The sequence below is a fragment of the Parvibaculum indicum genome, assembly GCF_011762095.1.
Taxonomy (GTDB): domain Bacteria; phylum Pseudomonadota; class Alphaproteobacteria; order Parvibaculales; family Parvibaculaceae; genus Parvibaculum; species Parvibaculum indicum.
Genome location: NZ_JAASQO010000014.1, coordinates 1 through 97767, shown reverse-complemented (window position 1 = coordinate 97767; position 97767 = coordinate 1). Strand labels below are relative to the sequence as shown.

The following is a 97767-nucleotide window of genomic DNA, read 5'->3' as shown; positions in this document are numbered from 1 at the left end:
TCCGAGCTGGCCTCCTCTTCCAGCCCGTATGTTGAATCAGATCACGTCTGATTTGGGAATCCCAAACGATTCAAAACGATGGGAAAATGCTCTAGTTATTGGTCTCATGAATTTACGCAACATTGACCTGAACCTGCTTACGATCTTCGAGGCCATTATGGCCGAGAGAAGTATTACGCGGGCCGCCGCCAGGCTGAATATGACGCAGCCGGCCCTCTCGAACGCCTTGTCGAGATTGCGGGCGCTGGTCAATGACCCGCTTTTCGTTCGTCAGGGCAATGAAATAGCGCCAACCGCCCGAGCCCGCGCCATGGACGTTCCGGTTCGACAGGCGCTCAGACTGGCCCGGTACGCATTTCACGAACGCCACCCGTTCGATCCGGGGGAAATGATGCGCAAATTCAGCCTGTCTCTCGGCGACTTCGGAGAGACGCTCTACCTGCCCCGCATCATGCCGCGCCTGCGCTCGGAGGCCGCTGCGGCCAGTGTCGTGCTGAAACAACCGTCGGACGAAACCATCATTCCCGACCTGAAGAAGGAGCGCCTCGACCTCGCCTGGCTCGCCGTTCCGCCGGAAGACAGGTCCGTCTGCAATGAGGCGCTGCTGCATGACGAATTCGTCTGCATTACCGCCGCCGGGACGCGTGCGGAAGGAACGCTGGACGAGGCCGGGTTCTTCGATCTGTCGCATGCCCGCCTCGCGGCCCGGCATGCGCCCGGCTTCGTTGCGGAGCATACTTTCCGGCGGCAAAGGCGGGTTGCCGCGGAAGTGGATACGCTTCATGCCATGGCGTTTCTGGTCGCCAGTTCCGATCTCGCCGGATGCATGCCGCGCATGCTGGCCGAACGCTATGCGGCGCTGCTGGATCTTCGGTTGCATGAGATGCCGTTTGCCGTGCCGCCGGCCTTCGTGCATCAGGCGTGGCCCGCGGTGCATGACGAAGATCCGGCCCATATCTGGCTGCGGACCCTTATTCGCGAAGCAGTAACAAGGGGTTAGCCGTCTCCCCTATTCCGTGCGGGAGAGCGGGACGATGTATCGGGTCTCGCCTTCGCGGCCGGAAAAAACTTTTACCCGGTAGACGTCTTCGAGGTTTTCGTCGGTCAGCACGGTGTCGGGCGGGCCGGCGGCGCGGATTTTTCCCTCATGCAGCAGCACCAGACGGTCGCAGAAACGCGCGGCCAGCGACAGGTCGTGCAGCACGGCGACGACGATGCGGCCCGCGTTTTTGGCATAGTTTTCAAGGACTTCCATGATGCGGAGCTGGTGATAGGGGTCCAGCGAGGCGACCGGTTCGTCGACGAGGAGGAGCGGCGCTTCGACCGCCAGCGCGCGGGCGAGGAGGACGCGGGCGCGCTCGCCGCCGGACAGGCTCATGACGTCGCGGCCGCGATAGCGCGCGACATCGGCAAGCTCCATGGCGCGTTCGACAGCCTTTTCATCGGCTTCGCGCATTTTCCGGAAGGGTTCCAGATGCGGCAGGCGGCCCAGCGCGACGAGACGGGACACCTCTATCGGCCAGTGGCTCTCTGCGTTCTGGGCAAGATAGGCGAGCCTGCGGGCAAGATTGCGCACATGGTTGGGCGAGATTGAGTGAGAGAGCGGAATGCCATCCAGCAGAATGTCCCCCTCGAAGGGAATGAGGGAGGCGATGGCGCGGATAAGTGTCGTCTTGCCCGCCCCGTTCGGACCGACGAGACCGATGAATCCGGGACCGGGGATATCCAGCGACACATCGTGAATGATGCGCGCGCCGCCGAGCGAGGCATGGAGGTGGCGGAGGACAAGTTCCGTCATGCGGTGTCCCTCCTCATGCGCATGATGAGGAAGAGGAAGAAGGGCGCGCCCAGAAGCGAGGTGACGACGCCGAGCTTCGGCTCCGGCCCGCCGACCGGCAGGCGGACGATGATGTCGGCGGCGAGCACCAGCGCCGCGCCGCCCAGCGCGCTCGGCAGCAGCAGCCCGCCGGGCCGGTAGCCCACCAGAGGGCGCAGGAGATGCGGCACGACGAGACCGACGAAACCGATGACGCCGGTGACCGACACCGCCGCGCCGACGGCGAGCCCGGTGCCGATAATGGCGCGCGCCTTGACCGAGGTCTGGTTGAAGCCGAGCGTCGCCGCCGTGTCCTCGCCCAGCGTCAGCGCATCGAGCGCGCGGGCGGTGGAAGCGACGAGCGCCCAGCCGACGATCATGAAGGGCAGCACGAACCAGACCTGCGTCATGGAGCGGTCCGACAGCGAGCCCAGCATCCAGAAAACGATCTCCATGGCGGCATAGGGGCTCGGCGACAGGTTGAGCGCGAGCGAGGTGAGCGCGCCCGAGAAGGCCGTAATCGCCACGCCGCCCAGAATGAGCGTCACGATGGCGGCATGCCGCCCGACCAGCAGATAAAGCGTGACGAGCGCCAGCAGCGCGCCGGCCACGCCGCCAAGCTGCACCGCCATGGCCCCGCCGGCGGCAAGCCCGAAATAGAAAACCAGCACCGCGCCCAGCGCCGCGCCGGACGAGGCGCCGATAATGCCGGGTTCGGCCAGCGGATTGCGCAGGAGCCCCTGCAGGACGGCGCCGGTGAGCCCCAGCGTGGCCCCCACCAGCACGCCCAGCGCCGCGCGGGGCAGCCGCACCTGCTCCAGCACCAGCCAGGCCAGCGCCCGGTCGATTTTCGCGATCTCGGCGAATTTCGCCGGCAGGAGCTCAAAGCCGCGTCCGATCAGGACGGAGCCAGCGAAGAGGAGGACGACGAGCCCGAACAGACCGGCATTGATCGCCCAGTAGCGGCGGCTCGCGGTATCGTATTTCACGGCGCCTCTCCCTGCGCGAGCCGGTCGCGGGCGGCGGCCATGCGGTCGGCGATGCCGGCGATGTAATGCGAGCTGCAGCGCCATGCCTGTGAGGGCAGGCGGATTTCATGTGCGTGACGGGTCATATAGGCCTTCAATGCCGGGTGCCGCAGAACCGCGCCGGCCAGCGACGGCGCGTCGGGGCGGTAGACGCCGATGGCGACGAGATCGGGATGCATGGCGATCACTTCCGTCAGCTCGGGATAGACGATCCCCACCGCGTTTTCGCGCGTGACGACATTGCGGAACCCCGTCAGCGCCATGATGCGCCCCAAAATGGAGTTGGACGTCGAGGCGCCGCCCAGATCCTGATAGAGGAGTATGCCGGGCGCGTCCGGCGTCAGGGGACGGCGGTCGGCGGCCAGCGCGCGATCGAAGCGGGCGATCAGCGCCGCGCCCGCCTGTTCCCGCCCGATGGCGCCGGCCACGGTGCGAATATTGTCGCGTATATCGTTGAAGGTCGACGCATTCTTCACCTGCGCCACGGGAATGTTCAGCCGCTTCAGCATGTCGAGCACGAAGGGCGAGGTGAACTGATGCGCCAGCACCAGATCGGGCGCGAAGGGCAGAATGTCCTCGATGCGGCCGTCATTGGCGGGAATGTTTTCGACCAGGGAGGCGACGGGCGAATCCGCCGGGTCTTTCGACAGGCGATAGACGGATTTGACCGTGCCGGGCGCGGCGAGCGGGGCGAGCACAATATCCGAGCACAGATTGATGGAGACGATGCGTTGCGGCGCTTCCCCGGCTAGAGGCCCCTCGGAGCGAGCCTCCCCGGCGCGCGCATGGGACGCCACGAGCAAAAAACCCGCCGCAACACATGCGGACAGCCTTTTCCGCCGATTGTCGTTCCGTCCCGCCACGCGGCCCCTTTCGCCCGTTCCCTGAAAGCGCGCGAGTGTAGCCAGCCCTACCGCATGAAGGAAGGGCGGAGCGGGCGCCGGGGCCCGTCGTGAATCGACGCCGCATAGATTGCTTCGTCGCGTTCCGCGCCTCGCAATGACGTATCGAATGCGCCTTAGCGCAGGCGGGGCAGCACGTCCATGACGGGTTTCGGCTCGCGGTCCACGGTGAAGAGGCCCCATGCGCCCTCGGAGGGGTTGGGACCGTCCGTGCCCGGCGTCTCGTCATAGACGCGCCAGGGCGCATCGAAGGCGGCGAAACCGGCAAAGGCGCGTTTGCGCGTGGGCGGCATCTTCTCCTGAAGGGCCTTCCAGAAGGCGGCCTGGCGCGCGGGCGTGAAATTGCGCGCGGCGGGCTCGGTGGGCAGGCCCGTTTCCTTCACCAGGATGGGGCCGCAATAGACCTCCGCGAGCTGCGCCGTGACATCGACCACGAAATCGGCCCCGTTCGCCGCCGGGGCATCGCGGAACCAGGGCTCGAAGGCGGGATGCGCATTGGCCAGCAGGAAGTCGAGCTGTGCGAGAGCGGGTTTCGCCTCCGGTTTCAGCCACCAGGCGAAAGGCTCGGTCGCGCCCAACGGCAGAGAGGGCGCACGCTCGCGCACACGGTGGATGGCGCGGACGAGATCGTCCCACCCCGCGCGCTTGCCGAAGACAAGCTCATTGCCGAGCGAGAGGCCGACCACGAGATCCGGATGACGCTTCGCCGCGGCGAGCGCGCGGTCGATCTCCTCCTCATCCGTAATGTCCCAGACGCCGAGAATGACGGCGCGGTAGCCACTCTTCGCAGCGGCTTCGGGCACGCGGTCGAGCCCGTCCAGCGCGCCATAGGTGACGAGGCCGTCGAACCAGGGACGCAGCACGGCAAGGTCGTCGCGCAGGCTCTGCTCGTCCGGCGTCGCGGTGCCTTCCGCCCATATCTTGAGGCCGGTCGGCGAATAGGAGACGAAGCGGCCCTTTTCCATCGCGTTCCGCAGCGCATCGAGACGGGGCTGGACCGCCTCGCGCGTCGCACAGACGGGCGCCGCCGCCACGGCGTGAGGCAGCATCACAAGGAGCAGGACAAGGAAGCACAGAGAGCGCATGGGCCTGAGCGTAACCGCATATGAGGCGGCATCGTGGCATGGCCCTCGAAAGAAAACGCCCCGCCCGCGGAAAATCTCCGCCGACGGGGCGCCTGAAACTCGACTCGCCGTAAGGCGGGAGAGATCAGATCATTTCCTTCAGATCCTTGGCGACGCGGAACGCCACCTTCTTGGAGGCCTTGATCTTGATCGCTTCGCCCGTGGCCGGGTTGCGGCCCATGCGGGCGGCGCGCTTGCGCACCTGCAGGATGCCGAGGCCCGTCAGACGGATCTTGTTGCCCTTCTTCAGGTTCTTCTGCGTCATGTCGACGAAGTCCTGGAAGATCTCGTTCATCTGCTTCTTCGGCATGTCGTGCTTCTCGGCCAGTTCGGCGATGAGCTTGGACATGGGAATGGTGGGCGGCGTCGCGGGCTTCGCAGCCGTCGTCTTCGCGGCCGTGGAACGGGCCGCGGGCTTCCTGGCGGCGGCGGGCTTCTTCGCAGCGGCAGCGGCAGGCTTCTTCGCAGCCGGCTTCCGGGCGGCGGGTTTCTTCGCAGCGGGTCTCGTTGCCATGGTCTTGATCCTCATTGCTGTGTTCGTTCAGGCCGCCCGGCCGCATCTATTTTGTGAATGACGGGATGTCTTTCCGGGTCGAGCGTCGCCCGCGAAAGACAGGCATGAACGAAGCAGTTTTCCCCGGGACCGCATGAGGGATTTCCCTCTTTGATGATCGCGACAGGTCCCTCGTGCCGAATCACCCGATAAACACCCAATTATCAGTCATGAATCGCACTCCGCAATACGGGGAATGCGAGAAATGCCTGTCTGACAGGGGTTTTTCGCTCTTCAGGACGAGAAATCACCATGTGGAGGGCATTTTTCGCCCTGCAGCATGAAGGGGTTTGCACATTTCGCGGCGGGGCGTGAGGTCAGGTCATGCGTGCCGAGGGCGTATTCGCGCGCTACTCTTTCTCTTATCGACACAATTCGGGGAGAAGAGAATGAGCGGGGCGGCAAGGGAAACGCAGCAGAGCATTTGCGCATGGGCAGAGGAAACATTCGGTCCCGCAAAGGACGCGGCGACGCTCCATGCCCGGGCCCTGCCCGAGATGGAGGAACTCTCCGAGGCGCTGACGGCGGGCGACCGGCAAGAGATCGCCCATGAGCTGGCGGATATCGTCATCCTGCTCTATCGCGTCGCGCATGAAAGCGGAGTGGATCTGCATACAGCCATCGACGAGAAGATGGCGATCAACCGGGCGCGCCAGTGGGTCCCCGCAGGAGACGGCACGGGCAAGCATGTGAAATAGGAAGGCGGCATTTGCCGAAAGGTGGATTGGGTCCCGGCAACGAGTGCCGGGACGACACTGTGGTTTTGGTTTCCTCGGAAAAACAAATGAGGCTGTCATCCCGGGACTTGTTCCCGGGATCCACCGGCGCCGGGATGACACCTCATTTTTGGTTTTCCGCCTTGCCGCAATCATGCTCTCAACCGGTCGGGGCTGCAGATATCGGGCTCCACCTTTCGCCCAAAAAACAAATGTCATCCCGGCGAAAGCCGGGACCCATTAGCCTATCGATTCAGCGTGTCGTAGAGGTCGCCCCACTCAGGGTTGTTCTTCTCTATCAGTTGGACCTTCCATGACCGCTGCCACTCCTTCATCGCCTTTTCGCGCCGGATCGCGTCCTCGATCTCATCGAAGGCTTCTGCATAAACGAGCCGGTGAACGCGGTACTTTCGAGTAAATGCGGAGGCCGTCCCGTCGCGGTGCTCGCTCACACGGCGCGCCAGATCGTTGGTCACCCCGATATAGAGGGTGCCCCGTTTGCGGCTGGCGGGCATGTAAACAAAATAGGACATCGCTTCAGTCTAGTGCCAATGGGTCCCGGCTTTCGCCGGGATGACACCTCGTTTTGGGTTTTCCGCCTTGCCATAAACAAAATGCCCGGGCGCTGGCCCGGGCATTTTTCATTCGGCGATGAGGATCGCTCAGTCGAAGGCTTCTTCCCAGCTTCCTTGCGTGGAGGCCTTGGAGTATTCCGTCGCGCGGTTTTCGAAGAAGTTGGTGTGCTCGATGCCGTTCAGCATTTCGTCCATCCAGGGCAGCGGGTTTTTCTCCGTGCGGTAGATGGGCTGGAGGTGAAGCTGGGTCAGGCGGCGGTCCGCGATGTAGCGGATGTAGTGTTTCACCTGGTCCGCATCGAGGCCTTCCACGCCGCCCATTTCGAAGGCGAGGTCGATGAAGGCGTCTTCATGGTCGATGATGGTCTCGCAGGCCTTGTAGATGTCCCGCTGCAGCTCGTCGGTCCAGATTTCCGGGTTCTCCTCCACGAAGACGCGGAAGAGCTTCATGGCGGAGAGCGTGTGCAGCGTCTCGTCGCGGGCGGACCATGTCACGATCTGGCCCATGCCCTTCATCTTGTTGAAGCGCGGGAAGTTCATCAGGATGGCGAAGGAGGCGAAGAGCTGCACCCCTTCCGTGAAGCCGCCGAAGACCGCCAGCGTCTTGGCGATGTCTTCCTTGGTCTCCACGCCCCATTCCTGCATGTAGTCGAACTTGTTCTTCATCTGCTCGTATTTCAGGAAGGCTTCGTATTCGGCCTCGGGCATGCCGATCGTGTCGAGCAGATGGCTGTAGGCGGAGATGTGGACCGTCTCGATGTTGGAGAAGGCGGCCAGCATCATCTGCACTTCCGTGGGTTTGAAGACCCGCGAGTAGTGCTTCATGTAGCAATTGTTCACTTCCACATCCGCCTGCACGAAGAAGCGGAAGATCTGGGTGAGCAGGTTGCGCTCGCCTTCGGTGAGGTTCTTCGACCAGTCCTTCACGTCGTCGGCCAGCGGCACTTCCTCCGGCAGCCAGTGAATGCGCTGCTGGGTGAGCCAGGCATCATAGGCCCAGGGATAGCGGAAGGGCTTGTAGACGTGACGTTCTTCGAGAAGGGACATGGGTCTGTTTCCCGGTTGGGGTTCTAGCGTCATCAGTCGACTTGTCATCCCGGCCCCTCTTTGCATGTGAAGGTGGCGGGGATCCAGGGGTCGCAGGCTCGGTGCCCCGTCGCCCCTGGGCCCCGGGACAAGCCCGGGGTGACACCGAGTGTCACTGACAGGCGAGGCACTCGTCGTAGTCGTTCTGCTCGGCCGGGTTCGGGCGGCGCGCTTCGGCGGCGACGTCTTCCAGCGACTTCACTTCCATCTTGGCGACCGGGGCGAGCGCGCTGGCCGCGGGCTTTTCGGCGCGTTCGGCGCGCTGGATGGAGAGCGAGCGGCAGTAATAGAGGCTCTTCACGCCCTTCTTCCAGGCCTGCAGGTGAAGCTGGTGCAGCTCGCGCTTGTGCACATCCGCCGGCAGGAAGAGGTTGATGGACTGCGCCTGATCGACCTTGGCCGCGCGGTCGCCCGCATGCTCGATCACCCAGCGCTGGTCGAGTTCGAAGGCGGTCTTGAAGACGTCCTTTTCCTCATCGGTCAGGAAGTCGAGTTCCACGACCGAGCCGCCATTGGTGACGATGGAGGACCAGGTTTCGTCGTCGTTGCGGCCCTTGGATTCCAGGAGCTTGGTCAGGTGACGGTTGCGGACATTGAAGGAGCCCGACAGCGTCTTGTGCGTGAAGCTGTTCGCCGCGATGGGCTCGATGCCCGGCGAGGTACCACCGCAGATGATGGAGATGGAGGCCGTGGGCGCGATGGCCGTCTTGTTGGAGAAGCGTTCCATCATGCCGTAATCGGCCGCATCCGGGCAGGGACCGCGCTCTTCCGCCAGCGTGCGGGATGCGGCGTTCACGCCCTGATTGATGTGGTCGAACATCTTGTTGTTCCAGACCTTCGCCATCACGCCCTCGAAGGGGATCATGTTGGCCTGAAGGAAGGAGTGGAAGCCCATCACGCCGAGGCCGACGGAGCGCTCGCGCGCGGCGGCGTATTTGGCCTTGGCCATCTCATCCGGCGCGCGGTCGATGAAGTCCTGCAGCACATTGTCGAGGAAGCGCATGACATCCTCGATGAAGAGCTCATTGTCCTGCCACTCGAAGAAGGTTTCGAGGTTGAGCGAGGACAGGCAGCAGACGGCGGTGCGGTCGTTGCCGAGGTGGTCGCGGCCCGTGGGCAGCGTGATCTCGGCGCAGAGATTGGAGGTCTTTACCTCAAGCCCGGCGAGCTTGTGATGCTCGGGGCGGGCATTGTTCACCGTGTCCTTGTAGATGACATAGGGCTCGCCGGTTTCGATGCGCGCCGTCAGCAGGCGGATCCAGAGCGAGCGGGCGGAGACGGTCTTCTGGACCGTGCCGTCCTTGGGGCTCAGCAGCGACCACTGGCCGTCGGCCTCGACCGCGCGCATGAAGGCATCCGAGACGAGCACGCCGTGATGCAGGTTCAGCGCCTTGCGGTTCGGGTCGCCGCCGGTGGGGCGGCGGATCTCGATGAATTCCTCGATTTCCGGATGGTCGATCGGCAGATAGACCGCCGCCGAGCCGCGCCGGAGCGAGCCCTGGCTGATGGCGAGCGTCAGCGAATCCATCACGCGGATGAAGGGAATGATGCCGCTCGTCTTGCCGACGCCGCCGACCGTCTCGCCGATGGAGCGCAGATTGCCCCAATAGGAGCCGATGCCGCCGCCCTTGGCCGCGAGCCAGACATTCTCGTTCCACAGGCCGACAATGCCGTTGAGATTGTCGGTCGCTTCGTTCAGGAAGCAGGAGATGGGCAGGCCGCGCTGCGTGCCGCCATTCGACAGGACGGGCGTCGCGGGCATGAACCAGAGGCGCGAGATGTAATCGTAAAGACGCTGGGCGTGCTCGGCGTCGTCGCCGTAATAGGAGGCGACGCGGGCGAAGAGATCCTGGAAGCTCTCGCCCGGCATCAGATAGCGGTCCTTCAGCGTCGCCTTGCCGAAATCGGTCAGCAGCGCATCGCGGCTGTAATCGACCTTCACGCGGTGCTTGGGGCCCACCTGCACGGCCTGGTCGTCGTCGCCGAAAGGCATTTCCGGCTCGGCCGTGCGCGCCATGTCGCCGCGCGGACGCACCCGGCTGCGCTCGACAGCGCCCTCGCCGGTTACGATGGCGGAAAGACGGGCCTCAATCTCACTCATATCGATCGCCTTACTCGTGTCGTTCAGCATGTCATCCCCCGATTCGACCTGCCCACCGCCGCGTGTAACAGGCAAAGAGTGACCGATCCGGCGCCCGCATGACGGTCGCCATTCCTCTGCCCGGAACGGGCAGATAACGCTGTGAATTCGGTGTTTACGCCGCCGCCTGCGAACCCCCTTGGCGATCCCCGATTTGGCGTCGGCGCGTCCAGATATAGTAGCTGCTTCGCTCCAAGATGCAATCGCTTGTGGAGGGGTCGAGTCGAATTTTTAGTTAATCGATTCCCCAATCCACGTGACGGGGACGATAAAATTTCGTGACAGCAAAGGCTTAGCCCTCCGCGACGGCATGCAGATTTTTTCAGGGGGGCCGAGATTGACGGCGGGCATCGGCGCGCGCCTAACTGTCCGCTATATATAGTGTCCCGCCTCGCCCCCCCGGAGAGTATCGAAATGCCCGACATGACCGCCGACCGCCGCACGCTCTACCCCGAAATCGAGCCCTACAACACAGGCATGCTGGAGGTTTCCGAGCTTCACACGATCTATTTCGAGGAATGCGGGAACCCGGACGGCAAGCCGGTCGTCATCGTGCATGGGGGGCCGGGCGGCGGCTCGAACCCGACCATGCGGCGCACGCATGATCCGGAGGCCTATCGCATCGTCCTCTTCGACCAGCGCGGCTGCGGGAAATCGACGCCGCATGCGGAACTCACCGACAACACGACCTGGGATCTCGTCGCCGATATGGAGCGGCTGCGCGAGCATCTCGGCATCGAGAAATGGCAGCTCTGCGGCGGGTCGTGGGGCTCGACGCTGTCGCTCGCCTATGCCGAAACCCATCCGGACCGCGTGACCGAGATCATCCTGCGCGGCATCTTCACGCTGCGGGAGCGGGAACTGCACTGGTTCTACCAGCAGGGGACGGACGCGCTCTTTCCCGATGCGTGGGAGGAATTCATCGCGCCGATCCCGGAAGCGGAGCGCGGCAACCTGATGGCCGCCTATTACAAGCGGCTGACGGGCGAGAACGAGGCGGAGAAGATCGCCTGCGCCAAGGCCTGGAGCATCTGGGAGGGGACGACGCTTTCCCTCATGTCCGACCCGGAGCGGGTGAAGCGCTTCGCGGACGGGCATTTCGCCCTCGCCTTTGCGCGGATCGAATGCCATTTCTTCATGAATCGGGGCTTCTTCGAGCCGCAGGACCAGCTCATGCGCGATGCGGGCAAGCTGAACGGCATTCCCGGCGTCATCGCGCAGGGCCGCTACGATGTAGTGACGCCGATGTTCACCGCCTGGGAGCTTTCCAAGGCGTGGGAGACGAGCGAACTCCATATCGTGCCGGATGCGGGCCATACGGCGACGGAGCCCGGCATCGTGGATGTGATGGTGCGCGCCAGCGACCGCTTCGCGACGGCCTGAAACGCATCAGGGCCGGCGTGAACCGGCCCTGACCGAAAGCGGCTGTCCCGCGCGCCGGTTATTTCTTCGGCTTCAGGCTGTAGATCGTGGTGGAGCCGGACACTTCAAAGCCGACGGCCAGCAGCGGCTCGCCATTGGGCGAACTCGCCGCCGGGATGAAGGCCATGCCTTCCGGCCCGACATCGCCCGCGGCCTTGCCCGCCTCGGGCTCCACCTTGAAATTGCGCGTGTTCACATAGCCGGCGAAACGCGGCCGGGCCGGGTCGGACACGTCATAGGCCATGATGCCGCCGATGCGCTCCAGACCGATAAAGGCATAGGTCACGCCATCGACCTCGCCCACCGCGACGCCTTCGGGCTCGGGGCCCTTGTCGTCGGAACGGCCATCGGGCTTGTTCTCGTCATTGTCGTTGTTGAACTGGCCCGGCAGCGCCCGGGCGGTCCGGCGTTCCAGATCGTCGCCGGAATCGAAGATCATCGTGCCGTCGGCATCCAGGATCGAGAAGGAACGCCCGCCAAAGGCGTAGAGCTTCTCATATTTGCCGTCGCCGTTTTCGTCGCCCATGGTCGTGGTGACCTTGAGGCGGCCGAGCTGCGCGTCGTTCTGCAGGTTCTTCTCCGGCGGGAAGACCGTGGGGTCGAGGTCGAGCTTCTTCACCCGGGTTTCTTCGGAAAACCCGTCATAGTCGCGCGCATCGCCCTCATTCGCGATCACGAGATAGGTCTTGCCGTCCGCCTCGAAGGCCGCGATGGAATCCGGCTGGTACATGCCCCAGACCGGCCAGGGCTGAATGCGCACGCCGCCATCCTTGTTGGAGGGATCGAGCGCGCTTTTCGACCAGTCCTTGTAGCCCAGGCCGACCATTTTCTTCACGATGGCGGAGGGAATGTCGAGGATGGCGATACCGTTGTTTTCCTGGAGCGTGACCCAGGCCGTCCGGCCGTCCTTCGACACCGCGATATATTCCGGCTCCATATCCTGCGAGACCGTGGCGCCCGGCTTGGCGATGCGAAGACCCTTGGGCAGCGGCTTGCCGTCGAACGCCTCGAAGCCCGCGGTCTTCACCGTCGCGTTTTCCACGCCGCCCGTCAGATCGACGACCGAGACGGAGCCGACGGGATCGACGGTGTAGGCGTCGTTCGGCTCGCCCTCATTGGCGACGAGCGCATATTTTCCGTCGGGCGTGAAGGTGACCATATCGGGATTGGCGCCCACATCGACGGCGTTCAGGAGCTTGCCCTGCGCATCGAAGAAACCGAGCTTGCCATTGGCCGTTTTCGGATCGGCGGAGATCGCGACGGCGATGAGGCCGTCATGCACGGCGACGGAGGTGCCCTGCTTGCCGAGCGCGGCGGCGTCGAGCTTGCCCGCTTCCTTCAGCCTGGACGGGTCGGAGATGTCCAGAATATCGACGGTCTTCGCATCCGCATTGACCACATAAAGGCGTTGCGCCGTGGCGTCATAGGTGACGATCTCGGAAGCGCCTTCATCGAAAATGCCGGTGGCATGGGTGCCCAGAGGCTCCATGACCAGTTCGGCGGCCATCGCGGCCGCGGAAAGCGCGGTGGTGGCCATCAGCGCTCCGGCGAGCGCGGCGGTAAGCGAGCGGATATTCACGGTCCATTTCCCCATGTCAGGGTCGCAAAGGGCGCATCGGGCGCATGCGACGGAATGGGAGGGAAATTGCCCGGAATGCGTATCAGTTTCGTGACAGGCTGCGCGGAATCGACGGGTCTGGTCTTTTCCGCGCGACTGGGCTGAAATGAACGGCCCATGCATATTCTCTATCTCGTGAATGCGAAGGATTCCGGCCCCGGCGTGCTGCTCGACGAAGCCTCGCGGCAAGGGGCGGATGCGACGCTCATCCTCACCACCGACAAGCTGGACATGGCGAGCGGCGCGCGGCGCGACGTGCCGGAGACGCCGGACGGGTTCGACGCGGTCGTCGTGCTGGGCGGCGCGATGGGCGTTTACGAGGACGCGCAATATCCCTTCATGGAAAAGACGCGGGCGCTGCTACGCCGTTTCCATGAGGCGAAGAAGCCGGCGATGGGGGTGTGCCTCGGGGCGCAGCTCGTCGCCAGCGCTTTCGGCGCACCCGTCTACAAGATGAAAGAGAAGCTCGAACGGCGCGAGGAATGGGGGTTCCTGCCGCAGACATGGCTGCCGGACGCCGCGGGCGATCCGCTGCTTTGCGACGCCGAGCCCGAACTCCGCCTGATGCAGTGGCATGGCGACACTTTCGACATGCCCGGCGATTTGCCCGGCGACCTGCCGGGAGGCGTCGTGCCGCTTTCGACGCGGGCGGGGTGTCCGAGCCAGTCCTTCCGGATCGGCGCGCTGACCTATGCCTTCCAGTTCCATCTGGAAGTGACGCGGGAGATACTCGACGGCTGGTCCGGGTTCCGCGCCAAAGAGCTGGGCTGCGCCAAGGCCGAGATCGAGGCGCTGATCGAACCGCAGATCGAGGCGTCGCTCGCGGCGCAGGAAATTTTCGCCCGCCGCGCGATGCGGCGCTGGATGGCGCTTGGAGGGTAAGACCTCCACCTCCCTGTCAGCCCTGGGGCCCGGCCACCTTCACATGCCAGGAGGGCCCGGGATGACAGCATGCCTTGTGGATGATGCAGCCGGACAAACAAGTGTCGCCCCGGCACTTGTTGCCGGGGCCCACTCGCAATAGCCGCTTGCCGCAACCGCCAATGGGTCCCGGCTTTCGCCGGGATGACACCGAGGGTTGGAAAAAAGTCTGCACGGCCAATCAAACCCTGTCACCCCGGCCAGTCCCTGCATTTCAAATGTAGCCGGGGTGACAGTTGGAGTATGGTCAGGACATGAAGTGGACGAGCGCCAAGAAAGCATGAGGCGATGAGGCTCAAGGCGATAAAGACGGGGCTTCGCAACGCCCTGCCCCTGCTCTACCGGTTCAACCCGGCGGGACTTCGCTTTGCACTGCGGGTGGTGATCGCCGCGCTCATCGCCTATGGGCTTGCCCGGCTTCTGGCGCTTCCCTTCGGCTATTGGACCGTCATCACCGCCGTCATCGTCATGCAGGGCAATATCGGCGGTTCGCTGAAGGCGGCGCGGGAACGCTTCATCGGGACGGCGCTGGGCGCCGGGCTCGGCTTTCTCGTCACGCTCATTCCGGTGGGGCCGGATTACCAATGGGTACGGCTGGCGCTTGCCATCGGCGCATCGGCCTATGTGGTGAGCCTGGATGCGCGCTTTCGCGTGGCGCCCATCACCGCGATCATCACACTCATCGTGCCGCAGCCCGGCGTCTCGGCGCTGGCCGCCGCGCTCGACCGCGTCGTCGAAATCCTGATCGGCGGGGCCATCGGCGTTCTCGTGGCGCTGACCGTGCTGCCGGAACGGGCGCACCGGTCATTGGTGAAGCGCATCGCGGCGCTGCTACGCCAGCTTTCCGGCATGCTCGCCATCGACATGAAGGGGCTGCATGAGCCGCGCGACGACGCCGCGCTGAGCGAACTCATCGAGACGAGCCGGGATCTCATCAAGACATCCGTCACGCTGGCGGAGGAAAGCTCCGGCGAGCGGGCGGCGCGGCTGACCGGCGGCACCGCGCCCGACGCGCTGGTGCGCACGGCGCGGCGCGTGCGGGTGAACCTCATCATGATCGCGCGGGCGACGCGCGAGCCCTGGCCGCCGGAAGCCGACCGGCAGCTCGGCGCGATCTTCGACAATCTGGGCCGGAGCGTCGCCGCCCATCTGAGCGCGCAGGCCGATGCGCTGGAAGCCGGCCGCGCCATTGCGCCCGCCGATGGCTGGGAAGAGAGCTTCCAGCGCTTCGAGGAGGGGATGGCCGCTTTCCGCGCGAACAAGGAGAACGATGCGCTGCCGACCGAACTCATGTCGCGCATCTTCTCGCTCGCCTTCGCCGTGCGGCAGGTCAAGGCCGACCTCGCCGATCTCGACGACCGGATCGGCGAATTCGCCGGGACGCCGCGCGGGTAGTCGATGCACGGCGTTGGATGCGCTTGCCGAGTAACCTTCCCTCTTTTGTCACCCCGGGCTACGTCCCGGGGTCCAGAGCCGCATATTCCGCATTTGCGGCCCCTGGATCCCGGCACAGGGCCGGGATGACAGTTTAGGTGAGATCAGAAGTTGACGCGGGTGGTCACTTTCTTGCGATCTTACCCGCGTCAGAAGTTGACGCGGGTGGTCATGGCACCGTCGACCACCATGTTGATGCCGGTGGTGAAGGAGGACATGGGGCTCGACAGGAAGACGGCGGCGTTCGCGATGTCCTGCGGCGTCGCCATGCGGCCCGTGGGGTTGCCGGCCATGGCATCCTTGAAGACGTCGGGCATGTGCTGCTCGATCATGTCCCAGACACCGCCCTTGAAATAGACGGTGCCGGGCGAGACCGTGTTCACGCGCACATGCTTTGCCGCATTGGCCTTGGCAAGCCCCTTCGCCAGATGGATCTGCGAGGCCTTCAGCGCGCCATAGGCATTGCCGCCGCGCGTCTCCGCCGCGGAGATGGACGAGATGAAGATGGCCGACGCATCGCCGTTCTTTTCCGCCGCCTTTTCAAGGAAGGGGGCCGCCGCCTCGAAGGCGTGCACCGCGCCCATGACGTCGATCTCGAAACATTTGCGCCAGCTTTCCTCGTCCATGCCGTTGGCGAGCGCGGAGGCGTTGGCGATCAGGATATCGAGACCGCCCATGTCATTGGCTGCCTTTTCGATCCAGGCCCTGAGGCCCGCGCCGTCGGCGATGTCGGCGACGCCGCCCCAGGCATTCACGCCCTTGGCCTTGAGCGCGGCGACGGCCTCGTCCACCTGATCCCGATTGCGGGCACAGAGCGCGATGTCGGCGCCTTCGGCGGCCAGCGTTTCCGCGATGGCGCGGCCGATACCGCGCGTGCCGCCCGTGACGATGGCTTTCTTGCCCTTGAGTTGCAGATCCATTTCAGCCTCCCTGAACGATTGTTTTGGTGGCGGCACCTTAGACCGAGCGGGGCGGGAAGAGAAATGGCGGGGTTGGTTTCGTGCTTCGGGGGCCTTTGGGGGCCTCGTCCTTCGAGACGGGCCTTCGGCCCTCCTCAGGATGAGGCGCGGGGGTGGAGGCGAATCTCTGCCCCTGAACCGTCATTGCGAGCGCCCGACAGGGCGCGCGGCAATCCAGAGCGGCCGGCTCAGTGCTGGATTGCTTCGTCGCTCCGCTCCTCGCAATGACGCAGGAAATCAGGTTCCGCCGCCATCGACGAAGAAGGTGTCGCGGATCGATTGCCAGGTTTCCTGCCAGCGCAGGCGCAGGCGGGAGAGAAGCGTTGCCGGCAGGGCCGGTTCGAGATCGACGCCGAGGCGCGTGACGCGCTCTCCCTCCACGGCGAGCACGACGAGTTCCACCGATCCGAGCGCGAGCTTTGCGCCCGACGCCAGGCTCTTGTCGCCCAGACGCGAGCGCATGAGATCGGCGATCGAATGCTCGGCCTCATGCGGCGTGAGGCCGAAGCCGTAAAGTTCGGCCACCTGCGCCGCGTCGGCTTCCGGGTCGAGTTCGAAATCGATGGTCACGGGATCGGAGGCCTCGCGGCGCAGCCGCCGCGCGCCGAACAGGCGGTCGAACTGCGCCGTCTTGCCGCCCGAGGCGAGCAGCAGCACGAAATCGTCGGGCTTGAGGCCGTCGGCGGGAAGGCCCTGATGCACGGCGCCCTCGCGCATGACGGAAATGATTTCGGTATCGGCGGGCAGCGGCACGCGGCGCATGGGGCGGCGGGCGACAAGGCTCATCGGGTCGACCGTATAGGCCAGCACGGCACGGCCCGCCTGCATGGGCAGGTCGAGTTCGGCGCGGGAGCGGGCATGCGGGCGCGGCGGCAGTTCGACGCCGGTGAGCCGCGCGACGACGCCGATGGTCCAGCCCTGCACGACGAGCGAGGTCAGGACGACGATGAAGACGACGCCGAATATTTCATGCGCGAAGGGAACGCTTTCCAGCACCGGGATCGTGCCGAGAAAGATGGGCACCACGCCGCGCAGGCCCACCCAGGAGACGAAGCCGAGTTCGCGCCGGGTGTAGCCGAAGGGGCCGAGGCAGAGCAGCGTCGCCACGGGACGGGCGACGAGAATGAGCATGGCGGAGATCGCCAGCGAGGGCAGCAGAATCGGCATCAGGTCGGTGGGGGTGACCAGGAGGCCCATCATCAGGAACATGACGATCTGGGAGAGCCAGGCGAGACCGTCGGAAAAGCGGCTGATCTCGTTGGTGGCGCGGTGCGGCGCATTGCCCAGCGTGAAGCCGACCAGAAAGATCGCCAGAAAGCCGCTCGCGCCGAGGCTCTGCGCGGCGCCGAAGACGACGAGGCCCAGCGCGACCGCCAGAATGGGGTAAAGCCCGGGCGAGAGGTTCAGCCGGTTGACCGCACGGCGCACCAGCGCGCCGCCGACGACGCCGAACACCACGCCGCCCGCGAACTGCCAGACGAAGTCGAGGCCGAGATCGAGCGCGAGGTCGAGCCCTTGCGCCTGCCAGTCCGCCCCGGTCGCGGCGACACCGCCCGCCGACAGGACCGCGACGAAGGCGAGCGTCAGGAAAATCGCCATCGGGTCGTTGAGGCCCGATTCCACTTCCAGCGTGGCGGCAACGCGCGGGCGCAGGCGCAGGCCCTTCAGATGGAGCAGGAAGAACACCGCCGCCGCATCGGTGGAGCCGACGATGGCGCCGATCAGCAGCGCGGTCGGCCAACCCGTATCGAAGACCAGCCAGGCGGTGGCGCCGGTGATCCCCGCGGTGACGACGACGCCCAGCGTGGCCAGCACCACCGAGACCGAAAAGGCGCGCGACAGCGCCTCGCGCGTGGTCCGGAGCCCGCCGTCGAACAGGATGAGCGCAAGGCCGATGGAACCCGCCAGATAGGCGAGCGAAAAATCGTCGAAGCGGATGCCGCCCAGCCCGTCCTCGCCCGCCAGCATGCCCAGCGCCAGAAAGACGAGCAGCAGCGGCGCGCCGACCCGCGAAGAGGCCACCCCTGCGAAAATCGCGAAAGTGACCATGGCGCCGGCGACGAGGATGAACTCATTGGCAAATTGCATTCAGGGGCTGTCTCCGGACGGCGCGGGAGGTGGCACGGGATTTCGTCTGCCGGAACGCCCGATCGCGGCCCCGGCGGGACGCTACGGGAAGTTGGCGACAAAAAGTCAGTATCGCCTATAATTCGGGCAAGAGGCAGGCCGAACAAGGCATTGCCGCCAAAAGAACAACAAAAGCCGAATAAAGAAAGAGGGAGGATCATCATGGATCTCGCCATGCGGGAAGAGGATGTCGCGTTCCGGGACGAGGTGCGCACATTCCTGAAGGAAAACCTCACGGACGATCTGAAAGCCCATGCGAAGCTGACGCCCGGCATTCTGGCCGACCAGGATTTGCGGGTGGAATGGCTGAAGCGGCTCCACAAGCGCGGCTGGGCGGCGCCGAGCTGGCCGAAGAAATATGGCGGCGCGGGCTTCAACGTGATGCAGCGCTTCATCTGGGCGTCGGAATGCTCCGCCGCGGGCGCGCCGGCGGGCTCCAATATGGGGCTTTCCATGGTCGGGCCGACGCTGATGGGCCACGGCACCAAGGAACAGCTCGACCATTACCTGCCGCGCATTCTCGACGGCACGGACTGGTGGTGCCAGGGCTATTCGGAACCGGGCTCGGGCTCGGACCTTGCCTCGCTCCAGTGCAAGGCGACGTCGGACGGCGACGACTACATCATCAACGGCACGAAGATCTGGACCACGGGCGCGCATCAGTCGAACAAGATGTTCTGCCTCGTGCGCACCGACCCGAACGCGGAAAAGAAGCAGCAGGGCATTTCCTTCATCCTGATCGACGAGTTCCCGGCGGAAGGCATCACCATCGACCCGATCATCACGCTGGCGGGCGACCATGAAGTGAACCAGGTCTTTTTCGACGATGTGCGCGTGCCGAAGTCGAACCGCGTCGGCAAGGAAAACGAAGGCTGGACGGTCGCGAAATATCTGCTCGAATTCGAACGCGGCGGCGCGGCGCATGGCGCGGCGCTGCGCAATGCGCTGAACAGGCTGCGCAAGATGGCGAGCACCGAAAACGCCAGCGACGGCGCCAAGCTGATCGACGATCCGGCCTTCCGCCGCAAGATCGACGAGACGGAAGTGGAAGTGACCTCGGTGGAGTTCACCGAACACCGCATCATGTCGCAGCTGTCGAACGGGCAGAACCCGGGCGCGGCGGCCTCGATCATCAAGCTCAAGGGTGCCGACACCAACCAGAAGATCACCGAGCTCGCGGTGGAGGCGATCGCCTATTACGCACAGCCCGATGTGCTCGAGGCCCGCACCTGGGGCGCGAATGTGCCGCCGGTGGGACCGGACCATACGCTGATGGTGATGCCGAAATATCTCAACACCCGCGCGCAGACGATCTTCGGCGGCTCGAACGAGGTCCAGCGCAACATCATGGCGAAGGCCGTGCTGGGGCTTTGAGGGCACCCTCACCGTTCTGCGCCTCACCCTGAGGAGCGGACGCAAGTCCGCGTCTCGAAGGGCGAGGCGCAAAGGCGTGCCGCCCTCCTTCGAGACGGGCCCGCGGCCCTCCTCAGGATGAGGTTGTCGTTTGCCGCGACCGCCAACGGGTTCCGGGTTCCCGGCTTTCGCGGGGACAGGCGCCGGGATGACACCGAGGGTGTGGGTTACGCCTCCGGATCGCGCCCGACCGCCATGCGGTAGGTGAGGCGGGCGAGTTCGCGCGTGAGCATTTGGCGGCGTTCGGGGCCGATGTCGAGGAAGGCGATCTCGAGCAGGGCGTTGTAGAGCATTTCCGAAATCAGCCAGGCGTCCTCCTCCGGCATGGGCAGGTCGAGCGCGCCGCCCGCCGCGATGCGTACGCGCTGGGAAAGCGCGGCCATCGCCTCGCGCGAAGACACCATGACCGGCAGTTGCGGCACGAAGGGCACCTGACGCAGCAATACGCGAAAGACGGCGCGCTCTTCCACCAGCGAGCCGACGGCCACCGTCACCATGTGCCGGACGCCCGCCCATGGATCCTCCATCCGGCTCGCCTCGGCGAAGGCCTGCTCCATATTCTCCACCACGCCCGCCATCAGCCGGCCCGTGAGTTCGGCGACCACCGCCTCCTTGTTGGGAAAGAAGTCGTAGAGCGTGCCGATGCCGACGCCCGCCTGCTCGGCGATGCGGTTGGTGGTCAGATCCTCATATCCGCGCCGCGCCAAAAGCCGAGCCGTGGCGTCCAGTATCGCATCGAAACTGGCCCGGGAGCGGGCCTGTTTCGGCCTTTTTTTGGCTTTATATTCAGTCACTTGGCGCCTTTCCGGCGGAACCGTGAGAGCGGCCTTCGGCGCGCTTCCAAATCCGAGTTTTCCGAGTAATTACTTGGATTATATTGAGGGGAGTTCGCGGCATGCAAATGCCGTCAGGAATCCGGCGGAGGAGGCCATCCATGTCAGTCCAGAGCGACACCCCCATGCTGAAACGCGACCATGCCGAAACGGCACCGCGCGCGCGCAAATCCGGATCGCCGTTTCCGGGGATCGATTTCCTGAGCCCGGAAGGCGATCCCGGCCTGCTGGGCCCCGGCTCCATGGGCTGGAAGGTGAGCGCCAATCCGGTGGTGAGCGCGGTGGGCGGGATCGCCGCCGTGATCCTCGAACTGTCGGAAAAGCATGTGCGCGCGGGCGTGTGGGATCACTCGACCTTCAAGGTCGACCCGATCAAGCGCATGGAGCGCACCGGCATGGCGGCGGCCTGCGTGACCTATGGCCCGACCAAGGTGGCCGAGACGACCTTCGACCGCGTGACGCGCATGCATGAGCGCGTGACCGGCACCACGCATGACGGCGACCCCTATCGCGCCATGCAGCCCGAACTGCTGACATGGGTGCATGTGACGGCGGCCTGGGGCTTCCTCAATTCCTATATCCGCTATGCCGACCCGAAGCTCTCGCTTGAGGATCAGGACCGCTATTTCCGCGAGGGCGAAATCATCGGCAAGGGCTTCGGCGCGGAATGGGTGCCGACCTCGAAGGCGGAGGCGGAAGCCTATATGGAGGAGATGACGCCGAAGCTCTATGCGAACGAGACGGTGCACGAATTCCTGGCGCTGGTGCGCAATGCGACGCCGCTGGGCGCAGCAGGCAAGCCGATGCAGCGGCTCGTGACGCAGGCGGCGATCGATCTTTTGCCGAAAAAATTGCAGGACCAATGCGGCGTGCAGGTGTCGCCTTTCGTCAGGCCGACGGTACGTCCGATGGTGCGCGCGCTGGCCGGTGCCGCAGGGTCGGCCGTCCGCCGGATGCCCGACACGCCCGCCAATCAGGCTTGCCGCCGGATGGGAGTCTCGACAGACTGCCTGCGATAGCTCACATCCGACAGCGACAGAAGAAGAACAATGGATCTCTATTTCAAGCCCGAGGACGCGGCCTTCCGCGACGAGGTTCGCGCCTTTCTCGACGAGAAGCTGACGCCGGAACTGCGCGAGGCGGGCAAGCTCACCACCTCGGTCTTCACCGACAAGCAGTGGAATCTCGCCTGGCAGAAAGTGCTCTACGAGAAAGGCTGGGTGGCGCCCAACTGGCCCGCCGAATATGGCGGTACGGGCTGGACGGAGATGCAGAAATATATCTTCGCGTCGGAATGCGCGCGGGCGGGCACGCCGCATCTGTCGCCCATGGGGCTTCGCATGTGCGGGCCGATGCTGATGAAGTTCGGCACCAAGGCGCAGAAAGAGTTCTACCTGCCGCGCATCCTTTCCGGCGAGGACTATTGGTGTCAGGGATATTCCGAACCCGGATCGGGCTCCGACCTTGCCTCGCTGCAATGCAAGGCGGTGCGCGAGGGCGACGAGTATGTCATCAACGGCACGAAGATCTGGACGACGCATGCGCATTTCGCCAATCGCATGTTCTGCCTGGTGCGCACCGACAATTCGGGCAAGCCACAGGAAGGCATCACCTTCGTGCTGATCGACATGGACACGCCGGGCATCAAGATCGATCCGATCATCACGCTGGCGGGCGAGCATGAAGTGAACCAGGTCTTTTTCGACGATGTGCGCGTGCCGGCGACGAACCGCGTGGGCGAGGAAAACCAGGGCTGGACGGTCGCGAAATATCTGCTGGAGTTCGAGCGCGGCGGCTCGTCGGCGCCGGGGCTTTGGGAAGGCGTCGAAAAAATCCGCGCCGTCGCCTCCGCCGAGAAGGCGGGCACGGGCGAGCGGCTGATCGACGACGGCACGTTCTCGCGCAAGCTCTCGGAAGCCGAGATCGAACTCAAATCCATCGAGATGACGGAACACCGCGTGATGGCGGAACTGGCGGGCGGGAAGAACCCCGGCCCCGCCTCCTCCATGCTCAAGACCAAGGGCACGGAGATGCGCCAGCGCCTCGACGAAATCGCCATCGAGACCATCGCCTATTATGCGGGCGTGGATCAGATGGATGCGCGCGAGCCCGGCTCCAATGTGGCACCCATCGGGCCCGCGGACGGCATGGTCTTCATGCCGAGCTATCTCAACAACCGCGCCGCCTCGATCTATGGCGGCTCGAACGAGGTTCAGCGCAACATCATGGCGAAGCTCGTTCTGGGACTCTAACCTCCCGCCCTCAGCTGCCTCTTGGGGGAGAGGGCACTTGCGCCGGGACCTTTCGGGGTTCCGGCGCTTTTTTTGGTCTGTCGATACTCGCAGTCCCTCATGTCACCCTCAGCGAACGTAGATGCCATGTCTTTCTGTGAAATCTGATGGAGCCTTGCACGCTTCACTATGGCGCTGGATCACATCCATCGACTTCATGTGGAGATAGTCATTCGCTGGATTTCGGTTACTTCTCATTGCCAGGTGACGTCTCTCGATATCGAGAGCTTCTACACGCGAGACCAGTTCAGACCATTTTCGATTTATCTCATCGTTCATGCTGCCAACTTTTTTGCTGCTCGAAGCAAGCCCTACAGCCACGCTGTCGTCGGAAAAATAAAAGACAAGAAAAAATGCGTCATCCCGGCCCTCTTTGCATGTGAAGGTGGCCGGGATCCATTAGCAGTTGCTGCGGCAGGCGGATTTTGCGAGTGGGTCCCGGCTTTCGCCGGGATGACACCGGAGTTTGACGCTGCCGCGTCGTGCCTCGTTCCGGCGCAAAGACGTGGATGGCCCGGCAGGATGACACCGAGGGGAAAACCACCTCATGTGTCCGCGCCGCCGATCATGTCATCTTCTGCTTCTCATCCGTTTCTTGCGATGAGAAGCGTCGTGATCTGGGTGAAGATCGTTTCGCCGTCCCGGTTCATCAGGATGTGGCGGTTCTTCACCACGCCCCGGTCGGGCTTCGACGAGGAGGGTTTGGTCTCGATGCATTCGATGGCGAGGCGGAGCGTGTCACCGAGCCTTGCGGGCTTGAGAAAGCGGACCTCGTCATAGCCGAGCGCACCAATGACGGCGGTCTCTTCGGGCAGGCGCGCGGCGAGCCAGAGCACGACCGCCTGGATATGCGTGCCGCAGGCCGTCAGCGTGCCGTAGACGGATTTTGCCGCGGCCTCCTCATCCACGTGAAAGGGCTGCGGGTCCCATTTGCCCGCGAATGAGACGATCTCGTCGCGCGTCATCTCGTAGGATGCCGGAATGTCGTGACGTTCCCCGATTTCGAAATCGTCGAAATAGCGCATGGTTCCTCCCGTGGATGCTTGTGCGCGCAGCATACAGGCGATGCGGGCCGGAAAGGAAAGACAGATGCGTCACCCCGGCTTCATGCCGGGGTCCAGGGCCGCATGCACGGCGCTTGTCGCCCCTGGGTCCCGGGACAAGCCCGGGATGACACTGAAGGATGAAAAAAGGCCTGCGGGGTTATCCGCAGGCCTTGAATCGTTTCGGGTCGCAGCGCCCGCTGAAATCGCTCAAGCGATTTCAGCGATAGTTAGTTCATGGGCGCTTTTGCGGTCTCTTTGAAATCAGAAGATTTCAAAGAGACCCGCGGCGCCCGCTGACATCACCTTCGTGATGTCAGCAACTTTGAGTCATGGGCGCCTTAGCCGTCCTGTTTCGAGATTAGAAAATCTCGAACAGGCCGGCGGCGCCCATGCCACCGCCGATGCACATGGTGACCACACCGTATTTCACGTTCTGGCCGGCGGCCTTGCGGCGCTGGCCTTCGAGAAGGATGTGGCCGGTGCAGCGGGCGCCGGTCATGCCGTAGGGATGGCCGATGGCGATGGAGCCGCCATTGACGTTGTACTTCTCCGGGTCGATGCCCAGCGTGTCGCGGCAGTAGAGGCACTGGCTGGCAAAGGCTTCGTTCAGCTCCCACAGGTCGATGTCGTCGACCTTGAGGCCCGCGCGCTCCAGAAGGCGCGGCACGGCGAAGACCGGGCCGATGCCCATTTCGTCGGGCTCGCAACCGGCGACCGCGAAACCGCGGAAGGCGCCGAGCGGCTTCAGGCCGCGCTTCTCGGCTTCCTTGCCTTCCATGATGACCACGGCGGCGGCGCCGTCGGAAAGCTGCGAGGCGTTACCGGCGGTGACGTACTTGCCTTCCTTCACCTTCTGGCCGCCCTTGAAGACCGGCTTCAGGCCCTGGAGCGATTCCAGCGTGGTGCCGGGACGGTTGCACTCGTCGCGATCGACAAGATAGTCGACGATGGTTTCTTCGCCGGTTTCCTTGTTGACCTGCTTCATCTTGGTCTGCATCGGGACGATTTCGTCCTTGAAGATGCCGTTTTCCTGCGCGGCGGCGATACGCTGCTGGCTGCGCAGCGCATATTCGTCCTGCGCCTCGCGGGAGACGCCATAGCGCTCGGCCACGAGTTCGGCCGTTTCCAGCATCGACATCCAGAGCTCCGGCTTGGTGGCCATCAGATGCTCTTCGGTGATGTGGTTGAGGTTCATGCCGCCGAGCTGCACCAGCGAGATGGACTCGACGCCCGCGCCGATGGCGACCGGCACGCCTTCATTGACCACGCGGCCCGAGGCCATGGCGATGGTCTGGAGGCCCGACGAGCAGAAACGGTTGACCGTGGTGCCGGACGTCGTGACCGGGCAGCCGGCCCAGATGGCGGCGGTGCGCGCGACGTTCTGGCCCGTGGCGCCTTCCGGCTGGCCGCAGCCCATGATCACGTCCTCGACGTCGCCCGGCTCGATGCCCGCGCGCTGGACGGCGTGCTTGATGGCGTGGCCGCCCATCGCGGCGCCATGGGTGATGTTGAAACCGCCGCGGCCGGACTTGGCCAGGCCGGTACGGGCGGTGGACACGATCACTGCTTCTCTGCTCATGGGGGCTCTCCCGAAAATCTGCTTCTGAATGAGGCGGGTGTTCCAAAGCCGGCTGCGAAGGTCTTGGTGCCTTTTTCGAACCCGCCTTTTGGGGCCGCAACATAACGGGCCGGACGGGGGGCGCAAAGCGGAATCTCCCCGCCAGGGCCGGTCGGCGCTACGTCAGGCGGGGTGAACAATCCGCGAATCCGGCGTTCCGCCGGAGAGGCCCGCCGCAGAATCGCCTCAAAATTTCCCACCTTACGCCGGTTCCCCCACTCTCCCCGGCCACATTCGCAGCCCAGATTTGCAGCATCGAACAACTGGTTTCGCAGAAATGCACCGGCACTTCCGCCGGGCAGGAAGGGGCGAGAGATGAAACGGATGCTGACGCTGACGGCCATTACGCTGACTGCCGCGACCATTGCCGCGGGCGCGACGACGCTTGCCGCGACGGGGGCGCTGGCGGCCGGACCCCATAGCGCGTCGGAGCAGGATCTGACGCGCAGCCCCGTGGAGGAGCGCGCGGTCGTCATCACCGCCATGGCGGCGACCGGCGGCTATTCGCCGGTGGTGCTTACCCAGAATGACGGGAAGCAGATCACCTATCCGATCTATTTCCGGAAAAACGGCGCCGCCCTGACCGACGAGGCCCGCCGCGCCATCAACGCGGCCGCCGAGGAAATAGAGGTCGGCGGGCTGCAGCAGATCACGGTCTCCGCCGCCGGACTCGACGCTTCCGAACATGCGCCGCGCGAGCTGACCCGCAAGCGCCTGTTCTCGGTGGTGGACGAGCTTGAAAAGGCCGGCGTGCCGACGCGCTGGATCGGCGTGGTCCAGCCCGGCCCGCGCAGCACGGCCCCCGGCGTCTGAAAGACACCGCCCGCCGACAAATAAAACGCACAGCATTTCCGGTGTCCTGGTCTTGCCCCCCAGTTTGAAAGGGCACCGGAAGAAAAGGGCCCGGCCCACACCCCACCCCCCGGACGGGCCGGGTCCTTTTCACGCCTTTCGAGCCGCCCCCTCACTCGCCGATCAGATGCAACGCCAGTTCCCGCCGATGGGGCCTGTCGCGATGCTCCACGAGATAGATCCCCTGCCAGGTGCCCAGCGCCAGACGGCCGCCGATGAGCGGTATCGCCAGATGCGTCTGGGTGAGCGCGGCGCGAATATGGGCGGGCATATCGTCGGGCCCTTCCGCGTCGTGCCGCCAGCCGCCGTCGCGGGGCGCCAGCCGGTCCAGCGCATCGCCGAGATCGGCCAGCACGTCCGGATCGGCGTTTTCCTGAATGAGGAGCGAGGCCGAGGTGTGGCGGATGAAAAGGGTGAGCAGCCCTTCGCGCATCCCCGCTTCGCCCGCCCAGCGCAGGATGTCGCGCGTGACGTCGGTGAAGCCCTGCCCCTTCGTCTCCACGGCGATGATGCCGGTTGCCTGTTTCATGAGGGAAATCGCCCTTTCCGCATGTTTCTTGTGCCGCGCCGATCCAGAGGTTAGACAAACGCCGTCTTCCACCTCCAGTCCAGACAGTAGCTTGTGACCGATTTCACCTATCCCCCGAAAGACCCCGAGCTGGCCGGCGAGCCGATCCGCGAGACCGGATATGGCGCCTATACCGGGCCGATCCACCGCCAGCAGCGCCCGGACGGCGTGCGTTTCGCGATGCGCATTGCGCCGCATCACCTGAACGGTATCGACCGGATGCATGGCGGCATGACGATGTCGCTCGCCTCGCTGGCCATGGGCGAGGCGGCGCAGGCCGAGGCGGCGGCGCGCGCGCCGGGGATGCGGGCCAGGACGCTTTCGTTCAATTGCGATTTCGTGAGCGCGGGCGAACTCGGCGACGTGGTGACGGGCGAGGCGGAGGTGACGCGCGCGACGCGCAGCGTGCTCTTCCTGTCCGGCCGGTTCACGGTGGGGAGCCGCATATTGATGACGGCCAGCGGCATTTACGGCCTGGAGAGCGAGCCGGGCGAAAACGGGGGCAAGGCATGAGCGGGCGCAAGACATATCCCTCCCCCGTCTCGCGCGCGGCGCCGGAAGGGTTCACGCCGACGGACCTGGGCGATCCGTTCGAGGCGCATGTGGGGCCGCTTTTCGAACGCGAGACCGACGACGGCACGCGCGTCGCGGCCTTTTATGTGGATGAGCGCCATCTGAACGAATATGGCGAGCTGCATGAAGGCATGCTGATGACCTTTGCCGACGCCTATCTGGGCGGCGCGGCCCATCGTGCCACGGAGGGCAAGAGCTGCGTGACGCTGAGCCTGCAGGCCAGCGTGACCGGCACGGCCAGAACGGGCGACCTCGTCACCTGCCGCACATGGGTCGACCGCAAGACGCGGGCGATCGTCTTCATCTCCGGCAGCTTCACCGTGGGAGAGGAAACGGTGATGACGGCGACGAGCCTTTGGAAGGTGCTGGGCGAGCGGTAGGCTATTCCGCCGCGGTGGCGATGCGGCCGGGGGCGTGGCGCAGCGCTTCGCAGCGCGCATTGGCGGCGGAGACGAAGGCGGGCATGAAGAGACGCGCCAGCAGGCCGACGCGGTTCCAGCCCTCCGCCTTTTCGTGGAACTCGTCGATGTCGCGATAAAGCCCGCGATCGGTCGCGCTGAACGCCTCCACCGCGCCATTGTCCACGAACTGACAAAAGGCGTCGCGGCGGCCGTCCCAGACGGACAGGCCGTCGATATGCACGCCATAGCCGATGAGCCGGCCTTCCCGGCGCAATCTGGCCCGGCCCGCCTCGGCCATCGCCAGGTCGACGGCGAAACTGTCGACGCGCACCCAGCCCTCGTCGAGCAGTACCTCGACATAGCAGTGATCGGCAAAGGGCGCGCGCAGCGCCATGACGCCATGGAGGATGTCCGCCGAGACGTCCACGAAATGCTGACGGGCGGGAATGCCCAGCGCGCGGAGCAGCGCCACGAAAAGCGTCGATTTGGTCAGGCCGTATCCGATGCCCGCCTTCAGCACCTGCGAGGCGGACTGGTCGTACATCTGGGCGCAGAAGCCGAATCGGATCTCGTCGCGAACGTAATCGTGCAGACGGATCGCCGCCTCACGCGCCGTCGCGGCATCGCCGACACGTTCGGCCAGCGCGCGCAATCCGGCGTTACGGTGATCGACCTTCGCGGTCGCCTCCAGATAGTCGGGCTCGGACATGGCCGCCATGGCGGTTCGCTCGCGAGTTGCACGGGTTGGGCTCGGCGCGGCGGGACATCGAAGGGCAATCGCCGCAGCGAATCATTCTTCATGGATGACATGAGTCTGTTACGGGTTCGCGACGGTCGCGGCACGGCGGCGCGAAATAGTCGTCAGACGCTTCAAACAACGCGCATTATTGGCCAGTCCACGGTCTTGCGCCGCCCTCCCGTTCGCGCTTTGCTAGCGCCCAACAGACAGGGCCCCGCCGTCAGGGGCCGGAGAAAACGGGGAGAAGAAGATAATGGCGATCAATTACGATCACCTCATGTCGCTGAAATCGACCGGTCAGGAATTCAGCTATGGCGACCGCGAAACCATGCTCTATGCGCTGGGCGTCGGCTTCGGGCGCGACCCGATGGACGAAAAGGAACTCTCTTTCGTTTACGAGAAGAACCTGAAAACGGTGCCGACCATGGCGACCGTGGTCGCCTGGGGCGCCGGCCCGATCGCCGACAGCGGCATCAATTACATGATGGTGGTGCATGGCGAGCAGAAGCTGACGCTGCATCGTCCGCTGCCCGCCGCCGCGCAGATCACCGCCGACAGCCGCGTCGTCGGCGCCTGGGACAAGGGCGAAGGCAAGGGCGCGATCATCGTCACGGAGACGGTGATTTCGGAAAAGGGCAAGGACAAGCTCTGCACGCTCGAATCCACCATCTTCGCGCGCGGCGACGGCGGTTTCGGCGGTCCGCGCGAAGGCGCGCCGCAGCCCCACCAGATCCCCGACCGCGCGCCGGACCAGACGGTGGAAGCGGAAACCAAGCCTGACCAGGCGCTGCTCTATCGCCTGTCCGGCGACCGCAACCCGCTTCACTCCGACCCGGAATTCGCCAAGGCGGTCGGCTTCGACAAGCCGATCCTGCACGGACTGTGCACCTATGGCACCTGCTGCCGGGCGATCATCTCCTCGGTCTGCGATTACGACGCGGCGAAGATCACGGGCTTCGACGTGCGCTTTTCCGCGCCCGTCATACCCGGCGACAAGATCGCCGTCGATCTGTGGAAGGACGGCAACACGATCTCCTTCCGGGCGCGCGTGCCGGAACGCGACGCGGTCGTCATCAATAACGGCAAGTGCACGCTTGCGGGCTAATGGGGACAGGCTGACGGAAGCCGGTTCAAGCGTCGGCCGAATAAAGCCGCTTGCCGGAACGGCATTTCGGGACCATATAGGCAATTGGCCGGGGCAGATCGCCCCGGCCTTTTTTCGGTCGGCACCCCGTTCGTTCGATATGTGCCGGCCCTGTTTGTCGGATAAGCGGCAAATGCCCCTGCCCCATAGCGAAGACGGCTCACCGGATGCCGAACCGGACCATATTCTCGACAGTCTCGACCGGCTGATTGCCGAGGGCGAGAAAGAGGCCGCCATTGCGCTTGCGCTGAAGGCGGGGACCGCGAGCGCGGAGAGCCGGTTTCACGGCGAATTGAGCGAAAGGCTGATCGAACTCGGCGCGGCGGAAGATGCCGTGACGATGCTGGAGCGCCTGCGCGCAAACGGCATGGCGGGGCCGCGCCTTCTGACCCTGCTGGGCCGGGCGCAAAGCCTCGCAGGACGGCACGGGGACGCCATCGAAACGCTGAGGGAGGCCTGCTATCTCGACGGACGCTCCGAGGACGCGCTGATCGCATTGGGCGAAGCGCGCCTTCAGGCCGACGAAACGCCCGAAGCGATTGCCGATTTCGAACGCGCGCTGCGCATCCGGCCCGGCGATGCGCGGGCGCATTTCCGCCTCGGCGAGGCCTGGGCGCAGGTGGACGAACCCGCCCGCGCCGCGCACCATTTCAAAATCGCCAAAGAAGCCGATCCGGCGGACAGACGGGGCGCGGCGATCCGGCTGGCCGAACTCGACCTGGCCCCGCCGCCCACCAAGGCCTCCAACAGCTATGTGCGGCATCTCTTCGACGGCTATGCGGCGCGCTATGACGTGCATATGACCGGCGCGCTGAGCTATCGCGGCCCCGATCTCCTGTTTGCCACGGCGGAGAACGCCTGGGCGGCGAGCGGCGGGGCGCCGACCGGCGGCGAGGCCATCGATATCGGCTGCGGCACGGGACTTTCCGGCGCCGCCTTCAAACCCCGCTGCCCGCATCTGACCGGGATCGACCTCTCGCCCCGCATGGCGGCGGCGGCCATGGCGACGGGGCTTTATCGCGAGGTCGTCGTGGGCGAGGCCGTGAGCGTGCTCGAGAGCTTTCCCGCCCGCTTCGATACCGCCATCGCCTGCGACACGCTGATCTATATCGGCGAGCTCGACCCGATCTTCACCGCCCTTGCCCGTGTGCTGACGCCGGGGGGATGGTTTTTCTTTTCCAATGAAGAAGCGGAGGGCAAACCGGAAGCCGGTTATGAAATCGGGCCGTCGCGGCGCTTCCGGCACAGCGAAGCCTATTTGCGCGGGATGGCCGAGCGGCACGGCTTCGAAGTCCATGCCATCGAGCGCTGCGCGCTCAGGACCGAGAGACGGGTGCCGGTCTCCGCCTTCACCTGCGCCTTCCGCCTCGGCTGAGGGCCCGCTATGCTCTCCCTCAAGAAGAAGAGGGAGGGGATCATTCATGACCAACAGAACATTCGGACTGCTCGTCGCCAACGGGGCGCTGGTGCTGCTGGCGGGCTTTGCCGCCGGCTTTCCCTATGGCGCGGTTGTCGGGCAGACGCTCGACCCGTCCATGCCGCAGGCGATCCCGGGGACGATCCGCGCCTGGCGCATGGCGCATATGGAAGGCGTGCTGAACGGCATGCTGATGATCGCCGCCGCAGCAGCCGCGACGAAACTCGCGCTGAGCGCGACCGGCGAGAAGGTGGTCTTCTGGGGGCTCGTGGTGTCGGGCTGGACCAATGTCGTGGCTTCCACCCTCTCCGCGCTGACGGGCGGACGCGGCACCGGGGTGACCGGGTTCGACTGGAACACGCTCAATTTCCTGCTTTTCATGGCGGGGATCGTGGGCGCCATCGCCGCCGTCGTCACGCTGGCGCGGGCGGGACTGGCCGTGGCGCGGGGAAACTAAGGACCAAGCATATAGTCCCCTGCCGCTACCTGCCTTATCTACCTAAAGCGATAGCCTTTTAGGGGATTCAACGATCCACGCGTAAGTCGTGACACTGGTTTCTGTGCCGACCTAAAGTCTGGCTTGCCTATTTGTTGTGCTTGTCATTTAGGCTGTACTTACCCTAGCGTAGTCCAAAGGCTCAAAGCCTTCACAATCCGGGGGGAGATCATCATGACAATCGAACAGCAGATTCGAACACTTTCCGATCGAGTCCGCGAGCACTCGGATTCGATGGGAACAGAGGAAGCCGTCAAGACCGCCGTCGTACTCCCTTTCTTCCAGGCCTTGGGGTATGACGTTTTCAACCCCGCCGAAGTCATACCGGAATTAACAGCCGACGCTGTCGGCAAAAAGGGCGAGAAAGTCGACTACGCCATAAAGGTAGACGACCAAATACGCATACTGGTCGAATGCAAACCTATTACCACTCAATTGCAGAAATCACATCTTGCGCAACTCTTTCGCTATTTTACCGTTACCAGTGCGAAATTCGCCATTCTAACCAATGGGCGTGAATTCCAGTTTTACAGCGATTTGGAAGAGCCGAATAAGCTGGATGGCAGACCGTTTCTTACGATTGATCTCGCGGAGTTTTCTAACCTCGCCCTTTCCGAACTGAAAAAATTCGAGAAAGCCGAGTTCGACGTCGATGGCATCCTCGCCAGTGCAGAACGCCTAAAATACACTTCTCTCTTTAAGTCCGAGATCGCCGCCCTGATCGACAACCCGTCAGAGGATTTTGTCAAACTTATCGCGGCAAATATCCATGAAGGGCGCTTTACCTCTCAAATCGTCGAGAAATATACCAACCTCGTCCGCGCAGCATTTCGAGAAGTCATTCGGGATTCCGTGCAGAATCGGCTGTCTTCAGCTCTCGCAAGTTCAGAGGGACATGCCGACGACATCATGGATGACGAGCAGCACGAGGAAGAAATCGTCACCACAGAGGAAGAGCGTGAAGGCTTCCTCATGGTCCGCGCGATTGTCCGCGATACAATCGACTCAAAGCGAGTAACAATTCGCGATCAGAAAAGCTATTGCGGTATTCTCATCGACGACAACAATCGAAAACCACTGTGTCGGCTCCACCTGAACCGTTCGGTTAAATACATCAGCCTTTTCGATTCAGGATCGGAAGAGCGCATTCCGATTGGGTCACTAGACGATATATACAATGTAGCCGAGCGCCTTCGCGCGACCGCTGCGAAATACGCTCCCAAATCCAAGGCCAATGCATCAGCACCGGTCGCGCCTACCGATGAGCCGCCCACATCCCCGTAAGAAAGGCTAGTCTGGCGGCTGCAGTTGACCTCATCCTTGCTCACACCCCCTGCCCAGCGACAAAAATCCCATTTTCGCCGCCTTGTTTGGGAGAGCGGGCCGCCACATGATGCCTTTCCGTTGATGGCGTCGCCGGAGATCTTCGTATTTTGAGTGTGGTGAGCGCAGGCAAGGCAGAACTCGGCCGCATCGTGCCGGGACGACAGGGCGGGCCGCGACGGCCGCGCCGTGCCGATATGCCTTTTGTGCTCGGCCTGGCGGTGGGCCTTGCGATCAATCTTGCGCTTTTGATGGCGCTTTATTTCCGCGCCGATCCCGAGATTCCCCCGCGCGAGCCGGACGCCATTCCCGTGGAACTGGTGCAGCAGCCGCCGGCCCCCAAGCCGCAACCCCAGCCGCAACCCCAGGCGCAGACCGAACCGGAAAAACCCCGGCCCGATCAGCCGAAGATCGACACAAAATATATGCGGTCGGGCGGCGATGCGCAGGACGAGCCGCTGGGCGCACCCGAAACCGGCGCGCCCGACGCCGAAGAAAAGCCGGAGGAAGCCGAAAAGCAGACGGAACAGGCCGAGCGGGACAAGCCGGAGAAACAGGCGGAAAATGAAGACAAGGGCGCCGCGGAAAAGCGCGACGAGCCCATCGGCCCGCTGCCGGCCTGGGCGCGGCATGTGACGCAAGGCTATGGCGCCACGCGAACGAGCCGCGGCGCGAGCGCAAGCGGCCCCCGGGGCGGCGGCAACCTCTATCTCAACAAGATGCGCGAAAAGATCAGCTCGGTCCTCGGCAGAATGAATGTCGGCCTGCCGAGGCATCCGGCCGAATTTTCGATCACGGTCGCCCAGAACGGCTCCGTCGTCGATGTGAAGATCGTGCAGTCCTCGGGCGACGAGGCCTTCGACCAGGCGGGATATGCCGCGATCGTCCGCGCCGGTCCGTTCGATCCCCTGCCGAGCTATATCGACGGCGAGTATGTGGAAATCACTTTCACCTTCACGCCGCAATAGGCCGCGACCGCCGTTTGGCGGAATTTGCCTGTCTTTTGTCATTTCTGCCAGAGACGCGCCGGGCTAGGCTTCCGTCCATGAACAGGAAACCAGCCAATTCCGCCCCCCCCTCCCCCCGCCGCGTCATGACGATCGGCTATGAGGGGGCCAATGTGATCGACATTGCCGGGCCCGTTCAGCTTTTCGCCTCGGCGCGGGGAGCGGACGGGCGGCCCGCCTATGAGGTCGAACTCGTATCGGCGGAGCCCGGCGCGGTCGCGACCACGAGCGGGCTCGCGCTGCAGGCGGACCGCTCCATCGGGCAGGTGACGGACGCCGATCTCGACGGGCTCGACACGCTGCTCGTGTCCGGCGGCGACGGCAGCCGGGGCGCCATGCATGACAAGCGGCTGACGGATTTCATCGCCCGCGCCGCCGCCCAGGCGCGGCGGACGGCCTCCATCTGTACCGGGGCGATATTGCTGGCGGCGGCGGGGCTTCTGAAGGGCAAACGCGCCACCACCCATTGGGCCTATGCGGAGATTTTCGCCGCGCGGTTTCCCGACATAACCGTCGATGCGGATGCGATCTATGTGCGCGACGGCGACATCTGGTCGTCGGCGGGTGTGACGGCGGGCATGGACCTGGCGCTGGCGCTGATCGAACAGGATCTCGGGCGCGACACGGCGCTGACGCTGGCGCGGCACCATGTGATGTATCTGATGCGGCCGGGCGGGCAGTCGCAATTTTCCGCCGAGCTGGCGGCGCAGAGCGCCGAGGATGCGCGCATCGCGAAAGTGTGCCGGCATATCGCCGACCATCCGCAGGCGGAACTTTCCGTGCCCGCGCTTGCCGCGCTTGCCGCGATGAGCGAGCGGAGTTTCGCACGGCACTTCACGCAGGAAACGGGGTTCACGCCCGCGCAATTCGTGGAGCGCGCAAGGGTGGACGCCGCTTGCCGCGCGCTTGCCGGCGGCCATGCCGCGTTCGACGCCATCGCCCTCGACAGCGGGTTCGGCACGGGCGAGCGGATGCGCCGGACCTTTCTGCGCCATCTCGGCGTGACGCCGCAGCGCTATCGCGAACGCTTCCGCACGGCCGAACGGCCCCTGTCCGGTTCCCTTTCCCCCAGCCCAGGAGACATGCATGTCCAGTGACACCAAGCGCCGCCAGATCGGCCTCGTTCTTTTCGACGATGCGGAGGAACTCGATTTCGTGGGGCCCTTCGAGGTTTTCACCATGGCCAATGAAGTGTTCGGCCATCTGGGCGACGAGGCGCGGCACGAGGTGCTGCTGATTTCGGAAAGCGGCAAGCCGGTGCGCTGCGCCAAGGGCATGGAGATCGCCGCCACGCACAGCTTTGCCGATGCGCCGCAACTCGACATTCTGCTCATTCCCGGCGGCAACGGCACAAGGCGCGAAGAAACCAACCAGCCCATGCTGGATTTCCTCAAAGCCCAGGCGAAGGGCGCGGAATGGGTGACGAGCGTGTGCACCGGCTCGCTGGTGCTGGGGGCGGCGGGCCTGACGGACGGCAAGCGCGTCACCACCCATTGGGCATTCGTGCCCGACCTCCGCAAACGCGGCTATGCGGGCGAGGTGCTGGAGGCGATCCGCTATGTGCGGGACGGCAATCTCGTCACCTCGGCGGGCGTTTCCGCCGGGATCGACATGGCGCTCTGGCTGACGGGGCAGCTTTACGGCCCCGACCATGCCCGCCTCACCCAGAAGGCCATGGAATACGACCCGGCCCCGCCCTATAGCGCGGCGGTGTAAGGCGGGCGGTGTAACAGAATCGCCCGACGCGCTATCCTTCCTGGAAAACAGGGAGGAAAGAATGACCAGCAAGCAGGACCTTGCCGGATGGCGGGCCAGCGCGGAGATGCATCAACGCTATATGACGGGGATGCTGATCCGCGCCGCCGCCTTCAAGGGGGCGGAGGCGTCCACCGAACTCAATTTCCGCACCTTTCGCACGCAGCACAACGAGAAGTTCAAGGCGGGGATCGAGAGCCTGGGCCTTGGCGGCCTGCCGCATGCGGTGGCCTGTGCGCAATATATCTATCTCGCCAATCATGTCGGCGGGGTGAAGTGCGAGTTCATTCCCGAAAGCGACAAGAAGGCCTGGGTACGCTACCTGCCACCGCGCTGGGTGTGGGAAGGGGCCGCCATCTGCGCGGTGCCGAACGACACCAGCATCGCCTTCATGCGCGGCTTTCATGCGCAATGCGGGGTGACGCTCGGCAACCCCAGGCTCGGTTTCGTCTGCACCAAGATCACCACACGCTGCGACCCGTGCCTTGAAGGCTATTTCATCGAGGAGGACCGCCCGCTCGGCGACGAGGAACGCCTGCGCTTCCGCTTCGACGAGGACGGGCCGGACCCCGATCCGGCGAAACTGCCGCATGTGGACTGGACGGAAGAGCGCATGGTGAAGGCCAAGCGCAATTATGCCGTGCAATATATCCGTACCATGCTGCCCGCCGCCGTGTCGCTGTTCGGCGAAGCGGAGATGCGAACGCTCTGCCATGAAGCGGCGCTGCTGATCGGCATGCAGACCTATGACTCGACCGCCGAAACGCTGGGCGTGGCGGGGAAGGATGCGGCGAGCTTTGCCGACTATCTGGCGGCCATGCTGGCGGCGGGCGGCGACCCGGTGACGCGCGAACAGGATGGCGAGGCCGCGATCCTGCGGACGGCGAGCTGGCGCATGATGGACGGCAAGGAGGGCGTGACGCCGGCCTGTTTCGATGCGTGGAACGGACTGTGGGAAGGCGCCAAGGCCGCGCATAACCGGCGGCTGACGCTCGATGTCACGCGGCGCATGGATGAGGGCGCGGATTGCTTCGAGTGGCGCATCGCCCCCTGAGGCATCGCCGCCGCGCATCGTCGCCGGGCATTAGACGCGGCCCGAAAAATCCGGTCTATTAAGACGCAAGAACAACACTCGCAGGGAAAACAAGATGTCAGGCAGCAATCCGTTCGATCCGTCGCTTTTCGGTCCCGATGCCGAGAGCGAGGAGACGAAGACCATCAACCAGGTCATCATCGACACGCTGACGGGCGGGCCGGAATGGTGGGAGGTCGGCGCGCAGGAAGTGCGCGATGCGCGCGACCGGGGCGAAGGCCCCTTCCCGCTCGCGCCGAAATCGGAGCGGGCGCGCATCATCGAGATCGACGGCAAGGCGGGCAACAAGATCCCGCTGCGCGTGATTGCGCCGGAAGGAACGCCCAAGGGCGTCTATCTGCATCTTCATGGCGGGGGCTGGGTGCTTGGCGCATCCGACCAGCAGGACCCGATGCTGGAACGGATCGCCGACCGGACGGGGCTCGTCTGCGTGAGCGTGGAATACCGCCTCGCGCCGGAAAACCCCTGGCCCGCGGGCGGCGACGATTGCGAAAGCGCTGCCGTGTGGCTCGCCAAGAACGCCAAGTCGGAATTCGGCACGGACGTCATGACGATCGGCGGCGAAAGCGCGGGCGGCCATCTGTCCGCCGTCACTCTGCTCAGGATGCGCGACCGGCACGGCTATACCGGGTTCAAGGGCGCCAATCTGGTCTTCGGCGCCTTCGACCTCACCATGACGCCGAGCCAGCGCGCCTTCGGCGACGAGCGGCTCATTCTGCGGACCGTGGATATCGAGAAGTTCCGCGATGCGACATGGCCGGAGACGCAGGATTTCGGCGATCCGGCCATCTCGCCGCTTCATGCCCGGCTCGACGACATGCCGCCCGCGCTCTTCACCATCGGCACGCGGGACGCGCTGCTGGACGACTCGCTCTTCATGTATACGCGCTGGATCGCGGCGGGGAACAAGGCGGAGCTTGCCGTCTATCCGGGCGGGGCGCATGGTTTCATCGCGTTTCCGGGCGAGCTGTCGAAAGCGGCGAACGACCGGATGGACGACTTCCTGAAGGGTATTGTCGGGTAGGGTCCGCGTCCACGGTCGGATCGCCCTCCCAATGCCGTCATGCCGGACCCGATCCGGCATCCATAGGATGACTGCGACAGGACGCGACGCCGCATGGATTCCGGCCTCCCTGATGTGCAAAGGCGGGCCCGGAATGACGACGATGGGATATCCGACACCCACAAGGAGAGCACGCCATGCCTTTCGAGCATATTCTCTACGAAACGCAGGATCGCATCGCCACCATCACGCTGAACCGGCCCGACCGGCTGAACGCCATCGCGTCGGGCCTGCCGCGCGAGCTGGCGCAGGCGGTGCAGATGGCCAATGACGACGACGATGTGCATGTCATCGTGCTGACGGGCGCGGGCCGCGCCTTTTGCGCGGGCTACGACCTGAAGGATTTCGCCGAGGCGCCGCGCGGCAATCGCGGCACCGGCACGCCGGAGGGCGACGGACGGCCCTGGGACCCGATGGTCGATTTCAACATGATGTATGCGAATACGCAGGACTTCATGTCGCTGTGGCGGAGCCATAAGCCGACCATCGCCAAGGTGCGCGGCTTTGCCGTGGCGGGCGGCTCCGACATTGCGCTTTGCTGCGACATGGTGGTGATGGCGGAGGATGCGAAGATCGGCTATCCGCCGGCGCGCGTCTGGGGCTGCCCGACGACGGCCATGTGGGTCTATCGCCTCGGCCCGGAAAAGGCCAAGCGCATGCTGCTGACCGGCGATCTCGTGACCGGCAGCGAAGCGGAAGAGATGGGCCTCGTCCTCGAAGCGGTGCCGGAAACGGAACTCGATGCGCGCGTGGACGAACTCGCCAAACGCATGACGGGCGTGCCGCGCAACCAGCTCATGATGCAGAAGATGATGGTGAACCAGGCCTATGAGAATATGGGCCTGCAGACGACGCAAATGTTCGCCACGCTGTTCGACGGTATCACACGGCATTCGCCGGAAGGCGTCTGGTTCAAGCAGCGTGCCGAGGAAGTCGGCTTCCAGCAGGCGGTGAAGGAACGCGACGGCGGCGAGCCCATCGCCGAGGGCGTTTCCCGGTCGACCTACAAGTTCTGACGTTTCCAGAGTATCCAAGCCATCCGAATGAACGGTCTTATCGACACATATCGCGGTTATGTCTCTTTGCAGGAATGCGACGAGATGGGCCATATGAACATCCAGCATTATGTAGGCAAGGCGTCGGATGCGCATTTCAACCTGCGCGCGGCGCTGGGGCTCGGCTATGAGCATCAGGCGCGCGAGCGGACGACCTATGTCGCGCTGGAACATCACATCCGCTTTCACCGGGAGCTGCGCGCCAGCGACCTCGTGCTGATCCGCTCGGGCATCGTGGAAATGCGCGACAAGACGATGCGCGTCTATCAGGAGGTGCGCGAGATACTGGACGACCGGCTGGCGGCGACGCTGACGCTGGATGTCGGCCATTTCGACCTCGACAAGCGCAAGCTGACGCCATGGCCGGCGCATGTGCGGGAAAAGGCGACCGAGCTGACGACCGGGCTGCCGGACCATGCCGCGCCGAGATCCCTCCCCGCCGAGACGCTGACACGCGACATCTCTCTTGCGCGGGCCGACGAACTCGGCATGGCAGAGACGAACCGTTCCGCCGTGGCGCCATGGGAATGCGATAGCAACGGCCATATGAATACGCGCTTCTTCATGGCGCGGGTGTCGGACGCGCAAGGTCATATGTGGGCGCATGCGGGGCTCGGGCGGCATGAGCAGGCGGCGCGCGGGCTTGCCACCGCGACCGTCGAAACGCGGCTTTCCTACAAGCGCGAGCTGATGGCCGGGCAGACCATCGTCGTGCGCACACGGATCGAAGCCGACAGCGAACGCACGCTGCGCTACCGGCACTGGCTCTTCAACGGAGAAACCGGCGAACCCGCCTTCGAGGCCGCGGGCGCGGGGCTTCTCTTCGACAAATCGACACGCAAGGCCGTGACGCTGCCCGACGACGTGAAGGCGCGGCTGGCCTCCCTGAACAACAAGTAACGGAAACACGAAAATGAGCGGGATGACCGAACTGGCGCGCAACGCCGTGCAGACCTGGGAATGCGACCAGATGGGGCATATGAACGTGCAGTTCTATGTCGAGAAGGCGACGCAGGGGCTCGCCGCGCTGGGTGTGCATCTGGGGCTGGGGCCGCGCTTCGTGACGAGCGAAGGCGCGCGGCTTTTCGCGACGGACCATCATGTGCGCTTCCTGCGCGAGCAGCGGCCCGGCGCGCCCTTCTGGCTGCGCGGCGGCGTGCTGGAGGTGCGGGATTATTCGCTGCGCATCTATCAGGAGATGGTCGCGACGGCGAGCGGCGATGTGGCGGCGACCTTCACCGCCGATGTCGAACTGCTGGACGAACTGACGCGCGAGACGAAGCCGCTGCCCGCCAAGGCGAAGGAAAAGGCGAAGGCGCTCATGATCGAGTTGCCGCCACATGGCGCGGCGCGCGGCCTGACGCTCTACGAACCGCGCAAGGCGCCGACGCTTCAGGAGGCGGACGGGCTCGGCATGGTGCATACCTATCAGGGCGAGGTGCAGGATGCGCAATGCGACATGCAGGGGCGTCTCGTCACGCGGCACTATATGGGCATCGTGTCGGACTCCATTCCGAACCTGCTGGCGCAGACGCGCGGCGAGGACCGCTCCCAGACGCCCACGGTGGGCGGGGCGGCGCTCGAATATCGTTTCATCTATCGGGGACACCCGAATGCGGGCGATGTGCTGACGCTGAGAAGCGGGCTCAAGGACGTCGGCAACAAGACCTATACCTGGTGCCACTGGCTGTTCGACCTCGAAACGGGCAAGGCCGTGGCGACCGCGGAAGCCGTCGCCATTGCGCTCGACCTCGAGACGCGCAAGGCCATTGCCATTCCGGACGAGATGCGGACGCAGCTTGAAGGGCTGGTGATCGAGGGGCTCGGGGTCTGAAGCCTTATCCGGTAACCGGAACCAACCTGCCGGCATCGTCTTGGCGCGGGGACAGCTCCGGGCTCCGGATTGCCGCGCGCCCTGACGGGCGCTCGCAATGACGGCACATTTCCATTTCCGGAATTGGTCTCAGGCGTCGGAGCGGCGCGACGGGCGGGCCTGAATGACGAGGCCGCGTTCATCCGCCAGGCGCTGGATGGTTTTCATGCCGCGCGCCAGCGGGTAGAGATTTTCCATGTCGCCCTGCTTTCGCGCCTGCGAGGCCGCGCTGCGCGTGACCTCGTAAAGACGCATCAGTTCGTGCCCGTCCATGAGACGCAGCGCCGCCTCCTTGGCGGGGCGGTCCGGATCGCGCTCGGTGAAGACCAGCGGCTTTACCTGATGGCTGCTCACGATGCCGCCGCCTCAGATATTGTCCGATTGCGGATCGGGGGCGGAGGGCTCGTCCACTTCTTCCATTCGGTCGCGGAATTTTCGCGCCAGTTCGGCAAAGCGGTCCATGAAGCCGTCGAAGAAGGAAAAGGCCTTGTCCATCTCTTCGTCGCTCGGCAATTCCGCCTCGTCCGTTTTCTCCAGACGCTTGTGGAGATCGGCATTCTTCTTTTCAAGCTCGCCAAGCCGCTTTTGATAAGCCTCGCGCTCATCCGGCACGAGCTGGCAGGCCCAGGCGCCCTGAATTTCGCGGCAATGGGAAACTTCGCCGGTCTGCCGGTCGAGGCGCAGGAAACCGCCATCGACCCGCTCCATCTCATAACGCGCGGTGCTTTCGGGCTCCGCCGAGAGGGCGGGCGTGACGGCGCATATCGCCAGAAGCGATACGAGACCTGCCCGTCCAATTCGGGTTGCGCCTGCCATGGAGCATTCCTTACGCGGCTGAGATCGGCGTTGGCGCAATGATAGGAGAGGCATCACGCCGCCGCAATGCGCGCCTGAAGGTCGAGCGCTTCGCGGCGGATCGTCTCGGGAAATTCCATCGGAATGAAATGCGAGGCCCGCCCGATGCGCAGGATGGTGGCTTGCGGATCATGCGCGGCAAGCAGCGCGGGCGCCGGTGCGCGGCAGGTGCTGCCGGCCCCGGCATAGACAAGGGTGAGCGGCGCCTTGAGCTGCGCGATGGGCGCAATACTGTCATGGCCCTGCGCGCGGAAATTGGCCGCTTCCCAGGCGGGCTTGCAGGCGAGTTCCAGCGTGCCGTCGGCGCGCGCCACGGTGCCGCCCTCGATGTAATCCGCGATCATCTCCTGCGGCCAGCTTCGGAAGGCGCCCCGGCCGGTATAGGCGCGCAGCATGGTCTCCGCATCGGGAAATTCCGCGCGGCGCTTTTCCGCGCCGCGCGCGAGATCGAAGCCGTTGCTGCCGCCGATGCCGAGCTTCTGCACCAGATTGACGATGCGGCGCTGATGGTTGGGGATCAGCACGGGGTCGATCAGCAGCAGGCCGCGCACGAGGTCGGGCCGTTTCGCCGCCGCCATGAGGCTCATCGCGCCGCCCATGGAATGACCGCCGAGCATGACGGGAGCGCCCGTTTCCTCCGCCCAGCCCTCGATGAAGCGGATGAGGTCGTCGCGATAGACATACCAGTTGCGATGCGCCGCCGGGTCGGCGGGCAGCGTCGTCAGCCCGTGGCCGCGCGCATCCCAGGCGCGGATACGGAACTCCTTTGCCAGCGGCGACAGAAGCCGGCGATAGGTGAGCGCGTTGAAGCCGTTGGCATGGGCGAAATGCAATGTGGGGCGATCCGCATTGCTTTCATCCGCCCATTCGACGAAGGAAATCTCGCCGTCGCGGTCGCGCCAGCTCTTGCGCTCGCCCGCGGGCGCGCCTGCATTTACTGCTACATTCATATCGTTACCGCTCCAGCAGCCCCTTTTGCCGGAGCCAGGCTCCTATCACGCCGACAGCCTCGGCAGCCTTGTCCGGCTGGCCGATATAATAATGGGTTGCGCCCTCGATGCGATGAAACTCCTTGTCATCGTGCTTTACACCTTTGAACAGGCGCGCGGCATGGGACGGCGTACAGCCATCGTCCGCGCCGTTTTCGACGACCAGAACCGGCTTTGAAATATCGCCGGCGCATTTCGGCCCGTTGGCGCGGCTTTCGGTATAGGACCATTGCGAGAGCCAGGCGCGGAGCGAGGAATAGCGCGCAAGCCCGGCGGGCGACATGTTGACGATCTTCGGGTCGCCCATGAAGCACCAGTTGGGGCCCTTGCGGTCGTTCGGGTCGATGGAGAGGTCGAGCCAGCGCGGATCGGCCATGGTGCCGTGCACGGTGAAGCCATATTCCTCGTTCTCGCGGCCCGTTTTCCGCAGATGTTCGAGCTTCTCCTTCACCCAGTTGTCGATCTTTTCGGACCGCGCGATCTGGGCGGCGCGGAAGCGGGCGAGAAATTCCTGCGTGTAAGGCGGTTGGTTCGGGTTTTCCGGATCGTAGAGATCGAGCTCGCGGTCCCGGTCTTCGGGATCGAGTTCGTTGCGGATCGAGGGGTCGAGCCATTCCGTCAGCGTGAGGGCGCGGCTGACATGCGCGGCGAGAAACATCACCGCGTCGGCGGGAATGAGGTTCGCGCCCGCCACATCCACCGGGTCGCCCGCGGGCGTGGCCGCGATCGACGGCTTTTCCGCCTGCGACTGATAGAAGGCCGACAGCGAGCCGCCGCCGGACCAGCCCGCCAGGATCACCTTTTCGAAGCCGAGCTTTTCCTTTGCGTAGCGGATATAGGCGCCGAGATCGAGCAGCACCTTTTCCATGATGAGGGCGCTGTCGTTATGCGGGTAGCGGCTGCCGCAGGTGAGGACGTGAATGCCTGCCGCCGCCAGCGCATTCGGCATGGGCAAGAGGTTCATCGTGCCTGTCGGGTGCATGAAGACGAGCACCGTTTTCGACGGCGCATCCTTCGGCTTCAGATATTGCCCTTCGACCACGATGCGGTCATGCGCGCCCGCATAGGTTTCCTTGAAGGCGGATTTCTCCTCCCAGTGCAGATAGAAGGGTATCCGCTCGACCTCGAACTTTTTCATGACCGGCCTCCCCTGCCAGACGGATGAGACAGGGTTTATTCGGCAGCCTTGCCAGCTCTCGCGCGCGCGGCCTTGAAGTCGGGTTTGCGCTTGTTGAGGAAGGCGTCCACCGCCTCATGATGCTCCGGCGTCGTCCAGCATTTTCGCAGCGCGTCCGTTTCGAGCTGCTGGGCGCGCTTCATATCCGTGGTGCAGGCGTTTTCCGTCAGCAATTCCTTCGTCATGCGAAGCTGGAGCGAGGGGTTTTCGCAGATGAGGCCGGCAATCTCCATCGCCTTCGGCATAAGCTCCGCATGCGGAACGACATATTCGCAAAGGCCCTTTTCCTTTGCCTCCGCCGCCGGATAGAGGCGGCCCGTCAGCATCATCTCGCTCGCATTGCCCCAGCCCATGCGGCTGACGAGGAAATGCGAGGAGGCAAGCTCCGGCACGATGCCCATTTTCACGAAGACGAGACCGAATTTCGCTTCTTCCGAGGCGACGATGATGTCGAAAGGCAGGATCTGCGTGACGCCGATGCCGACGGCGGGGCCGTTTACCGCGGCGATGAGCGGCTTGGAGGTGCGGCACAGCTCGATCCAGTCGAGCCCGGCGGGCAGGCCGCCGGAGCCGCCTTTGGTGTCGTTGCCGGGGTCCTGACCGTCGAGGCGCGTCTTGAAGGTGCTTTCGATGTCCGCGCCCGCGCAGAAGCCGCGGCCCTCGCCCGTGACGATAATGGCGCCGATATCCTCGTCGTCATTCGCCTTCGCAATCGCGTCGGCCAGTTCCTCCGACATGCGCGGCGTCCAGGCGTTCAGCCGGTCCGGCCGGTTGAGCGTGAGCAACAGCACGCCGTCACGCTTTTCGGATTTTATCTGTTCGTATTGCATGGTCCTCCTCCCAGAGTTCCTCATTGTTCTTTTGATGAAAGTCTAGGCAGGGCCGGAAGGCGTCACAAGCGATCTACGCATCGCACGGCGAGAGCCCGCCGGAACGCGACGTCAAGGGCGGCGGCTTGATCGGCCACAGCCGCGCGCTAAAGTGACGGCCAACAGAGGGAGGCTCAGATGGATCTGGAACTTGGCGGAAAACACGTCTTCATCGCCGGCGCGAGCCGCGGGATCGGCTTCGGCATGGCGGAAGCCTTCCTGCGCGAAGGCGCCAAGGTTGCGCTGACGGGACGCGGCGAGGGATCGCTCGACGCGGCGCGCAAGGCGCTGATCGACAAGGGCGTGGCGGAAACGCAGCTCTGCACCGTCGCAGGCGACATGACGGCATCCGCCGATATCGCCGCCGCGCTCGACGCGGCGGAAGAACGGCTGGGTCCGGTTCACTGCGCCATCGCCAATGTGGGGCTCGGCCGTGCGCCGCTCGGCTTCGACGTCAGCGACGCGGACTGGCAGGCGGATGTGCAGCAGAACCTGTTCGGCGCGGTCTATCTCGCCCGGGAGGCGCTGAAGCGCATCATGGCGCGCCCCGCGGCGGACCGCGAAGACGCCAACATCATCCTGATTTCCTCCATCGCGGGCGTGGAGGCGCTCGGCACGTCGCTCACCTATGGGGCGACCAAGGCGGGCGTGAACCATGTCACCGCCTCGCTTGCCAAACTCGTCGGCAAGGAGGGGGTGCGCGTCAACGCTATCGCGCCCGGCAATATCATTTTTCCCGGCGGCGACTGGCAGAAGAGAGTGGATGAACGGTCGGAAGCCTGGGGCCGCTGGATCAAGCGCGAGGTGGCGCTGCGCCGTTTCGGCCAGGTGGAGGAAATCGCCGATGCCGCGCTCTTTCTCGCAAGTCCGCGCGCGAGCTTCGTCACCGGCGAAATCTTCGTCGTGGATGGCGGCCAGCTCCGCCGGACGTAATCAGTCCTCGCCGATGGTGGCGTCCTTGAAGAGACGCTCCTCCATCTCGTGACCGAAGACGTCGTTGTTGCGGCGCAGCCACTCCATCACCATGACGGCGTGTTCGATCTCCTCGTCGCGATTGTGCTCGAGGATTTTCTTCAGTTCGGGATCGGTCGTGTTCTCGGCGCGCTGATTGTACCAGTCCACGGCTTCCAGCTCCTCCATCAGGGAGACGATGGCGCGGTGGAAGTCCAGCGCTTGCGGGGAGAGCTTGTCATAGGGTTCGTGGAGACCTTCGCTCGACATGGGCGATCCTTTTTTCCGATCCGGTTTTCATTTTTTCGTCCGTCCAGGGTGCCGGGCGTCAGGCGAGCGCGAGCTTGAAATTGCGCCTTGCGAGCCGCGGATAATCCGGGAAACTCATCATCGCTTCCCCGCCCGCCATATTCAACAGCTTCTCGGCCGCCTCGCTGTCGGCCCCTTCCAGCGAGCGCAGAAAATCCAGCGGGCGCTGGAACATCCAGAGGTCGAAGAGGAAGACGGCGCGTTTTTCCGTCACGCCTTCCAGCGTGAAATCATGCATGCCGATCGCGCGGGGAAGCTCCTGCCCGCCGCCCGCCATGTCCGGCCTCTCCGCGAGGAACGCCTTGAACCGTTCCGCCGTGGCCATGAGAACCGGCAGATATTCGCGCATCATGCGCTGAAGCACCGGCATGAGCGTTTCCGGCACGTCGTCGCCCGGCAGGAACTCGCCCTCATTGGGACGGGGCGGCTTCATCATCCGCTCCACCCATCCGGTGACATGGGGCGCCACGCGCTTCATGAGGTCGCCGGAAGCGGGATCGCGATACTGATGCGCGTAGAGCGGGCCGACGAGCCCGAAATCGCCGATGGAAGGGCGCGTGCCGAAGAGATAGTCGTGATGGGCGAAATGCGCGTCCAGCTCGGCCAGCAGCCCTTCATAGCTGCGCTCGATGGCCGGTCCGGAGGCCTGCGTGCAGCCGAGCGCGGGCAGCGCGCCGGCGAACGGTTTCGCCACTTCCTCGCCGATCTCGCGCTGCGCGTCTTCCGGCAGGTCGGGACGGGAGAGGCGCCCGAACTCGGCAACCGCGAAATCGCGGTTCTTCGTCCAGCGGTAATGCATGGCCGGGATCTTCAGCCATTCGTCGCCATAAACCTCGATGAGCAAGGCGGCCAGGCGCCGGCAGGGCGTGGCGGGATAGACCGAGGGATCGGGGAAACGGACTTCCAGTGCGTCGATAATGTCGGTGGAATCCTGAAGCGTGTCGCCCTCCGGCGTCACCACGACCGGGATCACCGGCCAGCCGACGCGCGGCATGATGACGGTCTTGTAGACCTCGCGGCTCGCAATCGTCTCCACGAAGGGGATTTTCTTGTATCGCAGATAGGCGCGGACCTTGCCGGTGAAGTAGCTCACCTCGGCGCCGTAAAGCTCATAACCTTCCGTCATTCCGCCCCCTCCTACGGGATCATGCGTCTTTGCCGGTATCCCATAGCAAGTCGGGGCCCCAATAAAAAGGGCCGCGATCCCGCCCTCCCCTATCGCCGGAGAGGGCTCGCCGAAACCGCCGCGCGGGCTTGCGCGCCGCCGACCACATCGAGGAACAGCGCTTTCCTGCAGCGGTCGAGACAGGCGACGATATGGACGGGCGCGCCGCCGCCGAGATAGAAGAAGAGATTATAGGTCGTCCCGCCGAGATTCGAGACGGCATCGAGCCGCCAGATTTCCTCCGTCGGCAGATCGTTCCCGCCCGACGCCTCCGCCAGCAGCGACACGGCCTGTTCGCGGCGCTCGCCTTGCAGCTTGCCGCCCGCAAGCCGGGTGAAACGATAGGCATAGCGGGGATCGAAACCGGCGGAGGCGGGTTTCGGCTGCTGCCCGGGCGGCAGGGCGAGAATGGAGACGGCTTCGCTGCTGCCATGCGCGACCCATGCCTCTCCCATAACCGGCACGAGGGCCTGGCCTTGCGCGGAGCAGACGCGGACCATCCAGCGGTCGAAGGGGGCGGGCACGGGCACCGTCATGCCTTCGGGCGCATCGAGGCAGAGAAACGACGCCTCGCCGGGCGCGATGCCGTCTTGCCCCGTCTGCGCCGGTCTTGCCAGCGGCGGCTTCAACAGGCGCTGCCGGTCGTCCTTTTCAGGCGCCGTCACCAGCGCGTCGGGCGGCGCGGCGGCGAGATCGCCCTCTTCCCAGACCGGCGCCGGGGACGGCCCCGCCGGGCCCATATCCGGCACCTCGGCGCGGGCGGAGAGGCCCGTCCCGGCGAGCAGCACAATGAAGAGTGACAGAAAAGCAGAATGACGGCCCAACACGATCGCCCCGACACCGATCAGAAAGGCGCAATTCTAGCAGGCGGTCCGGGCGAACCAAAGAAGAAGGGCGGCCCCAAGGGCCGCCCTTCGCCATCGTCCAACTCCAGAATGGATCAGGCCGCGGCCTTTTCCTTCGGCGGCGCGAAGCGGGTGTAGAAGCTTTCGCCCTTCTCCGCCATTTCGCGCAGCAGCGCATTGGGCTTGAAGCGCTCGCCATATTTCTGGGCGAGACTGTCGCAGAGTTCCACGAACTCCTTCGTGCCCAGCATGTCGATGTAGGAAAGCGGACCGCCGGTCCAGGGCGCGAAGCCCCAGCCGAGGATCGCGCCGACATCGGCATCGCGCACATCCGTCACCACGCCTTCCTCGAAGCAGCGGGCCGCTTCCAGCGCCTGAATGCAGAGGAACCGCTTCTTGTATTCCTCCACGAGTTCGGGATCGGCTTCCTCGATCTTCGTTTCCACGAGATCGGCAAGGCCCGGCCAGAGCTTCTTCTTGCCGCCTTCGGGATAATCGTAGAAGCCCTTGCCCGCCTTGCGGCCGAGACGGCCGAGATCCACGACCATCTTTTCGACGATCTTGTCGGCGGGGCCTTCGACATATTTGTCGCCGAGGTCTTTCTTGGTCTGCTGGCGGACCTTGTAGCCGAGTTCCAGCGAGACTTCGTCGTTGAGGGCGAGCGGCGGCATGGGCATGCCGGTCATCTTGCCGGTGTTTTCCACGATGGCCGGCTTGATGCCGTCGGCCAGCATGGCGAGGCCTTCGCTCACATAAGTGCCGAAGCAGCGCGAGGTGTAGAAGCCGCGGCTGTCGTTCACCACGATGGGCGTCTTGCGGATCTGCTTGACGTAATCCATCGCCTTGGCGAGCGTCTCGTCGGAGGTCTTCTCGCCCATGATGATCTCGACAAGCTGCATCTTGTCGACCGGCGAGAAGAAGTGGATGCCGATGAACTCTTCCGGTTTGGAATAGGCTTCCGCCAGACCCGAAATCGGCAGAGTCGAGGTGTTGGAGCCGTAGATGCCGCCTTCGGCGATCATCGGTTCGGCCTTCTTCGTCACCTCGGCCTTGATGCCGCGATCCTCGAACACCGCCTCGATAACGAGATCGGCGCCCTTGAGGTCGCCGAAATTCGTCGTCGGCGTGATGCGCGCCAGCGTGGCGTCCATCTTGTCCTGCGTGGTCTTTCCGCGCTCCAGCGCCTTCTCAAGCAGCTTCTGCGAATAGGCCTTGCCCTTTTCCGCACCGGCCTGCTCGGTATCGAGCAGCACGACTTCCATGCCGGCCTGAGCGGACACATAAGCAATGCCAGCGCCCATCATGCCGGCGCCGAGAATGCCGAGCTTCTTCACCTGGAATTCCGGCACGCCCGCGGGACGGCGCGCGCCCTTTTGCAGTTCCTGCATGGAGAGGAAGAGCGAACGGATCATCGCCTTGGAGCGGGGATCCATCAGCAGCTTGGTGAAGTAGCGGCTTTCGATGCGCAGACCCGCCTCGATGGGCACCTGCAGGCCTTCATAGACGCAGGAGAGAATGTATTTCTGCGCCGGGAAGTTGCCATGCGTCTGCTTGTGAAGCTGCGCATTGCCGATGGTGAAGACCTGCGCGCCGCCCTTGGAGTTCGGATCGCCGCCGGGCACCTTGTAGCCCTTCTTGTCCCAGGGCTGCTCGGCATCGCCGACTTCCCTGATCCACTTCTTGGCCTCGTCGATCAACTGATCGGCAGGCACGACCTTGTGGACGATACCGGCCTTGGCCGCCTTTTCCGGATTGAGGGACGAGCCCTGCAGGATGATCGGCAGGGCCGCGCCCGCGCCGATGAGGCGCGGCAGGCGCTGCGTGCCGCCGCCGCCCGGCAGGAGGCCGACCTTGGCTTCCGGCAGGCCGAGCTGCGTTTTCGGATTGTCGGAAGCGACGCGGTAATGGCAGGCGAGCGTCACTTCGAGACCGCCGCCCAGCGCCGTGCCGTTGATCGCGGCGACGACCGGCTTGCCGCAGGTTTCCAGATCGCGGAGCAGCATGTTGAATTTGAGGTTACCCTCATACATGCCCTTCACGCGGTCTTCCGGCGAACCGCCTTCGCCGCCACCGGCCTGGCCGCCCATCATGGACAGATCGGCACCGGCGCAGAAGGCGCCCTTGCCGGAGGTGATGACGGCACCCTTGATGCCGTCGTCCGACATGATCTTTTCGATGATCGAGGCGATGTCGGCCATGGAGCTTTGCGAAAGCACGTTCATGGAGCGGCCCGGCATGTCCCAGGTCGCGAGCGCGATGCCGTCGCTGTCGACGTCGAAGCTGAAATTTTCGTATGTGGTCATTTGTCTTTTTCCCTGCTCGGGCCTCGTGCTTCGAGACGGACGCTTCGCGTCCTCCTCAGCATGAGGAACATAATTTTTACCCTCACCCTGAGGAGGCGGCGCCAGCCGCCGTCTCGAAGGGTGCGGCCCCGTTCTCCCTCAGACGCGCTCGATGATGGTGGCCGTGCCCATGCCCGCGCCGACGCAGAGCGTCACCAGCGCGGTGTTGAGGTCGCGGCGTTCCAGCTCGTCCAGCACGGTGCCGAGGATCATGCCGCCGGTGGCGCCCAGCGGATGGCCCATCGCGATGGCGCCGCCATTCACGTTCATCTTCTCGTGCGGAATGTCGAGCGACTGCATCATGCGCAGCACGACGGAGGCGAAGGCCTCGTTGAGTTCGTAGATGTCGATGTCTTCCGGGTTCATGCCCGCCTTGGCGAGCGCCTTGCGCGAGACGTCGGCGGGGCCCGTCAGCATGATGCAGGGCTCGGACCCGATGGAGGCCATGGCGCGGATGCGCGCGCGCGGCTTCAGGCCCATGGCCTTGCCGGTTTCCTCATTGCCGACGAGAACCGCGGAAGCGCCGTCCACGATGCCGGAAGAGTTGCCCGCGTGATGGACATGGGTGATCTCTTCCACTTCCGGGTAGCGGTCGAGCGCCACGCCGTCGAAGGCGAATTCGCCGAGCGAGGCGAAGGAAGGATTGAGCGCGGCGAGCGACTGCATGGTCGCTTCGGGACGCATATGCTCGTCATGGTCGAGAATGGTGAGGCCGTTGATGTCCTTCACCGGGATGACCGATTTGGAGAAATAGCCATTGTCCCAGGCGGCCTTGGCGCGCTTCTGGGACTCAACGGCATAGGCGTCCACATCGTCGCGGGAGAAGCCGTATTTCGTGGCGACGAGATCGGCGCCGATGCCCTGCGGCGTGAAATAGGATTTGAAGGCGATGTTGGGGTCGGTCGACCAGGAGCCGCCCGAGGCGCCCATGCCGACGCGCGACATGGACTCGACGCCGCCGCCGATGGCCATATCGGCCTCGCCGGACATGACCTTGGCCGCCGCCATGTTGGTGGCCTCAAGGCCGGAGGCGCAGAAGCGGTTGATCTGCACGCCCGCCGTCGTCTCGGCATAGTCGGCATTCAGCACCGCGATGCGGGCGATGTCGCCGCCCTGCTCGCCGACCGGATCGACGCAGCCGAGTACCACGTCGTCCACCTTGGAGGTGTCGAGGCCGTTGCGGTCGCGGATCGCCTTCAGCGTCTGCGTGGAGAGTTCGAGCGCCGTCACTTCATGCAGCGCGCCGTCCTTCTTTCCCTTGCCGCGCGGCGTGCGCACGGTGTCGTAAACGAAACAATCGGTCATGGGGGGCTCCCTGTCTGACACGCCGGCGGTACCGGCAACCGTTCTTTTATTGGGTCGAATGTGCCACGCCCCGCAATCGCGGGGCGTGGCTTCTTGTCCTAGAGCGTGCGCGCAATGAGCATCTTCATGATCTCATTGGTGCCGCCATAGATTTTCTGGATACGCGAGTCGCCATACATCTGGGCGATCGGATATTCCATCATGTAGCCATAGCCACCGAAGAACTGGAGACAGGTGTCGATGATCTCGTTCTCCTTTTCGGTGGTCCACCATTTGGCCATGGCCGCCGTGGTCGCATCGAGCTTGCCGTCGAGCAGTTTCACCGCGCAATCGTCGACGAAGACGCGGGCGATGGTCGCCTCGGTCTTGCATTCGGCGAGCTTGAACTGGGTGTTCTGGAAATCCAGGATGCGCTTGCCGAAGGCCTTGCGGTCCTTGGTGTATTCGGCGGTGAGCGCAACGGCCTTTTCCATCGCGCAGCAGGCCTGCACGGCGATGATGAGGCGCTCCTGCGGAAGCTGCTGCATGAGCTGGACGAAGCCCTGGCCTTCTTCCGACCCCAGCAGGTTGGTCTGGGGCACCTTCACGTCGTCGAAGAAAAGTTCCGACGTGTCCTGCGCCTTCTGGCCGAGCTTCTTCAGATTGCGGCCGCGGCGGAAGCCCTCGACCTCATCTGTTTCGACCATGATGAGCGAGGTGCCCTTGGCGCCGCCTTCCGGGTCGGTCTTGGCGACGACGCAGATGAGATCCGCCGTCTGACCGTTGGTGATGAAGGTCTTCTGGCCGTTCAGCACATATTGGTTGCCGTCCTTCTTGGCGGTCGTCTTGACGCCCTGAAGGTCGGAGCCGGTGCCGGGCTCGGTCATCGCAATGGCGCCGACCATTTCGCCGGAGGCCATTTTCGGCAGCCATTTCTTCTTCTGCTCTTCCGTGCCATAGGCCTTCACATAATGGGCCACGATGCCGGAATGCACGGAGTTGCCGAAGCCGCCGACGCCGGCGCGGCTCTGTTCCTGCGCGATCACCATTTCATGACCGAAATGGCCGCCGCCCCCGCCATATTCCTCGGGGATGGAGGCGCAGAGAATGCCCGCCTCGCCGGCCTTCAACCAGGCGTCGCGATCCACGAAGCCCTGCTCGTTCCACTTTTCGACATGCGGCACGAATTCCTTTTCATAGAATTTCTTCACCGCGTCCTGAAGGATTTCCAGCTCCTCATCGAGCCAGGGGGATTTGTATCCCTCATTCAGTGTCATTCGTTGCGCTCCCTGTTCTTGTCGTTATGGGTGTCAGAAATCATCGGCCGCCAGCGCCATCATGTTCGCCGAGCCCGCGCGCACGCGCTCAAGCTGCATCGCCGTCTCGGGCACCGCCTGCTCCATATAGAAGAGGCCGGTGGCGAGCTTGGTCTCGTAGAATTCGGCCTGGTCGCCCGCACCTTCCGCCAGCTTGTCCAGCGCGACCTTCGCCATCATCGCCCACATAAAGGCGATGCCGGTGATGCCGAAAAGATGCATGTAGGGCGTGGAGCCCGCGCCGGCATTGTCCGGATTTTCCAGCGCGTTCTCCATGAACCACATGGTCGCCTCTTCGAGGCGCTTGCGCGCGAGCTTCACCGGGTCGAGATAGGGTTTGAGCTTGTCGTTGCCTTCATTGGCGTCGGCGAATTCGTCGATCTCCCTGAAGAAGGCGAAGACGGCGCGGCCGCCATTGGAGGCGAGCTTGCGGCCCACGAGGTCGAGCGCCTGAACGCCGTTGGCGCCCTCATAGATCATGGCGATACGGGCATCGCGCACGAACTGCTCCATGCCCCATTCGCCGATATAGCCGTGACCGCCATAGACCTGCTGCGCTTCCACCGCGTTGAGGAAACCGCGATCCGTCAGATGGCCTTTCAGCACCGGCGTCAGCAGCGCCATCATGTCGTCGCCGAATTCGCGGGTCTTCTCGTCTTCCGATTTGTGCGACAGGTCGCCATGTAGCGCCGTCCAGACGAGCAGCGCGCGGGCGCCCTCGTTGAAGGAGCGCGCATTGAGCAGCATGCGGCGGATGTCGGGATGGACGATGAGCGGGTCGGCGGGCTTGTCTTCGGCCTTGGGGCCGGTGAGCGAGCGGCCCTGCAAACGCTCCAGCGCATATTCGGCGGCGTTCTGATAGGCGACTTCCGACTGCGACAGCCCCTGAAGGCCGACACCGAGACGCGCTTCGTTCATCATGGTGAACATGGCGCGCAGGCCCTTGTGCTCTTCGCCGACGAGCCAGCCGACGGCGTCGTCATAGTTGAGGACGCAGGTGGCATTGCCGTGAATGCCCATCTTCTCTTCCAGCGAGCCGCAGGAGACGCCGTTGCGCTCGCCCAGCGAGCCGTCTTCATTGACGAGATATTTCGGCACGAGGAAGAGCGAGATGCCCCTGACGCCCTCCGGACCGCCCTCGATGCGCGCCAGCACGAGGTGAAGAATATTGTCGGCCAGATCGTGCTCGCCCGCCGAAATGAAGATCTTCTGCCCGCTGATCTTGTAGCTGCCGTCGCCCTGCGGCACGGCCTTCGTGCGCAGGAGGCCCAGATCGGTGCCGCAATGGGGCTCGGTGAGATTCATCGTGCCGGTCCACTCGCCCGAGACGAGCTTGGGCAGATATTTCCGCTTCTGCTCTTCCGTGCCGTGGATGTGGAGCGCGGAATAGGCGCCGTGGCTGAGGCCCGGATACATGCCGAAGGCCATGTTCGCGGAGGACACCATCTCGTTGAAGATCACGCCCAGCGAATTGGGCAGGCCCTGCCCGCCATATTCCGGATCGGCCACCAGAGCGGGCCAGCCGCCCTCGACGAGGGTCTTGTAGGCGTCCTTGAAGCCGGTGGGCGTGGTGACCACGCCGTTCTCGAGTTTGCAGCCTTCGCGGTCGCCCACCTGATTGAGCGGCTGGAGCACTTCCTCGGTCAGCTTCGCCGCTTCTTCCAGGATGGCGCGGACGAGATCTTCCGAGGCATCCGCGAAGCCGGGCAGGTTGGAATATTGCTGGATGCCCAGCAGTTCGTAGAAGAGGAAGTTGTATTCGCGAAGGGGTGCTTTGTAGCTCGGCATTGATTACCTCGAAATCGACAGTTCCCAAGCGTCCGCCGCTCGCGCGCGCGACTGGCGGACGGCACGCGCCGATGGGCGAAACCTCAACCCGTCGAGGCTTCTCGGCGCTTCCTGGGCGCATCCTTCCCGGAATTTCCGTCCGCGGCAATTCGTTCTTCGAGGCGGCGGCAGGCCTCCTGCAGCGTCGCCACCTGCAGGCCGATCTCGTCGCGCTGGCGCTCAAGGCTTGTAATGCGCTTGCGGAACTTTTCCAGCGCGATGCGGTCCTGCGTTTCGCAGCCCTCGGTCGGGTCGTAGTGATCGAGGATTTCCTTGATCTCGGTCAGTGCGAGGCCGACATTCTTGCCCCGCACGATGAGGATCAGCCGGGCGCGGTCGCGCGGGTGATAGACGCGGGTCTGGCCCTGGCGCTCCGGCGAGAGGAGCCCCTTGTCTTCATAAAAGCGGATCGCGCGGGTCGTGAGGCCGAATTCCTCGGCAAGCTGGGTGATGGAGAAAGTCGGGCAAGGCCCGTGCTTGTCGCCCTCGTGACCGCCTGCCAAGACGGCATGGTCGGAAGTCTGCTGGTCCATGTTTCATCTCCCCGATATTTCGCGGCGGTGCGGGACCGACAGGTCGTTGCGGCGCCTGCCCGCTGCGAAAACCGTCCATTCGCCGGTTTTCCGGCTTTCTTTCCAGATTTCGAAGTGGCGGGACTCTAGGTGACGTTAACGTAAGCGTCAATGACGCCGCGGCCCGAAAATTCGACCTTCCGCCACAATTTCCTGTTCGGATAAGGCCCGTTGTTCGGCCAGAATGGCCAAAAGCTTGAGAGGGAGGGATCATGAAATCGGGATATGCGGCCATCCTCGCCGTGGCGGCGAGCCTCGTCCTGGCGGGATGCCAGACCAGCGGCGGGTCTTCCGGCGGCGACAAGTTCGCCCGGGTCAATACGTCGAGCCTGCCCAGCCGGGCCGCGGCCTCGGCGCAGGAGGACACGCCGCTTGCCCGCGCGCTGCTTGCCGAGGTGAACGCCTTCCGCAAATCCAAGGGCGCCGACCCGCTCTCGGTCGATGGCCGGCTGCAAAAGGCCGCCGCCGTGCACAGCCAGGACATGGCGCTTCGCGATTTCTTCGGCCATTTCAATCCCGACGACCAGGGCCCGAAGGAGCGGGTGCTGGCGATCGACGAGGACTACAAGGGCTCGCTGGCCGAGAACATCGTCTATGTGCAGGGGCCTGAGGCCGACGACAAGGCGCTGGCGAAGAAGCTCTTCACCAAATGGCGCAACAGCCCGTCGCATCGCCGGAACATGCAGGATCCGGCCTTCACCATCACCGGCATGGGGGTGGCCCGCGCCGGCGACAAGGTCTATGCGACCGAGGTCTTCGGCGGGCCTTAAGTCCCTGCATATACGCAGGAATCCTCGAGTCGTTAACCGGCTGTTTACGGTGCCCGGCGCCTTATAGGACGCATGCGGGAGAGGCCGTTTCGACGGCCGCGCCTCGATAGAGAATCGGTGCTATTCACCAAATATGGTGCCGATGTCAATATTTTGGGCCGCCCCACAAGTTTAAACGCCATATTACGTGGCATATACTGACCCAAACCGTTCAAAGGCTAGTGATTCGGATGAGATCGGGGGTCCCCTGGAGCGTCAAAGGCATCGAGCCCGAAGCGCGCGAAGCTGCGAAGCAGGCTGCGCGCCGCTCGGGATTGACGCTCGGTGCCTGGCTGAACCAGGTCATCATGGACAGCGGCACGGACGATGTGTCCGGCGACGACGGCGAGCGCGACGGCTGGAGCAACCAGACCCGCTCGGGCGGACGCCCGGAGCGTGACGCCCAGGTGCCCGCGCAGGCCGCCCGGCCCGGCGACGACGACATGGACAGCCTGACCGACGCGGTCCGCAATCTTTCCCGGCGCCTGGAGCGGAGCGAAGACCGGACGGCGGAGCTGACCCGCCGCCTGGGCGAAACCATCGACGAGCTGGCCGACCGGATGGTCCGCGCCGAACATGCGCCCGCCCAGCCGCAGCCGCAGGAGACGAAAGCCGTTATCGATCCTCTGGAGCGCAAACTGCAGCATCTGGCCGAGCGGCTGGAACGCGCGGAGCAGGATGGCGGCGGCACGCAGACCGCCGAGGACAAGCGCGCCATCCAGACGCTGGAAAAGGCGGTGAACGCGGTGGTCGATCATCTGGACACAAGCGAGAAGCGGACCAACGACTCGCTGGCCGATATCCGCAACATGCTGGGCCAGCTTTCCACGCGCATCGACGAGACCGAGCAGGCCAACGAGCGCGAAGCCGAGAAGAAGCGCGCCGAGGCGCAGGAAAAACATCTCTCCCTCCTCTCCCAGAGGCTGGAGCAGATGGAGCAGAGCCTGTCCGGCGTCAGCGGCAATCTGGAACAGACCCAGGCCAAGGCCGTGCAGGCGGCGCTGAAGGCCTTCGAGGACAAGGCGCAGGCCGACAGCCAGCGCGACACGATTTCGAGCCTCCAGAAGAGCCTTACCCGGCTTTCCGAACGGCTCGAGCAGACCGAACAGAAAAGCCAGGATGCGCTGGACACCGTGCATAAGGGCATGAACGGCATTGCGCGGCAGATCGACGACCTTTCCAAGCCGCGCGAGCCGGAAATGCCGCGCGAACTGGCCGACCAGCTCGACATGCTGGCGCGGCGCCTGGAAGAGAGCGAACACCGCACCGACGAGACCACGCGCAATGTGGAAGACACGCTGGCGCAGATCGCGGACCGGCTGAGCCAGACCGATCACCAGAGCCGCGAAGCGCTGGAATCGGTGCAGAGCGTGCTGGCCCGCACGACCGAACGCCTGGCCCGGCTGGAAAAGACGGCCAAGCAGCGCGCGGCACGGCCCGCCTCGCCGCAGATCAATGCGGGCATGGGGCCGCATGGCAGCTTCTCGCCCAACTTCCCCACCGCGGCCGCGCTGAACGCGCCGGGCATGGGGGGCGCGCAGTTCGACCTGCCGTCGATCGGCACGCCGGCGGGCGGCGAAGGCTTCATGGTGCCCTCCGCGATCCCCGCCGAACCCGTCGCGCAGGCCCGTGCGCCGGTGCTGCGCGAGGAACCCGCCGCGCCGCCCATGGACGAGGCGCCCCGGCTTGTCGAACCGGCCCGCGAAATGCCGGTCCAGGAGCCGCCCAAGGCGAAGGACATCCCCGATTACGAGACGCCCGAACCCGAGGAAGACGAGGATGACGGCGTCATTCCGCCCGATCCGCCCCCGCCGCCGCCGCTGAGGGAAGCCGGCGCGCAGGCCGCGCAGGATTTCCTTGCCCAGGCACGGCGCGCCGCGCAGGCCGCCTCGCAGGGCAGCCATTCCGGCTATGACAGCCCCGCCTATGCCGACTCTTCGGCGCGCTTCGACGCGAACGATGCGGAGAAAAAACGCAGCCGTCTCGTCATGGCCGCGACGGTGGGCTTTATCGCGCTCGCGATCGTCGCGGGCGCCTTCCTCTTCATGCGCCAGAGCCCGACGCCGGGCGACACGGCGCCGACAAGCAATACGGGCGCGGCGACTTCGCCCGCCCCGGTCGATCCGGAGGCCGTTCCGGAGGACGCCGGTGCCGATGCGGCACCAGAGGCACCGGCGTCCGCCACGCCTGACAACGGCGCGCCCGAAAACGGTGCGACCGAAAGCGGCACCGCATCGGCCCCGGCGGACGGCGCCACCGCCGAGACCTCCGTCGATGTGGCGACGGTGCCGGTCACGCCCGCCGACGACGTGCCGCCCGCGCCCAGCGCGCCCCGGCAGGTAACGCTGAACGATGCCGCGCAGGCCGGAAACGCCGCCGCGGAATACACGCTGGGCGATGCCTATGCGCGCGGCGAGGGCGTGGCGCAGAGCGACACCCAGGCCGTGACATGGATCCGCAAGGCCGCCGGACAGGGGCTGACCATCGCCCAGTACCGGCTGGCGACCTTCTATGAAAAAGGGCGCGGCGTGGGCCAGGACAATGCCCGCGCGCTGCAGCTTTACGAGCAGGCCGCGAACAAGGGCAATGTGAAGGCGATGCACAATCTCGCCGTCATGTATGCGGAGGGGCGCGGCACCTCGCAGAATTTCACCAAGGCCGCCGAATGGTTCGCGAAGGCCGCCGATTACGGGCTCGGCGACAGCCAGTACAATCTGGCCGTGCTGAACGAACGCGGGCTCGGCGTCGAGGAAGACCTCGCCACCGCCTATCAATGGTTCGCCATCGCCGCCGCGGCGGGCGACAAGGGCGCGGCCAAGAAGCGCGACGCGCTGGCCGAACGGATGGAGCCCGGCGATCTCGCCGATGCGCGCATCGCGACGAATGCCTGGCAGGCCAAGACCGCCGATCCGGTGGCGAATGGCGATCTTTCCTCGCTCAAGAGCTGGAACAGCGCCGCCGCCGGACCTGCCGACCCCGATATCGCCCAGGCCCAGTCCCTGCTCAACGCACTCGGCTACGATGCCGGCCCGGCCGACGGCATGATGGGACCGCGCACCAGAGACGCCATCGCCGCCTTCCAGAAGGCGAACGGCTTTGCGCCCTCGGGCAAGGTCACGCCGGAACTGCTGATCGAACTCGAAGGGTAAAGCCGCCGGCGGGAACGGCCCGAAAGGCCCCTGCCGATTCCGCGTCGCGGTTCTGACGCAAAAGCCTACGAGATAGTCCGCTCCCCGGCCCGCCGCCCCTTTGAAACGGGCCGGCAACGTGCTACGCCAAATCAAACATTGCCGGCACCGTATCGCGGCGGGTTCCTCCCGACACGGTCGTTGCCGACAAGCGAAGGGGGAAGGCCGACGGGCCCCGTCTCGCGGGCAGGCCGCCGGAAGCGCTTACGCTCATGCAAATCTATCTGCCGATCGCGGAAATACCGGTGAATGTGCTGACCATCCTGGCGATGGGGCTCACGGTCGGATTCCTGTCGGGCATGTTCGGCATTGGCGGCGGCTTCCTGATGACGCCGCTCCTCATCTTTCTCGGCATACCGCCCGCCATCGCAGTGGGCACGCAATCGACCTCGGTCGTCGCCTCCTCGGTGACGGGGGCGCTGGCGCATTTCGCGCGGCGCAGTATCGACTTCAAGATGGGCGGCGTCCTGCTGGCGGGCGGTACGGCGGGCTCGCTCAGCGGTATCTATCTGTTCAAGCTGCTCAGCGCCATCGGCCAGGTCGACCTGATGATTTCGATTATCTATGTCGTCTTCCTGACCATTATCGGCGGGCTGATGATGGTCGAAAGCGTGCAAGCCATGCGGGTCGCGCGCAATGGCGGCGCGGGCGGCCGCGCGCGGGGACGGGGGCATCACAGCTGGATCCACGGCCTGCCCTTCAAAATGCGGTTCCGCCGCTCCAAACTCTATATCAGCGTGATCCCGCCCATTCTGGTCGGCTATTTCGTCGGCACGCTATCGGCCATCATGGGCGTGGGCGGCGGCTTCATCATGATCCCGGCCATGATCTATCTGCTGCGGATGCCGACCAGCGTCGTCATCGGCACATCGTTCTTCCAGATCGTATTCGTGACCGCGCTGACCGGCGTGATGCATGCCTATGAAAACCAGGCGGTCGATATCGTGCTGGGCTTCATCCTCGTGATCGGCGGCGCGGTGGGGGCGCAATTCGGCGTGCGCGTGGGCGAAAAGCTCCAGGGCGAACAGGTGCGGGCGCTGCTGGCGGCACTGCTCCTCATCATCGGCGTCCGGCTGGGCATCGACCTCATCAGCCGTCCCGACGACCTCTATTCCATCGTCGTCATGTCGTCGGGGACCTGACGCATGGGCGCATGGCGGACCGGCAGATATGCGCTTTTGGCCCTGCTGACGCTGGGCGCGGCGGCGCTTGCCGCGCCGGATGCGCGCGCGGACCGGCTCGTGACCGACCTGTCGCAGCATCAGGTCTCCATCCGTTCCAATTTCACGGGCACGGAGATCCTTCTCTTCGGCGCGGTGGAAGCGCCGCCGGACGAGCGCACCGTCGATCGCGACATCATCGTGGTCGTGACGGGACCGACGCGAACGGTGAAGGTGCGGCGCAAGGAACAGGTTGCGGGCATATGGGTCAATCACGACTCGGTGACCTATCCCAATGTGCCCGGCTATCACGCCATCGCCAGTACGCGGCCGCTGGAAGTCATTTCCTCGCCCGAGACGCTGCGCGCGCAACGCATCGGCATCGAGAATTACGAATTCGGCGAAGCGGTGGCGACGGGTATCGACGGCACGCGGGAATTCCTGCCGCCCGACACGGAACTCGATTTCTGGAAGGCGCTGATCCGCAACAAGCGCCGCGAGGGGCTCTATCTCACCGATCCGGGCGGGGTGATCTTTCTCGGCCAGACGCTCTTCCGCGCCACGCTGGACCTGCCCGCCACGGTCCCGGTCGGGCTCTATACGGCGAAGGTCTATCTGCTCCGGGACGGCAAGGTCGTCGATACGATTTCCTCGCCGCTCTATATCGACAAGGGCGGGATCGAGCGCTTCATCTATCGCCTCGCCTATAACGACGCGCTGCTTTACGGCCTGATCGCGGTGATCGGCGCCGCCTTTTTCGGCTGGCTGGCCTCCGCCGTGCTGGGCCGGCGCTAGGCGACACGGGGCGACGCCCTCCTTCGAGACGCGGCTTCGCCGCTCCTCAGGATGAGGCCGGAATTGTCGATTCAGCTCCTCGTCCTGAGGAGGACGCGCGAGCGTCCGTCTCGAAGGGCGAGGCCTCAACCGGGACAACACGCCGCAAGGCGACATCCCCGTCATCGCACCGAAACCGGTTTGCCGGGCCCGCGCGACGGGCTAATGTCCCCGCCCATGGACCCATCCAGCATCAGCTATGCCGCCGCGGCCGCGGGCGGCCTTATCAGCTTTCTCAGCCCTTGCGTGCTGCCGCTCGTGCCGGCCTATCTCTGCTATATCGCGGGGACGTCGCTCGACGAACTCGTCGCCGAGAACGAGAAGGGCGAGGCGCTGGGCTCGGACGGGCTGACGCTGCGGGTGACGCTGGGCGCCATCGGCTTCGTGCTGGGTTTCACCACCATCTTCGTCGCGCTGGGGGCGAGCGCCTCGGCGATCAATCCGCTCATCATTGCGCATAAGCAACTTCTGGGGCGGATCGCGGGCGCGGTCATCATCATTTTCGGCCTGCATTATATGGGCGTCTTCCGCCTCGCCTTTCTCGACCGCGAGGCGCGGTTTCAGGTGCAGGGAACGGGCGCGGGCGAGAAGAGCCTCTTCATGCAGTTTGCGAGCCCCTATCTGCTGGGGCTTGCCTTCGCCTTCGGCTGGACGCCGTGCATCGGGCCGATCCTTGCCACGATCCTGACGGTCGCAGCCTCGCAGGAAAGCCTCGGCGCGGGCGTTTCGCTGCTGACGGTCTATTCGCTGGGGCTCGGCATTCCGTTCCTCGCCGCGGCCTTTGCCATTCGCGGTTTCTTGAGTTTCGCGGGCCGTTTCCGCCGTCACATGCACAAGGTGGAAATCGCGGCGGGGCTGCTGCTGGCGCTGACGGGCCTTCTGATGCTGACGGGCTCTTTCGAGAGCATCGCCGTCTTCCTCATCAACACGTTTCCGGGGCTGGCGAAGTTCGGCTGAGGCTTTCCGGAAAGATGTGAAGACGTGGATGCCCCGCATGAAGCGGGGCATGACGGATAAGAATCCACCGCCTTCTAGTCGCCTTCCAGCCGCGTCGCGGCGACCGGCACGACGGCATCGCGGCCCATCATCCAGGCATGGAAATCCCGGCCCGGCAGGAGCCCGGCATAGGCGCGGTCCAGCACGTTGAGGCCGCCCGCATAGGCGCCGAAGGCGGGCATGATGGCGCGCGTGGTGTCGCTGACGAAACAGCGCCGCCGCAGGCGCCGCCCGCGCACGCGCACCGCCGCGCAAGGATGGAGATGGCCGGCGATCTCGCCCGTGGACGGCGCAGGCCGGGGTTCGTGCCGGAAGGTGAGCGGGCCGACATGCATCTCCGCCTTCACCGAGCCGCCGAAACGGCGCGGCGGCGCGGGGTCGTGATTGCCTTCGATCCAGATCCAGTCGCATGAAGCGGTGAGCGCGATGAGCCTGTCCGCGTCCGGCTTCGCCATGCGCTTTTCCGCCCGGCGGTCATGGAAGCTGTCGCCCAGCGCGATGAGCGTTTCGGGCTCGTATTTTTCCATCAGCTTTTCGAGCCGGGTGAGCGTCGCGGCCGTATCGTAGGGCGGCAGGGCGATGCCGCGCTCGGCGAAGGCGGAGCCTTTTTCCAAATGCAGATCGGCGACGACGAGAATGCGTTCGTCCGCCCACCAGAGCGCGCCCTCCGGCAGCGGCGTCAGCGCCGCGCCGCAGACGCTGAGCGGCGTTTCGCGCAATCGGGGGGCGGGTTCGGCATGTCTACGCAACTGCATCTCAGACCAGTCTCGTCGCTTCTTCGATCAACTCATCGGCCGCTTCGGCCAGCAGCGCCTCGTTCGCCTCGCCCGCCACCTGCTCGCGCCCGATATCGAGCAGCACGGGCACGGCGAGCGGCGAGACGCGGTCGAGACGTTCAAGCACGATTCGTCCCTTCACGCGCTTCAACATGGCAGCGACACGCGCAACGTCAAGGAGGCCGGTCGCGGCATCCCGATAGGTCGCCTGCAACAGGATGTGATCGGGCTCGTGTTCGCGCAGCACATTATAGATGAGGTCGGCGGAGAAGGTGACCTGACGACCGGTCTTTTCCTGCCCCGGAAAGCGGCGCTCGATGAGACCGGAGATGAGCGCGCAATCGCGGAAGGTGCGCTTCAACAGGCTCGATTCCGCCAGCCAGTTTTCCAGATCGTCGCCCAGCATGTCCTCGCCGAAGAGTTCGCCGAGCGGCAATTCGTGGCGTTCCGCCATCAGGCCCGGATCGCGCAGGCACCAGATGGCGAGCGAATATTCCGAGGCGACGAAACCGAGCGGGCGCGCGCCCGCGCGGTCGAGACGGCGGGTCAGCAACATGCCGAGCGTCTGATGCGCGAGGCGGCCCTCGAAGGGATAGCAGACGAGATAATATTTGCCGTTACGGGGAAAAGTTTCGACCAGCAGATCGTTCTCGCCGGGGAGCCGCGAGCGCCAAGCCTGAATGCCGAGCCAGTCTTGCACCTGGCGGGGCAGCGCGGCCCATTCGTTTTTATCGGCGATCATGCGGCGCACGCGCGAGGCGAGATAGGTGGAGAGCGGAAACTTGCCGCCGTAATAGGCGGGGATCATGGGCTCGTCGCCGCCGCCCTTGGTGACCAGCGCTTCGGTTTCCGCCAGCCCCTCGAAGGAGAGGATGTGCCCGGCAAACAGAAAGGTGTCGCCGGGCGACAGCTGGTCGATGAAATATTCCTCGATCTCGCCCAGCACCCTGCCGCCGCCCGCGCCGACGGGACGGCGCCCTTTCCGAATCATGCGCACCTTCAGCATGGGCGCTTCGACGATGGTGCCGACATTCATGCGGAATTGCTGGACGACTTTCGGGTTCGACGCCCGCAGACGCCTGTCGCCTTCCAGCGGCTTGTTGGGACGCAGGCGCGCGAAGCGGTCATAGGTCTTGAGCGCATAGCCGCCGGTCGCGACGAAATCCACCACGCGGTCGAACTCGTCGCGCGTCAGCATCCGATAGGGCGAGGCCGAGCGTACTTCCGCATAAAGCGCGCCGGGATCGAAGGGCTCGGAACAGGCCATGCCCAGCACATGCTGGGAGAGCACGTCGAGGGCGCCCGTGCGGGCGACAAGCCCGTCCTGCGCGCCCTCCAATGCGGCGGCGCGGGCGGCCTCGCATTCCAGCACCTCGAAACGGTTGGCGGGAACGAGCAGCGCGCGGCTCGGCTCGTCGAGGCGATGGTTGGCGCGGCCGATGCGTTGCAGGAGGCGGCTTGCGCCTTTCGGCGCGCCCATATTGACGACGAGATCGACATCGCCCCAGTCGATGCCGAGATCGAGCGTGGAGGTACAGACGACGGCGCGCAACGATCCCGCCGCCATGGCCGCTTCCACCTTGCGGCGCGCTTCCGGCGCCAGCGAACCGTGATGCAGCGCGATGGGCAGCGTGTCTTCGTTCAGATGCCAGAGCGACTGAAAGACGAATTCGGCCTGGGAGCGCGTATTGACGAAGACCAGCACCATGCGGTTGCGCTTGATCTCTTCATAGACGGCGGGCAGCGCATGGCGCGCGGAATGGCCCGACCATGGAATGCGCGCGGGGGGAATGCGCGCGGGGGGGATACACGCCTCGGCTGGCGCAGGCAGTTTCGCCTCGGCGGGATCGGGCTCCGGTCCGGCGGGCGTCAATATGCCGAGTTCCGGCACCGCCCCGGGCGGCGCGGCGACGATTTCGGAGAGGGCTTCCCCCTCCTCCGGCTGCGGCATCAGATAACGGCGCAGCTCGTCCGGCTCGGCGACCGTTGCCGACAGGCCGACGCGGCGCAGGGAGGGCGCGAGTTTCGACAGACGGGCAAGGCCCAGCGACAGCAGATCGCCGCGCTTGGAATTCGCCAGCGCATGAAGCTCGTCCAGCACGACGCAGGAGAGATTGCCGAAGAATTTTCCCGCATCCGGATAGGAAAGCAGCAGCGCCAGTTGCTCCGGCGTCGTCATCAGGATGTCGGGCGGCGCGTGACGCTGGCGCAGACGGCGGTTCTGCGGCGTGTCGCCGGTGCGCGTCTCGACCGAAATGCCGAGGCCCATCTCCGCGATCGGGGTTTCCAGATTGCGCTTGATGTCCACCGCCAGCGCCTTGAGCGGCGAGATATAGAGGGTGTGAAGGCCCCTGCCGCCCGCCTTCTCCAGCTCCACCAGCGAGGGCAGGAAGCCCGCCAGCGTCTTGCCCGCGCCGGTGGGGGCGATGAGCAGGACCGAGTTGCCGCTTTCGGCGATTTCCAGCAATCGAAGCTGATGCGGCCTCGGGGCCCAGCCGCGCGCGGCGAACCAGTTCCGGAAGATTTCCGGCAGCATGGCGTCATCGGCTGTGGATAAGGGCGCGTTCATGAGGTCAAACCTAGCCGGGTCGCCCGAAGCGGCAAACCTTCGCCTTTTTTCATCCGTGCAATCATGGGAGACTGGCGGCTTTCAGGGGTCCCAACCATCAGGAGCCAGCCCATATGCTCGAGCAGATGCCCGACATCGTCAGAAAGAATGTCGATGCCCTACTTCCCTTCGCCCTTGAATACGGGGTGAGCCTCGTCGCCGCCATCCTGATCCTCATTATCGGCTTCTGGCTGGCAGGCCGGGCCCGTGTCTGGACCATGCGGGCCCTGGCGCGCGGGCCGGTGAAGGACGACATGCTGCAGAGCTTTTTCGGCAGTATCGTCCGATACCTCATCATCGCCGCCACCATTCTGGCCGTGCTCGGCGAATTCGGGATCGAGACCACCTCGCTCATCGCCGTGCTCGGCGCCGCGGGCCTGGCCGTCGGCCTCGCCCTGCAGGGCACGCTGTCCAATGTGGCGGCGGGCGTGATGCTGCTCATCTTCCGCCCCTTCCGCACCGGGCAATATGTCGAGATCGGCGGCATCGCCGGCACGGTGAAGGAACTCACCCTGTTCTTCACCGAACTCAACACGCCGGACAATGTGCAGATCATCGTGCCGAACAGCGGCATCTGGGGACAGCCGCTCAAGAACTATTCGTCCTATCCGACGCGCCGCGTGGATATCACCTTCGGGATTTCCTATGCCGACGACATCAACAAGGCAATGGACATCATCCGTTCCGTCTACGAGGCCGATCCGCGCAGCATGAAGGAGCCGGAACCCTTCCTCGGCGTCATCGCGCTCAACGACAGCTCGGTCGATATCGTGATGCGTCTGTGGGTCGCCAATTCCGATTACTGGCCGACCAAGTTCGACATCACGAAAAAGGTGAAGGAGCGTTTCGACGCGGAAGGCATCACCATCCCCTTCCCCTGCCGCACCGTCTATCAGGTGGCCGAAGCCGCGGACTAGTTCCGCACCAACAATCGAAGGATGCCGGATATGGACAAACTGCTTGGCGGGCCGTTGCTGACGACCCTTCTGAAGCTCGCCATCGCCTCGGTGGTGGTGGGCATCGTGCTGGCCGTGTTCGGCATCCGCCCCATCGATCTGTGGCGCGATTTCATCGACACCTTCATGCGCGTCTGGGAAATGGGCTTCGACGCCATTCGCTGGTCCGGCGAATATTTCATGCTGGGCGCCATCGTGGTGATTCCGATCTTCATCATCGTGCGGCTCTGGACCGTGCTGGTCGAACGCAACGGCAAGAACGGCCCGCAAAGCTGAGGTCGACGCTGCGTCCCGGTCCCGCCGCCGACGGCGGGACTAGGCGCGGCGCTTCCCGCTGCTATCCTCCCTTCCGAACCCAGGAATGAATGGCCGCGCTCATGACGGCCAAGGAGGACAGCATGGTTTCGATGTTCCGCGACGGACTTCTCAAGGGAAAACGCATTCTCGTCACCGGCGGCGGCACGGGCCTCGGCAAGGAAATGGCCGAGGACTATCTGCGGCTGGGCGCCGACATCCATATCTGCGGGCGGCGCAAGAAGGTGCTCGACGACACGGCCGCCGAGCTGATGGACAGGCATGGCGGCTCGGTGAAGACGCATAGCGTGGATATTCGCGTCGCCGAGGCGGTGGACGAGATGATCGAGGAGATCTGGGCGAGCGGTCCGCTTACCGGCCTCGTCAACAACGCGGCGGGCAATTTCATCTCTCCGACCAAGGATCTTTCCTCGCGCGGCTTCGACGCCATCGCCAATATCGTGTTTCACGGCACCTTCTATGTGACGCATGCCTGCGGTACGCGCTGGATCCGCGACGGTGTGCCGGGGAGCGTCATCTCCATCCTCACGACCTGGGTGTGGAACGGCGGCCCCTTCACCGTGCCGTCGGCCATGTCGAAAGCGGGCGTCAACATCATGACGAAATCGCTCGCCGCCGAATGGGGCGAATACGGCATCCGCCTCAACGCGATCGCGCCGGGCCCCTTCCCCACCGAAGGCGCATGGGCGCGGCTGAGCCCCGGCCAGTCGACCGACGGCGACCAGGAACGCGACGGCATTCCGATGGGGCGCGTGGGGCAGATGGACGAGTTGAAGAACCTCGCCACCTTCCTGATGGCGGATGGCTGCGACTATCTTTCCGGCCAGACCATCGCCATCGACGGCGCGGCCTATTCGGCGGGCGGCGGCAATTTCTCGCGGCTGTCTTCGCTCAAGGACGACGATTGGGAGCGTATGCGCGAGATGATCCGCGGCGCGAACGACAAGGACAAGGCGCAGCGCAGCGTGTGAGCGTCAAACCGCGCTGGCGCGCCAGTGGATCGCCACGACCCGCCAGTTCCCGATGACGTCGCCGGGCGGCACCTTGCCGTCCGGCCCGTCCCATTTTCCGGCGATTTCGTAATAGATGCGCGTGGACTCGGCCGCCGGGCAGAAGAGCCGTCCGGCATATTCCTCGACGCCCGGCAGGCATTGCGGCTTGTCGTCTTCCGTATAGATGTCGGTGTAGACGCTGCCGACATGAATGCCGTGCCCGTCGCGAATGTCGGGCGAGAAGACGATGACGCCCGCGACCGAGCGTTCGTCCGCATCCGGCACGACCTCCATCACCTTCTCGTCGTTTTCCTCGACAAGGATGACGGGATATTGCTCTCCCTCGCGGGAGACCTGTTGACGGGAAACCGTCGTGCCCGGCAGAAGCGCGGAAACGGCGTCCGGATCGAAAGCGGTGATGCCGGTAATGGGCCCGACGCCTTCTTCCGCGATCTCGATGGCATCCGGCCCGGAGCATGCCGCCGCCAGAAACAGGATTGCGGCGGCGAGCGACGCTTTCGTTCCACGCTTTCGCGCCATTTATCGGTTCTCCCCGTTCATTTCGATCACGACCTTACCGACAACCTGGCGGTTTTGCAGCATGTGCATGGCCTCGACCGCCTTTTCCAGCGGAAAACGGGCACAGATACAGGGGTCGATCTTTCCTTCCGCAGCCAGACGATCTATCGCCTCGATATTGGCCTTGCCCGCCTCCGGATCGCGCCGGCCATATTCGCCCGCGCGCACGCCGACCACGGAAAAGCCCTTGATGAGCGGCATGTTGACGGAGACGGAAGGAATGCGGCCGCTGGTGAAACCAATAATGAGCAGGCGGCCGTTCCAGGCGATGCAGCGCACGCTTTCGTCGAAGACGTCGCCGCCGACGGGATCGTAAATCACATCCGCACCCTTGCCGCCGGTCAGCTCCTTCACCTTTTCCCGGAAGCCGTCATTGATGTTGATGACATGATCGGCGCCGCGCGCCTTCACCACTTTGAGCTTTTCATCCGACGCCGAGGTCGCGATGACGGTGGCGCCGAGGAGCTTTCCCATTTCGACGGCGGCAAGCCCCACGCCGCCCGTGCTACCATGCACGAGCAGCGTTTCGCCCGGCTGCAGATGACCGCGGCAGACAAGCGCGACATAGGCAGTGAGATAAGCCGCCGGGTAGGCCGCGGCCCTGGCGAAGTCCATGCCTTTCGGGATCGGGCGGCAGGCCTCAGCCGACGCATTCACCTCTTCCGCAAAACCGCCGATGCGCAAGCCCGCGACGACCTCGTCTCCGACCTTGAGGCTGGTGACGCCCTCGCCCAGTTCCGTGACGATGCCCGCGCCTTCCATGCCCGGCGAAAAAGGCAGCTCGGGTTTGAACTGATATTTGCCCTGCACCATCAGGATGTCGGGGAAGTTCACCGAACAGGCCCTGAGCTTCAACCGCACCTCGCCCGGGCCGGGCGGCGGCAATTCCACATCGTCCATTCGCAGAACGGAAATATCTTCCGACAGTTCATGCACGCGCATCGCCCGCATGTTTTCCTCCCTCGGTTCTTCAATGTCGTTTGGCAGCAGCATAGGGATGCCGCCTTACGGAAGGAAGCGTCAGAGGACACCGAAGGCGGAAAGCAGCGTGAGCGTGCCAAGGACGATGAAGACGAGCGCGGCGGCCGCGCGCACCCAGACGAGCGGCACGATTTGCGCGACCTTCTCGCCGAAGAACACGACCGGCACATTGGCGATCATCATGCCGATGGTGGTGCCTGCCGCAACGTGGAACACGGAATCGAAACGCACCGCCAGCGCCGCCGTGGCGATCTGCGTCTTGTCGCCGATCTCCACCAGGAAGAAGGCGATGAGCGTGGCAAGGAAGGGGCCGAAACGCTTCGTCCGTTCAAGCTCGGTCGCTTCATCGTCGGGCGCCTTGTCGGGGATCAGCGCCCAGAAGCCCATCAGGATGAAGGAGACGCCGACGAGGCGCGTCATGATTTCGCGATCCATCAATCCCGCAAGCTCCACCCCCGCCCAGGCGGCGAGCGCATGATTGGCGAGCGTCGCCACGAGAATGCCCCAGACGACCGGCCAGGGCTGACGGAAGCGCAAGGCGAGCACAAGCGCCAGCAACTGCGTCTTGTCGCCGATTTCGGCAATGGCGACGGTGACGGTGGAAATCAGGAAGGCGTCCATCTCGAAGCTCCGGCCGGGCAATGAAACCAATGGCTTCCGCTTCCCGCCCGGCCAGGCGAAAGCGTGAAACCAAAGGTCTTGCCAAATCGGGCCGGAAACCGGCACCTCTCGCGAACGCCATGGCCTGACGGCCAAGTTTGTTGACGAACGCCCCTCTCATGCGCGCCTTTGCGCGGCGGAGGGAGGCTACTCCCCTAAGGACAAGGATCCATTAGCATAGCCGCGCAGCCTTCTCAAGCGGATGCGTGAAGCGCCGCTTTCACATCCGCCGCGATCTCCTCGCAGGCCCGTTTCGCCGCGGGGATCGTGCCGGACATGGCCGTGAAGGCATGAGCCAGGCTGTCGTAACAGCGATAGGTAACGGGGACCCCCGCCGCCTTCAGCCTGTCGGCATATTCCGCCCCCTGATCGCGCAGCGGGTCGAAACCGGCCGTGACGACGATGGCGGGCGGCAGGCCGGACAGGTCGTCCGCCTTCAAGGGCGAGGCGCGCAGATCCTTTTTGTCGGCCGGGCTGTCGATGTAGCGGTCGATGAACCATTGCATGATGTCGGCGGTCAGCGGATAGACCTCGCCGCAGCTTTCCATCGATCCGCCTTCGGCCTCCATATCCGTTACCGGATAGATGAGAAGCTGGCATGCCGGCGCCGGGCCGCCTTCGGCCTTCATGCGCTGCGCCACGACGGCGGCAAGATAACCGCCCGCGCTGTCTCCGCCGACGCCGATGCGGCCTGCCTCCATGCCGAAGGAGGCGGCGTTTTCCTCAGCCCATTCAAAGGCGGCCAGCGCATCGTCCACCGCGGCCGGGAATTTGTGTTCGGGCGCGAGGCGGTAGTCGACCGAGAGCACCGCGCAATGGGCGCTGTCGGCCAGAATGCTGCAGAAGGTGTTGCAGGTCTCCAGATCGCCGATCACGCAGCCGCCCATATGGAAATAGACGAGGCCGGGCAGCGGGCGCGTTGCATGTCGGGGCCGGTAGAGCCGCGCCGGCAGCGCGCCGCCGGGGCCCGGCACCGTGGTCTCGTCGATCGCCACATTGGCGCGCGGCGCATCGTCCAGAAGCGCGAAGCCCTGCGAGGTGGCGGCGCGGGCGGCCACCGGGTCCAGCGTGGTGATGGAAGGTTCCTTCGTGCCCTGCGCCGCGAGCAACTGCACACGCGGGTCCATCACACGTCCGTCGATGGAGAGCGGCTTACCGCCCGCCATGCGCAGCAGCAGGCCCTCGGGCAGTTTCATCAGGCTACGGACGATCAACCTTTGCAGATTCATTCGCCGCCTTCCTCGCCGCCGGGGGCTGCGGGCGCCTTGCCGGTCACGGGCAGGTTGTGGAAGCCGCCCAGCACCAGCGCCGTCGCGAACTCCGCCGCGGCGGCGGGGTCGACATTGTCGCGCGCGATCATGCGGTCGCCCATTTCCATGGCGAGCCCGACCACGGAGGCCATCAGATATTCGGAATCCACCGGCGGCAGCGTACCGTTGCGGATGTCCTCTTCCATATATTCGCGGATCTCTTCAAAACCGGCGATCATCTCCGCCGTTTCCATGCGTACACGGACCGTATTCGGATTGCGGCGCATCACCTCGAAGGTCTCGCGGTCGGAAGCCAGATATTCGAAATAGGCGTGAAGCGCGTTGCGGATGAAATCCTCGAAGGTGCGCGAGCGAATGCGCTCGGCGCGCAGGCGCGGGCGGATGCGGCGCATGCCTTCATCCATCAGCGCCTCGAAAACCTCTTCCTTGCTGCGGAAGTAGTTGTAGAAGGTGCCGGAGGCCAGTCCCGTGCGGCGGATGATGTCGCGCACGGTCGTCGCGCCATAGCCGAGATCGGCGAAGACGTCCCGCGCGGCCTGAAGGATGGCCTCCCGATTGTTGATTTTCGTCCGTTCGCGCTTGCCGAGGGGCTTGCCTTCGGCCCGCTCCGTCACCGCCTCTTCCACGCTAGTTGTCATGTCCGTTCCAGTGCCCGCCGCGCCGCCACCATGGCGGCCGGCCCCGATTTCATGTTGGCCTGAGTCTAGACAAAAGTGAATCAACGTCAACTTTGAGAATGCCCCCGGGACGCAAAAACCGCTTTTCTTTCAGGCGGTTGTGTCAATATTTCCCGGCATCGGGGAGAAAGATGGCAAAAACAGGCTATCCGCCCTTCCCGGCAGGGCGCAGTTGACACGGTGGCATCCGGACGCCCTACTAGCGCCGTTTCGCGGCCGGCGGCCCCCAGCGCAAGAGTGACCATGAGTGACCAGACGAATATCACCCCCGAGCAGATCCAGTTGCTGAAGGATGTGCTGATCGAGCATGTGCCGCAGGCCCGCGCTCTCGGCCTCAAGGTCGAGGACGGCGCGCGCGGACAGGCCTGGCTCAGCGTGCCCTATAACGAGGATCTGGTCGGCGACATCGAAACGGGCGTGCTGCATGGCGGCGTCATTACGACGCTGCTCGACAATGCCTGCGGCATCGCCGTCCAGCTCGCCCTGCCCGAGCGCATCGCCATCGCGACGCTCGACCTGCGGATCGACTATATGAAGCCCGCGACGCCGAAGCTCGACCTCATGGCGCATACGCATTGCTACAAGGTGACGAAGAACATCGCCTTCGTGCGCGGCGCGGCCTATCACGAGGACGAGAACGACCCCATCGCGACCTGCGTGGGCACCTTCATGCTGGCGGCCAACCGGGCCGTGCCCATGCCGGTCTCCGAAGAACTTCGGCAACAGGCGGACCAGATTCTCGGCGGGAAAGAAACGAAATGAGCGAGAAACGTGACCTTGCCCGCTTCCTGGAGCGGATTCCCTATGCGCGCTTTCTCGGCATCGACGTCGACCGGCGCGGCAATGAAATCACCACCGTCATGCGCTTTCAGGAGAAGCTGATCGGCAATCCGGTTCTGCCCGCGCTGCATGGCGGCGCCATCGGAGCCTTTCTGGAAATGACGGCGATGGCGCAACTGGCCTTTGAAACGGGGATCGACGCGCCACCCAAGCCGATCAACATCACCATCGACTATCTGCGCTCGGGCAAGCCGGAAGACACCTTCGCCCGCGCCCAGATCACCAAACAGGGGCGGCGCGTCGCCACGGTGCATGTGGAAGCCTGGCAGGAAGACAAGTCCCGGCCCATCGCCGCCGCGCATGGCCATTTCCTGCTGAAGCAGCCCGACGAGGAAGGGACCGCGGCGGATGCCGGCGCGGCGACATGAACCCGACTGCGTCGGCTGAGAGGGTCACGCATGCCCGCGTGCTCGCGATTGCCGGCCCCATCGTTATCTCGAACCTTTCCACGCCGCTTCTGGGGCTTGTCGACACCGCGGTCATCGGCCGGATTCCCGATCCCGCGCTGATCGGCGCCGTCGCACTCGGCGCGACCATCTTCAGCTTTCTCTATTGGGGGTTCGGCTTCCTGCGGATGGGAACGACCGGGCTGACGGCGCAGGCCGTCGGCGCCGACGACATCGACGAAGTGCGCACCAGCCTCGGACGCGCGCTCATTGTCGCGAGCGTCGCGGGCATCGGCCTCATCGCGCTGCAATGGCCCATCGGCAGAATCGCCTTTTCGCTGCTGTCGGGCAGCGCGGAGGTCGAACGGCACACACATGCCTATTTCGCGATCCGCATCTGGTCGGCGCCGTTCACGCTGGCCAATTTCGCCTTGCTGGGATGGTTCATCGGACGGCAGAGAGCGCGCACCGCGCTTGCGCTGCAATTGCTGCTCAACGGGACGAACCTGGCTCTCGACGTCACTTTCGTCGTCGGGTTCGGCTGGGGCGTCAAAGGTATCGCGGCTGGCACGGCCATTGCCGAAATCATGGCGGCGCTTGCCGGGCTTGCCATCGCCAGCGCCTCGCTCAAGCGGATGGGCGGTCACTGGGACCGCGCCAAGCTCTTCGATGCGGACCGCATCCGGCGGACGATCACGGTCAATCGCGACATCATGATCCGCACGCTCTGCCTCGTCTTCGCCTTCGCCTGGTTCATGGCCAAGAGCGCGGATATGGGCGATGTGCAGCTTGCCGCCAATGCGGTGCTCATGCAGTTCGTCTCCACCTCCGCCTTCTTTCTCGACGGGTTCGCCTATGCGGCGGAAGCGCTGGTGGGCAAGGCCATCGGGGCGCGAATGCGGGAGAGACTTGTCGAGGCGGTGCGCATTTCCACCGTCTGGGCGGCGGGGACGGCGGTGTTCCTCTCCGTCGTCATCCTGGCGGGCGGTCCGTGGTTCATCGACCTGCTGACGACCGCGCCGCAGGTGCGCGAGGCTGCGCGGATCTTTCTGCCCTGGGCGGTGCTGACGCCGCTTCTGGCGGTATGGAGTTTCCAGCTCGACGGCATCTTCATCGGCGCGACCTGCACGGTGGAAATGCGCAATGCGATGATCGCCACGCTGGCGTTCTTCCTGCTGGCGTGGTGGCTGCTCGCCCCCGCCTATGGCAATCACGGGCTCTGGGGCGCCTTCATGATCTTCTATCTGCTGCGCGCCGGATCGCTGTTCTACTACTATCCGCGCGTGACCGCCGCCGCCCGGGAAAGCCTCACCAGCCGCTGAAGAGGTCGAGCACGTCTTCCGGCGGGCGGCCGATCTTCGCGCCGTGATCGGTCACCACGATGGGCCGCTCGATCAGGACCGGATTTTCCACCATCGCCTTGACGAGTTGATCGTCGCTCAGGCTTTCATCGTCGAGGCCGAGCGTCTTGTAGGGTTCTTCCTTCTTGCGCATGAGATCGCGCGGCTTCATGTGCAGCTTTTCGAGGACCCCCTTGAGTTCGGCGGCCGTCGGCGGCGTCTTCAGATATTCGACGATCGCCGGTTCGATGCCATGCTGCTCCAGCAAAGAGAGCGTCTGGCGCGACTTCGAGCAGCGCGGATTGTGATACATCGTTACGACGGTCATCGCCTCTCCTTTTCGAAACCTATTCCGTGTCTTGACCGATGGCGTCCCGCACGCAGGCAAAGCCGTCGGCCTTCAGCATCGCGGCCAGATCGCGCTTGATGGTGCCGACAAGGCCCGGCCCTTCATAGGCGAGCGCGGTATAGAGCTGCACCAGCGACGCGCCGGCCCTGATCTTCGCATAGGCGTCCGCCCCGCTGCCGATGCCCCCGACGCCCACCAGCGGGATGCGCCCGCCGGTCAGCTTGTACATCTGTCGCAAAATGGCCGTCGACAGACCGAAAAGCGGCTGGCCCGACAGGCCGCCCGTTTCCCCGGCCCGGGCGCCCTGCACCAGCCCCTCGCGCGCTATCGTCGTATTGGAGACGATCAAGCCGTCGAGGCCCTTTTCGGCGGCCACATCGGCAATGTCCTGCAATTCCTCGTCGCTGAGATCGGGGGCGATCTTGAGCAGGACCGGCGTCGTGCCCGCCCGCGCGGCCAGTACCCGCGTCACCAGCGTTTCCAGCTCCGCCTTGTTCTGCAGGGCGCGCAGGCCCGGCGTGTTGGGCGAGGAAATGTTGACGGTGAAATAGCTCGCCAGCCCCTCGAAGGCGCGGATGCCGGTTTCATAATCGGCGATGCGGTCTTCGCTGTCCTTGTTGGCGCCGATATTGACGCCGACGATGCCGGGCCGTCCGCGCCGCGCCTCGAGCCGACGCTTGGCGGCGGCGTGCCCTTCATTGTTGAAGCCGAGCCGGTTGATGACGGCACGCTCATGCGCGAGGCGGAAGATGCGCGGGCGCGGATTGCCGGCTTGCGGGCGCGGCGTCACCGTGCCGATTTCCGCAAAGCCCATGCCGAGCCGCAGCATGGCGTCCGGCACTTCGGCATTCTTGTCGAAGCCCGCCGCGATACCGAGCGGGTTGGGGAAATGCAGGCCGAAAAGATCGATCCCCAGTTCGGCGGGATCGGGCGCGGCGGCGGGGGCAAGGCCCAGCTTCAAGGCGCGAATGGTGTAGCGATGCGCGGTCTCGGGATCCATCAGGCCCAGAAAGGGCTTTGCCAGCGGGAAGAGGTTCATCCGCCTCAGGGCTCCCGGTCCGCGACGCTTGCGGGAAAGACATGCGTGCCATCGGGGCCCAGCGGCAATTCGCAGACCTCGGTGACGGCCGCCATCGGCAGGACGTCATAAAGATGGGGAAAGAGATCGCCGCCGCGCGAGGGCTCCCATTTCAGGGCCTCGCCCAGCGCATCCGCGTTCACGCTCACCAGGAGCAGGCCCTTGCGGCCCGCGAAATGGCGCGCCGCGGTCTCGCGGGCCTGCGCGGCGGTCGAAAAATGAATGAAACCGTCATCGAGATCGACGGGCGAGCCGATGAACCGCCCCTCCGCTTCGGCGGCGTGCCATTCATGCGCGCCCACTATCTTGAAGATGGTTCTGGTCATAAGCCGCCTGACGTTTTCCGCGAATTGCGCGCACTCTAGCGGCGGGGTTCCCCCGTCACAAGCCGACGCCGCCCCCGGCCCGGGGGCGCGCTTCATATGGCGCGATTCCCGAAATCATGCCAGATTGCGGAAATAGGATTTTATTCAGCGCTCGCGTCATATCCGGAAGGGAGCTTGCCGCATGCCGCGTCAAATGACCCATGCCCGCATCTGGGCCGCGATCGACAAACTGGCCGCGCATCACGGGCTCAGCATTTCCGGGCTCGCCCGGGCGGCGGGGCTGGACCCGACATCCTTCAACAAATCCAAGCGTTTCACGCCCGCCGGGCGGCCCCGCTGGCCGGGCACGGAAAGCCTTTCGCGCGTGCTGGCGGCGACCGGGGCGGGGCTCGACGAGTTTCTGGCGCTGATCGCGGACGGCGAGGCGGGTGGCGAGCATGCCCGTCGCGTCCCGCTCATCGGATTTGCGCAGGCCGGTCTGGGCGGGTTCTTCGACGATGCGGGGTTTCCGGTGGGCGGAAGCTGGGAAGAGATCGCCTTTCCCGCCATCGCGGACCCCAATGCCTATGCGCTGGAAATCTCGGGCGACAGCATGGAACCGGTCTACCGGGCGGGCGACATCATCATCGTGTCGCCCAATGCGACCGTCCGGCGCGGCGACCGCGTGGTGGCGCGAACCGCCGACGGGCAGGTGCTGGCCAAGGCGCTGGGGCGCCGCACGCAGGGCGAGGTGGAACTGCTGTCGCTGAACCCCGCCTATGAGACGATCCGGGTGCCGGCCGAAGATCTCGTCTGGCTCGCCCGCATCCTGTGGGCCAGCCAGTAACCCGTCAGCGGGTGTCGCCCAGCCTTGCCTCGGCGAGCCGCATCGCCTCGCCGGTCTCTCCGCGATCGAGCGCCTGTTTGAGGCTCTCCGCGGATTGCCTGAGCAATCGCTCCAGCGCGTTCACGGGCCGGTGCGCCACCACCCGATCGAGAAGCTCGGCGGCGCGGCGCCTATGCGCATCTCCGTCGAGCCCCAGCAACTGGACCGCATATTGATAGGCAATGGCGGTGTTCTTCGGATCGAGGCGCAGCGCATCTTCATATGCCCGCCGGCCGGCCTTGACGGAGGCGCCGTAGATCGCCTCGCCGATAGACCCGCCCGCATAGGCGATCTGGAGGTTCCATCCGCCCAGCGCCGCATGCGCCCATGGATTGTCGGGCGCGAGCTTCAGGGCGATGTCGATATGCTTGCGGGCTTCCTCGCCCAGCCCCTGCATATGGGCTTCGAGGCCGCCTTCGCCACGCGCCACGAAGCCAAGCGCAATGGCCAGAACGAGATGCGCATCGGGGTCGTCGGGCGCGCTCGCCAGGGCCTTGCGCGCATCCGCCAGCGCCGTCCTGTAACATTCGAGGCGGGCCTTGCCCTTCGGTTCGATGAGATCGCCCCGGGCCATCTCGGCATGGGCGGCGAGCGTATATCCCTCGGCGGTGCCGACCTCACGCGCGGCAGCGGCGGCGCGCGAAAAGGCGCCGTCGTCGAACGCCGCGCGCGCGGAGGCCAGATCGCTCCACATGGCCGTGGCCGGGTGCGCCATCTGGGCCATAAGCATGGCCAGCAGAAAACAGACCCATCTCATGCCGCGTTCCTCCTCAAGCTCCCAACATCAACCGTCTATCGGCAATGATTGGTCTTCGAGGGGCTTCCGGCAAGCGCGGATATGCGCTTCGGGCGCCATGCGCCGGGAAATCCGGGCAATCAGGCTTTCGAGAGGTCTTCGCCCGCCAATGCGCGGCGGATGAGGGCGACGGTCTCTTCCCTGCCGTAAAGCGCGATGAAGGAACCGAAACGCGGTCCCTGCGCCTCGCCCAGCAGCACTTCGTAAAGTGCCTTGAACCAGTCGCGCAGCTTTTCGAAACCGTGCGTCTTGCCGATTTCATAGACGACGGTCTGGAAGGCCTCGGCATCCGCCTCCGAGGACATCTCCTCGAGCCGGTCGGCCAGATCGGCCAGCGCGATCGCTTCCAGGTCGCTCGGACGCCGGTAGGTCTTGGCCGGCTTCACGAAGTCGTGGAAGTAGTTGATCGCATAGCCGACCATATGGTCGAGGCGCGGATAGGTTTCGGGCGAGGCGTCCGGCGCGTAGCGGCGGATGAAGCCCCACAGCACGTCGCGGTCTTCCGAATGGCTGGCGCTGACCAGGTTGAGCAGCAGCGAGAAGGAGACCGGGAGCTTTTCCTCCGGCGGGTTGCCGGCATGGATGTGCCAGGCGGCGGAGTTCAGCCGCGTGCGCAGATCCTGTTCCGGAAAGTTCACGATGGAGGACAGATACTCGTCCACATTCTTCGGAATGACGTCGAAATAGAGCTTCTTGCCGGAGCGCGGGCTCTGGAACATGAAGTATTGCAGGCTTTCCGGGCTCGCATAGCGCAGCCAGTCGTCCATGGTGATGCCGTTGCCCTTGGACTTCGAAATCTTCTTGCCCTCCTCGTCGAGGAAGAGCTCGTAGTTGAAGCCTTCGGGCGGCCTTTCATCCAGAACGCGGCAAATCTTCGACGCCAGCTTCACGCTGTCGATCAGATCCTTGCCGGACATTTCGTAATCGACCTTGAGCGCGGCCCAGCGCATGGCCCAGTCGGCCTTCCATTGCAGCTTGCAATGGCCGCCCGTGACCGGCACTTCGACGATTTCGCCGGTATCCGGTTCCTCATAGGAGACGGTGCCCTTTTCCGCATTGCGCTCAGCGAGCGGCACGAGCAGCACATGGCCGGTGCGCGGGCTCACGGGCAGGATGGGGCTGTAGGTCTGCTGACGTTCCTCGCGCAGGCTCGGCAGCATGATCTTCATGATCTCGTCGAACTTCGCGAGAACCTTTTTCAGCGTCTCGTCGAAACGGCCCGAGGTGTAATAGTCGGTCGCGCTGGCGAATTCGTATTCAAAGCCGTAGCTGTCGAGGAAGGCGCGCAGCATCGCATTGTTGTGATGGCCGAAGCTGTCGAACTTGCCGAAGGGATCTGGCACCTTGGTCAGCGGCATATTGATGTAATTTGCCAGCATCTCCTGGTTCGGCACATTGCCGGGCACCTTGCGCAGGCCGTCCATATCGTCGGAGAAGCATAGAAGGCGCGTCGGCACGCCGGGCGCCAGCGTCTCGAAGGCGTGGCGGACCATGGTCGTGCGGGCGACCTCGCCGAACGTCCCGATATGGGGAAGTCCGGACGGGCCATAGCCCGTTTCGAACAATACGGTGCGGGTCTCGCCGCCCTCTTTTTCCAGCCGGTCGACCAGTTTTCGCGCTTCCTCGAACGGCCAGGCCTTGGAGACCTTGGCGGCTTCGAGAATTTCGTCTTCACTGAATGTAGCCGGTAGTGTGTCGGACGGCATTTTTCGACCTGTGCGTAAGGACTTAATGCTTTGTCAAGCGCGCGGACCCTATGCTGAGCGTCAAGTACAGTCAACGAGGCAGTGAGGGGGTACATTCCATCGGCTTTTCCCGCACATGTTTCGTTGATCCGGAGAATGAATAAGGTGAGCGCGCAAATCAGGGACGACGAGCCCGAAGAGGTGGAAATTCCCGCTATCCGACGACCGGCGGATACGAACGCGCGCCTCGACGCGGAACTCCTCCGCATTCTTTTCAATCTCGGCGACAGCAGCAAATTCACCATCTTTCTGGGTATCGTGGTGGTGGGGCTGGTCTTCGTCCCGGGCTATGCCCCGGCCTGGACCCTGCCCGCGGTCATCGCCGTGCAGGCCATCGCGGAGACGCTCTTCTCGCTCGTCAAGAAAGGGTTCCGGCAAGATGCCGACGCCGTGGCCCATACCTCGAAATGGGCGCACCGCTACACGGCCATTACGGCGCTCAGCGGATCGACATGGGGGCTCGCCGCCCTTCTCTGGCTTCCCCAGGCGCCGCTGACGCATCAGTTCTTCTTTACCTTCGTGCTGTCGGTCCTGTGCACGGCGACGGCCGTGACGCGGGCCACCTATCCGCCGGCGGTCTTCGTCTATACGAGTTTCGTCGCGGGGCCGACGATCCTGCTTTTTGTCCTGCGCGGCGACGCCATCTCCATCGCCGTCTGCGTGCTTGCGCTGATCTTCCTCGCAACGCTCGCGGACTGGACCCGCCAGGTGCAGCGCTCCTACCGGGAGGCGGTGCGGCTGCGGATCCAGAATGCCGATCTGCTGGAGCGCATGTCGCGCGCCCATGCCGCCGCCGAGCAGAAGCGGCGGGAAGCCGAACAGGCCAAAGCCGAGGCCCAGGCCGCGGCGGCCACGAAAAGCGCGTTTCTCGACATGCTCGGCCATGAAGTCCGCGCCCCGCTCGCCTCCATGACGCGCATGGCGGCGCAACTGGGAAAGACCGCTCTCGACGGCAGCGCGCAGGGACTTGCGAAAAGCATGGAGACCACCAGCCGGCTCCTCTCGCGGCTGTTCGACGACATGATCGACTTCTCGCAGATGGAAACGCAGACCCTGACGCTGGCGCCGCGGCAACTCGATCCTTCCGACCTGTCGCGCGACGTGCTGCGCGCCATGCGGGAAACGGCGTCGAAGAAAAGCCTGTCTCTCGAACTCGATCTCGCCACCGATGTGCCCGCGACCATGATCGCCGACCCGGACCGGCTGCGTCAGGTCCTGATCAACCTGATCGACAATGCGGTGAAGTTCACCGACCAGGGCGGCGTGGTCCTGCGCGTGGCGCGGGTGGAGGGACCGGAGAATACGACGCTGCTGCGCTTTTCGGTGACCGATACGGGACCCGGTCTCAGCGAGGAGATGCGCCGGCAGATTTTCGAGACCTTCCAGCGCGGGTCGCAAACCTCGCCCGACGAGGCCGTGGCCGGCAGCGCGGGCCTCGGCCTCGGACTGCCCATCTGCGACCGGCTGGTCCATCTGATGGGCGGCCAGCTCGGCGTGGACAGCGTGCCGGGCCTCGGCAGCACCTTCTGGTTCCTGTTACCGCAGGAGCCCGGCATGGCCGCCGACTATCTCGCCTCGCTCTCCCCCTCGCAAGGCGCGGAACCGCGCATATGGACCGCGCCCCTGCTGGACCACGGCATGCTCTACGAGATCGAGAACGGGATCGCCGGCGACGCCCTGACCGAATATCTGGTGGAAGGCCTCGACAAGGTGCTCGTCTTCCACCGCAAGGTCTGCGGCGCGAAAACGACCCGCGATGCCGAGGCGTTGCGCGAAAGCGCGGCCGAACTGGCAAAGGCGGCGGAAGACCTCGGACTTGCCGCCATCGCGGAAAACGCGCATGCGATCGGGGAAGCGCTGGAAAAAGGCGAGGAGAACGCCGCGTTCGCGGATGTGCCGCGCCTTGAACGCAAGATCACCGCGACCTGGCAGGCGCTTGCGCAATCCTATCCGAGCCTCGGCGCCTAGGGGCCGACCGGCCCGACGCCGCATTCCTCGCCGCCCCGGTTGCGGGCTCCCTCATGGGCATTCCGCGCAGGGGCATGATATGAGGAAGCATGCCTCCCGACACGGACCCCGAATCGATGGAATTGCCGGACGTGCCCGCGCTGGTGCCGCTTTCGGGCGGCGGCGCGGGCGGCGCCGTCTCCGTGACGCCCGACGGCGAGATCGAGGAGCTTTCGGCGGAGGATGCGCTTGCCCTGATCGAGCGGGAAGCCGTGCTGCTCGTGCATGGCGGCTTTACCGCGAGGCGGATCGCCCGCTCGCCCAATGTCCGCGAAGCGGGGCCGCATGTCTTCGACCTGCTGGAGCTTTTCGCCTTCACCTTTCCGGCGCAGCCCTGCCTGCCGACGCCGGACGGGCTTTTTCGCGCGCTCGGCCTGCCCGCTGCCGACACGCCGGAAGAACAGGCCATCAGGCTGCATGAGGCCGCGGCGCATATGCTGCGCATCCTCGCCGATCCGCGTCTGCCCGACCGTCCTTTCGCGGCGCGGACCGCCTTTCGCATGGCCGAGGGCGGCTGGTCCTGGGGACCGGGCGTCCTTCATGCGATGCGGGATGTGCTGGGGCGCGAGGGCAAGCCGCCCGCCGGACGCGGCTTCGATGTCTGGAACGAATTGCCGGAATGGGAAGACAAGCCGCCCCGGCCCGCGCCCGGCGCGCTGCCCGTCAGCGCGGAAGAGGCGCAGGAAAGGCTGGCCGAGCTTGCCGGGCCGGACGCGGAAGCACGGCCCGGGCAGAAAGCCTTCGCCGCCACCGCCGCGCTTGCCTTCGCACCGCGCAACAAGGCGGGCGAGCCGGAAGTGGTGCTTGCCGAAGCGGGCACGGGCATCGGCAAGACCATCGGCTATATCGCGCCGGCCAGCCTCTGGGCGGAGCGCAACAAGGGCACGGTGTGGATTTCGACCTACACCAAGAACCTGCAACGCCAGCTCGACCAGGAACTGTCGCGCCTTTATGCCGATCCGGCGGAGAAGGCCCGCAAGGCCGTCATCCGCAAGGGGCGGGAGAACTATCTCTGCCTGCTCAATTTCGAGGAGGTCGCCGGACGGGCGGCGCTGGGCGGCGGCGCCGTCACCATCGGCCTCGTCACGCGCTGGGCGCGGGCCAGCCGCGACGGCGACATGGTGGGCGGCGATTTTCCGGCCTGGCTCGGCCCGCGCCTTGCCAATATGGCCGGACGCGGCGGCGTGACGCTGACCGACCGGCGCGGCGAATGCGTCTATAGCGCCTGCCCGCATTTCAGGAAATGCTTCATCGAACGCGCGATCCGCAAGGCGCGTCAGGCCGACATCGTGGTGGCGAACCATGCGCTCGTCATGCGGCAGGCCGCGCTCGACCTTGCCGCCTCCTTCGCGCCGCCGCAAAACGCGCGCAAGACGGACGAGGCCGTGGCCGCCGGCGCGGAAGACGAAGAGCCCAGCGGGCGCGAGGCGCGGGGCCGGTTCGTCTTCGACGAGGGCCATCATATTTTCGAGGCGGCGGACAGCGCCTTCTCCTCCGTCATTTCAGGTCTCGAAGCCGCCGAACTCAGGCGCTGGATCCGCGGCGCGGAAGGCCAGAGGCGGCGGCGCGGACGCGGCATTCAGGAGCGCGTCGGCGATCTCATCGGCGAGAACGAGACGGCGGAAGAGGCACTGGACAGTCTCCTCTCGGCCGCCAGCGCCCTGCCCGCTCCCGGCTGGACGACGAGGCTGGGCGAGGGCAGTCCGCGCGGCGCGTCGGAAGAGTTTCTGACGCTGGTGCGCCAGCAGGTTCATGCGCGGGTGGAAGACGCCAATATCGGCTTCTCGCTCGAAGCGGAAACATTTCCGCCGGTGGACGGGCTTGTGGACGCGGCCAAGAAGCTGAGCGACGGGCTGGCCCGGATTGCCGGACCGATGCGGCTCATCTCCGACCGGCTGCGGGCCCGGCTCGACGACGAGGCGGACAAGCTCGATACCTCGCTGCGCATTCGCATGGACGCCGCCATACGCGGCCTCGACCGGCGCGCGCGCATTCATATCCCCGCCTGGCAAAACATGCTGGCAAGCCTTGGCGGCACGACGCCGGAAGAGTTCGTGGACTGGTTTTCCATCGAAAGGCAGTTCGGCCGCGAAGTGGATTTCGCCATGCACCGGCACTGGCGCGACCCGTCGCTTCCCTTTGCCGAAGCGGTGCTGGAGCCCGCGCAGGGCGTGCTCATCACCTCCGCCACGCTGCGCGACGGGCTTCCCGACGAGGACGGCAAGGCGGAGAGCGGCGACGATAGCTGGACGTCCGCCGAAGTGCGCACCGGCGCGGGCCATCTCGTCATGCCCGCCAAGCGCTCCTTCAGCCCCTCCCCCTTCGACTATGCGGCGCAGTCCCGCGTGCTGGTGGTGCGGGACGTGAACATCAACAAGGCGGACGAGCTGGCCGCCGCCTATCGCGAACTCTTTCGCGCCTCGGGCGGCGGGGCGCTCGGCCTTTTTACCGCGATCCATCGCCTGCGCGCCGTGCATGAACGGATCGGCGGGCCGCTCGGCGAGGCGGGGCTCACTCTCTATGCGCAGCATGTGGACATGCTCGACACCGGCACGCTGGTCGACATTTTCCGCGCGGAACGCAATGCCTGCCTGCTGGGCACGGACGCGGTACGCGACGGCGTGGACGTGCCGGGCGACAGCCTGCGCATGATCGTCTTCGACCGGACGCCCTGGCCGCGCCCGGACATATTGCACAAGGCGCGGCGCGAGATCTTCGGCAAGGGCCGCTATGACGACATGCTGACCCGGCTGCGGCTGAAACAGGCTTTCGGGCGGCTCATCCGCCGGGCGGGCGACCGGGGCGTTTTCGTGACGCTGGACGCCCGCCTGCCGACCAGGCTCACCACCGCCTTTCCGCCGGGCGTGGAGGTCCAGCGGGTGGGGCTTTCCGAGGCCATTGCGGAGGTCCGGGCGTTTCTGGGCCCCGAAATGCCGTGACCTTGCCGCCACGGCCTTCAATCCGTAAGCTCCCCGGCCTGACGAACCTCGAGGAAAAGCATGTCCACGATTTCCCCCCAGCACGCCCTTATCTACATCATGGTCACGATGAGCGCGGTCGACCGTGCCATGAGCGACAATGAATTGCAGGAGATCGGGAATATCGTGAAAACGCTGCCCATTTTCAGCGATTTCAGCGAGGAAAAGCTCATTCCCGTCGCCCGGGAATGCGCCTCGATCCTGCAGGAAGACGGCGGCCTCGACGCGGTTTTCGGGCTCGCCAAGGACGCGCTGCCCCATCACCTGCGCGAAACGGGCTATGCCGTCGCCGTGGAAGTCGCCAGCGCCGATATGAGCGTGAAGGCGGAGGAACTGCGCCTTTTGCAGATGCTGCGCGAGGCGCTGGGGGTAGACAAGCTCACCGCCGCCGCCATCGAGCGGGGCGCCCGCGCGCGCCACATGACCGAGTAGCACTCACTCCATCCACAGCCGGTTTTTCACCTCCCCCGTCAAGGGGGAGGGCTTCGAGCATTCAATCGTCATCTGGGCGGCATGCAGGCGACGGGTATATGCTTGCCGGATGAGCGAATTCCTTTCCCTTTACGAGCCCCAATTGCGCCTGGCCGCCTTTGCCGGCGTGCTCGGGCTGATGGCGCTTTGGGAAATCGCGTCGCCCCGGCGGCGGCTGTCCTCCATGCGCCGGCACAGATGGGCCACGAACCTGCTGCTTGCCGCCGGGGGAACGCTTTTGTTGCGCGTCGCGGTGCCGCTGCTCGCCGTGGGGGTGGCCCTCGAAGCGGAACGGGCGGGCTTCGGGCTCTTCAACTGGCTCAAACCGCCTTATGCGCTTGCGCTCATCCTTTCCATCCTCGCGCTCGACCTCACCGTCTATGCGCAACATGTGCTTTTCCATCATGTACCGCTCTTCTGGCGGATGCACCGGGTGCATCACGCCGATACCGATATCGACGTGACGACGGGTATCCGCTTCCACCCTCTGGAAATTCTTGTCAGCATGGGCATAAAGATGGGCGTGGTGGCGGCGCTGGGCGCTCCGGCGGCCGCCGTCATCCTGTTTGAAGTGGTGCTGAACGCGACGGCCATGTTCAATCATGCCAATATCAAACTGCCGCGGGGCGTGGACCGGCTGCTGAGGCTTGTCATCGTGACGCCGGACATGCACCGTGTGCATCACTCGGTGCGGCCCGACGAGCACAACCGGAATTTCGGCTTCAACCTGTCTGTCTGGGACCGGCTGTTTTCCACCTATCGGGCGCAGCCGCGGGAGGGACACGAGAAAATGCATATCGGGCTTGCCGAATATCCGGCGCCGCAACCTCAATATCTGGGCTGGAGCCTCTGGCTGCCTTTTGCCGCGCGCGAGCCGCGCCGGGAGCGACATGCATGAAACGTCTGTGCCTGCTGCGTCACGCCAAATCCGACTGGTCGGACCCCGCGAGCGACGATTTCCACCGGCCATTGAATGAGCGCGGCGCCAGGGCGGCGGATTTCATGGCCGGCTATATCGCAGCCTGTCCCTATCGCCCGGACACGGTGATCTGTTCCACCGCCACGCGTGCGAAAGACACATGCACGCCGGTGACGAAGGAACTGGGCAGCGATGTGCCCGTGATCTATCGCGAAGAGCTTTATCACGCGATGCCCGACCAGATGCTGGCGGAAATCCATCGCGCACCGGACAGCGCGGATACGCTGCTGGTGATCGGGCACAATCCCGGCCTCGTGCTGCTGGCCATGGCGCTGGCGCAAGACCCCGACGACGAGGTGTCGTTGCGCATTTCACGCGGCGTGCCGACGGGCGGGCTCATCGTTTTCGATTTCGATATCGAGCACTGGGCCGATCTTGAGGAAGGCAAGGGCACGCCGGTCTTCTTCGGCCGCCCGCGCGACCTGATGGCCGATGAGGCGAAGGGCCAGGCACCCCGGTCCGACTCGGAGCGTCTTTAGTCGGAGCGTCATTGCGAGGAGGCCAGCCGACGACGCAATCCAGCGCTGCATCCGCCGCCACTGGATTGCCGCGCGCCCCGACGGGCGCTCGCAATGACGACAAGGCCGGAAGAGCCGCTTCAGTAAATACTCTGCGAGAAATAGTGCGACGAGATGCGCCGATAGGTGCCGTCGGCGACGAGGCCTGCGAGCGCGTCGTCGATCCGCTTGCGCAGCGCCTCGTCCTCGCGGCGCAGCGCGATCCCCGCGCCCTCGCCGAACCAGGCCGGATCGGCATAGTCGGGACCGGCAAGGCGGCAGCATGTGCCGTCCGTCCCGAGCCAGCGCAACAGCGCGTTGCGGTCGCCGAACAGATAATCGACCCTGCCTTGCGCAAGGGCCTGCTCGGCGTCTTTCAGCGTCGCCGCGTCGACGGCTTCGATCCCGGGGAAACGATGCGCGAGAAAGGCGGCATGAACGGAGCCAGCCTGCACCGCGACACGCTTGCCCGCAAGCCCCGCCGCGCTGGACGGAAAGCCGCCGGATTTCACCACGGCGAACCGGCCCGGCGTCGAATAATAGGCACCGGTGAAGACGATGTCCTCGTCATGCGGCGGCGCGGCGCGAGGCGGGCTCGGGATCAGCATGGAGGCGATGACGACATCGCCCGCGCCGGATTTGAGGGCCGGCAGCAAGGCGCCCCACGCCCTGGTTTCAAAATCGCATTGCGCGCCGAGCCTGTCGCAAAGCGCATGGGCGAGATCGACGTCGAAGCCGGTCAGTTCGCCCGCGTCGTCGCGGTAGTTGAAGGGCGGGTAGTCGCCTTCGGTGAGGACCGTCAGGACAAGCGGCGGCTCGGCCTGTTTTTCGGGCGGGGCGGCCCGTTCCGTCGGGACCTCGGCGGGCTTGGCGGCGTCGAGACGCGGATTGACCAGCGGCACCCCATGGGGAAGCGGTTCATCAGGAACCGGTTCAGGGGGAAGCGACTCGTCGGTCGCGGCCGGTTGTTCCTTGCCGGGTTTTTGCGCCGTGCCGGACGCCACCGACGACGCCCTCAGCCCTACCGACGCCATATCGACGGATTCGGCCGCCTCGCGCGGCGCCTCGCGGTGGGCCGGCCCGGCGAACTTCGTCCCCTCGTAATGCCGCGCCAATCCCCCCGCTATCAGGATGATCGCCAGCAAATTCAGATAGGCCAGAAAACGCATACCCGCCCGAAACCCCGTTGCACAGCTACCCGTGCCATTATGAAACAAACTGCCGCGGACTGTCCCCCATCCAAGCGAAATGAAGGGCATCCGTCCTTTTCTCCTTCTTTTCAGCAAGAGCCGTGCCCGGCCCGAATGCTTCAAAAGGATTTACCACAGGGATATTACGGAATATCATCAGTGTAATTAACCATGTAAAAACGGCGTCTTCTTTTTCCTTCTCCAATAACCGAGCCGAGCCATGCGATCAGCTCTTCGTCCGAAGCGCGCCGAGCTTCCTCGTCCACGCCCCCGCCGCCCTTTGCGGCCGGGACGCACATGGCCTCTCCTGGGCACGCTCGCCCTCCGCAGCGGTCTCGTCTCCAAGCGCGATCTGGGGCCGGTGCTGGCCGAGCACAGGCGATGCGGCAGCCGCATCGGCGACGTCCTGCTGGCGGAAGGCAAGGCGAGACCGGACGATATCGGCCGCCTAGTGGCCCGCCAGAACGGCGTTCCCTTCGTCGATCTCGCCACCGCACCGCCCGATGCCGGCATAGCGGACGCACAGGCCGGGGGCGCATCGCTTCTGGATTTCTGCATCGCGCATCAATGCCTGCCCTGGCGGCGGAGAAACGGCCTCGTGACATGGGTCGCGGCGGACCCGTCCGAAGCGAAGGGCGCCATCGAAGGCCGGATAACGGGACGCTTTGCCATATGGGCGGGGTCCGCGCGGCAGATCCGGCGCGCCATCGAGGCGCTTTACGCAGACGAGCTGACGGACCGGGCGGTGCACGGGCTCATGACATCCGCCCCGGAAGACTCCGCCGCGATACGGCTTTCGCCCGGCCAATGCGTGGCGCTGCCGCTTCTTGCCACCGGCGCCGCGCTGCTGGCGGCGTTTTACCCGCAGGCCGGGCTCGGCGCGCTCAATGTGACGCTGGGCGTCTGTTTCCTCGCCGTGTCGGGGCTTCGAGGACTTTCCATCCTGCTGGGCGCGGCGGGACGCGAGACGGCGGAGGAACTTGCCTATGAACGGCATGGACCGGGGCCCCTGGACAAGCTGCCGGTCTACACGGTGATGGTGCCGCTCTTTCGCGAGGCCAATGTGCTGGCGCCGCTGACCGACGCACTCAAGCGACTGAACTATCCGCCGTCCAAGCTCGACATCAAACTCATCTTCGAGGCGAGCGACGAAGAGAGCTACCAGGCGGCCAAGGCGCTCGACCTGCCCGGCCAGTTCGATTTCATCCGCGTGCCGGAAAGCTGTCCGCAAACCAAGCCCAAGGCCTGCAATTTCGCGCTGCCGTTTGCGCGCGGCGAATATCTCGTCATCTATGACGCGGAAGACCTGCCCGAACCGAACCAGCTTCTGAAGGCGGTGGCCGCCTTCAGGCTGAACGATCCGAAACTCGCCTGCGTACAGGCGCAGCTCAATTACTACAACTGGAGCGAGAACTGGCTGACGCGGCAATTCGCGATCGAATATGCATCCTTTTTCGATCTCATGCTGCCCATGCTGGCGCGGCTGGGGCTGCCCATACCGCTTGGCGGCACCTCGACGCATTTTCGCGCGGAGGTTCTGCGCGAGGTCGGCGGATGGGATCCGCATAACGTCACCGAGGATGCCGATCTCGGTATCCGGCTCGCCACGCGCGGCTATCGCTGCGGCATTATCCGCTCCACGACCGAGGAAGAGGCCAATTGCCGGTTGCATAACTGGGTCCGGCAACGCTCGCGCTGGATCAAGGGCTGGCTGCAGACATGGCTGGTGCGCATGCGGCATCCCGTCTCGCTCGGCCGGTCTCTCGGTCAGGCGGGCTTTCTCGGCTTCCAGCTGGTGATCGGCGGCTTCACGCTCGCCACTTTCGCCCACCCGTTCTTTTATGTCGTGGCGGGCGGCGTTGTCGTCCTGCATGGCTTTGGCGGGTTGTTCACCCACTCATGGCTGACCGGCTTCAATCTCGCCGTGCTGGTTTCCGGCTACGCCCTGTCGATTCTCGCAGGGATGATCGCGGCGAAACGGCGCGGCCGCCTCTCTCTGATGGCCGACACGCTCACCATGCCCGCCTACTGGATGCTGATTTCGGCCGCCGCGGCAAAGGCGGTGTTTCAGCTTTTGCGGCGTCCTTTCTATTGGGAAAAAACAACGCACGGGCTGAGCCGAATGGCCCCTCCCTCTAACCAATCGATAATCAGTTTGGCGGATACTCCCGATAACTGAGACCCTCGAGATTGGAAATTTCCACACATGGCCCAGGCCAAACGTATCCCGACCCAAGCTGCCGGCAAGCTCACGCAGCGCGACTATGCCAGACTCAACGCGCTGGTCGTCGAAGACGCCAAGGAAATGGCAAGCCTCATCCGCAGCTTCCTGCGCGAACTGGGCGTCAAGAATATCTGGAGCGTGGGGACGGGCGAGGACGCGTTCGAGGTTCTGAACACGCACAAGGTCGATATCGCCATCATCGACGATCTATTGCCGCCGCTGGACGGGCTGTCGGTCGTGCGCGCGGTTCGCTCCGCGGACGACAGGAAACTCGCGCCGATGCCGGTGGTCTATGTCACGCATCTGAGAACGCAGGAGTCCATCCTCAATGCGCGCGATGCGGGCGTGACGGAAATTCTTTCCAAGCCCTATTCGTTCCAGCAACTCGTGACGCGCATGGAAGCGGCCATCCTGAAGCCGCGCGAATTGATCCGAAGCGAGAAATTCGTCGGGCCGGACCGGCGTCGCCGCCATGGCGACGCGCCGACGGAAAGGCGCCGCGCCGCCGACAGGTTCGAACTCGACTGACGCTCCGGCAGGAACCGCTTCACGCCGCGGGGCGGCAGGCGTCGCGATATTCGTCGCGCAGCATGTTCTTCTGGACCTTGCCCATGGTGTTGCGCGGAAGCTCCGCCACAAAGAAGGCGCGCTTGGGCACCTTGTAATTGGCGAGCCGTTCCTTCAATCGGGCGAGCAGCGTCTCTTCGTCCAGCGTCTTGCCCGCGCGGAGCACGACCAGCGCCACGCCCGCCTCGCCGAAATCGGCATGCGGTACGCCGATGACGGCCGACTCGTCGACCTCGGCCATATCGTCGACGATTTCCTCGATCTCCTTGGGATAGACATTGAAGCCGCCCGAGATGATGAGATCCTTGGCGCGTCCGACGAGATGCACATAGCCGTCTTCATCGATACGGGCGACATCGCCCGTGCGGAACCAGCGGCCTTCCGCGAATTCCTCGGCGGATTTTTCCGGCATACGCCAGTAGCCTGAAAACACATTGGCACCGCGCACCTGCAATCCGCCCGTCTCGCCTTGCGGCAGGACATTGTCCCTGTCGTCGGTGACGCGGACTTCCGTGCCGGGCAGCGCAAAGCCCACCGTGCCTGCGCGGCGTTCCCCGTCATAGGGGTTCGAGGTGTTCATCCCCGTTTCGGTCATGCCATAGCGTTCGAGGATGGCGTGGCCGGTGCGCTCGCGAAAGGCCTCGAAGGTTTCGGTGAGGAGCGGCGCCGAGCCGGAGGTGAAGAGGCGCATATTGCGCACCGCCCCCGCATCGAGCCCGCCGCCCGCCAGCAACCGCGTGTAGAAGGTCGGCACACCCATGAAGACCGTCGCGCGGGGCAGTTCCGCCAGCACGCGGTCGCGGTCGAACTTGCCGAGCCAGATCATTCGCGCGCCCGACAGAAGCGCGCAATGACAGGCGACGAAAAGGCCATGCGCATGAAAGATGGGCAGCGCATGCAGGAGAACCTCATCGGCGGTGAAGCGCCAGGCCTCGCGCAAGGCGAGACCGTTCGCCGCCAGATTGCGATGGGAGAGCATCGCTCCTTTGGGCTTTCCCGTGGTGCCGGAGGTATAGAGGATCGCGGCAAGGTCTTCCGGCGCGCATGACACAGGCGGCAACTGCGCGTTGCCATGCGCGGCCAGCGCGTCGGCGAGGCTTCCCTTGCCGTTTGCATCGAGCGTCAGAACCTTCGCACCGGCCCGCCGCCCGGCGATCTCCGCGATCTCGTCTTCGCGGGCAGGATCGCAAATGACGAGCGCGGGCTCCGCATTGCCGACGAGATAATCCACCTCCTCCATGCGGTAGGCGGTGTTCATGGGCATGAAGGCGAAGCCGCCCCGAAGACAGGCGAGATAAACGAGCAACGCTTCGGGCGATTTCTCGACCTGCACCGCCACCCGGTCTCCCTTTTTCAGCCCGAGCGATGCGATTACGGTCGACAGGAAAGTTCTTCTCCATCAACGCATAGAGCGATGCGTCCTCGTCCGCCATCCGGTCCTCCCCCCCGATGCAACTCAGTCCACGACATGCATGTGATAGTAATGCATGTGCCGCTCATATTGCGCCAGAAGGTCGGCGATGACCTGCTCCTTGGTGTAGCCCATGATGTCGTAACGCTGGCCGCCTTCGCGAAGGGCGACCTCCACACGCCAGACCTTGCGGCGTTCGGCTTCCTTGCCTTCAAGTTCGGTGATGGCGAAGGCGGGGCTCCGCACCGCTTTCAACGCGACGCCGTAATGGAACTCGTCTTCCGCGCCATGCGTGACCGTCAGCATCGCGTCTTCGTCTTCGGAGGTGACCTGCGCATCCATGCCGCGACTGCGGATTTCCTCGGCCACTTCCTCCAGCGCGGGGATTGCCGTGCCCTTGAGGAAAGAGAGCGCGCGATCCCTGGTCGGCTGGTTCAGGAGCGTTCCCAGGCGCTGGCGCCAGGGCACCGCCGGGGCGGTGGCCGTCGAAACGCTCTGGGCCGATTGCAGCGTATGACGGCGCTGGGTTTCGCGGCGAAGCGCCACGAAGAGACCGTAGCTTACCAGCAGCAGGATGATACCGAGCGGGAACCCGGTGGTGATGGCCGCCGTCTGCAGGGCGACGAGGCCGCCGGCCAGCAGCAGCAGCGCGGCCACCAGACCTTCCGTCAGCGCCCAGAAGATACGCTGCCAGACCGGCGGGTCTTCCTGCCCGCCGGAGGTGATGATGTCGATCACCAGACTGCCGCTGTCGGAGGAGGTCACGAAGAAGGTCACGACCAGAATGGTGGCCATGCCCATCGAGATCGAGGCGAGGGGGAGATGTTCCAGAAACTTGAATAATGCCACGGCCACATCGGCCTTCACCGCGCCGACGATATCGGCGACGCCGGCCATTTGCAGTTCCAGCGCCGTATTGCCGAAGACGGTGAACCACAGGAAGGTGAAGGCGGAAGGCACGAGCAGGACGCCGACCACGAATTCGCGGATGGTGCGCCCGCGCGACACGCGCGCGATGAACATGCCCACGAAAGGCGACCAGGAAATCCACCAGCCCCAGTAGAAGAGCGTCCAGCCGCCGATCCATTCATTCGGCTGATAGGCGTAGAGCGTGAAGGTCTTGTTGACGATGTCGCTCAGATAGGCGCCCGTGTTCTGCACGGTCGCGGTGAGCAGGAAGACCGTCGGGCCGACCGCCAGCACGAAGAACATGAGCAGCACGGCCAGCAGCAGGTTGATTTCCGACAGGCGGCGGATGCCCGCATTGATGCCCGACACCACCGAGGTCGTGGCCATCAGCGTGATGACGGCGATCAGGACGACCTGGACGCGCGTGTCCTGCGGAATGTCGAAGAGGTAGCTGAGGCCCGCATTCACCTGCATCACGCCGAGGCCGAGCGAGGTCGCGACGCCGAACATGGTCCCGAGAACGGCGAAGATATCGACGACATGCCCCATCCAGCCATGAATACGATCGCCGATGATGGGGTACAGCGCCGAGCGGACGGTGAGCGGCAATCCCTGGCGAAACCCGAAATAGGCAAGGGACAGCCCCATCACCGCATAGATCGCCCAGGCATGAAGCCCCCAATGGAAAAAGGCCAGTTCCATCGCCTGGCGCGCGGCCTCGACCGTTTCGCCGGGGCCCACGGGCGGGTTTGCGTAATGCAGAACCGGCTCGGCCACGCCGTAGAACATGATGCCGATACCCATGCCCGCGCTGAACAGCATGGAGAACCAGGAGAAGGTCGAGAAATCCGGTTCCGAATCGTCCGGTCCCAGGCGAATGTTGCCCATGGAACTCATGGCCACGCCCAGCGCGAAGACGATGAAGACGGCGACCGCGAACACGTAAAACCAGCCGAACTTGCTGATGATGAAGCTCTGGACGCCGGCGATGAAGGCCTGGGTCTCGTGAACGTCGCGGAACCAGACGATGGCCAGCGCGGCAAAGATCAACAGGACCGAGCCGAGGAAAACGGGGACATTGGCTTCGAATCTGGAGGATTTCCGGCTGTCGCCGTTCTCGGACATATCTGACCCTCTCGCTGGGATGACGGGGAACCGAAATACCGTGGCAGGCAGGCCCCGCGGGCGCGGAACACCTTTCAACCGGACAAATGCCAACGGATCTCATGTGATTTTCGGGCGTCACCATCGCATACGGGACGCCGAGGGCCAACCCGCGCACCCCCGCGCGCGCCGGCGACCGGGGCCGCAGGCAGCGGAAATGTCTGTCATAAAAGGCTTTTTCAGCCTGCGAATACCGTCAGCCCAGCAGCGAGCCCGCTACGGCAATCACGAAAAGCAAAAAGCCGAGCGACATCGAGTAAAAATAATGTCTGAAAGTCATCGCACACACCCCAGCCCGGTTCCGATGGGGAAACATGGCGCAAGGCGAGGGGCCCGCGCATGACCCAAATGGATCAAAAATGCCATCGGCCGTCCCTTGCGGCGGATGGCACCGGGCTTGCTTCGATGGCGGCATACGCCCCCGAAAAACGCGGCGGAATGGGCCGAAATCCGGCCCTTTCATGCAAAACACCAAGAAGAAAAGGACAAGGCCGGTGACGAGTGTGCCCTTTACGATGGCGGAACTGCGCAAACGCTATGCAGAAGGGCTGACGCCCGCCGAGGTCATCGAGACCGTGTTCGAGCGGCTGGCGGAAGCGGACGATCCCGGCATCTTCATCCATCTCGCCGACAAAGAAGCCCTGCTGGAGGAAGCGGCGGCGCTTGGCGCGCCCGATCCGGACAAGCCGCCCTTCGACAAACCTTTGTGGGGCATCCCCTTCGCGGTGAAGGACAATATCGACGTCGCGGGCATGCCCACCACGGCGGCCTGCAAGGAATTCGAATACACGCCGTCGGAAGATGCGACCGCGGTGGCCCGCCTCAGGGCGGCGGGGGGCCTGTGCATCGGCAAGACCAATCTCGACCAGTTCGCCACCGGGCTTGTGGGCGTGCGCACGCCCTACCCCGTGCCGAAAAACGCGGTCGATGCCTCGCTCGTGCCGGGCGGGTCCAGCTCCGGCTCGGCAGTTGCCGTGGCGCGCGGCATCGTCAGCTTCGCCCTCGGCACGGATACGGCGGGCTCGGGCCGCGTACCCGCCGGGCTCAACAATATCGTCGGGCTGAAGCCGACGGTGGGCGCGCTTTCCACGAGCGGCGTGGTGCCTGCCTGCCGCACGCTCGATTGCGTCTCCGTTTTCGCGCTCACCGTGGAAGACTCCTATGAAGCCTTTCAGGCGATGGCGGGCTTCGACGAGCGCGATCCCTATTCACGGCATTTTGCGACCGCCTCGCTCGGCGCCACGCCGCCGGTGCTGAAAGTCGGGGTGCCGGCGAAAGCGGAGCGCAAATTCTTCGGCGACAAAGCGATGGAGGCGGCTTACGAGGCCGCACTCGACATGCTCGCCGCGCAAGGCCACGAGATCGTGGAGATACCGTTCGGCGATTTCCATGCCGTGGCCGATCTTCTTTACGAAGGCGCATGGGTGGCGGAGCGCTATGCGGCCATCGAGGATTTCGTCGCGACGCATGAGAGCGCGCTCCATCCGGTGACGGCGGAGATCATTCTCGGCGCGCGGAAGCTCAGTGCGACGGATGCCTTCAAGGGGCTCTATGCACTGCAGGCGGCGAAACGCAAACTCGCGCCCGTCATCGACAGCGTCGATCTCTTCTGCGTGCCGACCGCGCCGACGCATTACACGGTGGATCAGGTACTGGCCGATCCCATCGGCACCAACAGCCGCAACGGCACCTATACGAATTTCGTGAACCTGCTCGACATGTGCGGTTTTGCCGTGCCGACGGGCACACGTGGCGACGGGCTGCCGGCCAGCGTCACCCTTCTGGCGCGCGCCGGGCGGGACTGGCTTACCGCCGCCGTCGCGCGCGACCTTCATGCGGCAAGCGGCGTGACGCTGGGCGCGACGGGGTGGGATTTGCCGAACGCTGCGCGCGCGGAAGCCGTGTCGGTGCCGGGCGAAATCGAACTCGTGGTCGTGGGGGCGCATCTTTCCGGCATGCCGCTCAATCGCGAACTTACCGACCTCGACGCGGTGTTCGACCGCGCCGTTTCGACGACGCCGGATTACCGGCTTTATGCGCTTCCCACCACGCCGGTGGCAAAGCCCGGCCTCATCCGCGACGAGAAAAACGGTGTCGCCATCGCCGCGGAGGTGTGGCGTCTGACGCCGGAAGGCTTCGGCAGGTTCGTGTCCAACATCCCCTCGCCGCTCGGCATCGGCACGCTGACGCTGGCCGACGGAACGAGCGCCAAGGGTTTCATCTGCGAAGCCTTCGCGGTGGAAGGCGCGGAAGATGTGAGCAATTATGGCGGCTGGCGCGCCTATATCGCGTCGAAAAACAAGACGGGTTGATCGGAAGCGCGTTTCCCGCCGGTCAGGAGCCGCCCGCGAGCCCCGCCAGCGCGTCCGTCAGCGCGTCCGTCAGCGGCGCCAGGCCATTGCCGCCGCTATCGCCGCTACCGCTCGTGTCGGGGAATTGTACGGTCGAGAGCGCCTCGATGAGCGGGGTCGTCACGGGCGCGAGGGAAGCGCCTTCCGGCAGGCTGCCGGTAACGGGCGACAGGGCCATGCCGAGAACGCCGCCATCGGTCCCTGCCACGAAAACCGGCACCGCCCCTTCTTCCGTTCCGATCAGCGTGCCGACCAGATCGCCGCCCATCAATTGCGTGACGGGGCTGTCCTCGCCCGATGCGCCAAGGCCGGGATCGGCAAGCCCGGCGAGTTGTGCGTTCAGACTGTCACCGGCCTGGGCCAGAATGTCTCCCAGGGGCTGCTGTGGAAGGCTGTCGGCGTCGAGCTGTTCGCTCATCGCATTGGTGCCACCGAGAAGGGCGTTGACGGTTCCCTCCGTGCCGAGGGTTGTGCCGAGGAGATCGTCCCCGACAAGCGCGGTGACGGCGCCGTCCTGCCCCGCAAGCCCCAGCCCGGGCGACGGCGGCGCCGGTTCCTGAGGCGTCGAGGAACGATAGGCGGAGGGCAGCACCAGCGTGCCCGTATCCACGCATCCGGCGGCGAGCACCGCAATCGCACAGCCAAGCAATATCCTGTTCACATGCCCCTCCCCTCGAAGGCAGGTCCGTATTCGCGCTTCGGCGCGCATCGCCCTTTGGAGGGCGTGCGCCAATGGAAAAAGCCGCGACCGCCAAAGACAATGTGAATTAGGTGGAATTTTGTAGGGAGGCTGGAGCAGGCGAAGAGGCCGAACCCGGCCCCGCCCGCCGTCTGCGCCTGCCTCACTCCATATATTGTTCGTTACCGACGAAGCCTATTTTAGTGACGCCGAGGCGCTGGGCTGCGGAGAGGACTTTGGCGACATAGTCGTATTTGACGAGGCGGTTGGGCCTGAGATGGACTTCCGGCTGCGGCTGCATGCCGGCGATGTCGACGAACCGGTCCTCGAG

At 64.8% G+C, this 97767-nt stretch carries 89 protein-coding genes and 1 riboswitch; of the genes, 44 read left to right on the top strand and 45 right to left on the bottom strand.

Annotated elements, in window-relative coordinates; all coding sequences use genetic code 11:
* Window positions 1–28 precede the first annotated feature (28 nt).
* Complete coding sequence (locus FHS78_RS16205; protein ID WP_343041998.1) at window positions 29–1000, top strand: LysR family transcriptional regulator; 972 nt, start codon at window positions 29–31, stop codon at window positions 998–1000.
* Between the two features lie 9 nt (window positions 1001–1009).
* On the opposite strand, the gene FHS78_RS16200 is transcribed toward FHS78_RS16205, so the two are convergent.
* From FHS78_RS16200 to FHS78_RS19475, 5 genes are all read right to left on the bottom strand, one after another.
* Window positions 1010–1798: an ABC transporter ATP-binding protein gene (locus FHS78_RS16200; RefSeq protein ID WP_167095417.1), complete on the bottom strand. Its 789-nt coding sequence runs from the start codon at window positions 1796–1798 to the stop codon at window positions 1010–1012.
* The gene (locus FHS78_RS16195; RefSeq protein ID WP_343041995.1) at window positions 1795–2805 is read right to left on the bottom strand and encodes a FecCD family ABC transporter permease; all 1011 of its coding nucleotides are present in this window, start codon (window positions 2803–2805) and stop codon (window positions 1795–1797) included. The genes FHS78_RS16200 and FHS78_RS16195 overlap by 4 nt, the downstream gene beginning before the upstream one ends.
* Window positions 2802–3641, bottom strand: a complete 840-nt coding sequence (locus FHS78_RS16190) for an ABC transporter substrate-binding protein (RefSeq protein ID WP_343041997.1) — start codon at window positions 3639–3641, stop codon at window positions 2802–2804. Before FHS78_RS16190 ends, FHS78_RS16195 begins: the two co-directional genes overlap by 4 nt.
* A gap of 221 nt (window positions 3642–3862) precedes the next feature.
* On the bottom strand, window positions 3863–4831 hold the full coding sequence (locus tag FHS78_RS16185; protein WP_167095414.1) for a glycoside hydrolase family 113 protein: 969 nt from the start codon (window positions 4829–4831) through the stop codon (window positions 3863–3865).
* A 124-nt stretch (window positions 4832–4955) separates the two neighbouring features.
* Complete coding sequence (locus FHS78_RS19475) at window positions 4956–5384, bottom strand: HU family DNA-binding protein (protein ID WP_167095413.1); 429 nt, start codon at window positions 5382–5384, stop codon at window positions 4956–4958.
* Between the two features lie 428 nt (window positions 5385–5812).
* Between FHS78_RS19475 and FHS78_RS16175 the strand changes: the two genes are divergently transcribed.
* The gene (locus FHS78_RS16175) at window positions 5813–6121 is read left to right on the top strand and encodes a dATP/dGTP pyrophosphohydrolase domain-containing protein (RefSeq protein WP_167095412.1); all 309 of its coding nucleotides are present in this window, start codon (window positions 5813–5815) and stop codon (window positions 6119–6121) included.
* Window positions 6122–6384: 263 nt separating this feature from the next.
* Here the strand turns inward: FHS78_RS16175 and FHS78_RS16170 are convergent, their stop codons facing one another.
* From FHS78_RS16170 to FHS78_RS16160, 3 genes are all read right to left on the bottom strand, one after another.
* Complete coding sequence (locus tag FHS78_RS16170; protein WP_167095411.1) at window positions 6385–6672, bottom strand: GIY-YIG nuclease family protein; 288 nt, start codon at window positions 6670–6672, stop codon at window positions 6385–6387.
* A 129-nt stretch (window positions 6673–6801) separates the two neighbouring features.
* Window positions 6802–7761: a ribonucleotide-diphosphate reductase subunit beta gene (locus FHS78_RS16165; RefSeq protein WP_167095410.1), complete on the bottom strand. Its 960-nt coding sequence runs from the start codon at window positions 7759–7761 to the stop codon at window positions 6802–6804.
* Between the two features lie 151 nt (window positions 7762–7912).
* Complete coding sequence (locus FHS78_RS16160) at window positions 7913–9901, bottom strand: ribonucleoside-diphosphate reductase subunit alpha (RefSeq protein WP_167095409.1); 1989 nt, start codon at window positions 9899–9901, stop codon at window positions 7913–7915.
* Window positions 9902–10354: 453 nt separating this feature from the next.
* Here FHS78_RS16160 and pip point away from each other — a divergent pair, with 453 nt between their 5' ends.
* Window positions 10355–11323, top strand: coding sequence for a prolyl aminopeptidase (gene pip / locus FHS78_RS16155; RefSeq protein ID WP_167095408.1), 969 nt, complete (start codon window positions 10355–10357; stop codon window positions 11321–11323).
* 58 nt (window positions 11324–11381) lie between these two features.
* Here pip and FHS78_RS16150 read toward each other — a convergent pair whose 3' ends face one another.
* A complete protein-coding gene (locus FHS78_RS16150) occupies window positions 11382–12941 on the bottom strand; it encodes a choice-of-anchor I family protein (RefSeq protein ID WP_205305342.1) in 1560 nt (519 codons plus the stop codon).
* A gap of 156 nt (window positions 12942–13097) precedes the next feature.
* On the opposite strand from FHS78_RS16150, the gene FHS78_RS16145 reads away from it, so the two are divergent.
* Together FHS78_RS16145 and FHS78_RS16140 are read left to right on the top strand one after the other, a co-directional pair.
* Complete coding sequence (locus FHS78_RS16145) at window positions 13098–13862, top strand: type 1 glutamine amidotransferase (RefSeq protein WP_167095407.1); 765 nt, start codon at window positions 13098–13100, stop codon at window positions 13860–13862.
* 327 nt (window positions 13863–14189) lie between these two features.
* Complete coding sequence (locus FHS78_RS16140; RefSeq protein ID WP_167095406.1) at window positions 14190–15296, top strand: FUSC family protein; 1107 nt, start codon at window positions 14190–14192, stop codon at window positions 15294–15296.
* Between the two features lie 188 nt (window positions 15297–15484).
* Here FHS78_RS16140 and FHS78_RS16135 read toward each other — a convergent pair whose 3' ends face one another.
* Complete coding sequence (locus FHS78_RS16135; RefSeq protein ID WP_167095405.1) at window positions 15485–16255, bottom strand: SDR family NAD(P)-dependent oxidoreductase; 771 nt, start codon at window positions 16253–16255, stop codon at window positions 15485–15487.
* A gap of 276 nt (window positions 16256–16531) precedes the next feature.
* The gene (locus FHS78_RS16130; RefSeq protein ID WP_167095404.1) at window positions 16532–18382 is read right to left on the bottom strand and encodes a potassium/proton antiporter; all 1851 of its coding nucleotides are present in this window, start codon (window positions 18380–18382) and stop codon (window positions 16532–16534) included.
* A 201-nt stretch (window positions 18383–18583) separates the two neighbouring features.
* Here FHS78_RS16130 and FHS78_RS16125 point away from each other — a divergent pair, with 201 nt between their 5' ends.
* The gene (locus FHS78_RS16125; protein WP_167095403.1) at window positions 18584–19795 is read left to right on the top strand and encodes an acyl-CoA dehydrogenase family protein; all 1212 of its coding nucleotides are present in this window, start codon (window positions 18584–18586) and stop codon (window positions 19793–19795) included.
* Window positions 19796–20001: 206 nt separating this feature from the next.
* Here FHS78_RS16125 and FHS78_RS16120 read toward each other — a convergent pair whose 3' ends face one another.
* Entirely contained in the window at window positions 20002–20628 is a 627-nt protein-coding gene (locus tag FHS78_RS16120; protein WP_167095402.1) for a TetR family transcriptional regulator, read from the bottom strand.
* A gap of 140 nt (window positions 20629–20768) precedes the next feature.
* Here FHS78_RS16120 and FHS78_RS16115 point away from each other — a divergent pair, with 140 nt between their 5' ends.
* Both FHS78_RS16115 and FHS78_RS16110 read left to right on the top strand, forming a co-directional pair.
* Window positions 20769–21686 carry an oxygenase MpaB family protein gene (locus FHS78_RS16115; RefSeq protein ID WP_167095401.1) on the top strand — a complete coding sequence of 306 codons (918 nt, stop codon included), beginning with the start codon at window positions 20769–20771 and terminating at the stop codon, window positions 21684–21686.
* A gap of 30 nt (window positions 21687–21716) precedes the next feature.
* A complete protein-coding gene (locus FHS78_RS16110) occupies window positions 21717–22919 on the top strand; it encodes an acyl-CoA dehydrogenase family protein (protein ID WP_167095400.1) in 1203 nt (400 codons plus the stop codon).
* A 623-nt stretch (window positions 22920–23542) separates the two neighbouring features.
* On the opposite strand, the gene FHS78_RS16105 is transcribed toward FHS78_RS16110, so the two are convergent.
* Both FHS78_RS16105 and FHS78_RS16100 read right to left on the bottom strand, forming a co-directional pair.
* Entirely contained in the window at window positions 23543–23983 is a 441-nt protein-coding gene (locus FHS78_RS16105) for a MaoC/PaaZ C-terminal domain-containing protein (RefSeq protein WP_167095399.1), read from the bottom strand.
* 379 nt (window positions 23984–24362) lie between these two features.
* Window positions 24363–25583, bottom strand: coding sequence for an acetyl-CoA C-acyltransferase (locus FHS78_RS16100; RefSeq protein ID WP_167095398.1), 1221 nt, complete (start codon window positions 25581–25583; stop codon window positions 24363–24365).
* 354 nt (window positions 25584–25937) lie between these two features.
* Here FHS78_RS16100 and FHS78_RS16095 point away from each other — a divergent pair, with 354 nt between their 5' ends.
* On the top strand, window positions 25938–26435 hold the full coding sequence (locus FHS78_RS16095) for an OmpA family protein (RefSeq protein ID WP_167095397.1): 498 nt from the start codon (window positions 25938–25940) through the stop codon (window positions 26433–26435).
* 151 nt (window positions 26436–26586) lie between these two features.
* Here the strand turns inward: FHS78_RS16095 and FHS78_RS16090 are convergent, their stop codons facing one another.
* The gene (locus FHS78_RS16090) at window positions 26587–27003 is read right to left on the bottom strand and encodes a secondary thiamine-phosphate synthase enzyme YjbQ (RefSeq protein WP_167095396.1); all 417 of its coding nucleotides are present in this window, start codon (window positions 27001–27003) and stop codon (window positions 26587–26589) included.
* Window positions 27004–27096: 93 nt separating this feature from the next.
* Here FHS78_RS16090 and FHS78_RS19705 point away from each other — a divergent pair, with 93 nt between their 5' ends.
* Together FHS78_RS19705 and FHS78_RS16080 are read left to right on the top strand one after the other, a co-directional pair.
* Window positions 27097–27555, top strand: a complete 459-nt coding sequence (locus FHS78_RS19705) for a hotdog domain-containing protein (protein WP_167095395.1) — start codon at window positions 27097–27099, stop codon at window positions 27553–27555.
* On the top strand, window positions 27552–27995 hold the full coding sequence (locus FHS78_RS16080; protein WP_167095394.1) for a PaaI family thioesterase: 444 nt from the start codon (window positions 27552–27554) through the stop codon (window positions 27993–27995). The genes FHS78_RS19705 and FHS78_RS16080 overlap by 4 nt, the downstream gene beginning before the upstream one ends.
* Before the next feature lies 1 nt (window position 27996).
* On the opposite strand, the gene FHS78_RS16075 is transcribed toward FHS78_RS16080, so the two are convergent.
* Complete coding sequence (locus FHS78_RS16075) at window positions 27997–28734, bottom strand: transglutaminase-like domain-containing protein (protein ID WP_167095393.1); 738 nt, start codon at window positions 28732–28734, stop codon at window positions 27997–27999.
* A 274-nt stretch (window positions 28735–29008) separates the two neighbouring features.
* Between FHS78_RS16075 and FHS78_RS16070 the strand changes: the two genes are divergently transcribed.
* The 12 genes from FHS78_RS16070 (at window position 29009) to FHS78_RS16015 (ending at window position 40942) form a co-directional block, all read left to right on the top strand.
* Window positions 29009–29860: a MaoC/PaaZ C-terminal domain-containing protein gene (locus FHS78_RS16070; RefSeq protein ID WP_167095392.1), complete on the top strand. Its 852-nt coding sequence runs from the start codon at window positions 29009–29011 to the stop codon at window positions 29858–29860.
* A 172-nt stretch (window positions 29861–30032) separates the two neighbouring features.
* Entirely contained in the window at window positions 30033–31274 is a 1242-nt protein-coding gene (locus FHS78_RS16065) for a methyltransferase domain-containing protein (protein WP_167095391.1), read from the top strand.
* A gap of 46 nt (window positions 31275–31320) precedes the next feature.
* Window positions 31321–31773: a styrene oxide isomerase gene (locus tag FHS78_RS16060; RefSeq protein ID WP_167095390.1), complete on the top strand. Its 453-nt coding sequence runs from the start codon at window positions 31321–31323 to the stop codon at window positions 31771–31773.
* A 213-nt stretch (window positions 31774–31986) separates the two neighbouring features.
* On the top strand, window positions 31987–33096 hold the full coding sequence (locus FHS78_RS16055) for a type I restriction endonuclease (protein ID WP_246220548.1): 1110 nt from the start codon (window positions 31987–31989) through the stop codon (window positions 33094–33096).
* A gap of 155 nt (window positions 33097–33251) precedes the next feature.
* On the top strand, window positions 33252–34103 hold the full coding sequence (locus FHS78_RS16050) for an energy transducer TonB (protein ID WP_343041996.1): 852 nt from the start codon (window positions 33252–33254) through the stop codon (window positions 34101–34103).
* 77 nt (window positions 34104–34180) lie between these two features.
* Window positions 34181–35239, top strand: coding sequence for a GlxA family transcriptional regulator (locus FHS78_RS16045; RefSeq protein ID WP_167095388.1), 1059 nt, complete (start codon window positions 34181–34183; stop codon window positions 35237–35239).
* On the top strand, window positions 35229–35858 hold the full coding sequence (locus FHS78_RS16040; RefSeq protein ID WP_167095387.1) for a DJ-1/PfpI family protein: 630 nt from the start codon (window positions 35229–35231) through the stop codon (window positions 35856–35858). The genes FHS78_RS16045 and FHS78_RS16040 overlap by 11 nt, the downstream gene beginning before the upstream one ends.
* A gap of 61 nt (window positions 35859–35919) precedes the next feature.
* The gene (locus FHS78_RS16035) at window positions 35920–36951 is read left to right on the top strand and encodes a hypothetical protein (protein ID WP_167095386.1); all 1032 of its coding nucleotides are present in this window, start codon (window positions 35920–35922) and stop codon (window positions 36949–36951) included.
* Between the two features lie 94 nt (window positions 36952–37045).
* On the top strand, window positions 37046–38014 hold the full coding sequence (locus tag FHS78_RS16030) for an alpha/beta hydrolase (RefSeq protein WP_167095385.1): 969 nt from the start codon (window positions 37046–37048) through the stop codon (window positions 38012–38014).
* 176 nt (window positions 38015–38190) lie between these two features.
* Window positions 38191–39069, top strand: coding sequence for a crotonase/enoyl-CoA hydratase family protein (locus FHS78_RS16025; RefSeq protein ID WP_167095384.1), 879 nt, complete (start codon window positions 38191–38193; stop codon window positions 39067–39069).
* A gap of 27 nt (window positions 39070–39096) precedes the next feature.
* Window positions 39097–40008: an acyl-CoA thioesterase gene (locus FHS78_RS16020; protein ID WP_167095383.1), complete on the top strand. Its 912-nt coding sequence runs from the start codon at window positions 39097–39099 to the stop codon at window positions 40006–40008.
* A 13-nt stretch (window positions 40009–40021) separates the two neighbouring features.
* A complete protein-coding gene (locus tag FHS78_RS16015) occupies window positions 40022–40942 on the top strand; it encodes a thioesterase family protein (RefSeq protein WP_167095382.1) in 921 nt (306 codons plus the stop codon).
* A gap of 129 nt (window positions 40943–41071) precedes the next feature.
* On the opposite strand, the gene FHS78_RS16010 is transcribed toward FHS78_RS16015, so the two are convergent.
* Genes FHS78_RS16010 through FHS78_RS15990 form a run of 5 tightly spaced genes read right to left on the bottom strand, consistent with a single transcriptional unit; the run spans window position 41072 to window position 44832 of the window.
* Complete coding sequence (locus FHS78_RS16010; RefSeq protein ID WP_167095381.1) at window positions 41072–41335, bottom strand: hypothetical protein; 264 nt, start codon at window positions 41333–41335, stop codon at window positions 41072–41074.
* A 12-nt stretch (window positions 41336–41347) separates the two neighbouring features.
* Window positions 41348–41797, bottom strand: a complete 450-nt coding sequence (locus FHS78_RS16005; RefSeq protein ID WP_167095380.1) for a hypothetical protein — start codon at window positions 41795–41797, stop codon at window positions 41348–41350.
* A gap of 53 nt (window positions 41798–41850) precedes the next feature.
* Window positions 41851–42786, bottom strand: coding sequence for an alpha/beta hydrolase (locus tag FHS78_RS16000; RefSeq protein ID WP_167095379.1), 936 nt, complete (start codon window positions 42784–42786; stop codon window positions 41851–41853).
* Between the two features lie 4 nt (window positions 42787–42790).
* Window positions 42791–43963: an alpha/beta hydrolase gene (locus FHS78_RS15995; RefSeq protein WP_167095378.1), complete on the bottom strand. Its 1173-nt coding sequence runs from the start codon at window positions 43961–43963 to the stop codon at window positions 42791–42793.
* Window positions 43964–43998: 35 nt separating this feature from the next.
* On the bottom strand, window positions 43999–44832 hold the full coding sequence (locus FHS78_RS15990) for an enoyl-CoA hydratase/isomerase family protein (RefSeq protein ID WP_167095377.1): 834 nt from the start codon (window positions 44830–44832) through the stop codon (window positions 43999–44001).
* A gap of 177 nt (window positions 44833–45009) precedes the next feature.
* On the opposite strand from FHS78_RS15990, the gene FHS78_RS15985 reads away from it, so the two are divergent.
* Window positions 45010–45804: an SDR family NAD(P)-dependent oxidoreductase gene (locus tag FHS78_RS15985; protein ID WP_167095376.1), complete on the top strand. Its 795-nt coding sequence runs from the start codon at window positions 45010–45012 to the stop codon at window positions 45802–45804.
* Here the strand turns inward: FHS78_RS15985 and FHS78_RS15980 are convergent, their stop codons facing one another.
* From FHS78_RS15980 to FHS78_RS15945, 8 genes are all read right to left on the bottom strand, one after another.
* Window positions 45805–46092, bottom strand: a complete 288-nt coding sequence (locus FHS78_RS15980; RefSeq protein WP_167095375.1) for an encapsulin-associated ferritin-like protein — start codon at window positions 46090–46092, stop codon at window positions 45805–45807.
* A gap of 58 nt (window positions 46093–46150) precedes the next feature.
* The gene (locus tag FHS78_RS15975; RefSeq protein ID WP_167095374.1) at window positions 46151–47257 is read right to left on the bottom strand and encodes a glutathione S-transferase family protein; all 1107 of its coding nucleotides are present in this window, start codon (window positions 47255–47257) and stop codon (window positions 46151–46153) included.
* An 89-nt stretch (window positions 47258–47346) separates the two neighbouring features.
* Complete coding sequence (locus FHS78_RS15970) at window positions 47347–48120, bottom strand: hypothetical protein (RefSeq protein WP_167095373.1); 774 nt, start codon at window positions 48118–48120, stop codon at window positions 47347–47349.
* A 116-nt stretch (window positions 48121–48236) separates the two neighbouring features.
* On the bottom strand, window positions 48237–50444 hold the full coding sequence (locus tag FHS78_RS15965) for a 3-hydroxyacyl-CoA dehydrogenase NAD-binding domain-containing protein (protein WP_167095372.1): 2208 nt from the start codon (window positions 50442–50444) through the stop codon (window positions 48237–48239).
* A gap of 138 nt (window positions 50445–50582) precedes the next feature.
* Window positions 50583–51788 (bottom strand): acetyl-CoA C-acetyltransferase, encoded by a 1206-nt coding sequence (locus FHS78_RS15960; protein WP_167095371.1) that lies wholly within the window; start codon window positions 51786–51788, stop codon window positions 50583–50585.
* Window positions 51789–51886: 98 nt separating this feature from the next.
* A complete protein-coding gene (locus FHS78_RS15955; protein ID WP_167095370.1) occupies window positions 51887–53044 on the bottom strand; it encodes an acyl-CoA dehydrogenase family protein in 1158 nt (385 codons plus the stop codon).
* A gap of 33 nt (window positions 53045–53077) precedes the next feature.
* Complete coding sequence (locus FHS78_RS15950; RefSeq protein ID WP_167095369.1) at window positions 53078–54871, bottom strand: acyl-CoA dehydrogenase C-terminal domain-containing protein; 1794 nt, start codon at window positions 54869–54871, stop codon at window positions 53078–53080.
* 83 nt (window positions 54872–54954) lie between these two features.
* On the bottom strand, window positions 54955–55443 hold the full coding sequence (locus FHS78_RS15945) for a MerR family transcriptional regulator (RefSeq protein WP_167095368.1): 489 nt from the start codon (window positions 55441–55443) through the stop codon (window positions 54955–54957).
* A gap of 251 nt (window positions 55444–55694) precedes the next feature.
* Between FHS78_RS15945 and FHS78_RS15940 the strand changes: the two genes are divergently transcribed.
* The 5 genes from FHS78_RS15940 (at window position 55695) to FHS78_RS15920 (ending at window position 62430) form a co-directional block, all read left to right on the top strand.
* Window positions 55695–56252, top strand: coding sequence for a CAP domain-containing protein (locus tag FHS78_RS15940; protein ID WP_167095367.1), 558 nt, complete (start codon window positions 55695–55697; stop codon window positions 56250–56252).
* A 230-nt stretch (window positions 56253–56482) separates the two neighbouring features.
* Window positions 56483–59440, top strand: a complete 2958-nt coding sequence (locus FHS78_RS15935) for a peptidoglycan-binding protein (protein WP_167095366.1) — start codon at window positions 56483–56485, stop codon at window positions 59438–59440.
* A 251-nt stretch (window positions 59441–59691) separates the two neighbouring features.
* On the top strand, window positions 59692–60621 hold the full coding sequence (locus tag FHS78_RS15930; protein WP_167095365.1) for a sulfite exporter TauE/SafE family protein: 930 nt from the start codon (window positions 59692–59694) through the stop codon (window positions 60619–60621).
* Window positions 60622–60624: 3 nt separating this feature from the next.
* Window positions 60625–61434 carry a TIGR02186 family protein gene (locus FHS78_RS15925; protein ID WP_167095364.1) on the top strand — a complete coding sequence of 270 codons (810 nt, stop codon included), beginning with the start codon at window positions 60625–60627 and terminating at the stop codon, window positions 61432–61434.
* A gap of 216 nt (window positions 61435–61650) precedes the next feature.
* On the top strand, window positions 61651–62430 hold the full coding sequence (locus FHS78_RS15920; RefSeq protein WP_167095363.1) for a cytochrome c biogenesis CcdA family protein: 780 nt from the start codon (window positions 61651–61653) through the stop codon (window positions 62428–62430).
* Window positions 62431–62504: 74 nt separating this feature from the next.
* Here the strand turns inward: FHS78_RS15920 and pdeM are convergent, their stop codons facing one another.
* The gene (gene pdeM / locus FHS78_RS15915) at window positions 62505–63224 is read right to left on the bottom strand and encodes a ligase-associated DNA damage response endonuclease PdeM (RefSeq protein WP_167095362.1); all 720 of its coding nucleotides are present in this window, start codon (window positions 63222–63224) and stop codon (window positions 62505–62507) included.
* A 1-nt stretch (window position 63225) separates the two neighbouring features.
* A complete protein-coding gene (locus FHS78_RS15910) occupies window positions 63226–65814 on the bottom strand; it encodes a ligase-associated DNA damage response DEXH box helicase (protein WP_167095361.1) in 2589 nt (862 codons plus the stop codon).
* A gap of 113 nt (window positions 65815–65927) precedes the next feature.
* On the opposite strand from FHS78_RS15910, the gene FHS78_RS15905 reads away from it, so the two are divergent.
* The 3 genes from FHS78_RS15905 to FHS78_RS15895 all read left to right on the top strand — a co-directional run bounded on the left by FHS78_RS15905 (window position 65928) and on the right by FHS78_RS15895 (window position 68095).
* Window positions 65928–66770, top strand: a complete 843-nt coding sequence (locus FHS78_RS15905) for a mechanosensitive ion channel family protein (RefSeq protein ID WP_167095360.1) — start codon at window positions 65928–65930, stop codon at window positions 66768–66770.
* A 30-nt stretch (window positions 66771–66800) separates the two neighbouring features.
* Window positions 66801–67085 carry a DUF6460 domain-containing protein gene (locus FHS78_RS15900; protein ID WP_167095359.1) on the top strand — a complete coding sequence of 95 codons (285 nt, stop codon included), beginning with the start codon at window positions 66801–66803 and terminating at the stop codon, window positions 67083–67085.
* A 131-nt stretch (window positions 67086–67216) separates the two neighbouring features.
* Complete coding sequence (locus FHS78_RS15895) at window positions 67217–68095, top strand: SDR family oxidoreductase (protein WP_167095421.1); 879 nt, start codon at window positions 67217–67219, stop codon at window positions 68093–68095.
* 3 nt (window positions 68096–68098) lie between these two features.
* Here FHS78_RS15895 and FHS78_RS15890 read toward each other — a convergent pair whose 3' ends face one another.
* The 5 genes from FHS78_RS15890 to FHS78_RS15870 all read right to left on the bottom strand — a co-directional run bounded on the left by FHS78_RS15890 (window position 68099) and on the right by FHS78_RS15870 (window position 72245).
* Window positions 68099–68656: a DUF1131 family protein gene (locus tag FHS78_RS15890; protein WP_167095358.1), complete on the bottom strand. Its 558-nt coding sequence runs from the start codon at window positions 68654–68656 to the stop codon at window positions 68099–68101.
* Window positions 68657–69646 (bottom strand): NADPH:quinone oxidoreductase family protein, encoded by a 990-nt coding sequence (locus tag FHS78_RS15885; RefSeq protein WP_167095357.1) that lies wholly within the window; start codon window positions 69644–69646, stop codon window positions 68657–68659.
* 69 nt (window positions 69647–69715) lie between these two features.
* Window positions 69716–70327, bottom strand: a complete 612-nt coding sequence (locus FHS78_RS15880) for a TMEM165/GDT1 family protein (RefSeq protein ID WP_246220547.1) — start codon at window positions 70325–70327, stop codon at window positions 69716–69718.
* Window positions 70301–70505: riboswitch (yybP-ykoY riboswitch) on the bottom strand. It overlaps the preceding gene by 27 nt.
* Before the next feature lie 25 nt (window positions 70506–70530).
* The gene (locus tag FHS78_RS15875; protein ID WP_167095356.1) at window positions 70531–71565 is read right to left on the bottom strand and encodes an alpha/beta hydrolase; all 1035 of its coding nucleotides are present in this window, start codon (window positions 71563–71565) and stop codon (window positions 70531–70533) included.
* Window positions 71562–72245, bottom strand: a complete 684-nt coding sequence (locus FHS78_RS15870; protein ID WP_167095355.1) for a TetR/AcrR family transcriptional regulator — start codon at window positions 72243–72245, stop codon at window positions 71562–71564. Before FHS78_RS15870 ends, FHS78_RS15875 begins: the two co-directional genes overlap by 4 nt.
* Before the next feature lie 282 nt (window positions 72246–72527).
* On the opposite strand from FHS78_RS15870, the gene FHS78_RS15865 reads away from it, so the two are divergent.
* The 3 genes from FHS78_RS15865 to FHS78_RS15855 are packed head-to-tail and all read left to right on the top strand — an operon-like array spanning window position 72528 to window position 74832.
* The gene (locus tag FHS78_RS15865) at window positions 72528–73046 is read left to right on the top strand and encodes a PaaI family thioesterase (protein WP_167095354.1); all 519 of its coding nucleotides are present in this window, start codon (window positions 72528–72530) and stop codon (window positions 73044–73046) included.
* Complete coding sequence (locus FHS78_RS15860) at window positions 73043–73492, top strand: PaaI family thioesterase (protein ID WP_167095353.1); 450 nt, start codon at window positions 73043–73045, stop codon at window positions 73490–73492. Before FHS78_RS15865 ends, FHS78_RS15860 begins: the two co-directional genes overlap by 4 nt.
* Window positions 73489–74832, top strand: coding sequence for an MATE family efflux transporter (locus FHS78_RS15855; protein WP_167095352.1), 1344 nt, complete (start codon window positions 73489–73491; stop codon window positions 74830–74832). Before FHS78_RS15860 ends, FHS78_RS15855 begins: the two co-directional genes overlap by 4 nt.
* Here the strand turns inward: FHS78_RS15855 and arsC are convergent.
* From arsC to FHS78_RS15840, 3 genes are read right to left on the bottom strand one after another with little or no spacing between them, the layout of a single operon-like run.
* Window positions 74819–75178, bottom strand: a complete 360-nt coding sequence (gene arsC / locus FHS78_RS15850; protein ID WP_167095351.1) for an arsenate reductase (glutaredoxin) — start codon at window positions 75176–75178, stop codon at window positions 74819–74821. The genes FHS78_RS15855 and arsC overlap by 14 nt on opposite strands.
* Window positions 75179–75197: 19 nt before the next feature.
* A complete protein-coding gene (locus FHS78_RS15845) occupies window positions 75198–76238 on the bottom strand; it encodes a quinone-dependent dihydroorotate dehydrogenase (RefSeq protein WP_167095350.1) in 1041 nt (346 codons plus the stop codon).
* 5 nt (window positions 76239–76243) lie between these two features.
* The gene (locus tag FHS78_RS15840) at window positions 76244–76603 is read right to left on the bottom strand and encodes a DUF952 domain-containing protein (RefSeq protein WP_167095349.1); all 360 of its coding nucleotides are present in this window, start codon (window positions 76601–76603) and stop codon (window positions 76244–76246) included.
* A gap of 181 nt (window positions 76604–76784) precedes the next feature.
* On the opposite strand from FHS78_RS15840, the gene FHS78_RS15835 reads away from it, so the two are divergent.
* Complete coding sequence (locus FHS78_RS15835) at window positions 76785–77429, top strand: S24 family peptidase (RefSeq protein ID WP_167095348.1); 645 nt, start codon at window positions 76785–76787, stop codon at window positions 77427–77429.
* 4 nt (window positions 77430–77433) lie between these two features.
* Here FHS78_RS15835 and FHS78_RS15830 read toward each other — a convergent pair whose 3' ends face one another.
* Window positions 77434–78225 (bottom strand): hypothetical protein, encoded by a 792-nt coding sequence (locus FHS78_RS15830; RefSeq protein WP_167095347.1) that lies wholly within the window; start codon window positions 78223–78225, stop codon window positions 77434–77436.
* A 119-nt stretch (window positions 78226–78344) separates the two neighbouring features.
* Entirely contained in the window at window positions 78345–79970 is a 1626-nt protein-coding gene (locus FHS78_RS15825; RefSeq protein ID WP_167095346.1) for a lysine--tRNA ligase, read from the bottom strand.
* 144 nt (window positions 79971–80114) lie between these two features.
* Here FHS78_RS15825 and FHS78_RS19700 point away from each other — a divergent pair, with 144 nt between their 5' ends.
* The 5 genes from FHS78_RS19700 to FHS78_RS15800 all read left to right on the top strand — a co-directional run bounded on the left by FHS78_RS19700 (window position 80115) and on the right by FHS78_RS15800 (window position 86923).
* Window positions 80115–81977: an ATP-binding protein gene (locus FHS78_RS19700; RefSeq protein ID WP_167095345.1), complete on the top strand. Its 1863-nt coding sequence runs from the start codon at window positions 80115–80117 to the stop codon at window positions 81975–81977.
* A gap of 89 nt (window positions 81978–82066) precedes the next feature.
* Window positions 82067–84955: an ATP-dependent DNA helicase gene (locus tag FHS78_RS15815; protein ID WP_167095344.1), complete on the top strand. Its 2889-nt coding sequence runs from the start codon at window positions 82067–82069 to the stop codon at window positions 84953–84955.
* 60 nt (window positions 84956–85015) lie between these two features.
* Entirely contained in the window at window positions 85016–85426 is a 411-nt protein-coding gene (locus tag FHS78_RS15810) for a tellurite resistance TerB family protein (RefSeq protein ID WP_167095343.1), read from the top strand.
* Between the two features lie 109 nt (window positions 85427–85535).
* Window positions 85536–86363 (top strand): sterol desaturase family protein, encoded by an 828-nt coding sequence (locus FHS78_RS15805; RefSeq protein ID WP_167095342.1) that lies wholly within the window; start codon window positions 85536–85538, stop codon window positions 86361–86363.
* Window positions 86360–86923, top strand: a complete 564-nt coding sequence (locus FHS78_RS15800) for a SixA phosphatase family protein (protein WP_167095341.1) — start codon at window positions 86360–86362, stop codon at window positions 86921–86923. The genes FHS78_RS15805 and FHS78_RS15800 overlap by 4 nt, the downstream gene beginning before the upstream one ends.
* Before the next feature lie 119 nt (window positions 86924–87042).
* Here FHS78_RS15800 and FHS78_RS15795 read toward each other — a convergent pair whose 3' ends face one another.
* The gene (locus FHS78_RS15795) at window positions 87043–88110 is read right to left on the bottom strand and encodes a transporter substrate-binding domain-containing protein (protein ID WP_167095340.1); all 1068 of its coding nucleotides are present in this window, start codon (window positions 88108–88110) and stop codon (window positions 87043–87045) included.
* 241 nt (window positions 88111–88351) lie between these two features.
* On the opposite strand from FHS78_RS15795, the gene FHS78_RS15790 reads away from it, so the two are divergent.
* Both FHS78_RS15790 and FHS78_RS15785 read left to right on the top strand, forming a co-directional pair.
* Complete coding sequence (locus tag FHS78_RS15790) at window positions 88352–90310, top strand: glycosyltransferase family 2 protein (protein ID WP_167095339.1); 1959 nt, start codon at window positions 88352–88354, stop codon at window positions 90308–90310.
* 27 nt (window positions 90311–90337) lie between these two features.
* Entirely contained in the window at window positions 90338–90883 is a 546-nt protein-coding gene (locus FHS78_RS15785) for a response regulator (protein ID WP_167095338.1), read from the top strand.
* A gap of 19 nt (window positions 90884–90902) precedes the next feature.
* On the opposite strand, the gene FHS78_RS15780 is transcribed toward FHS78_RS15785, so the two are convergent.
* Both FHS78_RS15780 and FHS78_RS15775 read right to left on the bottom strand, forming a co-directional pair.
* Window positions 90903–92306, bottom strand: coding sequence for a malonate--CoA ligase (locus FHS78_RS15780; protein ID WP_167095419.1), 1404 nt, complete (start codon window positions 92304–92306; stop codon window positions 90903–90905).
* Window positions 92307–92378: 72 nt separating this feature from the next.
* Complete coding sequence (locus FHS78_RS15775; protein ID WP_167095337.1) at window positions 92379–94367, bottom strand: BCCT family transporter; 1989 nt, start codon at window positions 94365–94367, stop codon at window positions 92379–92381.
* A gap of 533 nt (window positions 94368–94900) precedes the next feature.
* Here FHS78_RS15775 and atzF point away from each other — a divergent pair.
* Window positions 94901–96718, top strand: a complete 1818-nt coding sequence (atzF, locus tag FHS78_RS15770; protein WP_425500307.1) for an allophanate hydrolase — start codon at window positions 94901–94903, stop codon at window positions 96716–96718.
* A 22-nt stretch (window positions 96719–96740) separates the two neighbouring features.
* Here atzF and FHS78_RS15765 read toward each other — a convergent pair whose 3' ends face one another.
* A complete protein-coding gene (locus FHS78_RS15765) occupies window positions 96741–97418 on the bottom strand; it encodes a hypothetical protein (protein WP_167095335.1) in 678 nt (225 codons plus the stop codon).
* Window positions 97419–97767: the final 349 nt, after the last annotated feature.

Bases quoted from the DNA above. Each gene is read 5' to 3' on its own strand.
- FHS78_RS16205 (WP_343041998.1), top strand. From the start codon at position 29: ATGTTGAATCAGATCACGTCTGATTTGGGAATCCCAAACGATTCAAAA.
- FHS78_RS16200 (WP_167095417.1), bottom strand. From the start codon at position 1,798: ATGACGGAACTTGTCCTCCGCCACCTCCATGCCTCGCTCGGCGGCGCG.
- FHS78_RS16185 (WP_167095414.1), bottom strand. From the start codon at position 4,831: ATGCGCTCTCTGTGCTTCCTTGTCCTGCTCCTTGTGATGCTGCCTCAC.
- FHS78_RS19475 (WP_167095413.1), bottom strand. From the start codon at position 5,384: ATGGCAACGAGACCCGCTGCGAAGAAACCCGCCGCCCGGAAGCCGGCT.
- FHS78_RS16175 (WP_167095412.1), top strand. From the start codon at position 5,813: ATGAGCGGGGCGGCAAGGGAAACGCAGCAGAGCATTTGCGCATGGGCA.
- FHS78_RS16170 (WP_167095411.1), bottom strand. From the start codon at position 6,672: ATGTCCTATTTTGTTTACATGCCCGCCAGCCGCAAACGGGGCACCCTC.
- FHS78_RS16165 (WP_167095410.1), bottom strand. From the start codon at position 7,761: ATGTCCCTTCTCGAAGAACGTCACGTCTACAAGCCCTTCCGCTATCCC.
- FHS78_RS16160 (WP_167095409.1), bottom strand. From the start codon at position 9,901: ATGAGTGAGATTGAGGCCCGTCTTTCCGCCATCGTAACCGGCGAGGGC.
- pip (WP_167095408.1), top strand. From the start codon at position 10,355: ATGCCCGACATGACCGCCGACCGCCGCACGCTCTACCCCGAAATCGAG.
- FHS78_RS16145 (WP_167095407.1), top strand. From the start codon at position 13,098: ATGCATATTCTCTATCTCGTGAATGCGAAGGATTCCGGCCCCGGCGTG.
- FHS78_RS16140 (WP_167095406.1), top strand. From the start codon at position 14,190: ATGAGGCTCAAGGCGATAAAGACGGGGCTTCGCAACGCCCTGCCCCTG.
- FHS78_RS16135 (WP_167095405.1), bottom strand. From the start codon at position 16,255: ATGGATCTGCAACTCAAGGGCAAGAAAGCCATCGTCACGGGCGGCACG.
- FHS78_RS16130 (WP_167095404.1), bottom strand. From the start codon at position 18,382: ATGCAATTTGCCAATGAGTTCATCCTCGTCGCCGGCGCCATGGTCACT.
- FHS78_RS16125 (WP_167095403.1), top strand. From the start codon at position 18,584: ATGGATCTCGCCATGCGGGAAGAGGATGTCGCGTTCCGGGACGAGGTG.
- FHS78_RS16115 (WP_167095401.1), top strand. From the start codon at position 20,769: ATGTCAGTCCAGAGCGACACCCCCATGCTGAAACGCGACCATGCCGAA.
- FHS78_RS16110 (WP_167095400.1), top strand. From the start codon at position 21,717: ATGGATCTCTATTTCAAGCCCGAGGACGCGGCCTTCCGCGACGAGGTT.
- FHS78_RS16105 (WP_167095399.1), bottom strand. From the start codon at position 23,983: ATGCGCTATTTCGACGATTTCGAAATCGGGGAACGTCACGACATTCCG.
- FHS78_RS16100 (WP_167095398.1), bottom strand. From the start codon at position 25,583: ATGAGCAGAGAAGCAGTGATCGTGTCCACCGCCCGTACCGGCCTGGCC.
- FHS78_RS16095 (WP_167095397.1), top strand. From the start codon at position 25,938: ATGAAACGGATGCTGACGCTGACGGCCATTACGCTGACTGCCGCGACC.
- FHS78_RS16090 (WP_167095396.1), bottom strand. From the start codon at position 27,003: ATGAAACAGGCAACCGGCATCATCGCCGTGGAGACGAAGGGGCAGGGC.
- FHS78_RS16080 (WP_167095394.1), top strand. From the start codon at position 27,552: ATGAGCGGGCGCAAGACATATCCCTCCCCCGTCTCGCGCGCGGCGCCG.
- FHS78_RS16075 (WP_167095393.1), bottom strand. From the start codon at position 28,734: ATGGCGGCCATGTCCGAGCCCGACTATCTGGAGGCGACCGCGAAGGTC.
- FHS78_RS16070 (WP_167095392.1), top strand. From the start codon at position 29,009: ATGGCGATCAATTACGATCACCTCATGTCGCTGAAATCGACCGGTCAG.
- FHS78_RS16065 (WP_167095391.1), top strand. From the start codon at position 30,033: ATGCCCCTGCCCCATAGCGAAGACGGCTCACCGGATGCCGAACCGGAC.
- FHS78_RS16060 (WP_167095390.1), top strand. From the start codon at position 31,321: ATGACCAACAGAACATTCGGACTGCTCGTCGCCAACGGGGCGCTGGTG.
- FHS78_RS16055 (WP_246220548.1), top strand. From the start codon at position 31,987: ATGACAATCGAACAGCAGATTCGAACACTTTCCGATCGAGTCCGCGAG.
- FHS78_RS16045 (WP_167095388.1), top strand. From the start codon at position 34,181: ATGAACAGGAAACCAGCCAATTCCGCCCCCCCCTCCCCCCGCCGCGTC.
- FHS78_RS16040 (WP_167095387.1), top strand. From the start codon at position 35,229: ATGTCCAGTGACACCAAGCGCCGCCAGATCGGCCTCGTTCTTTTCGAC.
- FHS78_RS16035 (WP_167095386.1), top strand. From the start codon at position 35,920: ATGACCAGCAAGCAGGACCTTGCCGGATGGCGGGCCAGCGCGGAGATG.
- FHS78_RS16030 (WP_167095385.1), top strand. From the start codon at position 37,046: ATGTCAGGCAGCAATCCGTTCGATCCGTCGCTTTTCGGTCCCGATGCC.
- FHS78_RS16025 (WP_167095384.1), top strand. From the start codon at position 38,191: ATGCCTTTCGAGCATATTCTCTACGAAACGCAGGATCGCATCGCCACC.
- FHS78_RS16020 (WP_167095383.1), top strand. From the start codon at position 39,097: ATGAACGGTCTTATCGACACATATCGCGGTTATGTCTCTTTGCAGGAA.
- FHS78_RS16015 (WP_167095382.1), top strand. From the start codon at position 40,022: ATGAGCGGGATGACCGAACTGGCGCGCAACGCCGTGCAGACCTGGGAA.
- FHS78_RS16005 (WP_167095380.1), bottom strand. From the start codon at position 41,797: ATGGCAGGCGCAACCCGAATTGGACGGGCAGGTCTCGTATCGCTTCTG.
- FHS78_RS16000 (WP_167095379.1), bottom strand. From the start codon at position 42,786: ATGAATGTAGCAGTAAATGCAGGCGCGCCCGCGGGCGAGCGCAAGAGC.
- FHS78_RS15995 (WP_167095378.1), bottom strand. From the start codon at position 43,963: ATGAAAAAGTTCGAGGTCGAGCGGATACCCTTCTATCTGCACTGGGAG.
- FHS78_RS15990 (WP_167095377.1), bottom strand. From the start codon at position 44,832: ATGCAATACGAACAGATAAAATCCGAAAAGCGTGACGGCGTGCTGTTG.
- FHS78_RS15985 (WP_167095376.1), top strand. From the start codon at position 45,010: ATGGATCTGGAACTTGGCGGAAAACACGTCTTCATCGCCGGCGCGAGC.
- FHS78_RS15980 (WP_167095375.1), bottom strand. From the start codon at position 46,092: ATGTCGAGCGAAGGTCTCCACGAACCCTATGACAAGCTCTCCCCGCAA.
- FHS78_RS15975 (WP_167095374.1), bottom strand. From the start codon at position 47,257: ATGACGGAAGGTTATGAGCTTTACGGCGCCGAGGTGAGCTACTTCACC.
- FHS78_RS15965 (WP_167095372.1), bottom strand. From the start codon at position 50,444: ATGACCACATACGAAAATTTCAGCTTCGACGTCGACAGCGACGGCATC.
- FHS78_RS15960 (WP_167095371.1), bottom strand. From the start codon at position 51,788: ATGACCGATTGTTTCGTTTACGACACCGTGCGCACGCCGCGCGGCAAG.
- FHS78_RS15955 (WP_167095370.1), bottom strand. From the start codon at position 53,044: ATGACACTGAATGAGGGATACAAATCCCCCTGGCTCGATGAGGAGCTG.
- FHS78_RS15950 (WP_167095369.1), bottom strand. From the start codon at position 54,871: ATGCCGAGCTACAAAGCACCCCTTCGCGAATACAACTTCCTCTTCTAC.
- FHS78_RS15945 (WP_167095368.1), bottom strand. From the start codon at position 55,443: ATGGACCAGCAGACTTCCGACCATGCCGTCTTGGCAGGCGGTCACGAG.
- FHS78_RS15940 (WP_167095367.1), top strand. From the start codon at position 55,695: ATGAAATCGGGATATGCGGCCATCCTCGCCGTGGCGGCGAGCCTCGTC.
- FHS78_RS15935 (WP_167095366.1), top strand. From the start codon at position 56,483: ATGAGATCGGGGGTCCCCTGGAGCGTCAAAGGCATCGAGCCCGAAGCG.
- FHS78_RS15930 (WP_167095365.1), top strand. From the start codon at position 59,692: ATGCAAATCTATCTGCCGATCGCGGAAATACCGGTGAATGTGCTGACC.
- FHS78_RS15925 (WP_167095364.1), top strand. From the start codon at position 60,625: ATGGGCGCATGGCGGACCGGCAGATATGCGCTTTTGGCCCTGCTGACG.
- FHS78_RS15920 (WP_167095363.1), top strand. From the start codon at position 61,651: ATGGACCCATCCAGCATCAGCTATGCCGCCGCGGCCGCGGGCGGCCTT.
- pdeM (WP_167095362.1), bottom strand. From the start codon at position 63,224: ATGCAGTTGCGTAGACATGCCGAACCCGCCCCCCGATTGCGCGAAACG.
- FHS78_RS15910 (WP_167095361.1), bottom strand. From the start codon at position 65,814: ATGAACGCGCCCTTATCCACAGCCGATGACGCCATGCTGCCGGAAATC.
- FHS78_RS15905 (WP_167095360.1), top strand. From the start codon at position 65,928: ATGCTCGAGCAGATGCCCGACATCGTCAGAAAGAATGTCGATGCCCTA.
- FHS78_RS15900 (WP_167095359.1), top strand. From the start codon at position 66,801: ATGGACAAACTGCTTGGCGGGCCGTTGCTGACGACCCTTCTGAAGCTC.
- FHS78_RS15895 (WP_167095421.1), top strand. From the start codon at position 67,217: ATGTTCCGCGACGGACTTCTCAAGGGAAAACGCATTCTCGTCACCGGC.
- FHS78_RS15890 (WP_167095358.1), bottom strand. From the start codon at position 68,656: ATGGCGCGAAAGCGTGGAACGAAAGCGTCGCTCGCCGCCGCAATCCTG.
- FHS78_RS15885 (WP_167095357.1), bottom strand. From the start codon at position 69,646: ATGCGGGCGATGCGCGTGCATGAACTGTCGGAAGATATTTCCGTTCTG.
- FHS78_RS15875 (WP_167095356.1), bottom strand. From the start codon at position 71,565: ATGAATCTGCAAAGGTTGATCGTCCGTAGCCTGATGAAACTGCCCGAG.
- FHS78_RS15870 (WP_167095355.1), bottom strand. From the start codon at position 72,245: ATGACAACTAGCGTGGAAGAGGCGGTGACGGAGCGGGCCGAAGGCAAG.
- FHS78_RS15865 (WP_167095354.1), top strand. From the start codon at position 72,528: ATGAGTGACCAGACGAATATCACCCCCGAGCAGATCCAGTTGCTGAAG.
- FHS78_RS15860 (WP_167095353.1), top strand. From the start codon at position 73,043: ATGAGCGAGAAACGTGACCTTGCCCGCTTCCTGGAGCGGATTCCCTAT.
- FHS78_RS15855 (WP_167095352.1), top strand. From the start codon at position 73,489: ATGAACCCGACTGCGTCGGCTGAGAGGGTCACGCATGCCCGCGTGCTC.
- arsC (WP_167095351.1), bottom strand. From the start codon at position 75,178: ATGACCGTCGTAACGATGTATCACAATCCGCGCTGCTCGAAGTCGCGC.
- FHS78_RS15845 (WP_167095350.1), bottom strand. From the start codon at position 76,238: ATGAACCTCTTCCCGCTGGCAAAGCCCTTTCTGGGCCTGATGGATCCC.
- FHS78_RS15840 (WP_167095349.1), bottom strand. From the start codon at position 76,603: ATGACCAGAACCATCTTCAAGATAGTGGGCGCGCATGAATGGCACGCC.
- FHS78_RS15835 (WP_167095348.1), top strand. From the start codon at position 76,785: ATGCCGCGTCAAATGACCCATGCCCGCATCTGGGCCGCGATCGACAAA.
- FHS78_RS15830 (WP_167095347.1), bottom strand. From the start codon at position 78,225: ATGAGATGGGTCTGTTTTCTGCTGGCCATGCTTATGGCCCAGATGGCG.
- FHS78_RS15825 (WP_167095346.1), bottom strand. From the start codon at position 79,970: ATGCCGTCCGACACACTACCGGCTACATTCAGTGAAGACGAAATTCTC.
- FHS78_RS15815 (WP_167095344.1), top strand. From the start codon at position 82,067: ATGCCTCCCGACACGGACCCCGAATCGATGGAATTGCCGGACGTGCCC.
- FHS78_RS15810 (WP_167095343.1), top strand. From the start codon at position 85,016: ATGTCCACGATTTCCCCCCAGCACGCCCTTATCTACATCATGGTCACG.
- FHS78_RS15805 (WP_167095342.1), top strand. From the start codon at position 85,536: ATGAGCGAATTCCTTTCCCTTTACGAGCCCCAATTGCGCCTGGCCGCC.
- FHS78_RS15800 (WP_167095341.1), top strand. From the start codon at position 86,360: ATGAAACGTCTGTGCCTGCTGCGTCACGCCAAATCCGACTGGTCGGAC.
- FHS78_RS15795 (WP_167095340.1), bottom strand. From the start codon at position 88,110: ATGCGTTTTCTGGCCTATCTGAATTTGCTGGCGATCATCCTGATAGCG.
- FHS78_RS15790 (WP_167095339.1), top strand. From the start codon at position 88,352: ATGCGATCAGCTCTTCGTCCGAAGCGCGCCGAGCTTCCTCGTCCACGC.
- FHS78_RS15785 (WP_167095338.1), top strand. From the start codon at position 90,338: ATGGCCCAGGCCAAACGTATCCCGACCCAAGCTGCCGGCAAGCTCACG.
- FHS78_RS15775 (WP_167095337.1), bottom strand. From the start codon at position 94,367: ATGTCCGAGAACGGCGACAGCCGGAAATCCTCCAGATTCGAAGCCAAT.